Raw genomic sequence first — 115,343 nt, 5'->3', positions numbered from 1 at the left:
GCGCAGTGGTACATCCAAATGCCGGAACGCTTCGCGGTGAATTCGTAGACCAGCTCCTCGCCGGGGTCAATGGTCGCCATCGCCTCGTCGGGGTTGACCTCGCCGGCGTGGAAGTCCACCGAGTGGCCCATGTGGCCCTCGTTGCGTAGCGTAATCCGGAACGTGTCCCCGACCTTGCCGCGCAGCGTCGGCCCGGGCGCCTGCCCGTTAAACAGCCACTGCTTCTGCTCCACGCCCGGCGCGACCTCGCGGATCTCCTCGGTCATGACCCAAGTGTGTTCGTGCACGCGCCCGGATGGGGCGGCCTCCAGGCGCGGGTCGAAGGCCGCGAACTCCGGCCCCAGGTCGCTTTGGCGCTCCGCGGCCGTCGGCACGTCCACGTGCGGGTTCGCCCCGCCTGCCACGCTTGACGATGCCCCACTGCCGCCCGCCGGCGCATCGCCAGCGACGACATCGAAGGTCATGCCCTGCGTGCGGTGCCCTGCAATGGTGCAATAGCCCTCGACGGATTCGGAGATGACGCCGGCGTCCAAGACCACCGAGTCGCCGGGGTTGACCCGGCCGGTCTCCGCCTCGCCGATCTTCAGGTCGTGGACCTGGTCGCCGGTGTTGGTGAAGTTGACCTTCAGTTGGGAGCCGGCCGGCACGTCGACGCTGTTGGGGACGAAGGCCATGCCCTCGACGCTCACGTCTATCTCGACGACGTCGCCGGTCGCCGCCACCGGCTGCTCACTACCCGACGTGGTCTCCTTGCCGGCCGAGGTGGTGGTGACCACCGCCAGGATGACCACGGCGACGACCGCGATGCCGATTAGCGCCCACGCGGCCCACCCGGCCGAGGGCTGCGTGGTCGTGCCACCAGTAGGCGTGGATTGTTTAGTCATGTTTTCTCCCAACAATTGCGACAACGGTGGCGATAACCACCACATTAGCCAGTAGCGCGAGCCCCACCAGGATGAGTCCGGCCGTGCCGGCCGGCCCGCCGAGGTTGCCCACGAGGATGAGCGCGGCGCCCACGTTGAGGCAGACCAGCCGCGCAATGCCTCCGGCCCCGGCCGCCTTCCGCGCCCGGTGCACCACCGCCGGCCCGCCGCCGCGCAGCGTGGGCAGCAGGTGGTGCAGCACCCCGGTCACCAGCTGCAGCAGGCCGCCCAGCAGGAAGACCGGTAGCAGCTGCAGCGTGATTGAACGCGGGAAGGCGCCGGCTGCGAGGCTGGCGGCATCGGCGGCGTTTACGGCCCACATCCAGCCCAGCCCGCACAGCACGGACAGGCTGGCGGTATTGAGCCCCGGCCCCTGGGCCAGGACGGAGCCCACCACGGCCACGACGAGCATGCCGCTAGCCAGCGCCACCAGCGCCATCCCGAAGCCGGCGAGCAACTCCGCCCCGGCGATCAGCCCCGCCGCGGCCGCCGCCAGCCCCACGGCGTGGACCACCAGCGAGCGCGTACACCGGGCCCGCGCGGTCGGACTAATCGCCGTAGCCGTGAGCGTGGGCAGCAGGGTCACGACCGTGCCCAGGATGGTCAGCCAGGCAAAGCCCCAGACCATCAGCCGCGAGTGCGCGGCAATCAGCCCCGTATAGCCGCCGATGCCCCGGCCCGCCAGCACCGCCAGCGCCACCGCGGCGATAAAGCAGGCGAAGGCCGCCACATAAAACGGCACCGTCACCGCAAAGGCCCCGGACAGGGAACGGCGCAGGCGGGTTACGATGACGGCCACCTGCCACGCGGCGGCGAGGAGGACCAGGGCGCAGGAGGCATCGGCAAGCAAGGACCAGGAATAGCCGGCCCGGTCCACCAGCAGGCCCACCAGCCCGACCTGGACCAGCACCACGCGGGCCGCCACGCCGCGGTAGCTGGCCGTCGGCGTGCGGGTTAAGGCCTCGGTAAAGTGCGTGGAATAGACCACAATGGCGGTGGTGACCGCCCCGAGGGTGAAGGTGTGGATGAAATCCCACCAGACCACGGGCCCGCCCAGGTGGTAGGCCACCGCGACGGCCAGGCCGACTAGGACCCAGGCCCCGATGAGCGCCCCGGCGGCCGTGTGCCACCGCGACCTCGCGCGCAAGGTGACGTCGCTGACTGCGCCGAGACTAATCTGCACGTCCACCACCCCGCAGGGTCAACACCAGCCCGGTGCCCACGAAGACCAGCACGGCCACGAGGGTTATCACCCCGCCGGCGGTATAGATCGCGTCCTGGGCCAGAAAGTCCCCGGCCAGGCGCGCGGCCAGCCCGCCGTGGAGGAGCACCACCGGGACGTAGAGCACCCGGCGGTACGGCAGCCGGCGGTGGATCACGGCGGTCAGGATGATGGGGGCATGCGCGAAGATCATGGACATCACGAAGCCTAAGAAGACGGTGTGGACGGCGGCATCGTAGGCGTAGCCCTCCGCGCCCGGGCCGTAGGCCAGCCAGGTAAAGCCGGCCAGCACCAGCCAGAAATAGCCGCCCAGCATGCACGCGGCCGAATAGCGCGGCAGGCCCCGCGAGCGCACCAGGTTAACGGCCACGTCGACGCGCAGCGCGGTCGCGGCCACCACGATGAGCGCGAGCGCGACCAGGACGTGCCCCAACCGCGGGGCGACGGCGTGGACGACGGCGGCCAGCACCATCGCCAGCACCTGGCAGGTCAGCTGGACCTCGGCGCGGGTACCGGCCACCGACAGGCGGGCCAGGTCCATACGCTCGCCGATGATGGTGGCCACCACGTATGCCACCGCCAGCGGCAGCACGGTCGCAAAGCGGCCCGTCATCCCCCATAGCAGCGCCGCCATCACGGCGGCCACCACGCCGGCCGCCTGCACGACCACCGACACGGTCGGCTGGCGGCGGTAGATGGCCACGTAGATTGCCCCCAGCACTCCGAAACTGGCGGCGAACAGCGCCCCGGGCACCAGCGCCGGCAGATCCGCGCCGGCCGCCGCGGGCACCAGCAGCGCCACCACGCCGGCGACGTGGGCAGCCGGGCCGGCCCAGGCCCACGCCCGCCGCACCGCCACCGCGCGCTCTAGCCCGATGGCCCCGCCGACGAAGCCGAAGACCATCAGCGGGCCATGCAGATCCGCCACCGGCGCGGCAACACTCAGCACCCCCAACAGGGATGCCCCCGCCGCTAGGCCGGCCAGCAGCGCCACCCCAGCAAAGGCGAGGAACACCACGCGGTAGGCTACACGGTCATTTTGCACAGGTTTTATCGTACTAATTCCTTCTCCCAACCGGAAACCCTACGCGCGCCGGCCACCCCGGAAAGCGTCCCCGTTCCTACCCCCGTACCGACGTCTGGCCGACCGCGGGCCGACGGCCATGTAGAATAAGTTGAACACGCGTCCAAGAAATGCCTCCCTACCTGGTTAGAGCGGCCGGACGTGTTCTCGATTGTCTCGTGAAAGGAATTTATCTCCATGATGAAGCGCGTTCTCGCCGGCTGCGCAGCCGCCGCCACGTTGTTCGCTGCCGCCTGCTCCCCGTCGACGGAATCGGCATCGGACAGCAACGCCGATAGCACCACCGGCTCTGACAGCTCCGTGGAGCTCAACGTGCTGGCCGCCTCCTCCACCCGCGTGCTCAACGACGACCTGCAGGCCGCCGCCGACGAGCTCGACCCCCCGGCCGAGCTGAAGTTCCAGAACGCCGGCTCCTCCGACCTGGTCTCCCAGCTCAAGGAGGGCGCCCCGGGCGACCTGCTGCTGACCGCTTCCAAGAAGACCATGGACGACGCCGTTGAGGCGGGCACCGTCCAGGATCCGAAGGTCCTGGCCGAGAACGAGATGGTCATGGTCGTGCCGAAGGGCAACCCGGCCGGCATCAAGTCCGTCGACGACATCAAGGACGAGACCCGCTTCGTGCTGTGCGACCCGCAGGTCCCCTGCGGTGACATCTCCCAGCAGATCATCGAGGACAAGGGCCTGAATATCCAGCCGGACTCCCAGGAGCACCAGGTTGCTGACGTGCTTGGCAAGGTTGTCTCCGGCGAGGCCGACGCCGGCTGGGTCTACTCCACCGACGCCGCCGCGGCCGGCGACGACGTGGAGGTCATCACCATCGAAGGCGCCGACAAGTTCACCAACCAGATCCTCGGCGCGGTCGTTTCCACCTCCTCCGAGCAGGACTCTGCCCAGCAAGTCCTGGACCTGCTGGCTGACGACTTCGACGCCACCTGGGAAGAGTACGGCTTCACCCCGGCCGACTAACTGAGTTTCGTGGCTATTACCGCTACTTCAGCTGCTACGGCTACTACCCCACCGCGCCCTGCCCGCACGCCCGCCCCTGTGGTGTTCGGGCTCATCGGGATAATCGCGGTGGGGTTTATCCTGTTCCCCATCGTCGCCCTGGCCGTGCGCGTGCCCTGGGCGCGCATGGGGGAGATCCTGGCCCGCCCCGAGGTCCACGACCTGCTCAAGGTCTCCCTCGCCGCGGCGGCCCAGTCGACCGTTCTGACCATGATCCTGGGCACCGGCCTGGCGGTCTGGATGCAACAGCTCGGCCGCGGCGGGCTCGCCGCGCGCCTGCTGGTCTTCCTCCCGCTCGCGATGCCCCCTGTCGTCGGCGGCCTAGCCCTTACCGCCGCCATCGGCAGGCGCGGCCTGCTGGGGCCCTGGCTGGAAGCGATGGACCTGCACTTCGCCTTCGCCTTCCCCGGCGTCGTTGTCGCGCAGATGTTTGTCTCCCTGCCATTCGTGGTCGTCGCCGTTGATTCGGCGCTGCGCCAAATCGACGGGGAGGTGCTGGCCTCGGCCCGCGGCATCGGGATGAGCCCCGGCCGCGTGCTGTGGAAGGTCACCCTGCCGCTGGTCGCGCCGTCTATCGCCACCGGCGCCGGGCTAGCCTTCGCGCGCTCTCTAGGCGAGTTCGGCACGACGCTGACCTTCGCCGGCTCGATGCCGGGGGTCACGCGCACGATGCCCCTGGGCATCTACCTAGAGCGCGAGGTCGACACGGAGGCCGCCTACGCGCTGTCCGCCATCCTCATCGGTCTGGCGCTGGTCTGTCTGGCGCTGGCCGGCCTGCCGGCGCTGGTGGGCCGCAAGCCCCGCCAGCACGCCCGCACCATTACCGAGATGGACGCCGAGCGCCTGCGCGAACTCACCCGCCCGCCGGAGGAACCCACCCCGGTCACGGTGGAGGGCACGACCCTGCCGGCCGGGCGCGTGAGCGCCATCGTGGGCCAAAACGGCTCGGGCAAGACCACCCTCATGCGGCGGGTGGCCGGCCGGCTGCGCGGCCAGGTCACCATCGGGGACCGGGCCGTGGACGACGCGGCCGGCCAGTTCGTGCCGCCGCACCAGCGCCGGGTCGTCATGGTCACCCAGTCGCCCGGCCTGCCGCCGCGGGCGAGCGTGATCGAGGCCGTCACCATGGCCAGCCGCGACCGTGCTCTGGCCACCCAGCTGCTGGAGGCGGCGGGCCTCAGCGACCTGGCTGATGTCGACGTGCCTTCCCTGTCGGGCGGGCAGGCCGCCCAGGTCGCGCTCGTACGCGCGCTGGCCACCCGGCCGTCCGTGCTCATCCTGGACGAGCCGCTGGCCGCCCTCGATGTGGCCGCCGCCGCCCGGTGGCGCCGCTTGTTCCACGCCAGCCGCCACGACCGCACCGTGCTGATGGTCACGCACAACCTACTGGACATCCAGCGGCTGGCCGAGCACCTGGTGGTCATGGAGTCCGGGCAGAGCGTGGCCAGCGGGCCCACCAGCCGGCTGCTTGCTGCCCCGCCGACGGAGTTCGTGGCGCGGGTAAGCGGCCTCAACCGGGCCACCGGCACCTGCGAGATCATCCACTCAGACACCGCGCGGGTGGCCGCCGGCGGGGCCACGCTCATCGGGACCACCACCGCGCACCTGCGCCCCCAGCAAGAGGTTGTCGTGACCTTCCAGCCCGAGGACGCGCGGCTGTCCGCGCACCCGGTGGCCCAAGCGGAAAACTGCTGGCCGGGCACCGTCCAGGCCGTGGAGGCGCGCTCGATAAATAGCTTCCTGGTCACGCTCGGCTGCCCGTTCGGCCAGGTGCGCGTCTCCCACGCCGAAGCCCCGGCCGTGGGTGACGAAGTCTACTGCCAGGTTGACCCGCAGGCAGTTCACGTCAGCCCCAACGAGTACTAGAGTTATAAGAATGACCGAACCCGCCCGCCTGCCCCGCCCCGCGACGGATCTCTTCCCGGAGGCACTCGCGCTGTCGCCGAAACAGCGCGAGGTACTCGACGTGGTGGATTCCTTCAGCGACGGCGCCACCGCGGCCCAGATCGCCGAGCGGCTCGGCATGCACGTCAACACCGCCCGCGGGCACCTCGACGAGCTGCAGGCCGCCGGGGCCGTCGCGGCGGTGGCCGCCCGATCGCGCGGGCGCGGTCGCCCCTCCCTCATCTTCCGGGTGCGCGTCCCGGATAACCAGGCCATCGCCGGCGAATACGTTAGCCTGGTCACCGTACTGCTCGACCAGCTGGCTGACGATGCCGAGCTCACCGACTACGACTCACCCCGCGCCCGCGAGATCGGGCGCCAGTGGGCGAGGAAGCTAGAACAAACGGGCCCGGCCCCGGCGGCGCAGATGCAGGCCCGGCTGCAGGCTCGGCTGCGCGCGATGGGCTTCGACCCGGAGCAGACCAAGCAGGGCCTGTGCTTGCACGCCTGCCCCTTCGTTTCTGCCGGGCAGTCCCCCACGCCGTTTTTATGCGCTATCCACGAGGGCTACCTGCAGGAGATGACCGCCGCCCCGGACGGGGAGCCCACCGTGCGGCTCCACCCGCTCACCGGCAGCGGCACCTGCCTTATCACCCAGGATTAGGCCTGGGTGACCTCGACCTCCACCGGCCCGGCGACTTCCAGCGGGAGGACCCGCAGGCCCTGGTCGCGGGCATCGTCGAGCACGGCCTCCGGGATGGGCTCGGTATGCAGGACCATGATCGTCGGGCCGGCGCCGGACAGGTAGGCCGGGAAGCCGCGGTTGCGCAGGCGGTTGACCCACTCCGCGGTCACCGGCAGCACGTCGGCGCGGTAGGGCTGATGCAGGCGGTCGCGGGTGCCCTCCAGGAGCAAGTCCGGGTGGTTAGTCAACGCTGCCACCTGGACGGCGGTGCGGGAGACGTTGAAGGCGGCATCGCTGTGCGTGACGTGCGAGGGCAGCACGCGGCGCACCGCCTGGGTGGAGGCGTGGAAGTCCGGCACCAGGGCGGTGGCGCGGATTGCCGGGTGGACCGGCAGGCAGCGCGCGCGGTACTCGGGCAGGGAGCGGCCGTCGACCGGGACCGTCGTCCAGGAAACCACCATCTGGCCCAGCACGGACGCGGCGGCGTTGTCGGGGTGGCCCTCAAAAGCCGAGGACAGCTGGACGACCTGATCCTCGTCGAGCGGGAAGCCGGCCAGCCCGTTGGCGGCGGCGACGCCCGCGACCGCGGCGGCCGCGGACGAGCCCAGGCCGCGCGACTGCGGGATCGCGTTGGTACAGACCACGCGCAGACCCGGTGCCTCGACGTCGGCGGCGTTGAGCCCGGAGCGCAGCGCCTTGACCACCAGGTGCGAGCCGTCGCGCGGGAGGTCTTCCTCGCCCTCGCCGAAGATGACCACCTCGAGGCCGGACTCGGTGACCTCGACCTCGACGGTGTCATAGAGCGTGACGGCCAGGCCTAGGGTGTCGTAGCCCGGGCCCAGGTTGGCCGAGGAGGCCGGCACCTTGACAATAGCTTTGGTCCCGACTTGCAGTTCGGTGCTCATGAGCGCGTCTTCCTCCTCTTTCCTAGCTGCCCAGGCGGATGACCGAGTTGACGGCCAGCACGTCCGGCAGGGCCCCTAGCTGGTCCACGATGTCGGCCAGCAGCTGCTCCTGGGCGGAGTGCGTGACGATGACCAGGCGGGCCTCGTCGTCGCCGTCCTCCTGGCGGACGGTGCGCAGGGAGACGTCGTTGGTCGAGAAGACGTTGGCGATTTCGGCCAGCACGCCGATCCGGTCGTTGACCGTCATGTCGATGTGGTAGCGGGTGCGCACCTCGCCGAAGGAGGCGATCGGCAGGTTGGCGTAGGTGTTCTCGCCCGGGGCGCGGCCGCCGTGGACGATGTTGCGGGCCGCGCCGACCACGTCGCCCAGCACGGCGGAGGCGGTCGGGTTGCCGCCCGCGCCGTTGCCGTAGAACATCAGCGAACCGGCCGCCTCGGCCTCGACGAAGATGGCGTTGTAGGACTCGCTGACCGAGGCCAGCGGGTGCGACTTCGCCACGAGGGTGGGGTGTACGCGCGCATTCACTGCTTCCTTGCCTTCCTTGTCGGTGATCCGCTCGCAGATAGCCAGCAGCTTGATGGAATAGCCGGCCTGCTCAGCGGCCTCGATGTCCTCGGCGGTGATGTTGGTGATCCCCTCGCAGTGGACGTCCTCGAACTTCACGCGGGTGTGGAAGCCCAGCGAGGCCATGATGGCGGCCTTGGAGGCGGCGTCGTGGCCTTCGACGTCGGCGGTCGGGTCGGCCTCGGCATAGCCCAGGCGGGTCGCCTCCGCCAGCGCCTCCTCGTAGGACGCGCCGGTGGATTCCATCGCGTCCAGGATGAAGTTGGTCGTGCCGTTGACGATGCCGGATATGCGCTGGATCTGGTCCCCTGCCAGGGAGCGGCGCAGCATGCCGACCACCGGGATGGCGGCGGCGACGGCGGCCTCGAAGTAGAGGTCGACGTTGGAGGCATCGGCGGCCTCGGCCAGCTCGTCGGCGTGGGCGGCGACCAGCGCCTTGTTGGCGGTGACCACGGACTTGCCGGCGCGAAGGGCGGCCAGGACCAGCTCGCGCGGATAGTCGATGCCGCCGATGACCTCCACGACCAGGTCGATGTCGTCGCGGGCGACGAGGGCGCGGGCATCGTCGGTCAGAAGCTCTTGGGGAACGCCCGGGCGCGGCTTCTTGCCCACGTTGGACACGGCCACGCCGCGGATCTCGGCAGGGCCGCCGATGCGGTGCGCAAAGGCGTCGGCGTTCTCCCCGAGCAGTCGGAAGACCTCCGCGCCCACGGTGCCGAATCCCAGCAGCGCAATTCCGACGGTCTCGCCCTCGCCCTTAGCCGTGCGGATAGTTCCCTGCGTGGTGGCTGCCATCTTCGAAGCTCTCCTCAATCTGTGCGGTCGTTTAACGTACGCGGCCTATCATACAGAACGAGCTGTCTATTTTGAGTCCCAACGGAACCACTCCCCCGGCGCCTAACCCTCGCCGACCCCCCGTGTGCTGGCCTAATGGCCAGCACAACGGAGAATAATAATCCCGCCCGGGCGCCACTGAGGCGCCCAGGCGGGGGTAACTAGTCGACCTCTAGCGAGAGCAAATCGGCTAAGGTCTCGCGCCGCAGCATGGGCTTTACCTGCCCCGCACGCACGGCGACCACCGCGGGCCGCACCGCGCCGTTGTAGCGCGAGGACATCATGTACTGGTAGGCGCCGCTGGCCGCCGTCGCCACGATGTCACCGCTGGTGATGTCTTCCGGCAGGTCCCGCTCGTCGACCAGGATGTCGCCGGATTCGCAATGGAAACCCACCACGCGGGAAGGCACCTCGGCGCCGTCGGTGTAGCGGCCCATGACCCGCAGGTCGTACTCGGAGCCGTACATGGCCGGGCGGATGTTATCGCTCATGCCGCCGTCGACGGAGAGGTAGCGCCGCAGCGGCAGCTCCTGCTTGCCGGTCTCCACGTCCTTGACCGTGCCCACGGAGTAGACCGCGATGGCGGATCCGGCCACCAGCGCGCGGCCCGGCTCGACGAGGACGAAGGGCGGGGTAATCCCCAGCGCGTCCGCTGTGGTGCCGACCGCGGTGAGCAGGTCGTGGGCCACAGCCCGCACGTCCAGGGCCTCCTCGTAGGGCATGTACGGGATGCCGAAGCCGCCGCCCAGGTCCAGCTCCGGCAGCGTGACGCCGAGCTCGGTGTGGATGCGCGAGTATAGCGCCATGACGCGCTCGGCGGCCAGCTTGAAGCCCTCGGCGTTGAAGACCTGGGAGCCGACGTGGCAGTGCAGGCCAACCAGCTCGAGGTTATCGGCGGCCAGGCAGGCGCGGGCGGCATCGAAAGCCGCGCCGGTGGCCAGCGAGATGCCGAATTTCTGATCCTCGTGGGAGGTGGCGATGAACTCGTGGGTGTGGGCGTCCACGCCCGGCTTCACGCGCACCATCACCTTCTGGACGCGCCCCAACTCGCCGGCGATCCGGTTGAGCATCTCCAGCTCGTCGGTGTTGTCGAGCACCACGTGGCCCACCCCGTGTTCCACGCAGTCGCGCAGGTAATCCGCGCCCTTGTTGTTGCCGTGGGCGGTCATGCGCGCGGCCGGGAAGTTGCCGGCCAGGGCGATGAGCAGCTCGTTGTGGGAGGCCACGTCCAGGCACAGGCCCTCCTCGTTGACCCACTGCACGATCTTTTTACAGATGAAGGCCTTGGAGGCGTAGTGGACGTGGGCGGGCCCGCCGAAGGCGGCGGCCATATCCCGGCAGCGGGAGCGGAAGTCGTCCTCGTCGAAGACGTAGAGCGGAGAGCCGTACTCTTCTACCAGGTCGGGCACGGGGACCCCGGCGACGGTGACCACGCCGTCTTCCTCACGCTGGGCGTTGCGGGGCCACACATGCGCCGGCAGTTCGTTGAAATCGGCCATTACATCCGCTCCGGGGCGGTCACGCCCACCATGGTCAGGGCGTTGGCCAGGGTGGTGCGGGCGGCATCGGCAAGCGCGAAGCGGGCCGAGTGCACCGGCTGGGCCTCCTCGCCGGCCTTGGGCAGGACCTGGCACTGGTCGTAGAAGCGGTGGAAGCTGGCGGCCAGCTCCTCGGCGTAGCGGGCGATACGGTGCGGCTCGCGCAGCTGCGCGGCCTCGGCCACCACGGCGGGGAACTCGCCCAGGGTGCGGATGAGGTCGCCCTCGCGGTCGTGGGTCAGAAGGGACAGGTCCGCGCCGTCGGCGGTCACGCCGGCCTCGGCCGCCTTGCGCGCCAGAGAGCACAGGCGTGCGTGCCCGTACTGCACGTAGTAGACCGGGTTATCGGAGGACTGGGACTGCCACAGGCCCAGGTCGATGTCGATGGACTGGTCGACGGACGAGCGCACCAGCGAGTAGCGGGCGGCGTCCACGCCGATGGCGGCCACCAGGTCCTCCAGCGTGATGACGGTGCCCGCGCGCTTGGACATGCGCACCGGCTTGCCGTCGCGCAGCAGGTTGACCATCTGGCCGATGAGGACCTCGACCGCGGCGGCGTCGTAGCCCAGGGCCGCCGCGGCGGCCTTCAGGCGCGGCACGTAGCCGTGGTGGTCGGCGCCGAGCATGTAGATGTTCAGGGTGTGGCCGCGGTCGAATTTGTCCGCGACGTAGGCAATATCGCCGGCGATGTAGGCGGCGTTGCCGTCGGACTTGACGACCACGCGGTCCTTGGAGTCGCCGTAGTCGGTGGATTTCAGCCACCAGGCGTTGTCCGCCTCGTAGAGCTCGCCCTGGGCCTTGAGTTGGTCCAGCGCGCGCTCGACCGCGCCGGACTCGAACAGTGAGTTCTCGTGGAAGTAGACGTCGAAGTCCACGCCGAATTCGTGCAGGGACTGCTTGATCTGGGCGAACATCATGTCCACGCCGTCGGCGCGGAAGGCTTCCTGCACCTGCTCCGGGGAGCCGTCCAGGGCGGACGGGTTCTTCTCCAGCACCGCGCTGGCGATGTCCTGAATATAAGCCCCGCCGTAGCCGTCCTCCGGGGTGGGCTCGCCCTGGGCGGCCGCCACCAGGGAGCGGGCGAAGCGGTCGATCTGGCCGCCGTGGTCGTTGAAGTAGTACTCGCGGGTGACTTCCGCGCCGCTGGCTTCTAGCACGCGGCCCAGGGAGTCACCGACGGCCGCCCACCGGGTGCCCCCGAGGTGGATGGGCCCGGTCGGGTTCGCGGAGACGAACTCCAGGTTGATCTTCTGCCCGGCAAAGGTGGTGTTCTTGCCGAAGTCGGAACCGGCGGTGCGGATCTTGCCCACCACGTCGCCCTGGGCGGCGGCGGCCAGGCGAATGTTCAAAAAGCCCGGGCCGGCGACGTCGGTCTCCGCGATCGCGTCCTGCTCGTCCAACGCGGCGGCCAGCCAGGTGGCCAGCTCGCGCGGCTGGGTGCCCGCCTTCTTGGCGACCTGCAGCGCCAGGTTGGTCGCGTAATCGCCGTGTTCCGGGTTGCGGGGGCGCTCCACGGTCACGGTCTCGGGGATAACGGAGGTATCCAGGTCGTGTTCCGCCAACACGTCGGTGGCGGTGTCCTTGATCAGTTGTGCCAGTTCTGCCGGAGTCATAACCCTAAACTCTATCGAATCTCCCGTTTGACTACCGCACCAACCCCGCTAGTGCATGAGATACCCCATAAGGGGACCGATTTGGTCTGTTAACACACAGGTCCGCGCTATGCTTTTCTTAACTCAGTGTGAGTTTCTAAGCCGGTTTTCCCCGACTAACCACAATGAGCACCGTGTACTACCTGCTGCGCCCCGAATAGTCGGGGCCTCCCTATCTGGAGAATTCGAGGACGCATCTTGTTTGAGATCAACACCTCAGCGATCGGGGACAGCCTCGGGCTCACCGCGCTCGTGGCCACCCTGCCGCTCATCGCCTTTTTCATTATGTTGCTGGGCTTCAAGGCCCGCGCCCACACCTCCGGCGCGGTTGCACTGCTGACTTCCCTAGTGATTGCCATCGTGGGCTTCGCGATGCCCATCGACATGGCCCTCTCGTCCGCCGTCCGCGGCGGCCTCTTCGGCCTGCTGCCCATCGTCTGGGTCATCATCACCGCTATTTGGTTCTACGAAATCACCGTGGCCTCCGGCCGGTTTGAGGATCTGCGCAAGACCTTCGACCTGCTTGGCGACGGCGATATCCGCATCCAGGCCATCCTCATCGCCTTCTGCTTTGGCGGCCTGCTGGAGGCCCTGGCCGGCTTCGGCGCCCCGGTGGCCATTACCGCCACCATGATCATGGCGCTCGGCGTCAAGCCGCTGCGCGCCGCGACCGTGGTCCTGATTGCCAACACCGCCCCCGTGGCCTTCGGCGCCGTGGGCATCCCGGTGACCACCGCCGGCGAGGTCGGCGGCCGTTCGCTGGAGCAGACCCACGACATCGCCGCGCTGATTTCGCTGCAGGTGCTAGTCATCGCCGCCGTCGTGCCCTTCCTCATCGCGTTCATCCTGGACGGGGTGCGCGGCGTGAAGGAAACCGCCCCGGCGGCCGCCGTCATCGGTATCTCTTTTGCCATGGCGCAGTGGCTCGCCGCGACCTTCTTCGCCTACCAGCTGACCAACGTCATCGCCTGCATTGTCTCCCTGGGCTGCGCCTTCGCCTTCCTGCGCGTCTGGAAGCCCAAGGGCGTGGCCGCCCTGCGCGAGCGCATGGAGCTGCCCGCCCAGGACGGCACCAGCGATCTCACCGGCCGCCGCATCTGGATGGCCCTGCTGCCCTACGCCGTGGTCACCGCGGTCTTCGCCGTGGCAACCACCATCCCGGCCCTGTTCGGCTTCTGGGTCATCAAGACCGGCTGGCCCTTCCTGAACGGCACGATCGTGGACGCGACCGGCAACGTGATGGACACCAGCTTCAGCTTCAACGTATTCGGCAACCCCGGCACGCTGCTGCTGATTTCCGGCATCATCGTCACTATCATCTACCACTTCTTCAACGAGAACGGCCGCTACAAGCTGAGCTTCGGCCAGCCGGTGAAGGCCTTCGGGGACGTCGTTTCCCGCATGAAGTTCTCCGCCCTGACCATCATCTTGGTCCTGTCGCTGGCCTACACCATGAACTACTCCGGCCAGACCATCGCCATCGGTGAGTTTGTCTCCTCTGCCGGCGGCATCTTCGCGCTGTTCGCCCCGGTGCTCGGCTGGATCGGTACCGCCGTGACCGGATCGGACACCTCGGCCAACGCCCTGTTCGCCAACCTGCAGGTCGCCGCCGCCGAGCGCATCCAGGTCAACCCGGACCTGATGCTGGCCGCCAACACCTCCGGTGGCGTGGTCGGCAAGATGATCTCCCCGCAGTCGCTGGCGATTGCGGCCACCGCCGTCCAGATGGAAGGCAAGGAGTCCGTCATCCTCAAGAACGTGGTGGGCTACTCGCTGGCCTTCCTGGCCGTCGTGTGCGTCATCGTCTTCCTGATGACCAACGTTTTGGGCTTCCTGGTGCCCTAAGCAGTCCCGCGGGTTAGTTCCCTAAGGCTTTCCTTAGACACCCCTGATAACCCCGGATACCCCCAACCCGCCCGGGCCGGAAAACCCGCGCCCAGCGCGCGGGGCAGGCGCATGACCTGCGGACCATTTTCGCAACACTAATGTTTCGAAATATCCGCAGGTCATCCTTATTTTTGGGGGTGATTAAATACGGGATTCGCGCTAATATTTACTTCATACCCCCGTGAATTTTCTGGGAGCCTCACTTTCCGAGAGTCTCCTTAAAGATCCCGCTAAACCAAGGAGCCTAATCGATGCGAATAGCATTGTTTTCCACCTGCATTGGCGACGCCCTTTTCCCGGACGCTCACAAAGCCACTGCCCTCATCCTTTCCCGCTTGGGCCACGAGGTGGTCTTCCCGGAGGAACAGACCTGCTGCGGGCAGATGCACGTCAACACCGGTTACCAGGAAGAAACGCTGGGCATGATCCGCACCTACGCGGACGCCTTCGCCGATCCTTCCATCGACTACGTGGTCTCCGCCTCCGGCTCCTGCGTGGGCGCGGTGCGCGAGCAGCACGTCAAAATCGCCGACCGCTTCGGCAGCAAGGCCGACGTGGACGGCGCCAAGAAGGCCGCCGACAAGACCTACGACCTGCCGGAGTTCCTCGTCGACATCGCGCAGACCACCCAGCTGGGTGCCTTCTTCCCGCACCGGGTGACCTACCACTCTTCCTGCCACGGCCTGCGCTTTTTGAAGCTGGCGGACCGCCCCTACCAGCTGCTCAAGAACGTCGAGGGCATGGAGCTGGTCCCGCTGGAAAACGCAGAGGAATGCTGCGGCTTCGGCGGCACCTTCTCGCTGAAAAACCCCGAGGTCTCCCAGGCCATGGTCACGGACAAGACCCGCCACATCAAGGACACCCGCGCCGAATACGTCACCGGCGGTGACTCCTCCTGCCTGATGAACATCGCCGGCGCCCTCTCGCGCCAGCAGGCCGGCATCCGTGCCGTGCACATGGCGGAGATCCTCGCCTCGACCAAGGAACACCCCTGGACGCCGAAGTCCGCAGCTTACTCGAAGGAGAAGATGCTCTAATGGCTGTTTTCACCGACACCACCCCGCCCCGTGCCCCCGAGAACTACGGCAACCTGCGCGGCGACCGCGGCTTCGTCGCCGCCGCTCACGACGGCCTGAACAACGCCACCCAGCGCCGCAACCTGGAGCACGCCACCACCACCATCCGCAACAAGCGCGCGCACGCTGTGGAGGAAACCCCGGACTGGGAGCAGCTGCGCTCGGCCGGCTCCGCGCTGAAGGAGGACGTCGCCGCCCGCATGCCGGAGCTGCTGGAGCAGTTCGAAGAGGCAGTGACTGCCCGCGGCGGCATCGTCCACTGGGCCCGCGACGCCAAGGAAGCCAACGAGATCATCACGCAGCTCATCCAGGACACGGGTGAGACCGACGTGGTCAAGGTCAAGTCCATGGCCACCCAGGAGATCGGCCTGAACGAGCACCTCGAAGAAGCCGGCATCAGCGCCCGCGAGACCGACCTGGCCGAGCTCATCGTCCAGCTGGGCGAGGACAAGCCCTCCCACATCCTGGTCCCGGCCATCCACCGCAACCGCGCCGAGATCCGCGATATCTTCGTCCGGCAGATGCCGAACACGGACGAGTCCCTGCAGGCCAACCCGCCGGAGCTGGCCGAGGCCTCCCGCAAGTTCCTGCGCGAGCAATTCATGAAGGCCAAGGTGGCCATCTCCGGCGCGAACTTCGGCGTGGCCGAAAACGGCGTTATCAACATCGTCGAGTCCGAGGGCAACGGCCGCATGTGCGTGACCCTGCCGGAGACCCTGATCACGGTCATGGGCATCGAGAAGCTCGTGCCGACCTTCCAGGACCTGGAGGTCTTCCTGCAGCTGCTGCCGCGCTCCTCCACCGCCGAGCGCATGAACCCGTACACCTCGATGTGGACGGGCGTGACCGAGGGCGACGGCCCGCAGAACTTCCACCTGGTCCTGCTGGACAACGGCCGCACCGCCGCCCTGTCGAACCCGGTGGGCTCCCAGGCGCTCAAGTGCATCCGCTGCTCGGCCTGCCTGAACGTCTGCCCGGTCTACGAGCGCGCCGGCGGACACGCCTACGGCTCGGTCTACCCGGGACCCATCGGCATCTCCCTGACCCCGCAGCTGACCGGCATGAAGGACCACCACGACCCGTCGGCCTCCCTGCCGTACGCCTGCTCCCTGTGCGGGCGCTGCGACGAGGTCTGCCCGGTCAAGATCCCGCTGTCCCAGGTCATCCTGGAAAACCGCTACCAGAAGGTTACCCACGCCACCCCGCCGGTCGAGTCCAAGCTCTTCGACCTAGTGGAGTTTGTCTGGGCCAAGCCGAAGGTTTGGAACACGCTGACCCGCCTGGTCGCCTTCGGCCGCGTGCTGGGCGGCTTCAACGGCACCATCGACAGCCTGCCGCTGTTCATGTCCGGCTGGTCGGAAGGCCGCGACACCGCCGTGCCGCCGAAGAAGTCCTTCCGCCAGTGGTTCGAATCCGACGAGGCCCGCGACCTGCTCGCACAGGCCCGCGAGGAGGGCCTGCCCGCCGCCGCTGTCCAGTCCTCGGACCAGGGCTCTGAGAAGGAGAAGTAAGTCATGACCCGTACCGCTGAACAATCCCGCGCAGCCAAGAAGGAAATCCTGTCCCGCATCCGCTCCGCGCAGAAGTCCGCGGGCCTGGCCGACCACGTGGACGTCCCGCGCGATTACCAGCGCGACCGTGAGGTCGCCCCGGATGAGCTGCGCGACCTGCTGGTGGACCGCCTGGTGGACTACAAGGCCGACGTGCACGTCACCGACGCCGCGGAGCTGCCGGCCACCCTGGCGAAGATCCTGGCGGACAAGGACTGCCACGACATCCGCTACGCCCCCGGCATGGACGCTGAGCTTTTCGCCCAGTTCGACGGGGAGGCCAAGCCGGACTCCAATGACGTCAACCCGCGCACCCTCGACGAGGTCGACGCCGTCGTGACGGAATCCCACGTCACCGCCGCCCAGACCGGCACGATCTCCCTCGAGGCCGGTGAGACCAACGGCCGCCGCGCGCTGACCCTGGTCCCGGACCGCCACGTGTGCATCGTCCGCCAGGAAAACATCGTCTACGGCGTGCCGGAGATGGTCTCCCGCATGAACCCGGAGCACCCGGCGACCTGGATTTCGGGCCCGTCGGCGACCTCCGATATCGAGCTCTCCCGCGTGGAGGGCGTGCACGGGCCGCGCGACCTGATCGTCGTGATCGTGAAGTAGCGTTTCCCGCCCGGTGGGGCCGGCGGTGCCAAAGTTGTCAGTTGTGACGACCTAGGGCACCCGCCGGCCCCCTTTTTTGTTGAGCAAACGTGCAGCCCGGGGAAGGCGGCGATAGTGTAAAAGTACTCAAACCTTACGGTTTCCGTTATTTTCTATTTTCATTTTCTTTACTGACTCAGTTCCTAGGAGAATCAGGTGCTACGACCTTCTCAGAAACGCCCGGCCCGGGCCGCTGCCTCCGTCCTGGCAGCGCTCGGGGTCGCCTGCAGCCTCACCGCCGGCCCGGCGGTAGCCCAACAGCTCCCGAACGCCGCCCCGCAGATCCAGTGGGAGGACTGCCCCGAGCAGGTCACCGAGGACAACGCCGAGTGCGGCCGTATTGAGGTCCCCACGTACTACGACAACCCGTCGTCCGGCACCATCAGCGTCGGCTTTCTGCGCGTGCCGGCCGCCAACCCGCAGGCCAAGCGCGGCGTACTCTTCGGCAACCCGGGCGGCCCGGGCGGGGACGGCTACTCCTACTTCGGCAGTGAGCAGTTCGCCTGGCCCGAGGGCATCGTCAACGAGTGGGACCGCGTGGCGGTCCAGCCGCGCGGCCTGCCCGGCTCCACCCCGGTGGAGTGCACCCAGCCGGGCGGCAGCGACTTCGACGCCGCCACCCGCCCCGGCGCCTATATCCGCAATTCTTGCGAGAAGTCCACGCCCGGCTACACCAACTCGCTGACCACCGAAAACACCGCCCGCGACTGGGAGATGGTGCGCCAGGCCCTGGGTGAGGACCGGATTTCCATCATGGGGCTGAGCTACGGCACCTTGCTGGGCTCTACCTACGCCTCCTTCTACCCGCAGCACACCGACAAGGTCGTGCTGGACTCGGCCATGAGCCCCGCCCGCGCGTGGAACGGCACCCTGGCCGACCAGCAGTCCGGCTACGAGAACGCGCTGCACGATTTCTTCGACTACGTCGCGGCTAACGACGCCACCTACCACCTGGGCACCACTCCCCTCCAGGCCTACGAGGCGTGGTCGCGCAAGGTCGCCCGCGAGGCCGGCGTGCGACCGACGGTCCTGCCGCCGGACGCCAAGATCGGCGACCTGCCCCCGGGGCTGGAGTTTTCCAGCCAGCCGGCAGCCAACATCATGACCGCGACCGGTGAGCTGCGCGTCCAGGCCGAGTTCCTGGGTGATAAGGCCCGCAACCCGCAGGCGTCCCAGACCAACTCCCCCACCCTATTACTGACACGCCTAATCGTGCCTTCGCCGGCGGGGTGGGAGGCACTGGCCAAACACATCGCCGGTATAGAGGACTTGGGCGGGCCCCAGGATCCGGAGCAGGCCCGTAAGGCGCTCGAGTCACAAAGCCAGGCCCAGGCCATGCAGAACCTCGTCCTGTGCAACGAAAACTCCTTCCCCGCCAACCCGGGCCTGGTCCCGTCGTATGTGTGGTCGGCCGTGGTCACCCAGGACCCGTTCACGATGGTCAATTCCCTGTACGGGGCCGGGATCGCCTGCAACGGCCGCGGCCCGGTGGCCTCCGTCCCGGCGCTGAGCGGCGCCGGGCTGGAGCACCGCCCGCTGCAGATCAACGCCACCGGCGACCCGCAGACCCCGTACCAGTTCCACGGCGATATGGCTCGCCAGATGGGCTCCCACGTCGTGACCGTCCACGGCCCGGGCCACGGCCACGTCGCGGCCGGCAACGCGGCTGTCGACGAGATCGTGGTGGACTATCTGCGCACCGGGACCAGCGACGTTAACGAAGCACCGGGGCTGATTTAACACTAACTGGCTCGATGGGTTAGAATTTCATCATTGTCGTTCCAAGGAACGGCAATGGTGACAATGTCTCCGTAGCTCAGCGGATTAGAGCATCGGTTTCCGGTACCGAAGGTCGCAGGTTCGATCCCTGTCGGGGACACCACGAAAAGGGCCCGCACCCAGCAAGAAGTTCTGGGGGCGGGCCTTTTGTTGCGGCTAGTCGTCGTCGCGCGGGGTAGGCCGCCACATGGCGACCTCTGGCGGGTCGGCCAGCTTGTCGCCGGCGACCTCGATCGGGCCGAGTTCCACGAAGCCCAGCGAGCGGTACAGCGCCGCGGACTTCGGTGTGGAAGCCTCCAGGTAGACCGGGGCATCGCCGGCGCGGCGCAGGCCGTGCTTGAGCATCGTCGAGCCAATCCCCTTGCCCTGGACGCGGGAGCTCACCGCGATGGCAAAAAGGTACCAATGGGCGAACCCCGGGTGGGCGCCGGCGGTGCGCGCCTCCCGCCGGGCCACGAACGGCACCGCGCGGCGAAACAGGTTGATGTACTTCGGCAGCAGCGCCACGAACTTGGGCGTCGACATCTGCTTATTCGGCCGTGCCCACAGGCCCACGCCGACGATTTCGCCGTCGTCAATGGCCAGGTCCACCTCCCCGTTGGGGAAATAGTGCCCGTAGACCTGGATTTCATAAATGGCGCGGGCAAAATCCACGTTGTTGTGCTGGCCGCCCGTGTGCGCCATGATGGAGCGCACCGCGCGGTCCTGGGCGAAGGTGTGGGCGAGCACCTCTACGGCGGCGGGAAGCTCGTCCTCGCGCGCGGGCCGAATCTCTACGTCTGCTGACTTATTATTCATAGCTTCCAATCTAACACCGCGCAGACAAAACGCTCCCCGACCACCGTGGTCAGGGAGCGTGCAGAAACTAAAGCGGGATTAGAAGAGATCCATGGGGCCCGGCTCCAGGGCGAGCATCCCGGTCATCAGCAGGCCCATCACGACGAGCATCATGATGCCCATCGGGATCCACTCCAGGATGACCTTGCCGACGCCGTCACCGCGGTCGCGAGCTTCTGCCTCGCGCTTTTCCTGCTCCAAACGAGAAGTCATTACTTCGCTTCCTTTCGACTCCACTGGCCGTGACCGGCCCGATTCAACCGCTATCTTAGCAGTATCTACGTACTAGTTTCGACTCCGCCCTGCGGGCAGCTACACCCTTCTAGGCTAGGCCTCGGGGTCGATGCCTTCCTCGAGGGCCGCGACGAATTCCTCCCGCGCGCTAAACAGCGCCTCGACATCCCGCTCCGCGCCGGCGATCCACAGGTCCGTCGCCGCGTCGAAGGTCAGGGCCTTATCGGGGTGCGCCTCAAGCAGCTTTTCCATGATCTCAGCCTGCTCGGCGGTCGGCTCCCCGTCCGGGAAGTGTTCCGGATCGCCCAGGGCGGCGGATTCTTCCGGGAAGGCGGTGAGGTGGTACTGCTCGTATTGCTTGTGCGGTTGCTCGAACAACTCTTGGCCCATCATGGCCCTTACTCTACCTTCTCGCCCAGGCGGGCATCGGGGACGAAGCCGGGTTGGCCGGGGATGTTGTCCACGGCGAGCACGCCCTCACAAAAACGCCGCAGCCCCGCGCGGTCCGTGTCCGATAAGTGATCGAAGACCAGGCGGCGGACGGATTCCACGTGGGCGGGCGCGGCGCGCTCCAGGCGGCGGCGCCCCTCGTCGGTGAGCTCGATGAGCACGCCGCGGGCATCGCCAGCGCACTTGCCCTTAGTGACCAGGCCGCGCTTCAACATCCGGTTGACCTGGTGGGAGGCGCGGGAGCGGTCCCAGCCCAGGTTCTTGCACAGGTCGCGCAGACGCAGCGCCTGGCCGTCGGCCTCGGAGAGCGGAACCAGGATGGAGAAATCCGCAAGCGAGAGGTCGCTGCCGTAGAGCAGGGAATCCTCCATGCCGCGGTCGATCTTCCGCATGGAGTCGAGGAGCATTCGCCAGAGGTCCTGCTCGTCATCGTCAAGCCAACGCGTGTGCTTAGTCATAGACTCAACGTACCCTATCCCACCTCCGAGTTAACAGCTCGCTACCGCGGCTTCCCCGGGGTCTTCCCCGGCCACCTCCGCCGCTACCCGCCCCACAAGGCCGGCCTCCCGGGGCGTGAGCCCGTCGAAAACCGTGCGCTGCAGCTGCGCGGTATAGGCCGGCACGGCGCGCCCCAGTTCTTCCTTGCCGGCCTCCGTCATCCGGGTCCGCACCGCCCGCCGGTCGCTCCCATCGGTCGACTTGCTGACCAGGCCGCGCCGCGACATCCGGCTAATCTGGCGCGAGACCCGAGCGTGCGCCCAGCCGAGGACCTCGCTCAGCTCCTTCAGGCGCAGCGTGTACCCGGGCGCTTGGGACAGCGCCGCCAAAAGGTGGAACTCAGTCTGGGTGAGCGTGCCGCAGGATTCCAGCGCCCGGTCAAGCTTCGCCTCAACCTGCTGGGCCGCGGAGTTTAAAAGCTCCCACAGGCGCTCCTGCTCCGGGCTTAGCCAGCCGGAGAAGACAGTCTGCCGCGCAGCTGCCTCCACCTGGTCCTGCCCGGGCTGCGTCATTGCCCTAGTCCGCCCGCTTGAGGTCTTCGATGTCTAAGGCCACCCTTCCTGGCACCCGAGAGTAGCGCTGCGGCATGCAGGTCAGCACGATGACCTGGGAGCGCTTGCCCACCTCGCTAAACAGCGTGGACATCAGCCGGATGCGCTCGGAGTCGGTCGAGCCCAACGCGTCGTCGATGACGACCGGCACCGGCTTAGCCCCGCCCTCTTCCCCGCCGCCGGCGGACTCCTCCACCAGCTCCGCGATGGCAAACCGGGTCAGGATGGCCAGCTGCTCCCGGGCGCCGCCGGACAGCTCGTTGAGGTTGATGGTGATGTCGTCCTGGGTGCGCTGGGTGACCTCGAGGTTTTCGTTCAGCTGGAATTCGACGTCGCCGCCGTAGACCCGGCGGGCCAGCCGGCCCAGGCGGTCGGCGAACGGCGCCGAGTACTTGCGGCGGGCCTCCTCGCGGTGGCGCAGGAGCACCGCGCGCAGGTACTTCACGGCCTGCGCGCGCCGATCCAGGGAGTCGTAACGGTCGCGGGCGTTCTCGACCTCGGCTTGGGCCTTTTCCGCGCGCTCGGCACTACCTTGGTCCCGCTCGATATAGCCGGTGAGCGTGGCGATGGTCCGGTCGGCCTGCGACCAGGCCTCCTCCAGCGACTTCAGGTGCGCCTGCGCACCCGCGTGCAGCTGCTCCGCTCGTTCCGGATCCGCCGCGTCCAAAGCCGCCCGCGCCTCCTCCCGCGCGTCGCGGGCCGCCGCCAGCCGTTCGGAGACGACGGCAAGCGCCTGATCCAGCTCGTCGTCGCTGCGGTGCTCGCGTGCCCGGGCCAGGGACTGCTCGGCCCGGGCGACAGCGTCGCGCAGGCTTTCCACCGTGACCTGGTGGCGCATGAGCGTCTCCGAGAGGTTGAGCTCTTCCTCGCGCGCTACCGCCGCGGCGGCGTCCTCTTGCGCCTTCTGGGCCTTCTCTTCCGCCTCCTCAGCGGCAGACAGCGCGGCCGCGGCGGTGGCGGCATCCACCAGGTCCGTGGTGTCCACGTCCGCCAGGGCTTCGCTCAGCGCGCGGTGCTCGGCTCGCAGCTGCTCCACGTCTTCGCCGGCGGCCAGCGTGTCCATCTCATGACGCAGCCGCTCGGCCGCACGGTCCTGCTCGGCCTGGTGCTCGCGCAGCGCGCGGGCCGCCTCCACGCTGTCGCAGCCTAGCGCCTCCAGCAGGTCCGCAAGCCGGCGCTTGGCGTGCTCGTATTCCTCCCGCGCTGAACGCGCGGTAGTCCCCTGCTGCCCGGCGGCAAACCGGGCCCGCAGGGCGCCGATGACCAGCTCCGTGCCGTCCTCGACGGGAACCTCGAGCTCCTCGGCCCCGGCCGCCACCGTCTGCGGCAGACCGTCGACGGTAATCTCCGTGTCCGCGCCAGACTCGGAGCGGAAAAACAGCTTCGACTGCGCGGCCTCCTGCAGGCGCCGGTGCAGCTGGACATCCTGGGACAACTGCTCCAGGTCAGCCAGTTCCGCCTCAGTCACGGCGTGGCCGCGCGCGGCGATGTCTTGGCGCACCGCGTCCAGCTGCTCGGCAACCCCATCGATCCGGCCCAACTGCTTGCCCAGCTTGGCCAGCCGCTCGCTGTCTACCACCCGTTTGTGCTCGGCAGCGGCGTCCTTGCGCTGCTGGCGCGCCTCGGCCAGCGCCTTGGCAGACTCCGCCGACTGCTCCCGGGCGGTCTTGAGCCGTTCGTCGGCAGCCGCGGCCTGCTCGGCCACCGGGGCGAGTTCTTCCTGCGCCGCGGCGAGCTGCTTGTGATTGCTCTCAATCTCCGCTAACAGATCCTGGCGGCCGCGCAGGTCCTCCTGGGCCCGCTCCTCGGCCTGCTGGGCCTGGTTGAAGTCCTTTTCCCGGGCCGCGAAGGCGTCTTGGGCCTGGTGCGCCGCGTTCAGCTCCGCGGCGCGCTGCTCCAGCTCCGCGCGGGCAGGGTCCTGTTCTTGGGCGGCCTGCTCGCGCTGGTCAACCGCCCGCTCGTAGTCGCGGACGTAGCCTTCCAGCTCCGCGAGCTCCTTGTCCGCCTGCTCGGCCGCGTCCTGGGCGGCTGATAGCTCCGTGGCCGCGCGCTTGTATTCGCCGGTCGGCTCGCCCTTCTTCTCGGTGAAATAACGCTGGTATTCCTCCTCGACCTTGTCCATGAGGCCGGAATCCTGCGCCTCCCCAAGGGCCTGACTGCCGGAGCTTTGCTCCAGGGCGCTGCGCAGCGAGGGGATGCCGACGGCCTCGACCGCCGCGCCGAGGTCGTCCTGCTTGAGGAACAGGGCTTCCACGAGATCTTGGTCTAGGTGCTCGTCCAGAATCTCTTCGAGGCGCTTATCGGCGGCGCGGCCGGTGTGGTTTTCCGGGCGCGGCGAGAAGACGGTCAGCTCCGCGGCCTGCTTGCTAAACCACCGCTTGAAGATCCGGAAGCGGTACGGCCCCACGGTCGCCTCCAGGGTGATTTCGGGGGAGACGTCCTTGCCCACCGGGCGCAGGACGCCCACCGTGTTCTTTGCGCGGGAGCTGTGCGCCAGTTTGAGGACCACGTTGATGGACTCGACCAGGGTGGATTTGCCGGCCTCGTTGTCGCCGTGGATGACCACCACGCCGTGGTCGGGCAGGTCTTCTAGTTTGAGGTGTTCGATGGCGCGCACATTGCGCAGCTCGAGCGAGTGAATCCGCATTACTTAGCCCCTTTCCGCGCGCCCGACGAGGAAAGCCGGAACAACAAATTCGCCGCGTCCCGGGCCACTGGGTCCGCGTCCATGCCCGCAATGATTTCTTCCAGCGCCCCGGCCGCGTAGCCGCTCAAGTCCAGGTCTGCGAGTTCGTCCTCGGACGGGGCGAGGTGCAGGTCCATGGTCCGGCCGCGCTCGCGCAGGTCCGCGAAGACCGGCTCCAGCGCCTCCAACTCGTGCTGCAGGCGCTGGGTGTCCTGGATACCCAGGGTCCCCTGCAGGCCGTACTTGATGACGGTGCGGTCCTTGTGCGGGTAGGCCTTCAATTTCTCGATGAAGTGGTCCACGTCCTGGCTGGTGGTCAGCTCGGCGCTGAGGGCCTCGAAGCGCCACTCGCCCAGCTGGTGCTGCTCCACCGTCACCGCCGCATTGCCCGCAGCAGTCTTCTCGATGGTCACGGCCAGGGCCTTGCCGGAGTTGTTCTCGCCGGCGTCGTTGTCCACCTCGTGGAAGGCGGTGGTCTCCGGCGCCCCGGAAAACCACACCGCCCCGGTGCTGCCCAGCGGCATGGCCGAGTGGGTGTCCCCCAGCGCGAGATAGTCGATGGCCCCGGCGCGGATCTTGTCCTCGACCAAGCTTAAGTCAATCAGCTCTGCGTCATCCTCTGACGTGCGGGATTCGACCTGCCCGTGGCCGACGGCCACGCGGATCGTGTCGATGGGCTCCAGCGGCTCGAGGGCGACCGCCACCAGGTCATGGTTGGAGCGCTTCGACAGGTACGGGGCGCCGACCAGCTCGACGCCGTCCGCGACTGGGATGGGCTCCGAGTCCCCAATGACGTGGATCCCCTCAGCCTGAGTGCGGAAGAAGATGGAGTCCGCCACCAGCGGGTCGTGGTTGCCGGGCAGCAGGTAGACCGGAACATCCAGGTGGGCAAGCGCCTCCCGGGCGCGCCCGGTGGTCTGGGGCGACAGCGAGTTGTGTTCGAAGACGTCCCCGGCCACCACGATGAAGTCCGCGCCTACCTCGGCGGCGAGCTCGCCCAATTTGTCAATGCTGGCCAGCCGGGCCGCGTTGAAACGCGCCTGGCCGTCGCTGCCTAAGAAGCCACGCTCCATCCCGATCTGCAGGTCGGAGGTGTGGATGAACGTCGTTGAAGTCATACCCAATATTTAACACAGCCTCCGGACACACGCCCGAAGCTACTATCGAACACCCGTTTACAGAAGCTAGCGGGTGGTCAGGTGGTGGTACATGTCCTCGATGTCGGAGATCGAGCGCAGCAAATCCACGTTGGTGTGCGAGACCGCCCGCATGGCCTTGCGCAGCAGGTCCGGGTCGGAATCCTCCAGCGCCGGGGCGACCTTGGGCCGGGGCAGGTCCGGCAGCTGGCGCCCCTTCCAGAACAGGTCGTTGCGCTCGTCGTTGGTCAGTCCGGCATCGTTAGCCAAGGCGTCCTGGGACGCGGCCTGCGACTCCTCCAAGACCGCCTGTTCCAGGGTCAGGAAATTCAGGCCGCGGAAGGCAAAGACCACCGACGCGTCGGCGTCGATACGGCTGGCCAGGCGATCTGCCACGGCCACCACGTGCTTGCAGACCGGGGTGGAATCCGGGCAGGAGCAGCTCAGCCGCAGGTCGTCGGCCGTGGGGGCAAAGAGCAGGTCGAGGACCTCCTCGCTTAGGTGGCCCTCGTGGGCGTTGCGCAGGGCGTTCGGGGTGCGCGCCAGCAGCTCGTTGATGCGCGCCAGGTCGTCGTTGGAGCGGTACGGCAGCTGCATCAGGACCGTGAAGGGCTCGTTTTGGGAGCCGGCGACGCGGCCGTGGATGGCGCCGTTGCGCACGTCGAGGCCCACCACGTGCCCGGCGCGCGCGTACTGGCGCCCGCGGGTGAGCCGGCCGTCGTCGGTGGCCTTGCTGATGACGGACCAGACGCGCTGGGCGGCCGGGGAGAGCACGGGCCCGGCAGCCCCGCTGCGGGTTACCTTGTTGGTCTCCTCCGCCGTGGTCACGCGCTTGCGGGTGCCGAAGTTGGCGTAGATGACGTTGTCTTTAGACACGCTCATGCCCGGTTCCTCCTACTCTCTGCCCCGGTAGCTCATCAGGGAGGCCAGCTGCTCCGGATCCAGCTCGGTGAGCCAGCCTTCGCCCTCGCCGACCACGGAGCCGGCCAGGGTGGTCTTGCCGTCCAGGATATCCTGGATGCTCTCCTCCAAGGTGCCGGCGGTGATCATCTTGTAGACCTGGACGTTTTTGCGCTGGCCGATGCGGAAGGCGCGGTCGGTGGCCTGGTTTTCCACCGCGGGGTTCCACCAGCGGTCCATGTGCACCACGACGTTGGCGGCGGTCAAGTTCAGGCCCGTGCCACCGGCCTTGAGCGACAGGATCATCGCCGGCGGGCCGTCCGGGTCCTGGAAGTCCTCGACCATCTGGTCGCGCTTGTTCTTGGTGACTCCGCCGTGCAGGAACGGGATTTCCCGCCCCAGCTGCTCGCTCAGGTAGGGCTTCAAGATATCGCCGAAGGCGCGGTACTGGGTGAAGACCAGCAGGCGCTCGCCGGCCTGGATCGAGTCGTCGACAATCCGCATGAGCTCGGCGACCTTCCCGGAGCGGTGCTTGCCCTTGATGGTCACCGGCGAGCCGTCGCCGAGAAAGTGGGCCGGGTGGTTGCAGATCTGCTTGATGCGGGTCAGCGAGGACAACACCAGCCCGCGGCGGGCCATGCCCTGCCGCTGCTCGAGTTGGACCTGGACGTCGTCCACGAAGGCCTTGTAGAGGGAGGCCTGCTCGGCGGTCATGGACACGGTGAGGATCTGCTCGGACTTCTCCGGCAGGTCGTCGATGATCTTCGGGTCTGTCTTCAGCCGGCGCATGATAAACGGCGCGGTGAGCAGGCGCAGGCGCTCGGTCATGGTGGGGTCCTGCTCCCGCTCGATGGCCTTGGCGAAGTGGTTGCGGAAAAAGCTAGTCGAGCCCAGGATGCCGGGGTTGCAGAAGTCCAGGATGGAGCGCATCTCCGACAGGCGGTTTTCCACCGGCGTGCCGGTCAGCGCAATGCGGTGGCGCGACGGCAGGGAGCGCACCGCCCGGGAGCTGCGGGTCGCGGAGTTTTTAATCGCCTGCGCCTCGTCGAGGACCACGCGGTCCCACTCGACCAGGCCGAGCTGCTTGAAGTCGCGGCCGACGGTGCCGTAGGAGGTGATGACCAGGTCGGCATCGGCAGCCGCGGTCAGCAGCTCCTTATCCTTCAGGCGGCCGGAACCGTGCTGGACCAGGACGGTGAAATCCGGGACGAAGCGCGCGGCCTCGCGCGCCCAGTTGCCCACGACGGACGTCGGCGCGACCACCAGGGTGGGGCCGAGCTCCTTGCCGTCCTTGCGGGCCTTTTCCTTTTCGACCGCCAGCAGGGTCAGCAGCTGGAGGGTCTTGCCCAGGCCCATGTCATCGGCCAGCACGGCGCCGATGTTGTTCTGCGACATCCAATACAGCCAGTCGACGCCGCGGCGCTGGTATTCGCGCAGCTCCGCATGCACGGTGTCCGGCACCGCGACGCGCTGCGGGGCGACGGTGTCCATGCCGCCCAGCAGGCCGTTGAACCACTTCGAGCCGGTGAATTCGATCGGCTCGTTGGCCATGGATTCCAGGGCCAGCTGGCGTAGCTCGGCGATGGTGACCTCGCCGAATTCGTCCGTATCCTTGTCGGCCTGGTTGAACTCGGCGAGCTGGCGCTCTACGTCCGCGACCAGCTGCTCCCAGCCCGGCGTTTCCAGCAGGCGGGCGCGCTCGGCCTCCTTGGCGGCCGCCTCCAGCTGCTTCTTCCGGCGCTTGTAGGCCGTCTGGTTGAGCTTGTCCATGTAGTCGGTAATGCGGCTGAGCGCCTGCGTGTCCGCCATGACCCACTCGCCGCGCAGGCGGATAAGCCCCGACTTGGAGTTGACCAGCTCCTCCATCTCTTGTTCGCTCAGCTGCACGTCGCCGACGGAGATGTGCCAGTCGTATTCGACTAGTTTCTCCAGGCCCACCTGCGACTTGGTGGCCGCAACCGCGGGGTCGGTGACCTCTCGGGTTTCCAGCTGGGCCTTGGTTTCGGCCTGCGCCCAGGCCTTGGGCAGCATCACCGTGAAGCCGGCGGCCTTGAGCGCGGAGACGTCGCTGCCGATGAACTGCACCAGCGCGTCCGTGCTCAGGTAGACGTCCCAGTCCCCGGCGTTGTCGTACCAGCGGGGTGCGGGCCGCGAGGAGCTGGGGTTGAGCGCGGGGGCGATGCCGATGGCCCGGCGCTGCGAGTCGCGCAGCTTCTCCACCGAGCGGGCGTCGAGCTGATCGACGCGGATGGGCTGCGGCGAGTCCGTGCCGGAGCGGACCCGCAGGCGCACCGGCCACACCGCCTGGGAGGGCTCCAGTAAGGTCTCTTCTTCGCCAGGTTCCTCGACGATGATGACCAGCTGCAGGTCGACCGAGGCGATCGAGTCCTTCCACTCATTCAAGCCCCGCAGCAGCTGCGCCCGGCCGCGCTTAATGGGCGAGGTAGTCAGCATGGCCTGCGCGAAATCGTGCCAGGCGTACGGCCGCGGCGTATGCAGCAGGTCTTTGAGCTCCATGAAGGCGATCCAGTGGGTGAGCTCATCGATGAGGTCGTCCGACAGGGATCGGTTATTGATAGTCAAAATCCCCGGGGCCGCGGCGATCATCTCCGCCAGCCAGCCGCGCTCCCCCAGCCCGGCGGCCAGCTGCCACATGGGGAACCACTCGCCCGCCTGGTAGGACAGGCGGATGGTCACGCGCCCCGCGCGCACGAACTTGGTCAGCCCGCGGTAGGCCCGGATGAGCCAATAGAGATCCGGGGCAATAGAGGCGCGTTGTTCGGCGGTCGCCGCCGGGGTCCGCTCGTCCAGGAAGGATAACTGGGACAGCGCCACGATGGCGTCCTGCGGCCCGAACATGGCCATCGGCGCCATGAGCGAGACGTCCTTGCCCTTCGGCGTGCGCAGCGAGACCCGCGCGCGGTTGCGGAAAGACTTCTTGGAAAGCAGGCTCTCGACGGCCTCTGGAAAGGTCCCTTCCGGCACGGAGGCGGGCGTGACGATCTTGTGCCCCTCCACCTGTTCGACCCACAGGCTAAACCCAGACACAGGCAGCCACAGGCCGTGCAGAAGGTATCCAGACATGCCGAATAGTCTAACACCGATGGCCGACACGCGGCTTTTCCTGCCAGCCACACTGTTTGCGGGCGTCGGCCTGCCGCCCCCACTCAGATGCCCGCTTAGGCCGCTGGCCAGCACGGATGCCTACCCTCCTTTGAGGGGAGGAAAGGACGCGTTTTCCGCGCAAACGACGGTGGGACGCCCACCACCTGCGATTGTTACCGTCTCGTTATAAACAGTGGTGAACCTCCTCATTGCTTCATAAAAGCCTGCCACGCACCTGTGACGGGGAGTTTTATAGCTTGGGCAGTTCTGTGAGTCTCGTTACCCTTGTTATGTTCCGCAGGTCATACTCCCACGGCACCACCTGGGAAAAAGACTCTGTAGGCAACCGTTCTTTCCCGCCCCTGGGCCGCTTGAGCTTTATCGCGCCCGGGCGGCGCACTGTTTTACACATCAATTACTGCAAGGAGCCTTCGTGGATACCTCAACCTGGTATGTCATCGCGATCATCATTTATATCTTCGCGATGCTCGCCATCGGTTACTGGAGCTACAAGCAAACCGATCAATACGACGATTACGTTCTGGGCGGGCGCGGGCTACACCCCTTCGTAGCGGCCCTGTCCGCGGGCGCCTCCGACATGTCCGGCTGGCTGCTCATGGGCCTGCCCGGCGCCCTCTTCCTCACCGGCATGTCCGAGGTCTGGATGGCCATCGGCCTGACTTGTGGTGCCTGGGCTAACTGGAAGTGGGTCGCCCCGCGCCTGCGCGCCTATTCGGAGGTGGCCGGAAACTCCATCACGGTCCCGTCCTTCTTCGAAAACCGCCTGCGCGACAAGTCCCGCCTGCTGCGCATTATCGCCGCACTGATCATCATCTTCTTCTTTACTTTCTACGTCTCCTCCGGCATGGTCTCCGGCGGCCGCTACTTCGAGTCCACCTTCGGCGGCGACTACCTGACCGGCATGCTGGTCATCGCCGCGGTCACCGTCGCCTATACCTTCGTCGGCGGCTTCCTCGCCGTGTCCTACACCGACGTCGTCCAGGGCCTTTTGATGTTCTGCTCGCTCATCATCGTGCCCGTCATGGCGATCATCTCCCTGGACAACCCGTCCGATATCTTCTCCTTCGCGGCGGAGAACCCGTACGCCACCAACGGCGTGCTGGAGAACCCGAACTACTTCTCCCTGGTCTCCGGCGTGACCGCGGGCGTCATCATCGGCAACGTCGCCTGGGGCCTGGGTTACTTCGGCCAGCCGCACATCATCGTTCGCTTCATGGCGTTGCGCAAGCCCTCCGATGCCCGCCAGGGCCGGTTCTACGGCGTGACCTGGATGGCGCTGTCCGTCCTCGGCGCCATTTTCGTGGCCCTGTCCGCCACGGTCTTTTTCACCCAGAACGACTACTCCATCACCGACCAGGAGAACTTTGAGACCGTCTTCCTGGACATGGCCCAGGTCATGTTCCACCCGCTGCCGGCCGGCTTGGTCCTGACCGCGGTGCTGGCCGCCATCATGTCCACCATGTCCTCCCAGCTGCTGGTGGTCTCCACCTCGCTCATCGAGGACCTGTGGAAGATCTTCTCCAAGAAGTCGCCCTCCCAGGGCCTGCTGATCAACCTCTCGCGGACCGCCGTCGTCGCCGTCGCGGTGGTTGCCGCCCTGCTGGCCATCAACCCGTCGGATTCCATCCTGGGTCTGGTCGGTTTCGCCTGGGCCGGCTTCGGCGCCGCCTTCGGCCCGCTGGTGCTTTTGTCCCTGTACTGGAAGCGCCTGAACGCCACCGGCGCCATCGCCGGCATGGTCGTCGGCGCGCTGACCACCATCATCTGGGGCAACATCCCGGCGCTGACCGATACGCTCTACGAAATCGTCCCGGGCTTCGCCCTCTCGCTCATCGTAACCGTCGTGGTCTCCCTGGCGACCAAGCAGCCGCCGAAGGAAGTCCAGGACGAGTTCGACCAGGCAGAAAACCTCGTCAAGATCGTCTCCAAGGACGAGGACGTCGCCTTCGAGGATGCCGCCCAGCAGGTCAAGGACTAGTTCCGGCTAGCCCGCTCGGCGCCTTCCCGCACAAAAGAAAATCCCGCCTTCCCCGCCGCGTTCGTGCGCGGTCAGGAAGGCGGGATTTTTGCTTGCCGATGTCCCCTTTTCGATCTTAGAGGAACATCAGGATGGCGATGACAACCCACAGCAGGTTGAAAATGCCGCTGAACATGGCCAGCTGCTTCTTATCCTTGGCGAAATCGGTGGTGCCCTCACCGGCCAGGGCGGCCATGGCCTTCTTCTGGCGCGGGATGATCAGGAAAAACAGCAGCGCCCAGGCGATAATCGCCAGCACGATGGACGCGTGGAACTGGCCCTGGGTGCCGTAGGTGGACATATCCATCAGGAAGACGGCGATACCCAAAATCGGCACGATCGCGGAGATGTAGCCGTAGGAATTGGTGATGTTGTGCAGGGTGCGGGTGGCACCGAGGGCCTTGTCGTCGCCCTCGGCGGCCTTCAGCATCTGCGGGCCGAACTGCGACGTCGCCACGGTGACCGGGCCCAACAGCAAGATCGCGGCGATCACGTGCGCGGCGATGAACAAAGAAGTCATAAAAGTTGCTCCAGAACCTTTCTCACGGGTTTTTGCGACGGCTAAGGGAAAGCGCCGCTCATAGGAAAACTGCCGTGCATGGGACACGGCTTCCGCAGTTAACCCTATCGTTAAACCGGGTCAAATGGTCAACCGGCACTGCGCCCGCATGACCTGAAGGTCCCGCCGCGGCAGGGGCAGGCCGTATTTCGCGGCGACCGCCGCCACCCGGCGCACGTACCAGCAGCGCTGCCCCGCCGCCGGGGGCAGCCACCGGGCCGGCAGATCATCGGACTTGTCGCGATTGACCTCGTCCCGGGTCACCACCAGGTTGAGCGGATCGTTGGCAAACTCCTGCCGCCGCTGCGCCGACCAGGTGTGCGCGCCCAGGTCCCACGCGGCAGACAGCGGGAAGACGTGGTCGACCTCCACCGGGGTATCCCCGCGGCGCAGGGGCACCTCGGTATCGGCATAAGGATCGTGGAGACTGCCCCGGCTGATGTCACAGGCGCCGCTGCGGCGCAGCTGCGAGGTCTGCTCCAGGATGGCGACCTCCCGGGTGGTGCACGCCGAGCGCGGGGCCGCAGCCCACCCGAAACCGAAGGCCTCGCGCTCGTAGCCCAGCACGCGTTGGCGCTGCTCGACCGCCTCCACCCGTGCCAGACTGGCGCTAAGCTCCGGCAGCCCGTCGGGCGCCGCGGGCTTAACAAACGGGGCGAGCTGCGCGCAAAGGTAAACCAGGGTGCACAGACAAAGGAACCACAGGAAGCGTTGGCGCATGCCTTTATAGACTGCGCCGGGCTTCCTGTGGTTCCCTGGCTGGCTGTGGGGCTCTCCGTTTAGCGCGCTAGTCGCGCCAGCGGCCGCGGCCGCCCTTGTCGCCGCGGCGTCCGCCGTCGCGGCGGCGGCCCCCGCGGTGGTCGCGGTTGTCGCGGTTATCGTCGCGGGGGAATCCGCGGCGCGGCGGGCGCCCGGTGTCCTTCTGGATGTTGATGAGCTGCCCGGAGATCCGGGTGTCCTTCAACCGGTCCAGCACGGCCGGGTCCAGGTTCTTCGGCAGGTCGACCAAGGTGTGGCTCACCGCGATGGTGATCCGGCCGAAGTCCTTGGACGACAGGCCGCCCTCGTTGGCGATGGCGCCCACGATGGCACCCGGGCGGACGTTCTGGCGCTTGCCGACGTCCAGGCGGTAGGTCTCGAAGTCGCCGTCCGGGCGCTTCGGACCGCGGTCCCGGTCGCGATCCCGGAAGCGGCCGCCGCGCTTGTCGCCGCGGTCGCCGCGATCGTCCCGGCGGAAGCGCTCCTTGTCGCGCTTGTCCTTCTTGCTGACCGGCTGTTCCTTCATCAGGAACTCGGAGCCGGCCTGCAGCTGTACCGCCAGGGAGGCCGCGATGTCGTCCATGCCCACGTTGTTGACCTCGGAGTACTTGCGGACCAGGCCGCGGAAGAGCTCCATCTGCTTGTCGCCCAGGGTCTCCGTGATGGACTGCGCGAACTTCTCCTTGCGCTTGACGTTGACCTCGTCGACGGTCGGCAGCTCCATCTCCTCCAGCCGCGCGTTGGTCACGCGCTCGATGGAGCGCAGCATGCGCCGCTCGCGCGGGGTGACGAACAGGATGGCCTCGCCGGTGCGGCCGGCACGCCCGGTGCGACCGATGCGGTGGACGTAGGACTCCGTGTCGTTCGGGATGTCGTAGTTGACCACGTGGGTGATGCGCTCGACGTCCAAGCCGCGGGCGGCCACGTCGGTGGCCACCAGGATGTCCAGGCGACCGTCCTTGAGCTGATCCACGGTGCGCTCGCGCTGGTTCTGCGCGATGTCGCCGTTGATAGCGGCGGCGGAATAGCCGGCATCGGACAGCTTTTCGGCGACCTCTTCGGTCTCGTGCTTGGTCCGGCAGAAGACGATGATGGCGTCGTAGTCCGTGACCTCAAGGATCCGGGTGAACGCGTCCATCTTCGCGCGGTGCGGGGTCAACAGGAAGCGCTGCGTGATGTTGTCGTTGGTGCGGCGCTCGGACTTGACGGTCACCTCGGCCGGGCTGTCCAGGTACTGCTTGGACAGGCGGCGGATGCTGTTCGGCATGGTGGCCGAGAACAGCGCGACCTGCTTGTTGTCCGGGGTGTCTTCCAGGATGCGCTCGACGTCCTCCTGGAAGCCCATGTTCAGCATCTCATCGGCCTCGTCGAGGACCAGGAAGCGCAGCTGGGACAGGTCCAGCGAGCCCTTCTCCAGGTGGTCGATGACGCGGCCCGGGGTGCCGACGATGATCTGGGCGCCGCGGCGCAGGCCGGACAGCTGGATGCCGTAGGCCTGGCCGCCGTAGATCGGCAGGACCTCGATGTTGCCCAGGTGATCGGCGAAGGACTGGAAGGAGTCCGCGACCTGCAGGGCCAGCTCGCGGGTCGGAGCCAGCACGAGGGCCTGCGGGTGGCGGGCCTGCTCGTCGATGCGGGCCAGGATCGGCAGCGCGAAGGCCGCCGTCTTGCCGGTACCGGTCTGGGCGAGGCCGACCACGTCGCGGCCTTCCATCAGGATCGGGATGGTTTCCGCTTGGATGGGAGAAGGGGTGGTGAAACCAACGCTGGCCACGGCGTCAAGCACTTCGCTTGGCAGGCCTAGGCCGTCAAACCCCTGGGAGTTGTCATTGGCCGAATCCTGGGATTCGGCGCCGGCGCCCTCAGAAGCTTGCGCAGCCCCGGTGTTCTCCGCAGCTTCTGCTGCCACACCTTGCGCGTTGTCCTGAGATTCCGACTGTTGAGAAAATTCTTCCGGCTCGTTGACGCCGCCGGTGGCGTTATCGGTAATGCTCATTGCCCGCCCAACATTACGCTAATGGGCGGGCAAACACCATTGGGACTAGCCCCGGCGCGTTGGGGCCCGGCCGGCTAACTGTTCTCGGCGACCAATTCCCCGGCCACGTAGGTGCGCCACGTGGCCGGCATGCCCGGTCGGTACGCCAAGTTAATGGCGTTTTCCGCGGTCAACACGTGCAGATCTGCGGCCGCGCCGACCACCAGCTGGCCCTTGGCCGGGCGCCCGGCTGCGTCCTTGCCGCCGTCGACGGCGTGGCGGCGCAGCGCCTTCGCCCCGCCCAGGGTGGCCGCGGCGATGGCCTCGTCCAGGCTCAGGTGCTGCTGGAGCACCGCCGTGGTCACGCAGAAATTCATCGAGGAGGTATAGCTCGTGCCCGGGTTCAGGTTGGAGGCGATCGCGACTGTCACGCCGGCATCGATGAGCGTGCGGCCCGGCGCGAGCGGCTGCCTGGTGGACAGATCGCAGGCCGGCAGCATGGTCGCCACGGTCTCCGAATCCGCCAGGCGCGCGATGTCCTCGTCGCTTAAGTAGTTGACGTGGTCGACGGAGGCGGCACCGAGCTCGACGGCCAGCGCCACGCCCGGGCCCTCGCCCAGCTGGTTGCCGTGCACGCGCAGCCCCAGCCCCGCGGCGCGGCCGGCCTCCAAGACGCGGCGGGATTGCTCCTCGTTGAAGGCGCCGCGCTCGCAGAAGACGTCGATCCAGCCGCAATAGGGCGCGGCCTTGTCCAGCATCGGCCCGACGACCTGCTCGACGTAGGCCTCGGCCTCCTGCCCCGGCGGCACCAGGTGCGCGCCGAGGAAGGTCACCTCGTCCACGTACTGGCTGGCCACCCGGGCGGCCTCGACCTCGGAGTCCACGTCCAGGCCATAGCCGGTCTTGGTCTCAAAGGTGGTGGTTCCGCCCGCGTGCCCGGCGGCCACGCGCTCGCGCACCAGCTGGCTCAGCCGCTCCGCGCCGGCCGAGCGCGTGGCCTGCATGGTCACCGCGATTCCGCCGGCCGCGTAGTCGCCGCCGGCCATCCGGGCCTCGAATTCCTCGGCGCGGTTGCCGTCGAAGACCATGTGCGTGTGGGAGTCCACCCAGCCGGGCAGGACGGCGCGCCCGCCCAAGTCGACGGTCTCGGCGTCTGCGTACTTCCCGAGCAGCTCGGCGGCGGGGCCGGCCCAGGCTATGGTGCCGGCGTCGTCAGCTACCAGCGCGGCATCAGTGATGGTGCCGGCTTCGGCCACCGTGCGGAGCTCGGAAATGTTGCGAAATACCTTGGTCATGCGTCCTGCCTTTCTGCAGCGGGCTGGGTCGAGGGGGCAAACGGTGCTTGGTCGTTTTAGTCGCGGGCCTGAAACTCCATCGGGATGCGCACGCCGCGCTCTTCGGCGACGTCGTGGGCCCGAGTGTAGCCCGCGTCCACGTGGCGGATAACGCCCATGCCCGGGTCGTTGGTCAGCACCGAGCGCAGCTTGGCGGCGGCCAGCTCGGTGCCGTCGGCCACGCTGACCTGCCCGGCGTGGATGGAGCGGCCCATCCCGACGCCGCCGCCGTGGTGGATGGAGACCCAGGTCGCCCCGGAGGACACCGCGGTCATCGCGTTGAGCAGCGGCCAGTCGGCCACGGCGTCGGTGCCGTCCAGCATAGCCTCGGTCTCGCGGTACGGCGAGGCCACGGAGCCGGAGTCGAGGTGGTCGCGGCCGATAACGATCGGGGCGGAGATCTTGCCCTCGGCGACCAGCTCGTTGAACCGCAGGCCGGCCTTGTGGCGCTCGTTGTAGCCCAGCCAGCAGATGCGCGCCGGCAGGCCCTCGAACTCGACGTATTCCTCGGCGGCGTCCAGCCAGTTGTGCAGGTGCTCGTTGTCCGGGAAGAGCTCCTTGAGCGCCTGGTCGGTGACCTTGATGTCTTCCGGGTCGCCGGACAGCGCGGCCCAGCGGAACGGGCCCAGGCCCTCGCAGAACAGCGGGCGGATATAGGCCGGAACGAAGCCCGGGAACTCGAAGGCGCGGGTGTAGCCGGCGTGGCGGGCCTCGTCGCGGATGGAGTTGCCGTAGTCGAAGACCTCGGCGCCGGCGTCCTGGAATTCGACCATGGCCTGGACCTGGCGGGCCATGGACTCGCGGGACTTCTTGGTGAAGGTGGTCGGGTCGGACTGGGCTTCGGTGTGCCAGTCGGAGACGGTGATTTCGGTCGGCAGGTAGCTGAGCGGATCGTGCGCCGAGGTCTGGTCGGTGACCACGTCCACGGTCAGCTCGCCCGCCTGCTGGCGGCGCAGGATCTCCGGGAAGACGTCCGCGGCGTTGCCCACCAGACCCACGGACAGGGCGCGCTTTTCTTCCTTGGCGGCCAGGGCCAGCTTGAGGGCCTCGTCCAGGTCGGTGACGACCTCGTCCAGGTAGCGCTTGGACTGGCGGCGCTTCAGGCGGGTCTCGTCCACGTCGACGATGAGGCACACGCCGCCGTTCAAGGTCACGGCCAACGGCTGGGCGCCGCCCATGCCGCCGCAGCCACCGGTCAGGGTAAGGGTCCCGGCGAGCGTGCCGTCGAAGCGCTTGCGGGCCACGGCCGCGAAGGTCTCGTAGGTGCCCTGCAGGATGCCCTGGGTGGCGATGTAGATCCAGGACCCGGCGGTCATCTGGCCGTACATCATCAGGCCTTCGGCCTCTAGCTCGCGGAAGTGCTCCCAGTTAGCCCAGTCGCCGACCAGGTTGGAGTTGGCGATCAGCACGCGCGGGGCCCACTCGTTGGTCTTGAACACGCCGACCGGCTTGCCGGACTGCACCAGGAGGGTCTCGTCCGCCTCGAGGTCGCGCAGCGTGTCCACGATGGCGTCGAAGGCCTCCCAGCTGCGGGCGGCCTTGCCAGTGCCGCCGTAGACCACCAGGTCCTCGGGGCGCTCGGCCACCTCCGGGTCCAGGTTGTTCATCAACATGCGCAGCGGGGCCTCGGTGGCCCAGGACTTGGCGCTAATTTCGGTCCCGCGCGGGGCGCGGACTTCACGAGCTTCCGACATTTAGTATTCCTTCCTCATCATTCCGGCGGCAGGTCAGCACGCGCTTGCCGATGCCGCCCCGCCTTCCCCGGGGCGTTGGGGACCGGTTTCCCGGGGCTGTCTCCCCGATTACCCCTGAAGTCGGTGGGCGGCACCACGCGCATGCACGGAGGTGGAGCAACCACATGTGGGATTGTGCGCCACCGCGTGCCGTGCAACAAAAGTAACCCGCGTCATACTAAAAAGTCCCGCACCTGAGGACCTAGCTGTCTCAGATACGGGATTTCGCTGGTGCACGCCGGTTTATTGCAGCTGGCCGACCGCGGATTCGGCCGCCCGCAGGAAGGTGCCGTCCCGCACCATCTGCACCGCAGCGGCGATTTCCGGGGCCAGGTAGCGGTCCGGCCCCACCCCCGGGACCCGTTCCCGGAGCGCTGCCACCACCGCGGCCACGCCGGCGCCGGGGGTGGCCCCCCGCAGGTCGATGCCACGGGCCGCAGTCAGGATCTCAATCGCCACCACGCGCTGCGCGCCGTCGATGCCGCGCCGCAGCTTGCGCGCCGCCGACCACCCCATGGAGACGTGGTCTTCCTGCATGGCCGACGACGGGATGGAATCCGCCGACGCCGGGGCTGCCAGGCGCTTCAGCTCGCTGACGATGCCGGCCTGCGTGTACTGCGCGATCATATGGCCGGAGTCCACTCCCGGATCGTCCGCGACGAACGCGGGCAGGCCGCGGTTGCGGGCCACGTCCAAAAAGCGGTCCGTGCGCCGCTCCGAGATGGAGGCGAGATCCGCGACCACGATCGCCAAAAAGTCGAGCACATAAGCCACGGGCGCGCCGTGGAAATTGCCGTTGGAGACCACCCGGCCGTCCAGGGCCACGACCGGGTTGTCCACCGCCGCGGCCAGCTCGTTGACGGCCACCTGACGGGCGTGCTCCAGCGTGTCCCGGAAGCCGCCGGCCACCTGCGGGGCGCAGCGCACCGAGTAGGCGTCCTGGACGTGCGACTGCGCGAACTCGTCGTGGGCCTGGGACAGGTTCTCCGATCCGGCGGCCAACGCACGGATATTCGCCGCGGCGGCGGCCTGCCCGGGGTGCGGGCGCAACTGCTGCAGGTCGTCCGCGAAGACGTCCAGGCTGCCCTGCAGGCCCTCCAGCGTCAGCGCGGTCGCGATATCCGCCTGCCGGGCCAGCGCCTCCAGGTCCGCGATGGCCAGGCACAGCTGTCCCAGCATGCCGTCGGTGCCGTTGATCAGCGCCAGGCCCTCCTTCTCCCGCAGCCGCAGCGGCTGGATCCCGGCGCGCTCCAGGGCCTCGGCCGCCGGCTGCCGCTTGCCCTCCACGCGGACCTCGCCCTCGCCCAGCAGCGCCAGGGCGCAGTGCGCCAGCGGGGCCAGGTCGCCGGAGCAGCCCAGCGAGCCGTACTCGTAGACCACCGGCACGATCCCGGCGTTCAGCGCCGCCGCGTAAGTGTCCACCACCACCGGCCGCACGCCGGTGCGCCCCGTGCACAGCGTGGACAGGCGCAGCAGCATCAGCGCGCGGATGACCTCTTCTTCCACCTCCGGCCCCGAGCCGGCCGCGTGGGAGCGCACCAGGGACAGCTGCAGCTGGGCGCGCTTTTCGGCGGGGATATGCCGGCGGGCCAGCGCGCCGAAGCCGGTGGAAATCCCGTAGACCGGCGTCTCCGCGGCGGCCAGGTCTTCGACCCGCTGCCGGGTGGCCGCCACCTCTTCCCGCGCGTCCGGGGCCACCGTCACGCGTGCGCCGTGGCGGGCCACCGCCACGACCTCGGCGATACTCAGCCCGCCGATCCCTACTTCCACTTCCCTGATACCTCTGCTATCTCCGCCCGCGAAAGCGGTCTTGTCAGCCTTAAATTCAGCCATGGTCAGTTGTCTCCTTCTCGTAGCCTGGCCCGTCCCCCAGCCTTGTGCACCGCGGAACGCTACTTCCAGACACTAACCCCAATTTGTGTCATTTACCACACGTTTGGCTGAAAATGTTGTACCTCTCTTTGGCCGGTGCCCCGTGGGCGGTGGCCTTTGCCCTCGCTACCGGGAGCCGTACATCCGCGCCGCTATCTGACGGGCAGAGGACTGCAGGTGGTCGAGGACGGCCGCGCGGGTGGCATCGCCCAGCCGGCCCACCCCGAAGGTCACCGCCAGGCTGGCAGCCGGGCGCGCCAAGTGATCCAGCACCGGCACGGCCAACGATGCCTGACCGCGCGAGATCTCCTCCGTCTCCTCCTCCCAGCCGCGCTCGCGCACCTGGGCCAGGCGCTCGCGGAACTGCCGCAGGCTACCCTCCTGCCCCGCGGTGGCGAAGGTGGCACGCGCCTCGGCCTCCGGCAGGTAGGCCAGCATGACCCGGCCGGAGGCCGAGCGCAGCGCCTGCAAGCGCACACCCACCTCCGTGACCAGGGAGACCGCCCCGGGGCTGCGGACCTCGTGCAGGTAAACCACCTCCGAGCCCGCCAGCCGGGATAGGTGTCCGGACCCGCCCGCCAGGTTCGCCGCCTGCTCGACGTAGCGGTGGCTCATCCGCACCAAGGGCTGCTGCGTCGTATACGCCGAGGCCATCGCGTAGGCCGCCAGCCCCAGCCCGTAGGTCTGGTTCTCCGGCAGGTGCACCACGAAGCCCGACTCCACCAGCTCGTTGAGCAGGTGGTAGGTGCTCGACCGCGGCAGATCCAGTTCGCTGCGGATACGCGCGGCCGAAATCGGCACGTCGATGGTAGACAACAGCGACAGAATCCGCAGGGCATTGTGGGCGGCGGGCACCTGAATCTTTCTCACGCGACAATTGTAGGAAATTCCCCCGCAAACTCGCGGTACAAAGCGCCTACAGTGGAAGACTATGAACACCATCAGCGACCAACCGCTCTTTGCCCCCGCCCCCGAATGGACCGGCCGCGACGACGGCCCCGGCCCCGAACACGCCCGCTGGCACAGCGTCGTCCGGCCCCTGCCGGCCGATGTCTCCGGCACTACCCACGATGCCGCCGTGCTCATCGGTTACGCCTCCGACGAAGGCGTGCTGCGCAACGGCGGCCGCCAGGGAGCCGCCGCCGGCCCGGCCGCGCTGCGCTCCGCCCTGGGCGGCCTGGCCGTCCACGACTCCTTCCCCCGCTTCGACGCCGGCACCGTCACCACCCAGGGCGACGACCTGGAAGGCTCCCAGGCCGAGCTCTCCCGCCGGGTCGGCGAGATCGTCGGCAACGGCAACCTCGCCGTGGTGCTGGGCGGCGGGCACGAAACGGCGTTTGCCACCCACTGCGGCGCCTTCCGCGGCAATGGCGAGCAGCCGCTGAAGATCGTCAACCTCGACGCCCACTTCGACCTGCGCACCGCCGACCGGGCCACCTCCGGCACGCCGTTCAAGCAGATCGCCGAGTTCGTCCAGAACGCTTGCCCCGACCAACCGGCCGCCTTCGACTACTCCGTCTTCGGCATCTCCGAGGCCAACAACACCGCGGTGCTGTTCAACACCGCTGACGAGCTCGGCGTGGAGACCGTCCTCGACGAGGACCTGGTGGATCTCAGCCCCTCCCAGGCCGCCGGCCTGGTGGCCAAGTCTGTACAGAACCAGCCGGCCATCCACCTGTCCATCGACCTCGACGTCCTGCCAGCCGCCGCCGCGCCGGGCGTGTCCGCCCCGGCATCGTTGGGCGTGGACTTCGCCACAATCCGCGCGATGGCACTGGCCGTGGCGGCCACCGGCAAGCTGCGCCTGGTCGACGTCGTGGAGCTCAACCCCGACTTCGACGTCGACGACCGGACGGCCAAGCTGGCGGCCCGGCTCATCGCCGATATCGTGGCCACCCACGCGTCCGCCCACGCGTCCGCCCACGCTTAAAGTCCCCCGACTTTAAGCCCCAGGCTTTAAGTCCCGAGCCCTAAGATCTCGAAGAGCACGTAGGCGATGGGCGTGGCCAGCACGATGGTCAGGGCCACCCGCTCGAACCAGATGGCCAGCATGTGCCAGAGCTTGATCGGGATCTTGGTCGCCAGGATGCAGGGCACCAGCGCCGAGAAGAAGATAATCGCCGAGACCGAGACCACCCCGATCACGAACTTCAGCACCAGGCTGGACGAGTCCGCCACCGCGGTGGCCGGCAGGAACATCTCCGCCACTCCCATCGCCGAGGCCTTGCCGGCCAGCACCGGCTCCGGCAGCCGCACGATCCAAGCGAACGGGTAGAACAGGTAGCCAATCCACTCGAAGACCGGGGTGAACCGGGCCAGCAGCAGGCCGATGAGCCCGACGGACATGATGGAGGGCACGATGGCCCCCGACAGCTTCAGCCCGTCCAGGAAGTTTTCGCCGATGCCCTTGCGCAGCGACGGGGCCGTCGCCAGCGCCTGCAGGGCCTCGCGCCAGGCTTCGCGAAAGCGGTTGCCCTGCACGGTGCGCTCCGGGTCCGGTTCGGCGGAGTGGTAATACTCGTCCGGGATGGTGCGCAGCGGCGGAATGCGCACGGTCACCGCGGTGACCAGGAACGTCACCACCAGGGTGACGGTGAAATAGATGCCCCAGATATTCATGATGTCCAGCGACTTGGCGACGATGACCATGAAGGCGGCCGAGACCGTCGAAAAGCCCGTGGCCACGATCGAGGCCTCGCGCGCGGTGTAGCCGCCGCTTTGGTAGACGCGGTCGGTAATGAGGATGCCCAGGGAATAAGAGCCGACGAAGGACGCGACGGCATCGATAGCCGAGCGCCCCGGGGTCTTCCACAGCGGGCGCATGATGGGCTGCATGAGCACCCCGACGAATTCCAGCAGACCGTAGCCGATGAGCAGGGCCAAAAACGCCCCGCCGATAGGAACGATCAGCCCGACCTGGACCGCGATCTTATTCCACAGGAACGGGACCAGATCCTCCTCGCCCAAAACCCACGGTAGCTTGTCGATGACCATCAGGAAGCTGACCACCAGCCCCACGACGTTGAGCACGGTGAAGACCGCCTGGAGCGGGCCCTGCTCCCAGTTCTTGTTGGCAATGGAGCGCCACGTGCCGTAGGCGGCCAGCGCCAGGATGATCCACGGCACGACCCCGGGCAGGTACTGCTGGATGATGGTCACCAGGTGATCCAGCGGGATGGACTGCTTTCCGTCGTAGGTGACGGGGAAGAAAAAGACGAAGGCGCCGATGGCGCTGTAGACGAACAGGCGCCACTTGCCGTCCACCCGCGGCAAGGGGGCGGCTTCGACCCGCTCGTCGGCGGGCGGTTGGGATTGAGTAGTCACTGCTTACTCCTGGTCGATCGGGGTTTCGGCGGGGCCCGAAAAGCCACGAGAAGCGCGCACGCCAAAAGGGGGCATACGGCCCTCCCGGGTTTTGGGCAACCGGGGTGAGGTCTGTGATGCCCGCGCGACAGCCAGACGCGAGTAGCACTAAATGTAACCTAGAACACTTTCAATGTCCAGTAGGTTCCCAATTACTAGACTGGGCGGCGTCCCCGTCCCCTATCCGCACCACGCACACCCGCACCTTTCGGTAGAAAACACGGAGAAATACATGACCACCATGAAGGCAATCCGCCACATCGGCCTGCACACTTTCCCCGAGCTCAAAGACATCGAACGCCCCACCCCGGCACCCACGGAGGTCCTGCTGAAGGTCGCCGGCTCCGGCGCCTGCCACTCCGATGTCGCCATCTTCGACGAATTCGGCGAGTCCTCCCCCGCCGTCTACCACCGCGAATTCACCCTGGGCCACGAGGTCACCGGCTGGGTCGAAGAGGTCGGCTCCGCCGTGGAGGGCTTCGCGAAGGGCGACGCCTACCTGGTCTACGGCCCGCTGGGGTGCGGCCGCTGCTCCATGTGCGTGCGCGGCGATATGCTCCAGTGCCGCAACCGCGCCGCCAATACCCCCGCCGGCATTGGCCTAGGCCGCGACGGCGGCATGGCCGAGTACGTCACCGTCCCGGCGCGCAACCTGGTCCCGCTGGGCGATGCCGACCCCATCGCCGCCTCCGCCCTCGCCGACGCCGGCCTGACCCCCTACCACGCCATCAAGAAGGCCCTGCCGACGCTCAACCAGGGCGGCCAGTACGTCCTGGTCATCGGCCTGGGCGGGCTGGGCCTGCTGGGCATCCAGATCCTTAAGGCCATGACGAGCGCGACCATCATCGCCACCGACACCAAGGAATCCGCCCTCAAGGAGGCCGAGCGCCTGGGCGCTGTTACCGTCGCCTCCGACGACGACGTTGTGGACAACATCCTGGCCGCCACGGGTGGCCGGGGCATTGACGCCGCTTTCGACTTCGTCGGCCTGGGCCAGACGGTATCGACGGCCATGGCCACCGTCGGGCCGGACAGCCGCGTGACCGTCGTCGGCCTGGGCAACGGCTCGCCCTACGAGTTCGCCTGGCTGACCTCGCCGCGCGAGACCGAGCTGATTTCCACCTACTGGGGCACCCTGCCCGAGCTGCACGAGCTGGTCGAACTCTTCCGCGACGGCTACCTCGAGCCGATGTACACCACCTACCCGCTCAGCGAGGGACTCGAGGCCTACCGCAAGCTGCAGGCGGGCCAGGTCTCCGGCCGCGCCGTCATCGTCCCGCACGGTAGCGCCTAGGCTAACGATGCCTCCGCGGCCGCCGCGGTCCCCCGATCAGGCGCGGGATAACCCGCAGCTTGGCCGGGGTGGCAGGCAGCGGCTCGCGGGAGAAAGCCCACGCGACAACGCCCATAAGCGCCACCGCCCCGCTGACCGCGAAGGCGGTCTTAAAGCCGTAGATATCCGCCAGCGCGCCCACCACGACGGGCCCGAAGATGGAGCCCAAATCCATGGCCATCTGGAAGCTGGAGAGCACCTGCCCGCCGGAGCGCTCAGAACCGATGATGTCGGCCAGCGTGGCCTGCTGGGCGGGGTTGATGAACCCGGCCGCGGCGCCGGTCAACACCGAGAACCCAATCAGCAGGGGCAGCGAGTCCGCGTGCCCCAGCAGCCAGGTAAAAACGGCCGAACCGCACAGGCCAACCAGGATCATCGGGCGGCGGCCAAAGGTATCCGCCCAGCGGCCGGAGAACTGCAGGACCACGGCGTTGCCGGCGGCAAACGCCGCCAGCGCGTAGCCCGCGGCGGCGGAGCTGTTGGCAAAAACCGCGGCGGCAAAGAGCGGGATGACCGACACGCGCACCCCCATATTCACCCAGCCGTGGGCGAAGCTGGAGGTCAGCGCGGCCCGGAAGGCGGTGTCCTGCCAGGCCTGCGAAAGCTTCATCGGCGGCAGGCTGGACTGTGCGGTGGCCCCTCCCGCCGAGCGCGGCATCAGCCACCAGACCACCCCGGCAGCCAGCGCCACACCCAGGCCGTAGATGAAAAACGGCCAGCGGAAGCCCAAAAACGCCAACCCGGCGCCCAACAGCGGCCCGGCGATATTGCCCAGCAGGAACGCAGTCCCGTACAACGCCGAGCACCGGCCGCGGATCTGCGCCGGCGACAGGCTGACAATGAGCCCCATGGCCGAGACCGTGAACATCGTCGAGCCAATTCCGGCCAGAAAGCGCAGCGCGATGATGTGCCAATAAGCCTGGGCCAGCGAGACCAAGCCCGTCATCACCGCCACGGTCAAAAGGCCCGTCAGATAGATCCGCCGGGAGCCAATCCGGTTGATCAGGTAGCCCGAGGCCGGGGCGAAGAGCAGCCGGGAGGCGGAAAAGATCGACACGACCAGGCCCGCCGCGGCCATCGAGACGTCGAAGCTCACCACGAACTGCGGCAGCAGCGGCGCGATCAGCCCGTAGCCCAGCGCGATGATGAAGGCAGCGGCCACCAGCACCCAGATCTGCTGGGGAATGGCCGGGGTGGCTGGGCTGGACTGCGGGGACTCTGGCTCGGTATCTGACATGGCAAATCCCTAGCTTAGCCGGTGGCCCCAAATCCGCCAGACCAGTTCGCACACGCGTTCTATTTCCGCGCGGCTGTGTCCCGGCGGGCCGCTAACGTTTCCGGCATGAAGAACACGAACTACCACCCCCAGCCCACCGCCACCTCGACCGTCTCCCCTAGCCGCTTGGCCTCCGAAATCCAGTTCACCGCCTGGGAGGAAGCCCGGGCGCTGACCAGCATCATGCGCCACCCGCGCTCGCTGGCGCGGCCGCTGGCCAACTGGCGCCCGCCCTCGGTCTCCCTGCCACCCGTAGCCGGCAGCCCCGGGCTCAACGTGGCCATCACCCGCCACCGCGTCGGCCCCCGCGCCAAGGCCCGGGCGAAAGGCTACGGCGCCGAGCGCGAGCCCGCCTACGTGGTCTCCCTCCGCTTTACCCACGCCGGCGGCGACTTCGTCGACAGCACCACCCCGGAGGCCTGGGTCCGCGCCGTCATCGACAAAGAGCTTATCGATGCCGTCCACGAGCTCAGCTCCGGCACCGCCCACACCTTCATCTGGCTGGTCGACCGCGACTTCCGCCCGGTCCATTCCCCCATCTCACTGTTCGCCGGCTTCGACCAGGCCGCCTAACCGGCCGATGGTTCAGCCTTCGGTTAGTGCCCGCCGAGCGCCCGGTTAGCGGCTGGTTAGCGGCCGGCTAGCGGCCGGTCTGCAGGGCGCGCCGCTGGTAGGCGCGCATCTGCTTGCGGGCCAGCGCCGCCTCATCCGGCGAGCGCAACAGCCCGCCGAAGTGCTCCACGTTGCCGCAGTAGCTCAAGCGCAGCTGCAGGCGCTCGGGCAGGGTGCGAAGCGCCACCCCGGCCAGGAGCAGGCAGAAGATCTTGTCGATGGTGTCCGAGGTCAGCACCTGCATGACGGTAGAAAACTCGAGATTGCGCGACAGCAGGAAGAAAAAGTCCGTCAGACGGCTCAGCCCCGCCGCGCTGGTCTCGGGCTCTGGCCACAGCCGGGGCGGGCACGAGGCCAGCCCGGTAGCCAAGCCGATGACCCACCCGGCGCCCAGGATGCGCAAGACCGAGGCGCACCACCCGCGCTTTGCCGCCGCGCCGAAGAGCAGCCCGGTCAGCGCGCCCACAGAGGCGAATGCCAGGTGAGCCGGCGCCCCCAGCGCCATCACCGCGCCGCTAGCCGCACCCGTGGCCATGCCCAGCAGCGGCCCGCCCGCGATGGCCGCGATGCCGGTTCCAATACTGTCGAAATAAAACGGCAGCTCCCAGGCCCGAAACAGCAGGCCGACAGCCACGTTGACCGCCACCCCGCAGGGAAACAGCCACATTACTCTTCCCGGCAGTTCGTCGAGCTGGGCCGCCAGCAGCAGGAGCGTGGCTAACAGCGCCCCCAGCCACATCAAAATCGCCGGGGTGGACGCGCACACCCCCTTCGCCAACAGGCTAGAGGGGTGGACGACACCGGCGGCCCATACGGCGATGAGCAGCGCGGTGGCCGCGCCGACGACAACCTTTCGCCAGGCCATTAGTCCTCGCCGGTGGTGTCCTCGTAGTCGGCGAAATCGGCATCGTCGACGTCCTCGCCGAAGATGTCGTAGACATCCGGCTCATCGAATTCGCCCGCGTCGAAGGAGACCAGCTGGGCCTCCCAGTCAAGCGCCTGCTCGGAGACCAAGCCCAGCACGTCGAAGAGGCGGTCGAAGTCCGTGTAGGTCCCCAGCTCCAGGGTCTCGGCTGGCACCTCGATGATCGGCGCGCCCTCGGCCAGCTCCCCGCTCTCGAAGAGCGCGATCCGGTCCTCTTCCACGATGCCCTCGGCCTCGCCCTGGTCCCAGGCCTCCGAGATGGCCTCGTCCTCGGCGGCGTCGAGTTCGTCCTCGTCGAAGTCGAAGGCCAGGAAACGCACGATCGCCTGCGGGATTCCGTCTACCGTCTCCACGAGCACGCGGAGCTCGGAGTCCTCGCCCACCTCGGCGACGACCAGGTTCGGGTTGAAGGAGTCCTGCTCGAATTCCAGGTCGGAAATCCGCTCGTCGGTGCCCTCGATGAGATCCCGCAGGACCGTAACCACTTGGTCGGTGGCGATGTGGCGGGCGACCGCCTCGGTCGCGTCCTCGACGGAAAACGCCACCGAGACCAGCACTGCCTCGAAGTTCTCGTCATCCTCGTCGACGTCCGCGGCAGCGATGTAGACGTTGGCAGCGGGCAGCAGCGGGTCAATCTCCACGAACTGGATCTCCAACTCCGCGGTAATCGGGACGAACAAGACGTCGTCGTTGACCCGGGATTCAATTCCTTCGGCGTCCAAGGCAATTGCAATATCTTCAAAAAAGCTCATGGTCAGCAATCCGTCCTTGTGTTTAGGCAGTGGTGCACCGGCCCTAGCCTACCGCTAATCGGGTTCGCTCGTGATGAAACCCAGTTCCGCCAGAAGCTCCGGGCGGCCCGCACCCCACTCCAGCATGGAATAGTCCTCCCAGGCGCGGCGCTGCTCGGCCTTGGGGTCGTGGTCCACGCGCGGCGGGATGTCGAAAACCTGGGTCGCGCGCAACTCGGATTCTTCCCCGCCGTCCACCCGGTAGCGCGGCCAGCTGGGTGCAGGCTCCGACTCCCAGATGAACCGCGCCCAGTGTTCCTGCATCAACTGGGTCATCGACTCCCCCGCGTCCCCGTTACCCAGCTTGGTCACCAGCGACATTCGCGAAGAATTCGGATCCCCGAAGACGTTGGCCAGCTCCAGCGAATGCACCGCGCCGAGCCCCAGCCACCGCAGCGCCATCGGCGTGTAGTCGAAGCGGTACATCCACGTCGGGTAGCGCTGGGCGTGAGCACCGGCGGCGCGGACGGTGGGCGCCCAGAAGAGGGCATCGGAAAGCAAGTCGGCGAAATCCCGCCGCCCTTCGGCCCGGCCGTAGGCGTCCACGACCTGCTCGGCGTTGTGTTCGTCGAAAGAGCGCAGCACCCGCAGCCCGGCGCGGGCGCGGGAGTCCTCCCGCTGGAACAGGTACTTCGCGAAGCTGGTCTCGCCCGAGTTGGTCCCCACCAGTAGCGGCACGCCGGCCTGGGTGCCCTTCTCGAAGGCCTCCAACGGGTGCACGGGCAAAACGTCGTCGTCGAGTGTGGGCGCGTAGCAGGAATTAAGGTGCAGCAATTCCCCGGCGCGCCACATCATCGACTGCCCGGCACGCACCAGGTCCGGCCACTCCTCCGCGCGCAGCTCCTCGATGCCACTTCCCCGCGGCAAGGCCAAACGCTTGACCAGCTCGCGCGCCCACAGGGTCGACTGCGCGCGGGAATGAATCAGCCCGATGGGCGGCGACTGGGCGATGGCCTTGTGGAAAAGCCCGTGGGCCGCCGGACTCGTCATGAGGGTAAGCACCGCGGCCGCCCCAGCCGACTCGCCCATCAGCGTGATGTTGTCCGGATCCCCGCCGAACTGGGCGATATTGTCCCGCACCCATTCCAGCGCCAGCAGCTGGTCCAGCACCGCTGGGTTGGCCACGCACTCGCCGGGCAGGCTGCGCAGATCCAGGTAGCCCAACGCGCCGAGCCGGAAGTTGAGGGAGACGTAGACGACGTTCATCGACTGCGCCAGGTGGAAACCGCGCAGCATCAGCATGTGCGACGAGCCCATGATGAAAGACCCGCCGTGCAGGTAGACCACCACCGGCAAGCGCTGCGTGCCCGTGGGCCGCACCACGTCTAGGTTCAGGCAGTCCTCGCTGCCGATGACCCGCTCGGTCCAGGAATAGGTCGGCTGCGGCGCCACCTGGCCGAAGTCCCGGCATTCGCGCACGCCCTCCCAGGCCTCCACCGGCTCGGGGGCGCAAAACCGCCCGGTACGTGCGGTGTCCTTGCCGAAGGGGATGCCCTTCCAGGAGCTGACGTCGAGCCCGTCGTCGTCATGCTCGCGCTTGCCGTGGACCCACCCGGCCGTGGTCCGGATGGTCAGCCCGTCCCCGGGGTGCGCATGGGCGGCCGCCTGGGCTGCGGCGGCGCGGGCATGGGCGGCCGCCGCTTGCCGGCGCGCGGCAGCGACTGATTCTTCTTCCCACTCCTCGTCCCAGGGCCCCATGGATTCCAGCGTAGTAAGCTCGCGTCGGGTTTGCGCAACCTTACGCACGCTTGACGATGCCCCACCGCTCTTTCCCCTAGAGTGGTATAGGACCTATTTATCGGAGGAGACGAAACGTGTTTGGAATTGGTAAGAAGGACAAAGAAGAAGGCGGCGCCGTCGACACCGTCACCCCAGAGGAAGCCGCGGCAAACCTGGAACGCTACGACATCGACCCCGACCACGCCGACAAATGGACGGCCACCCTACTCAAAAGTCTAGATAAGGCCGTCAAGATCCAGGCCGGCACCATCGTCAAATACGTCGAGTCGGTTAAAAAGCGCAACCCGAACGCCACGCCGGAACAGCTCCAGGAGATTATCGACAAGCACTTCCGCAACATCACCACCGGAACGGGCGCGGGCGCCGGCGCGGCTGCCTCCGTCCCGGGCGTCGGCTTTTTCACCGGCGCGGCCGCCATCGGGGCGGATTCGTTGGTCTTCCTGGAGGCCGCCGCCTGGTACATCCTGGCCTCCGCGCACCTGCGGGGCATCGATGTCAGCAACGAGGAGCAGCGCCGCGCGCTGGTGCTGCTGGTGCTCACCGGCTCGAAGGGTTCGGCCATCGTCGACACCATCGTCGGCGACCTGGGCCAGGGCGCCAGCCTGTCGAGCGCGGCATCGCTTACCCGTTTTTCCGCCCCCACCCTGTCCGGGATGAACGCCCGCCTGGGCAAACTGTTTGCCAAGCAGATCACCAAGCGCTTCAAGTGGGCGTGGGTCTCCAAGCTGATGCCGCTGGGAATCGGCGCGGTGTTGGGCTCGGTGGCCAACCGCAAGCTGGCCCGACAGGTCATCGATCACGCCCGCGCCAACCTCGATCCGCTGCCCGCTATCACCAATTAAGAAGCGAGATTGTCAGCGCGGTATAGCCCCGTATCATTGGGAGCGGACCACTTTGCTGGGGGCATTACCCCCGCCGTGGATGTTTACCACTAAAGTTGATGTGACTACCCGACAAAGCTAAAGGAAAAGAGGCGAGCACCTGCCGTGAGCAAGTCGAATATATTCGGCCCGAACGCGTGGCTGATTGACGAACAGTTCCAGCAGTATTCCCAAGATCCATCCTCCGTAGATAAGGAATGGCGGGAGTTTTTCGAGGCCAACGGCGCCCCTAAAAAGTCGGCTGACGCTGGCAAATCGGGGTCGCCCAAGCCGCAGAAGAACAAGCCGGCTAAGGCCGCCAAGGAATCTGAAGGCACGACTGCCAAGACCAAGCAGAACGTCCGCGAGACCGAGGTCACCAAGGGCGTGAAGAAGGCCCAGAAGGAATCCACCAAGGCCAACACCCCGGCTAAGGAAAAGGCCCCGACCTCACCCCTGGATCGCATCGGCGCTACCCCCGAACCGGGCCAGAAGCCGCTCAAGGGTACCTTCAAGGCCATCGCCAAGAACATGGATGAGTCGCTGGAGATCCCGACCGCGACCACCGTGCGCGACATGCCGGTCAAGCTCATGTGGGAAAACCGCTCCATGATCAACGACCACCTCAAGCGCACCCGCGGTGGCAAGATCTCCTTTACTCACATCATCGGCTACGCCCTAGTCAAGGCCACCCAGATCCACCCGGCCATGAACGTGCGCTACGAGGTTTCCGACGGCAAGCCGACCGTCGTCCAGCCCGAGCACATCAACCTGGGCCTGGCCATCGACCTGCCGCAGAAGGATGGCTCCCGCGCGCTGGTCGTCGCCGCCATCAAGGAATGTGAAAACAAGGGCTTTGCCGAGTTCGTCGACGCCTACGAGGACATCGTCACCCGTTCCCGCAACGGCAAGCTGACGATGGACGACTTCTCCGGCGTGACCATCAACCTGACGAACCCGGGCGGCATCGGCACGCGCCACTCCATCGCCCGCCTGACCAAGGGCTCCGGCTCCATCATCGGCGTGGGCTCCATGGACTACCCGGCCGAGTTTGCCGGCGCCTCCGCGGACCGCCTGGCGGATCTGGGCGTGGGCCGCCTGGTCACCCTGACCTCCACCTACGACCACCGCGTCATCCAGGGTGCAGAGTCCGGCGAGTTCCTGCGCACCATCGGCCAGCTGCTGGTCGACGACAAGTTCTGGGACGAGCTCTTCGCCGAGATGGGCGTTCCCTACCAGCCGTTCCGCTGGGCCCAGGACGTGCCGAACTCCGGCGTGGACAAGAACACCCGCGTCATGCAGCTAATCGAGGCTTACCGCTCCCGCGGGCACCTGCTGGCCGACGTCAACCCGCTGGGCTGGCACCAGCCGGGCCTGCCGTCGCCGGATCACCGCGACCTGGACATGTCCACCCACGGCCTGACCATTTGGGATCTGGACCGCACCTTCAACGTCGGCGGTTTCGGTGGCAAGGAATCCATGACGCTGCGCGAGGTCCTGTCCCGCCTGCGTTCGGCCTACACCCTGAAGGTCGGCTCCGAGTACGCCCACATCCTCGATCGCGACGAGCGCAGCTGGCTGCAGGATCGCCTCGAGGACGGCATGCCCAAGCCGACCAACGCCGAGCAGAAGTACATCCTGCAGAAGGTCAACGCCGCCGAGGCTTTCGAGAACTTCCTGCAGACCAAGTACGTCGGCCAGAAGCGCTTCTCTCTGGAGGGCGCCGAGTCCCTCATCCCGCTGATGGACTCCATCATCGACACCGCCGCCGGCCAGGGCCTGGACGAGGTCGTCATCGGCATGCCGCACCGCGGCCGCCTGAACGTCCTGTTCAACATCGTGGGCAAGCCGTTGGCCGAGCTCTTCGAAGAGTTCGACGGCAACTACCGCGGCGGCCAGCTGGGCGGCTCCGGCGACGTCAAGTACCACCTGGGCGCCAGCGGCGAGCACCTCCAGATGTTCGGCGACGGCGAGATCAAGGTCTCCCTGACCGCCAACCCGTCCCACCTGGAGGCCGTGGACCCGGTGCTGGTCGGTATGGCCCGCGCCAAGCAGGACATCATCGACCAGGGCGACGAGGGCTACTCCGTCGTCCCGCTGATGCTGCACGGCGATGCCTCCTTCACCGGCCTGGGCGTCGTCCAGGAGACCATCAACCTGTCCAACCTGCGCGGCTACACCGTCGGCGGCACCATCCACATCGTGGTCAACAACCAGATCGGCTTCACCACCACCCCGGATTCCGGCCGCTCGACCCACTACGCCACCGACCTGGCCAAGGGCTTCGACTGCCCGGTCTTCCACGTCAACGGCGACGACCCGGAGGCCGTCGTCTGGGTCGGCCAGCTGGCCACCGAGTACCGCCGCCAGTTCGGCAAGGACGTCTTCATCGACCTGCTGTGCTACCGCCTGCGCGGCCACAACGAGGCCGACGACCCGTCGATGACCCAGCCGGTCCTCTACGACCTCATCAACGACCACAAGGGCGTGCGCGAGTCCTACACCGAGGACCTTATCGGTCGTGGCGACCTCTCGGCGGAGGACGCCGAGGCCGCCGCCCGCGACTTCCACGACCAGATGGAATCCGTGTTCACCGAGGTCAAGGAAGCCGAAAAGACCGGCCCGCAGGAGCAGACCGGCATCACCTCCTCCCAGGAGCTGACCCGCGGCCTGGACACCTCCATCACCGCCGAGGAGATGAACGAGCTGGGCCAGGCCTTCGTCAACCCGCCGGAGGGCTTCGACCTGCACAAGCGCGTGTCCAAGGTGGCCAAGGAGCGCGCCAAGACCGCTCAGGAAGGCGGCATCGACTGGGCCTGGGGCGAGCTGCTTGCCTTCGGCTCGCTGGCTAACTCCGGCAAGGTCATCCGCATCGCCGGTGAGGATACCCGCCGCGGTACCTTCACCCAGCGCCACGCGGTACTGTTCGACCCGGAGACCGGCGAGGAGTACAACCCGCTCAACCACCTGGCCGACGCCAAGGGCAACGGCGGCAAGTTCCTCATCTACAACTCCGCCCTGACCGAGTACGCCGGCATGGGCTTCGAGTACGGCTACTCCCTGGGCAACCAGGACGCCCTGGTGGCCTGGGAGGCCCAGTTCGGCGACTTCGCCAACGGCGCGCAGACCATCATCGATGAGTACGTCGCCTCCGGCGAGGCCAAGTGGGGCCAGACCTCCTCGCTCGTGCTGCTGCTGCCGCACGGCTACGAGGGCCAGGGCCCGGACCACTCCTCCGCCCGTATCGAGCGCTACCTGCAGCTGTGCGCCGAGGGCTCGATGACCGTGGCCCAGCCGACCACCCCGGCCAACCACTTCCACCTGCTGCGCCGCCAGGCGCTCGGCACGATGAAGCGCCCGCTGGTCGTCTTCACCCCGAAGTCCATGCTGCGTAACAAGCAGGCGACCTCGGCCGTGGAGGACTTCACCGAGGTGACCTCCTTCCGCTCGGTCATCAACGACCCGAACCAGGTGGATCACAACGGCAAGGTCGTCGGCGACCCAGACAAGGTCAAGACCATCATGCTCTGCTCCGGCAAGATCTACTACGACCTGGAGAAGAAGCGGGAGAAGGACGGCCGCGACGACGTCGCCATCGTGCGCGTCGAGATGCTGCACCCGATCCCGTTCAACCGCCTGCGTGAGGCCTTCGAGTCCTACCCGAACGCCACCCAGGTGCGTTTCGTCCAGGACGAGCCGGCCAACCAGGGCCCGTGGCCGTTCTACAACGAGCACCTGCGCGAGCTGATTCCGGACATGCCGGAGCTGGTCCGCGTGTCCCGCCGCGCGCAGTCCTCGACTGCCACCGGCGTGTCCAAGGTCCACCAGCTCGAGCAGAAGAACCTGCTCGATGAGGCCTTCGACGTCTAGACCGCGCTCTAGGCACGCCAGCTAGCCGGCCCGCTGCCCTCCCTCAACTAGGGAGGCGGCGGGTCGGTTTTTTAATCTCTGGGCGGGCCTACCGGGGCGGTATCCACACCGTCTTTCCGCGCACCCGGGCCATCCTGCCCCGCGATGCCGGCCCACCGCGCCCCTCGTCATCGTTCGCGCCGTTGTGGTGCGGGCACAAGGTCACCAGGTTGTCCATGTTGGTCGGCCCTCCCCGCTCCCAGGGTCTCATGTGGTGTATCTGGCATTCGTCGCCGCCGACCAGGCAGTCCGGCCAGGCGCAGACCGGGTTTTCCAGCAGCGCCAAGCGCCGCTGCTTGTCGGAGGCAAAGCGCTCGATGCGGTAGAGGTTCACCGGCCCGCGCACCGGGTCCACCAGACCGACGAAGCCGAACTCGCTGAGCTTGCGTCGCACCAGCTCGGCGCCGCTGATGACGGCGCCGTTGGTCAGCTGGACGGTGATGTCTTCGGCGCCGGAGGAGGCATCGCTAAGCAGGCGGCCGAAATCGCTGATGTCCATGACCGCGTTGGTGGTCGCCGGCGTGGCCGCCCCGCCTCCGCCTAGCAGGGCGGCGCGGGCGTCGTCGACCGAGTCGATATTGGCGTGCAGGTCCGCGATGAACGCCGAGTCCGCGGTAATCTTCCACGACCACAGACCGTCCTTGCCGCGGCGCATCTCGACGCCGGGCGTGCGGGTCGGGCTCGGGTTGGCCTCGCGCACCTTCCGGCGAGCGATGCGCCCCATCGCCTCCTCGTCCGCCGCAATGCCCGCGAGCTCCTCGAAGATGCGCCAGGCGTCGTCCTGTTTGCGGGCGCGCCCGACGTGGTACGCAATCACCAGCAGCACCGCCAGGTCGTGGCCAATCCGCCGGGCGGCGGCCAGGGCGCGGCGTTGGCGGCCGCGGTAGCGGGTTGCCCCGAAAAAGAGGTCGCGCACTCCCAGCAGCTCTTCGGCGCCGGCGCGCGTTGCCCCGGCGTGCTTTACGAGGTCGTCGGTACTGGCGCCGCGGACCTCCTCAAGCAGGGCGATGCCCGTCGCCCGCGCCCCGAAGTACGCCCGCGCGCGTTCTAATCGGTCTGGATCAAATTCTGTGTTCATGCCTCCACAACAGCAGCCGACGCCGCCGCGCTCAACCACGCGCGGCGACAGCCTGTGGATAACTGACCCAAGATATATGCGGGCGCATAGACCGCGGAGTTATCCACAGGCCGGGGCGCTATTCCTCGGAGGAATCCGAGTCGCTGTTGGCATCCAACTCGCCTTCGGGGACGCTGTTCTGGCTCCAGCGGGAAACGACCTTCTCGATGTCGCCGTCGCCGGACTCGACTTCCTCGACGAGCTCGTCGATGTCCTGCTCGATGAGGAACTTCGACAACGATCCCAGCATCTCCTTTTCCTCCCGGTCCAGAAGACCCTTCGTGAAGATGGGGCTGTAGTTCTGGGGCAGCTCGCTGGCGGGGCTCGCGCTGCAGCCCTGGGCGGTGGACGGGTCGACGGTGGTCAGCGTGGTGGGCAGCGATTCCATCATCGCGATGTGGGTTTGCCCGTTGCGGTCCTCGTCCCGGCTGGCCTCGCCGGCGCTGAAGTCCTGCTCCATCTCCCGGGCGCGGTCGGGGTCGAGGGCGAAGAGGGCGTCGCCGGTGCAGGCGGCCCAGAAATTGCCGTCCTCGCCCATCTTTTCCACCAGCGAGGAACCGGCCGTGTTGTCCTCGACGACCAGCTCGGCATTGCGGTCGTTGCGGGCGAAGGCCTGCTTGAAGATCTCGGCGACGACCTGCCCCTCCGTGTCCTGCGAATCCACCAGGATGCGGATGTCCGCGTCCTCCCGCGGGTCGTCGGAGCTGCCGGGTTCGGCCTCCGCGCACCCGCTCAAGGCCACCGCCGCGGCGACGAGGCAGGCGGCACCGGCTTGCACACGCATCGAGTCTCCTCCCAACGTTGAAATTCCCTGTCATCTTACACCGCGTGCCCCGACGTGTATTTTTCCCCGCCCGGTTACTACGATGGTTCATGATATGACTAGTGCACTAACCGAATCCGCTGTCCGCAGCGCGCTCTCCCGCGTAGAGGATCCCGAAATCGGGCGCCCGATTACCGAACTCGAAATGGTCAAGTCCATCGCCATCGACGGCAACGACGTCGCCGTGGAAATCTACCTGACCATCGCCGGCTGCCCGATGAAAAACACCATCCAGTCCAACACCCAGGCGGCGTTGGAGGACATCGACGGCGTCGGCGACGTCAGCGTGACGCTGGACGCGATGAACGACGAGCAGCGCCTCGAGCTTAAGAAGAAGCTCCGCGGCGGCAAGGCCGAGCCGGAGATCCCGTTCGCGAAGCCCGATTCGACCACCCGCGTCTTCGCGGTGGCCTCGGGCAAGGGCGGCGTGGGCAAGTCGTCGGTCACCGTCAACCTGGCCTCCGCCCTGCAGCGCAAGGGCCTCAAGGTGGGCATTATCGATGCCGACATCTACGGCCACTCCGTCCCCGGACTGCTGGGCTCCACCGCGGGCCCCACCGTGCTGGACGAGGAGATGCTGCTGCCGCCCATCGCGCACGATATTAAGCACATCTCCATCGGGCAGTTCGTCGAGGGCAACGCGCCCGTCGTGTGGCGCGGGCCGATGCTCCACCGCGCCCTCCAGCAGTTCTTGGTCGACGTCTTCTGGGGCGATCTGGACGTGCTGCTGCTGGATTTGCCACCTGGCACCGGCGATGTCGCGCTCTCGGTGGCCCAGCTCATCCCCAACGCCGAGTTGCTTATCGTCACCACCCCGCAGGCTGCGGCCGCGGAGGTCGCCGAGCGCGCCGGCTCCATCTCCCAGCAGACGCGCCAGCGCGTGGCCGGCGTCATCGAGAACATGGGCGCGATGGTCATGCCGGACGGCACCACGATGGATATCTTCGGCAGCGGCGGCGGCCAGATCGTCGCCGACCGGCTGAGCACCCTTTTGGGCCACGAAGTCCCGCTGCTGGGCCAGATCCCGCTGGATCCGGCGCTGCGCACCGGCGGCGATGCCGGCGTACCGATTCTCGAGCAGGCCCCGAACTCGGCCGCAGCGCAGGCCGTTGCCGCCATCGCGGACAAGATCGCGGTACGCAAGGATTCCCTGGCCGGCAAACCGCTCGGCCTGGGCGTTACCCGCCACTAGGCGCCTCTAGGCGCTAGCTAATATCCGACCAGCTAAAGCCCGACGGCTGCTCGGCCTGCCGCGTCTCCGCCTGCGGCTGCTGCTCGGCCTGCCGTGGCTCGGCCTGCCGTGGCTCAGCCTGCCGCGTGGGGGTGGCATCGGCAGCATAAATCTGCGAATAATCGAAGCCCTGCCCGGCTGCCGCGGTGTTGGTCTCGCGCGGCTGGTCGGTGTACGGGCTGTAGCTTTCCTCGCGCTGCTCGACCTTCGCGGCCGGTTCGTCTAAGAATTTCTTCGGGTTGAAGTCGTCCCAGGCGCTGTCGTCGCCGTCGAAAAGCGCCTTGGTCAGCACGCCGCGGGGCCCGAGCCGTCCCCACTCCATGGCCTGGTTGAGCGGCCCGCGCAGGTCGTCGAATTCCTTGGAGAACTCCCCCACCTCGCCGTTGAGCTCGGCCTTGGCGTTGTTGATCGCCCGCCGCGCGGCGAAAATCGCGGCGCGCACGTCCTGAAGCACCCCGGGCAGCCGTTCCGGGCCGATGACGACGACGGCGATCAGCACGATCACCACGATCTCGGTAACGCCTAAATTCGAAAACACGTGACTTACTCTAGTCTTTCTCCGCGGCCCTGGTTGTGCCTGATCGCCCGCACCATCATCTCCAGCCGGTCAAACAGATCCTGCTCGGGGCGGTAGGCCGGCGTGGAGGCGTCCGGGCCCGGTCCCACCGCGGAGCTCGCGATGCTGGTCAGCTTATCCACCAGCGAATGCGGCGCGCGCACCTGGTGGTCGACGTTGCACATGCGTACCCATTCCGACGCACCGCGCTGCACGTGGACCTCGCGGCGGCACTCGGCGCAGTGGACCAGGTGCACGCGCACGCGGTGGGCTGCCTTGCGCTCCATCTCGCCATCGACGAAGGCCACGACGGCCTCGGGGCCCAAGTGCCCGATGGTGTCCATGCGGCGCGCCCGCGCCTTAGCCTTGTCGCGGATCTTGCGGGCCCGCGCAATCCCAGCCGAACCAAGCGCACCAGACGCGCTGGCCGCTCCGGCCGCGCCCAGCGCCGAAAAGCGCGAAACATGCGGGTGCACAGCTGCGGCCTCCTTTCAGCCCCGAAGTACTAGTCCTAACAACAGCCTAGGGAATTTTCCTAGGACTTGGTGGGAAGCAGGAGGCGAGCGTCGGCATCGTTAGCCGCGGCGGACTCGATGGCCGCCCGCAGCTGGGACCGGCCGCGGTGGATGCGGGAGCGCACCGTGCCCATCTTGACGCCCAGGGTTTCGGCGATTTCGTCGTAGCTCATGCCCACGACGTCGCAGAGCACGACAACGACGCGGAACTCGGGGCTCAGCGAGTCCAGCGCGGCCTGCAGGGCCGGGTCTAGGTTGGCCACGGTGTAGGCCTGCTCGGGCGTCATGTCGTTGCCCGGCACGCGGTCGTAGTCTTCGGGCAGGGCCTCCATGCGGATCTTCGCGCGGTGGCGCACCATGTCCAGAAAAAGGTTGGTGGTAATCCGGTGCAGCCAGCCCTCGAAGGTGCCGGGCTGGTAGTTGTGCAGGGACCTAAACACGCGCATGAAGGTCTCTTGGGTCAGATCCTCCGCGTCGTGTTGGTTACCGGACAGGCGGTAGGCTAGGCGGTAGACGCTGTCGGCGTGCTCGGCCACCAGGTCGGCCCAGGATGGCATGGCTGCCTGCCCGGCATCGAAAGCAGCGGTGCTCACGGGGGCAGTGTTCGACGAGGAAGAGTCTTTTGCCATAACAAGTATTGTGCTACATCTTTCTTCCAAACTCCAGACGGTGGGCTGTACATTTGCTGTTAACCGTTTTGCCACCCACGACTCGGGGCGTTATCCCCACCTAAGTGGGGCGTTATGCCTAGACTGAAGCCTGTGACTACTACGGCTTTTGACGCACTGCAATCCTATATTGGCTCGACTTCCGCGCCCTCGGAGGCGCTCGCGCACGCCCGCGACCACGCGCAGGAGTATTCCCTGCCGCTGCCGGACGAGTCGTTGGGCCAGCTGATTAGCACCCTCGCCGCCGCCTCCACGGGGCATGCGGCCACGCCGAAGGCCCAGGCTATTGTCATTTCGCCGGCCGCGGCGGTCGTCGGCCTGTACGTTTTGGAGGGCCTTTCCGAGTCGGGGTCGCTGACCTGCATCGACCCGGAGGCCGAGCACCAGGCCGCGGCCAAGGCCTCCTTCCGCGAGGCCGGCTACCCGCCGAGCCGCGTGCGCTACCTGCCGTCCCGCCCGCTGGACGTGATGAGCCGCCTGGCCAGCGAGTCCTACCAGGTCATCTACGCCGACGTGCACAGCCTGGATCTGCCCGCGCTGGTCGATGCCGCCTGGCCCCTCCTGTCCCCGCACGGCACCCTGGTCCTGCCGAATGCCCTGCTGGACGGGACCCTGGGCGATAGCTCGCGCACCGACCGGGCCACCCAGTCCGCCCGCCAGGCCGACGCCGCCATCCGCGAGCTCGAGGGCGCCGTGGTCACCCGCCTGCCGCTGGGCGGCGGCGTCACGCTCGTGACGAAGCTCTAGACGCGCTGGTTCTTGCCGACGACGACCACGCCGCCGGCCGAAATCTGAAAGCGCTCCGCGTCGCGCTCGGGGTCGACGCCGACGATGGCTCCCTCGCCTACCTCGACGTTTTTGTCCAGGATGGCCCGGCGCACCACGGCCCCGCGGCCGACGCGCACGCCCGGCAGCAGCACGGAGCCCTCGACGGTCGCGCCGTCGGCGACGTGCACGTCAGAAGCCAGCACCGAGTTGCGCACCGTGCCGCCGGAGATGATGCAGCCCGGGGCCACCATCGACGACTGCGCGATGCCGTTTTGCACGAACTTCGCCGGCGGGAAGTTGGAATCATCCGTCGAGTGGATGGGCCAGTGCCGGTTGTAGAGGTTGAAGATGGGGTGCACGGAGATGAGATCCATGTGCGCCTCGTAGAAGGAGTCGATGGTCCCCACGTCGCGCCAGTAGCCGTGGTCGCGCTCGGTGGAGCCGGGCACCTGGTTGGACATGAAGTCGTAGACGTGGGCCTGGCCGCGCTCCACGAAGTACGGGATGATGTTGCCGCCCATGTCGTGCGCGGATTCGGAGTCGTCCTCGTCGGCCAAGAGGGCATCGATAAGCGCCTGGGCGGTGAAGACGTAGTTGCCCATGGAGGCATACGTCTGCGTCGGGTCGTCGGGGGTGGACGGCGGATCGGCCGGCTTCTCGACGAATTCGGTGATGGTGCCCATGCCGTCGGCCTGGATGCAGCCGAAGGCGCTGGCCTCGGAGCGGGGCACGCGGATGCCGGCGACGGAGCAGTCCAGGCCGGTCGCGATGTGCTCGTCGACCATCTGAGCCGGGTCCATGCGGTAGACGTGGTCGGCGCCGAAGACGATGACGTAGTCCGGCTTCTCGTCGTGGATGAGGTTCAGCGACTGGACGATGGCGTCGGCCGAGCCGTTGTACCAGCGCTTGCCGCGCCGCTGCTGGGCCGGCACGGAGGCGATGTACTGCGGCGTGGGCCCGGACAGGTTCCAGGCCTGGGAGATGTGGCGGTCGAGCGAATGCGACTTGTACTGGGTCAGCACCGCAATCTTCAAGAAGCGGGCGTTGACTAGATTAGACAAGACGAAATCGATGAGACGGTAGGAACCGCCGAAGGGCACGGCGGGTTTGGCGCGGTCTTCCGTCAGCGGGAAGAGGCGTTTGCCCTCTCCGCCGGCAAGAACGATGGCAAGGACGTTAGGCTGGCTTCTCACAACCTCCAACCTATCCGCACGAGGGAAACTACGCAGCGGAAATGAGTAGTATTCACCCCTTGTTTACCTTCGGTGCGCGCCGCGGGATTAATCATTATTCTGGGAGGGTATGAGAGCCGGAATCTTTTCCAAGGAATACCCTCCCGAGGTCTACGGGGGCGCCGGGGTCCACGTGGCCGAGCTGACTCGCTTCATGCGCGACATCATCGACGTCGACGTCCACTGCATGGGCGCCGACCGCGACGAGGCCGGGGTCTTTGCCCACGGCCCCGACAGCGCGCTGGCCGACGCCAACCCCGCCCTCAAGACCCTGTCGACCGGCCTGCGGATGGCGCACGCGGCCGACAACCTGGACGTGGTGCACTCGCACACGTGGTATTCCGGGCTGGGCGGCCACCTGACGGGCCTGCTCTACGGCATCCCGCACGTGGTCACCGCCCATTCCTTGGAGCCGCACCGTCCGTGGAAGCGCGAGCAGCTGGGCGGCGGCTACGACATCTCCAGCTGGTCCGAACGCAACGCCATGGAATGCGCCGACGCCGTCATCGCCGTCTCCGCCGGCATGAAGGAATCCATCCTGGACGCCTACCCGCGCATCGACGCGGACCAGGTGCACGTGGTGCTCAACGGCATCGATACGCAGCGCTGGCAGCCGCGCCACGGCGACTACCTGGCACAGCTGGGCGTAGACAGCCAGCGGCCGGTGGTCGCCTTCGTCGGCCGGATTACCCGCCAGAAGGGCGTGGAGCACCTGCTGCGCGCCGCCCGCTCCTTCGACCCGGACATCCAGCTGGTGCTGTGCGCCGGCGCCCCCGATACCCCCGAGATCGCCGCGCGCACCGAGGCCTTAGTCGACACGCTGCGCGCCGAGCGCGACGGGGTTTTCTGGGTCAAGGAGATGCTCGACCACGACCGCGTCCAGCAGGTCTACACCGGGGCGGACATTTTCGTGTGCCCGTCCATCTACGAGCCCCTGGGAATAGTTAACCTCGAGGCCATGGCGTGCGGCACCGCGGTCGTGGCCTCCCGCGTGGGAGGCATTCCGGAAGTCGTGCGCGACGGGGTTACGGGTACGCTGGTGGCCTACGACGCCGCCGACGCCGCCACCTTCGAGGCGGACATCGCCCAGGCAGTCAACGACCTTGCGGCAGACCCCGACCGCGCCCGCCACTACGGCGAGGCCGGCCGGCAGCGCGCCGTGGAGGAGTTTTCCTGGGCGACAATCGCGCAGCACACGGTCGATATCTACCGCTCGCTGGTCTGAGTTTTAAGGAGTTTTTCTTGCCAATCCACATTCATCATCCCGAGCTTCACTTCGCTCCGGAAAGCGGGATCCTGGACGCTCCCGCCGGCGCGCTGCTGGACGGGACGACCTGGCACCTGTACTTCCAGTACCGCGCGCAGCCCGGGCAGGGCGCCCGGTGGGGTCACGTCTTCTCCGAGGAGATGCCCTTCGACTGGCTGGAGTGCGACGACGTGCTCGCCCCAGCCGGCGGCGAAATCACCCTGCGGGCCGGCGCTGTCGCGGCTGTCGATGCCGGCGTCAACCTGTACTTCACCTCCGTGACGTCGACGGGCAGCACAGTGGCCCTAGCCCAGGACAAGGACTTCGACCGCATCTGCGAGGTCTCCGACGACCCCTCCACCCTGGACGCGGCCATCCAGCGGGTGGGCACCGTCGCCGCCGACACCACCGATTTCTCCCGCTTCCGCTCCCCCTGCGTCGTGCCCGGCTGGGCCGAGGCCGACCGCGACGAGGGGCACGCCGGCTGGATCATGCTGGCGCTGACCGGCACCACGGAGGCCCCGCAGCCGGTCATCCTCCACTCCGAGGACGGCACCTCCTGGACCTTTTCCGGCCCGCTGACCTTCGCGGGCGACACCGGCCTGTCCGGCTGGAGCGCCGGCGGTGACTTGCCGCCGGTGGTCTCGCCGCGCATCATCCGCCTGCGCGACCAGGTCGACGACCACATCTACGACGTGCTGTTGGTGACCATCGAGCGCGGCGACCGGGAGGTCTCCGGCTACCTGGTCGGGCGCCTGGAGGGCACCGTGTTTACCGTGCGCACCGGTTTTCAGCAGCTGGACTTCGGGCACGACTTCACCCGCCCGCGTACCACGAACTACATGCCGGGCACGGTCGACAAGCGGCAGCGCTTCGAGCAGTCGCGCCTGTTCGGCCTCATGAACGGCCAGGGCCGCGCTGACGATGCCACCACGCACCCCTCCTTCACCGAGGAAGGCTGGGCCAACGTGCTCTCCCTGCCGCGGCACGTCACGCTGCAGGGCGGCAAGCTCTTCCAGACCCCGGCGGTGGGCCTGCCGGACGCGGTCGCCGAGTCCTCCCGGGCGCGCTCCTGGGTCGGCCTGCTCAACGTCCCGGCCGGCTCGCACCTGACGGTGGAGCTACTGGACGCCGACGGGGATCCGGCCGCGGTCGTGACCCACTCCGGCGAGGAGCTCACCCTCAAGCGCTGCTCCAAGTTTCAGGATCTCTACGCCGACGACGCCCCCGCCACCGCCACCCTCGCCGAAGACGACTCGGACTCGCTGACCATCATCATCGACGGCTCTACCGTCGAGGTCTTCGCCGACGGCGGCCAGGTGGCCATGGCCTCGCGCGTCTACTTCACCGGCGGCTGCAGCGGCCTGCGCACCAGCGGCGACGCCGAAATCCTGCGCGAGTGGGAGCGCGCCGGCTCTTAGGAGAAACGGTCCCGGCTTAGACCGCGCGCAGGCGGTCGAGGCGGGCGCGGGCGGTGACCGACAGCGTCGCCGGCAGGGCCGCTAGGCGCTCGTCGAGCTCGGCGGCGCTGATGTGCCGCGCCGAGGGGCTCATCCCGACCTGGTCGCGGATGGACTCCTTGTCCAGGGTGATGGGGAAAGAGATATCGACCGGGTCGGCGGCCTGCTCGAGGTAGCCGCTGGCCTGCTCGTACATGCGGTCAATCTTGCCTTCTTCCACGCCCAGGATGCCAAGCGGCTCGCGCAGCTCGTCCAGGTGTCCCACCTCGGGGGTGAGCACGACGACCTGTCCGCCCGGGGCCAGAATGCGGCGGAATTCGGCGGGGTTGCGCGGCGCGAAAACCACGGAGATGGCGTGCACGCTGTTATCGCGCAGCGGCAAACGCTCCCAGACGTCGGCGACCACGGCGCCGGTCCGCGGGTGGGCCTTGGCCAGGTGCTTGGCCGCGTGCGGGGAAATGTCCAGGCCCACCCCGCGCGAGCCCGCAATCGAGTCGAGCGTGTGCGCCAGGTAGTAGCCGGTGCCGGCGCCGACCTCGAGGATGCTCGGGGCGACATCGTCAGCCACCGGCTCTACGACGTCCTGGATGCTGCCGGTCACGGCCTCGACGAAGGGGGCGAAATGGCCACGGGCCAGGTAGGTCTCGCGGGCGTTGACCATGTCCATGTCGTCACCCTGGTGCTTGAGCCCCGCCCCGGCCGCGAGCGTCACGTAGCCCTGCTTGGCCACGTCGTAGCTGTGACCGGTCTCGGACACGAGGCGAGAAAACTCATCCGCGCCCGAAAGGGCACTTCCGTCGGCGGGATCCGCCAAAAGATCAATGATGTCGGAAAGCATAGACCTACTCTAGCTGGCGACTTCGGTCAGCAACGAACCGAGCTCCGCCGCCTCTTCCTTGGACAGCTCGATGACGATTCGCCCGCCGCCGTCGGAGGGGATCCGCATGACAATCTTGCGCGATTCTTCCACCGCTTCCATCGCTCCGCCCGTGGTACGAGGTTTCATAGCTGCCATGGTTTCCACACTTTCTTTACAAAGGATTACTGCTTCTTCCCAGTCTATCCTTTATTCAGATCCGGGGTGGCGGCCCGGTACCGTTCCAGCTCGGCGGCAAGCGCCGCGATCACGCGGTCAACTTGGTCCTGGCGGTAGCCGTGGCGGGCGACGTCGAACTCCAGGGCGGCGTAGTTGCCGGCGGCGAGGGCGGCATCGTTGTGCTGGTCCGCGGCCTGCGGGTTCGGCACGGCCTCCATGACGGGCCCGGGGCCAATCAGCTTGCCCCACAGCCACGTGCCCACGACGACGAGGGCGCCCAGCACCACAATCAGCACGAGCCAAGAAATCATGGTTTGAGGATACCAGCAAGCGCCGGCCGCTCGGCCACCTCTGGGACGTCTGCGCCGGCGCGCGCCAGGATGGTCTGCGCCACGACCTCCGCCATGGGTGCCAGCTGCTCGAGCGGTTTGTTGCGGTGGCGCCGCGGGGCCAGCGGCACCTGCGCTATTGATGCCCTCCCGAAGGCCCGCCACGCATCAATCAGCAGGCCGGCCTCGACCCCGTAGTCGGAGACGAAGGGCAGCTGGAGCGCGGTTTCGCGGCGCAGGGCGTACTCGCCGCCCAGCGGCTGGTAGATATCGCTAAGCTCCGGGAAGAACAGGCGCAGCAGCGGCTTGGCGGCAAGCTCCGTGACCCTGCCGCCGCCGCGGGCCTGCCCGCCCAAGGTGCGCTCGTAGTGGGCCTTGACCAGGTGGATCCCCGGGTCCTGAAAGGGGCTGGCCAGGGCATTGACCATGCCGGGTTCGGCCGAGTCCAAGTCGGCGTCGACGAAGACCACGACGTCGCCGCTCGCCGCAGCGACCCCGCGCCACAGTGACTCGCCCTTGCCGGGCACCGGCGCAATGCCTCCGAGCACCTCGCGCCAGTTGACCACCGTCGCCCCCGCGCCCGCGGCCTCGGCGGCGGTGGCGTCGGTGGAGTCTGAGTCGATGACTAAGACCTCGTGCGGGCAATCGGCCAGGCAGGCGGTAACGACCCGGGCCACGGTGGCTTCCTCGTTGAGCGCCGGGATGACAACGGAGACCCTCACGCGAGCCCCCGCGTGGTGGCCAGCGGGGCGCACTGCCCGGCGATGGCGCCGGTCATGCGGATGACATCGACGGTCTCGGCGACCTCGTGCACGCGGAAGGCCGCCACCCCGCGGGCCGCGGCCCAGGCCGTGGCCGCCAGCGTCCCGGCGACGCGCTCCCCCACCCCGCGACCGACGGTCTCGCCCACGAAGTCCTTGTTCGACAGCGCCATGAGCACCGGCCAGCCGGTGCCCACGACCTCGTCGATGCGCCGCAGCAGCTCGAGCCCGTGGAAGGTGTTCTTGCCGAAGTCGTGCGTGGGGTCGATAAAAACCAGCTCCTCCGGGCAGCCTAAACCGGCGGCCTTCTCGGCCAAGGCGGTGGTCTCCGCGATGACGTCGGCGACCACGTCGTCGAAGTGCACGCGGTGCGGGCGGGTGCGCGGGGTGATCCCGCCGGTGTGCGAGCAGACATACCCGACGCGGTGCTGGCCGGCGACCTCGATGAGCTGCGGGTCGAAGCCCGCCCAGGTGTCGTTGACGAGTCGGGCGCCGGCGGCGATGGCGGCATCGGCAACCTCTGCGCGCCAGGTGTCTACGGACACGACGACGTCCGGGTAGCGCTCGGCGATGGCCGCGATGGTGGGCACGACGCGGTCGATCTCCTCGGCAGCATCCACCTGCGTGCCGGGCCCGGCTTTGACGCCGCCGACATCGACTATCGATGCCCCCTCCGCAACGACCTGCTCGCAGCGCGCCAGGGCGCGGTCCAGCTCGAAGGTGCTGCCCTTGTCGTAGAAAGAATCCGGGGTGCGGTTAATAATCGCCATGACCTGGGCGATAGCGTGGTGTGGCATGGGTCTAGAGATCGCGGATGCGCCCGTCGGTCATGATGGCGTGCGCGCTGACGATGTGCTCGACGGCCTCGTCCACCGAGTCCGTAACCAGGAAGAGGTCCAGATCGGTCTCGTTGATGTAGCCGTCGGCGACCAGGCGCTTTTTCATCCACTCCACCAGGCCGGACCAGTACTCGGTGTCGAGCAGGACAATCGGGTAGTTGGTCACCTTGCCGGTCTGGACCATGCAGGCGACCTCGAAGAACTCGTCCATGGTGCCCATCCCGCCCGGCAGGCAGACGAAAGCCTGGGAGTACTTCAGGAACATGGTCTTGCGGGCGAAGAAATAGCGGAAGTTCAGGCCCAAGTCGACGTACTGGTTTAGTCCCTGCTCGAAGGGCAGCTCGATGCCTAAGCCGATGGACATGCCGCCGGCCTCGTGCGCGCCCCGGTTGGCGGCCTCCATGATGCCGGGCCCGCCGCCGGTGATGACGGCGTAGTCCGCGCCGACCAGCTTGTTGCCCAGCTCGACGGCCTGCGCGTAGGAGGGGGCGCCCTCCGGCGTGCGCGCCGAGCCGAAGACGGTCACGGCCTTGGGCAGCTTCGACAGGGCGTCGAAGCCGGCCACGAACTCGCCCTGGATGCGCAGCACGCGCCACGGGTCGGCGTGCTGCCACTCGTGATCCGCGCCCGACTGCAGCAGGCGCTGGTCGTAGGTCGACTCCTGCTCGCCTTCGGTGCGCAGCAGCAGCGGCCCGCGCAGGGTGCGGTGGTAGCCCTCAGAAAGGTGCTTCTGATTGTTTTTCTGCGGTGCCATCGGCAACGGCTCCCCTTCTTCGATTTCTTTTAAGAGTTTTCTTTTTGAGAGTTCGTGGTGGTCAGGTACTGGTGCAGGACGCCGGCGACCTCGGTTATCTGGTCGACCGGGCACTGCTCGTCCGGCTTGTGCGCGAAGCCGGGATCCCCGCAGCCGAAGTTCACGGCCGGGGTGCCCATCTCGGAGAAACGGGCCACGTCGGTCCAGCCGTACTTGGCGCGGACCTGGCCGCCGACGGCATCGATAAGCGCGGCGGCCGCGGGCTGGCCCAGGCCAGGCAGCGCGGGCCCGGCGACGTCATCGACCTCGATGTCGATGTTCTCGTGCTCACCGAGGACCTCGCGCAGGTGGGCCATGGCCTCCTCGGAGCTGCGATCGGGCGCGAAGCGGTAGTTGACGAACAGCCACGCCTCGTCCGGGATGGTGTTGGTCGCCACGCCGGCCTCCAAGTGCACGATGTTGATGCCTTCCTTATAGACGCAGCCGTCGATTTCGACGTCGCGGGGCTGGTAGGCGGCGATGTTATTGATGACCGGGGCCAGGGTGTGGGCGGCATTGGAGCCGAGCCAGGCGCGGGCCGAGTGCGCGCGGGTGCCGCGGGCGGTGACCCGCAGGCGGATGCTGCCCTGGCAGCCGGCCTCGATCATCCCGCCGGAGGGCTCGCCCAGCAGCGCCAAGTCCCCGGCCAACCACTCCGGGTTGTCGCGCTGGATGTGGCCCAGTCCGTTGTACTCGGTGGCGACCTCCTCGCCCTCGTAGGCGATGAGGGTGAGATCGTGGGCCAAGGAGGCATCGTTAGCCAGGGTGGCGAAAGCGTTCAGGTAAACGGCCAGGCCGGACTTCATGTCGACCGTGCCGCAGCCGAACATCGTCTCGCCTTCCATGTGGTGCGGCACGTTGTCGGCCAGCGGGACCGTGTCCACGTGCCCGGCCAGCACGACGCGGGAGTCCAGCCCGCGGTGGGTGCGGGCGCAGACGGTGTTGCCGAAGCGGGCTACCTCCACCTCCTCGATTGTCCGGAGGGCGGCCTCAATCGCGTCGGCGATGGCCTCCTCGTGGTGGGAGGGGCTGGGGATGTCCACCAGCTGCTTGGTCAGCTCGATCGGACAGGTCAGCAGATCTAGAGAATTCGGCTTCGGGGTACTCACAACCGGCCATGCTACCGCTTAAGGCGGGGGTGGCGGGCGTGACCTTGGTGACGAACGTGTAAACTCCCAGCAAACACTCGCTGTAGTGCAGCGGGATCGACATATCGCATATCTGGGTTGGAGAATTCAATGGCAACGGAGAAACCTCATCGGCTGAAAACCCGCCACCTGACTATGATGGGCTTGGGCTCTGCCATCGGCGCCGGACTGTTTCTGGGCGTGGGCGTGGGCATCCACATCGCCGGCACGTCCATTCTCATTGCCTATGCCATCGCGGGCGCCTTGGTCGCCCTGATCATGCGAATGTTGGGGGAAATGGCCTCCGCCCGCCCCTCGCTGGGTTCCTTTTCGACCTACGCCGGCCAGGCCTTCGGCAACTGGGCGCGGTTTACCTGCGGCTGGCTGTACTGGTTCATGCTGGTGATGGTCATGGGCGCCGAGATCACCGGCGCGGCGGCTATCATCGGCGGCTGGTTCGGCGTCGAGCCGTGGATCCCGGCGCTCATCGCCGTGCTGATTTTCGCCGTGATTAACTTCGCCTCCGTGCGCGGCTTCGGCGAGTTCGAGTTCTGGTTCGCCGTCATCAAGGTCGCGGTGATCGTCGCCTTCCTCGTGCTGGGTGTCCTGATGGTTACCGGCCTGTGGCCGGGCACCACCTTCGTCGCCACGGAAAACTTCACCGATAACTTCCTGCCCAACGGCATCCCCGGCTTCGCCGCCGGCCTGCTGGCGGTCGCCTTCGCCTTCGGCGGCATCGAGCTGGTGACCATCGCCGCCGCGGAGTCCGAGGATCCCGCGCACAACGTCTCCACCGCCGTGCGCGCCATCATCTTCCGCATCATCGTGTTCTACCTGGGCTCGGTGGCCGTCATCGCGCTACTGCTGCCCTTCGACCTGATCCAGGACGCCGACGACGCCTCCCAGTCCCCCTTCGCCCTCGTGATGGGCACGGCCAACCTGCCGGCCGTGGCCGGCTTCATGGAGCTGGTCATCGTCGTGGCGCTGCTGTCGGCGTTCAACGCCCAGATTTATGCGACCTCCCGCCTGGTCTTCGACATGGCCCGCGACGGCAACGCCCACCACGCCTTCCTGTTCACCAACGTCCAGGGCTCGCCGCGCAACGCCGTCGTGCTGTCCATGGTTTTCGCCTTCGCCTCCGTCGGGCTGCAGTACTGGAACCCGCCGGGGCTGCTGACCTTCCTGTTCAACGCCGTGGGCGGGTGCCTGCTGGTCATCTGGATCCTGGTGGTCTGCTCCTACCTGAAGCTGCACCCCGAGATGAAGGCCAACGGCGAGCTGACCCAGCTGCGCACGCCTGGCTTCCCGTACGTGCCGTGGATCGTGCTGGCCGCCTTGGGCGCACTGATTGTGCTGATGCTCTTCGACCCGGCCGCCCGCGCCCAGATCGGCGCCGTCGTGGCGATGTCCGCCGTCCTCATCGTACTCTCCTTCGCGCTGCCGACCGGCGCGCGCAGCCAGGTGGGGCGCAACAAACGCTAATTAGCTAAACTGGCTCAACGTGCGTCTAAACAACTGAATACGTGGCATATTCCCATCGATTTTTTCACGAGGCATTTTCACACTATGACTTCAGCATCCGCCCGCGGGCTCGCGACCATCACCCACGACGGCACGGTCTTGGACGTCTGGTTCCCGGCCGTCCACACCGACCAGCCGGTCGAGCAGTCCGGCACCACCCAGCTGGATGAGGTCCCCCAGCAGTTCGCTGAGCTGGTAGGCCCCGACGAGGAGCGCGGCGTCGCTCGCGTGGCGGTTGCCACCGGCATCGCCTCGCTTGACGATGCCCCCATCGACACCTACGACGCCTACCTGCGCCTGCACCTGCTGTCCCACCGCGCGGTCCGCCCGCACGAGCTGAACATGGACGGCATCTTCGGCCACCTGGCCAACGTCGTGTGGACCAACTACGGCCCGTGCGCCGTCTCCGACTTCCAGATGGTGCGCGGCCGCCTGGCCTCCCGCGGCCCGGTCACCGTGTACTCCGTGGACAAATTCCCCCGCATGGTGGACTACGTCATCCCGTCTGGCGTGCGCATTGGCGATGCCGACCGCGTCCGGTTGGGTGCCCACCTGGCGGAAGGCACCACCGTCATGCACGAGGGCTTCGTCAACTTCAACGCCGGCACCCTGGGCGCATCCATGGTCGAGGGCCGCATCTCCGCCGGCGTGCTGGTCGGCGACGGCTCCGATATCGGCGGCGGCGCCTCCATCATGGGCACGCTGTCCGGCGGCGGCAAGGAGGTCATCTCCCTGGGCGAGCGCTGCCTGCTCGGCGCCAACTCCGGCGTCGGCATCTCGCTGGGCGACGACTGCGTGGTCGAGGCGGGCCTCTACGTCACCGCGGGCACCCGCGTGACCGTCTACGGCAAGGTGGCCGAGGCCGCCGGCGTCGAGCCGGGCAAGCAGGTCAAGGCCGCTAAGCTGTCGGGCGCTTCCGGCGTGCTGCTTCGCCGCCACTCCGTGACCGGCGCGGTGGAGGCCACCGAGTGGAAGGCCGCGGCCGTGGCCCTCAACTCCGACCTCCACAAGAATTAAAACTAAGCCGCCAGGGACCCCTTCGGGGGTCCTTTCTTATGCGCGCCTTACACTTGAAGAGTGTCTACTGCTGAACCTACTCCCGCCGCTACCCTCGGCCACGGCCTGAAGGTCCGCCACCTGACCATGATGGGGCTGGGCTCCACCATCGGTGCCGGGCTCTTCCTGGGCACCGGCGTGGCCATCGCCGCCGCCGGCCCGGCGGTGCTCGTCGCCTATATCATCGCCGGCACGCTGGCCATCCTCGTGATGCAGATGCTCGGCGAGATGGGCACCGTCATCCCCGCCTCCGGCTCGTTCTCCGAGTACGCCGAGCACGGCATCGGCCGCTGGGCGGGCTTCACGCAGGGCTGGATCTACTGGCTGGCCACGGTGGCCGTCCTGGGCGCCGAAATTACCGGCGCCGCCGCCTTCATTGGCGCGTGGCTGGCCGTGCCGCCGTGGATTCCCGCGGCCGTGTGCGTGGCCATCTTCGGCGTGATTAACCTTCTGCACGTGCGCTCCTTCGGCGAGTTCGAGTACTGGTTCGCCGCCATCAAGGTCGTCGTCATCGTCGCCTTCCTGCTGCTGGGCATGGCGCTCATCTTCGGCCTGCTGCCCGGCCACACCTTCGTCGGCACCGAGATCTTCCTGGGCGACGGCTTCATGCCCAACGGCCTGTCCGGCGTGGCCACCGGCCTGCTGGCGGTCGCCTTCGCCTTCGGCGGCATCGAGGTCGTCGCCATCGCCTCCGCCGAGTCCGAGGACCCGAAGCGCTCGCTGGTCAACGCCGTGCGCTCGACCATCCTGCGCATCTCGGTCTTCTACTTAGGCTCCGTGCTGGTGATTACCTTCCTGCTGCCCTACTCCTCGCTGGGCGATTCCGACACCGCCGCCGCCTCGCCCTTTACCCGCGTGCTCGAACACGCCGGCATCCCGTTTGCGGCCGGCCTCATGGAGGTCATCATCGTGCTGGCGCTGCTGTCGGCCTTCAACGCGCAGATCTACGCCTCCTCCCGCATGATGCACTCCCTGGCCACCCGCCGCGAGGCCCCGCGCATCTTCGCCCGCACCAACACCCACGGCGTGCCGCTGCCAGCCATCGGGCTGTCCGTGGCGCTGGCCGCCGTCATGGTTGTCCTCAACTACGCCGATACCGGCTGGCTGCTGACCTTCATGCTCAACTCCGCGGGCGCGTCCCTGCTCATCGTGTGGACCTTCATCGCGGTCGCACAGCTGCGCCTGCGCCGCCAGCTCGAGGCCCGCTACGAGCTGCCCATCCGCATGTGGGCCTACCCCTACCTGACGTGGCTGACGCTCATTGCGCTGGCCGGAATCGCCGTGCTCATGCTCAGCGATGCCTCCTCGCGCATCCAACTCGCCTCCGCCGCCGCCATGTTCGCGGTGCTGGCCGTCGCCGGCTTCATCAACTCGAAGGTCCGCGGCATCTCCCCGACCTCGACGCTGGACCTGCCGTAGCGGGTCAGCTGGCTGGGCGCTCACCGTGCGGTGGGCGCCTTTTCTTTTGCACCGGTTTCAGTTCCGCCAGATTCAATTGCTCCGGCAAAATGAACCCTTCGCGGTCACCGGCGCGGCTTTTCCGTGCGCGAGACCCACGCCCGTGACCGCGACGGGCGCATTGGGCGGTTTGAGCACTTTCGTCGGAGCTCGCCCCCGCGGCCTACCCGCTGGGTAGCAATGTCACCACCTAGGATGGTCACATTACAGGTCGCGCCCGCCAGAAACCAGCGTGGGCAAACTATTTGCGCCGTTTTCCGGACTTTCCTGCCCTCTCCCCTGGCAATGACTCTGCTCGCTGCCTAGCTTTAGGTACATGGCGATGTGGACGACTGCGCGGCTGCGGGAGGAGGGCATCGGCAAGCGGCGGATTCGAACGCTGCTGGCCGAGGGCCGACTTTTTCGCATCCACCGCGGGGTCTACACGGACCAGCAGCCGAACGCTCGCGAGGTCGCGGCATGCCTGCTGGCGGCGTATCCGCGCGCGGTGCTGGCCGGGCGCAGCGCCATCGAGGTGCATTGCGGGCTGCCGCTGACCTTCCCGTTGACACTGGAGGGACCGCGGACCATCGTGGGCGAGAATTTCCGCGTCGTGCATTCGCGGATGCGCTCGGCGGAGGTGGTTGACGGGGTGCGGGTCGTCGAGCCGCTGTGGGCTGCGCGGCGCTGCCCGGAACGCAGCCACCCGATGCTGGAAGCGCACTACCACGGCAAAAACGGGCGGGCCCAGCTAACTAAGGACAGGCGCCGGATGGGGCGGATACCAAGGGGCCTGCGGGCCTGCCTGCGCGAGTGCGCTATCGGCACGGATTCGCTCCGCGAGCGGGAACTCGCGCGCGAACTGCGCAAACAGGGAATCTACCCGATCCATAATTCGGTCGTGGCCGGCTACCGCTTCGACCTGGAGCTGCGGCGGTGGAAGATTCTCATCGAGGTCGACGGGTATACCTACCATAGCCAGCACCGCAACTTTATCCTCGACCGCATGAAGTCCAACGCCGGCCAGAACCACGGGTACCTGGTGCTGCGGTTTACCGGCGACTGTATTCGCTTCAACCTCCCCAGCGTGATCAACCAGATTCGCGACGCGATTCGGCGCCGCACGCGAGGGCATCCCGGGCACATGACTTATGTGAGCCGCGAACCGGCATGGAAATGGCACTGGAACCTCTAAGCTTTGCCAGGGAGCCCGGGATTCTCTACGCTAAGTCACGAAGATGGGCAAGTCACGCCGCCGGCGGGAGTAGCAAGAGCTGAGAAAGGACTACCCGGCATGTCGATCGCCGATCACATCGCGAATCACACCTTTGAGCAGGTCGAGGCGTGCACCGAGGACGAGTACCAGCGGGAAATGGTCTACAAGTCCTACGCCGTGGGGTATTCCACGATGGTCTTCAGCCTGTACACCGTCGGCGCAATCTTCGCCTGGCTCCTAGACGGGCAGCTCTCCCAAGTCTCCGTAGTGGTGATTTTGCCCTACGTCCTCGCTGAGATGATCAGCACCCAATGGATGACCAAGCACATACCCCGCCCGAAGCCCGCCACCCCTCGTCTTCTTCCCACCGCGTTAGTCGCTCTACCAGCTGCAATCATGATGGCGGGCATGTTTTACAACACCTACCAGGCAGGGAAGCTGGACACGGCGAGCGGCATCATCGTCGGTGGCGTCTTGGGATTTCTCGGCGGGCTGGTTTTCACCCCTCTTATCATCAACCTCCTCCGCGCACGCGACCAGAGGCGTTTGGACGCCTCCTTCGATGACTAGACGGCAGCTGGCTGGCTCGCCGGCGGGATAGGCCGTGCCTGAACCCTTCGCGGTCACCAGGACGGCGAAAATGCGCGCCTAGGCTCTGCCCGTGAGCGCGAAGGGCGCGCGGGGCCGGCGGAGAGCCGAAAACAAGTGCTAGGCGGGCTTCTGCTCGTGGACGACGCGCGGGCCCTCGGGCCGCGATCGGAAGGTCCAGAGCTTGTTGATGATGAAGTTGACCGGCATGGCGAGGATGACGGAAATCATGTTGGCCCAGTAGGACATCGTGCGCAGGCCGGTGGAATCATCGAAGATCTCGCGCGGCAGGCCGATTGGCGTGGTGGGGTTCATCAGCAGCACCATGAAAATCTGCGAGACGATGAGCGCGCCCAGCCCTGTGAGCAGGAAGGGGAAGAAACCGCGCAGCCAGGACACGCTGCTGACTGATTTGAAGGTCCACATGCGGTTGAGCTGGTAGTTCCACGTGTTGGCCACGAGGAAGGCGATCACCATAAACACGTTGTACCAGCGCACGTTGAATTCGGTGCCTAGAATCGGAAACCAGACGTCGGTTTCGTGCACGGAGAAGAAGACCTCAGCGATCTTCTTGCATAGCACGAAGACGGCAAAGTTAACCAGCGCGCCCGAGCCGCCCACCATGCCGAACTTGATGAACTGTCGGAGGTTGGCCGCCATGCGCGCGATGCTCTGCTCACTCATGAACTACCTTTTCAGGCCTGCGGATAACAACAATAACTACTCGAGAATACTCCGCCACTACTGCGGGAGTGAAAACCGGCGCTGCGTGCCTTGCAACGGATCGGTAAAGCTAAGGCTGGTGTGCCAGAGCTTCAGCGGCCGGGAAAAATCGTAAAGGTGCAGGCCACGGTCGGTTGGGTAGGTGTCGTCGCCGGCGATCGGCGCGCCCAAATGATTCAGCAACACCCGCAGCTGGTGCGTGTGCCCGGTCTCCGGCCACAGGTCGGCCACCCGCCCGTGCGCGCGGACTCGGGTGCGGGTGGTGGTGCCGGCGGCGTCGACGGTTACGCGGCGCTGGCCGGGTTCTTTGCGCATGGGCAGGGTGATGAGTGCGTCGACATCCAGCGGGGCGCTAAGCTCCGCGCGGTAGTGTTTGCGCACGCGGCGCCGGGCGAAAAGTTGCTGGTAGGCACCCCGGGTGGCGCGCCTGCGGGAGCAGACCACCAGTCCCGCGGTCAGCCGGTCCAGCCGGTGGATGGGTACGATCTCGTCTTCGCCGAATTCCCGGCGGAGGCGGGTCTGGACGGTGTTGCGGACGATGCGCCCGTTGCTCGTCGTCGGCAGAAAATGCGGCTTGTCCACCACGATGAGGTCCTCGTCGGCAAAGAGGACGCGGTGGTAGAACGGGATCTCCTCTTCCTCAGCCACGACGGGGTGAAACCACGCGGGAACGGGCCGCGGCAGCGGCTGGCCGGGGCGGAGTTTCTCGCCTTCAGCGAAGGGGGAATCGCCGGCGCGGGCGGCCCAGTACTCCCCTTCCGAAGGAACGTGGCCGCGCAGGACGGTCTTTTGCGGGGAGATGCCCTCCCGGCAGCCGATGGGTGGCACTAGCGCCCCAGGCGCTCCACCGCGGCGGCGATCCCCTCGTCGGTGCCGTTAAGCCCCATGCGGATGTACCGCTTGCCGGCCGGGCCGTAGAAGTCGCCGGGCGCGACCAGGATGCCGCGCTCGGCCAGCCAATCGACGGTCGCACGGCAGTCCTCGCCGCGAGTGGCCCACAGGTAGAGGCCGCCGTCGGAGTGGTCGATGCTAAATCCCGCTGCCGTCAGCGCCTTCATCAGCGCCACGCGCCGGCGGGCGTAGAGCTGGCGCTGGAGCTGCTCGGAGGCGTCGTCGTCGAGCGCGGCGACCATCGCGGACTGGATGGGGCCGGGCACGATGAGGCCGGCGTGCTTGCGCACCGCCAGCAGTTCCTGGACGAGAGCCCGGTCGCCGGCGATGAACGCCGCGCGGTAGGACGCGAGATTGGCGGTCTTGGACAGTGAGTGCAGGGCCAGCAAGCCGGTGTGGTCGCCGTCGCACACGCGCGGGTCCAGGATGGACACCGGCGGGTTGTCGTCGTTCCAGCCCAGGCCGAGGTAGCACTCGTCGGAGGCAACGATGGCATCGTTAGCGCGGGCCCAGGCGACGACCTCGCGGAGGTGCTCGACGGGCGCGACTTGCCCGGTCGGGTTGGCGGGATAGTTGAGGTAGACCAGCGAGGCGTCGCCGAAGTCGGCGGTCTCGTCGGCGCGGATGGCCTCGGCACCCGCGAGCCGGGCACCCACCTCGTAGGTCGGGTACGCCAGGCTGGGGATAACGATCCGGTGCCCGCTCAGCCCCAGCAGGGTGGGCAGCCACGCGATGGCCTCCTTGGAACCGATAACCGGCAGCACCGACTTCGTGTCCAGGCCGGTGACGTGGTAGCGCCGCTCCATTGCGCTCACGATGGCCTGCTGCAGCTCCGGCGTGCCGGCGGTGGCGGGGTAGCCCGGCTCCGCGGCCGTCGATGCCAAGCCCAGCTGCACCCCCGGCGAGACCGGGTCCACGGGGGTCCCGACGGACAGGTTGATGATTCCGTCCGGGTGCGCGGCGGCCTTGGCCTTGGCCTCGGCCAGCGAGTCCCAGGGAAAGTCCGGTAGCTTCTCCCCCAGCGGGGTGCGGTTCATGGTGCTTCTACTCCTGATTCTGTGGCGGCAACGCGGCGATCATCGGCGCGTCGAAGTCCTGCGGTCCCAGGGCGGCGGCCCCGCCCGGAGAACCCAGATCGTCGAAGAAGGCGGCGTTGGCGTCGTTGTAGTCGAGCCACTCGTCCGGTACGTCGTCCTCGTAGAAGATGGCTTCCACCGGGCAGGCGGGCTCGCAGGCGCCGCAGTCCACGCACTCGTCGGGGTGGATGTAGAGGGAACGCTTGCCTTCATAGATGCAGTCGACCGGGCATTCCTCGACGCAGGACCGGTCCATCACGTCAACACAAGGTTGGGCGATTGTATAAGTCATGGGTGAAAATTATCTCCTGATCCAGTTTTTAGGCCGTTAAATAGTATGTCACTTCGTCTTGACAAAATGCCAGACACCGCCCGCGATGCCCGCGAAAAGCAGGCACACGGTGCGAATATTATTGGCTAGTAGCTGATCCCCAGTTACTTCAACGCCAAACAAAAATATCGCGAAGAGCAGGATCCACACAACCAAAGGCAGCAGTACCACCAGGGTCCTCGAGCTCCACAGGCGCGCCGTTGTGGTCAGCACGTGGTTGAACAGGAACGCCACCACGATGGTTACCGGGAACGGCACGGGCCCCAGCCACACGTTGAGGTAGACAACCTCCAGCAGGCAGGACAGCGCCGCCCCGACGCAGAGCCAGGTCAGCCCGCCGACGGCCTCGGCGCGCGTGAAGTCGGTGCGGATGACCGCTTGCTCGCCGCTCATGACCCTAGCTCCCCCAGCAGTCCGCGGATGCCCTCGCCGAGCGGCGACGGTCCCTGGGCCAGTTGGTAGGACTCGGTGCGCGGCAGCGGCATCAGCAGTCGGTTGGACAGGGCGTAGCCGGTGGGCACCTCGGCCGGGTTGGCCGCCTGCACCCAGGCGGGTTCCGGGTTGGTCTCGGTGACGGTGCCGTCGCCGAGCCAGATCTGGGTCGCGTGCGCCGCCATCGCGCGCCGCTTGGCCTGGTAGGCGGCCGGGGTGAGCCGGACCTTGAGGTCGGCGCCGGCGTTGGTGAAGTTCTCCAGGTACTCGGCACTGGGCAGCTGCCAGCCCTCCGGCGGGCGCAGGGTCTCCAGGGCGCCCAGCGTCAGCTCGCGCTCGTAGATGGCCCACCACACCCGGGGAACGGCCCAGCCGGCCTGTTTGAGGGCCTGGTGGGTGGCCTGGTGCACCGCGATGTGGTCGGGGTGGCCGTAGCCGCCGTCGGGCCCGTAGGTGAGGACGGCATCGGGGCGTAGCTCGTCGATGAGCTGGGCGATGAGCTGGGCCGCTTCCGGCACGCGGTTGACCAGGGCGCGCGGGTTAGCGTGGGCGGCGGATCCGGCCATCCCGGAGTCGCGGAACTGGCCGGGCCCGCCCAGCAGCACTGAGCGCGCGCCCAAGTGGGCCACGGCGGCGTCTAGCTCCCCGATGCGGAATCCGCCCAGCTGGTCGGCCTCGTCCGCCACCAGGTGCTGGAATTTATCGCCGATGACCTCGCCCTCTTCGCCCAGCGTGGCCGTTGCGACGGTGACCTGGGCCCCGCGTCCACTCAGGCCGGCGATGGTGCCTCCGGTAAAGAGCGTCTCGTCGTCCGGATGCGCGTGCGTGACCAGCACGCGGTAGCCCGCAAGATCCAGGTTATTCTTCGTCACGTTCTCCTTCTTTCCAGGTTGGGGCGGATTCCAGCGACCACTCGGCGGGCCTGACCGCAGGGCCAGCGATGCCCCGGCCCACGGCGTGCACTCGGGTCTCGTCCACAATCGGCACGTAGAGGGTCTGTGCCGCGTTCAGGGCGCGCACCTGCTCGAGGGCCTGTTCGCCGGAGTATTCGCCTCCCAGGATACGCCCCAGCTGTACTGCGGCGTCCTCCGGGCAATAGCCGGACAGGTCGCCGACGACCTTGTCCGCGGGGCCCGGGCAGACGAAATAATCCGCGAAGTCCGCCGGCTGCAGGCTCAGATCGTGCCAGGCCAGGACGGCATCGGCGCGCTCGTTGGGCAGCAGCGTGGAGGCGATAACGGACATCTTCTCCCCGACCACCTCGGCGGGTATCCCCTGGCTGGTCAGCACGTCCACGAGGGCGTTCGCCGCGTTCGTGGCGGGCACGTCGGACGGGTCCGCGGCCAGCCGGATGGGCCGGTTCTCGGCGAGCTCACGCAGCGGGGTGAGATCCGCGCCCGCGCCGACCGGGTTGCGGGCCACGGACAGGTCGGCGCTGCGGCCGGTGGCCAGGCGCGCCAGCTGATCGGTGTCGACGAGGCTGGCTAGGGCGCGGCGGGCTGGGGCATCGGCAAGCGTGCGGGTGGACAGCTGGAGGCGCAGCTGCCGCAGCCCGCCCTGGGTCTGGGCGTCGACGCCGGGAACCAGGGACAGCGACTCCATGGTAGTCTGCTCCGGGCGGATGTCGGTGAAGCTGACCTGCCCGGTGCGCAGCATGTTGACGGCCTGCTGGGACGAGCGCATGTAGTGCAGCTCGACCACGTCCAGCTGGGCCGGCTCCGCGCCCCAGTAGCGGTCGTTGCGGTTCAAGGTGATCATCCCGCGGGCGTTGTCCACGGAGGCGACCAGGAAGCGCCCGGCCGAGGCCGGAATGTCGTTGGCCAGGGCCGCGCTGAAAGATGCGTCGCCCTCCTCCAGCAGATGGGACGGCAGGAGGTGGTGGAACAGCACGTGCCAGTCCGCCACGCGCGTCGACAGGTCGACGGTGACGATCTTGCCGCCGTCGGAGCTGTGGACCGCGCTAATTGCTTGGTAGGCAGCCGGGGACTTGACCCCCGGGGTGCTGCGCATCTTCTCCCACAGGTAGCTGAAGTCGGCCGAGGTCAGTGGGGTGCCGTCGGACCATTGGGCGGCCGAGGAAATCTCGTAGCGCAGGCGCTGGGCCACGCCCTCCGGGGGATCGACTTCCTCGGCGGAGTCCACCACGTCGGTATCGAGTTGATCGCCGTGGAAAACAGACGGCAGCACGAGGTCGGCGATGTCTTCGACGACTTGTTGGTTGTCGGCGAGCAGGTGCGGGTTGAGCCCGGCCTGCAGCGGGTCGACGCCGACGGCCACCCGGGAGCGCTCGGTCGGCTCGGGCGGCGGGGTGGTCGTGGTCGAGGTGGCCGAGGGCTCCGACGGCGCCTCTTCTACCACCGGCGGCGGGCCCGGGTTCGCCGCGCAGGCGCTCAGGGCCCCGCCGCCCAGCAGCGCGGCGCTTAGCAGCGCTATCGCGCCGCGAAACCGCTGTGTCACCGGTGCACCTGCCTTCTGGAAAAGAAATAAATCCCGCCCCACTTTAGTGCAGTGGGGACGGGATGAGGTAGTTAACGCTCGGGCGAACTACTTATTGAGCTGCTTGTTGCGGGAGGCCGCGCGCTTGCGGTCGGTCGCGGACAGGATCACCTTGCGCACGCGCAGGGCGTTCGGGGCGACCTCGACGCATTCGTCGGTACCACAGAACTCGAGGGCCTCCTCCAGGCTCAGGGTGTGGGCCTTGGCGAGGGTGACCGTGGCGTCGGCGGTGGCCGAGCGCATGTTGGTCAGCTTCTTTTCCTTCGTGATGTTGATGTCGATGTCCTCATCGCGGTTGTTGGCGCCGACGACCATGCCCTCATAGGCCTCGTCGCCCGGCTCCACGAAGAAGCTGCCGCGGTCGGCCAGCTGGGTCAGCGCGTACTGGGTGATCTGGCCAGTGCGGTCGGCGACCAGCGAGCCAGTCGGGCGGGACTTGATCTCGCCGGCCCAGACGTCCAGGCCGTCGGAGATGGAGTTGGCGATGCCCGCGCCGCGGGTCTCCGTCATAAACTGGGTGCGGAAACCGATGAGGCCGCGGGCCGGGATGCGGAAGACCATGCGGACCCAGTCGCCTTCGCGCACGTCCATGGACTGCATCTGGCCCTTGCGGGTGGCCATCAGCTGGGTAACCGCGCCCTGGTGCTCGGAGGGCACGTCGATGGTGATCAGCTCGTAGGGCTCGTGCACCTTGCCGTCGATTTCCTGGGTGACGACCTGCGGCTTGCCGATGGTCAGCTCGAAGCCCTCGCGGCGCATGGACTCGATGAGCACCGACAGCGCCATCTCGCCGCGGCCCTGGACCTCCCAGGCGTCCGGGCGCTCGGTCGGCAGAACGCGCAGGGAGACGTTACCGATGAGCTCCTGATCCAGGCGGGCCTTGACCATGCGGGCGGTGAGCTTGTCGCCGCCGCCGCGGCCGGCCATCGGCGAGGTGTTGACGCCGATGGTCATGGAGATGGCCGGCTCATCGACGGTGATGCGCGGCAGGGCCTCCGGGTGCTCCGAATCCGCGATGGTGTCGCCGATCATGATGTCGGAGATGCCGGAGATAGCCACGATGTCGCCGGCGATGGCGTCCTCGGCCGGCTGGCGCTCGAAGCCGACGGTGCGCAGCAGCTCCGCGACCTTGACGGTCTTGGTGTGCTGGTTGCCCTCGTCGTCGTAGTGGATCCAGGCGACCTGCTGGCCCTTCTTGATGGTGCCGGAGTAGATACGCAGCAGCGCGATACGGCCCAGGAAGTCGGAGGAGTCCAGGTTGGTCACGTGCGCCTGCAGCGGGGCGTCGATGGTGGCCGACGGCTCCGGCAGGACGTCGTAGATGACGTCGAAGAGCGGCTGCAGATCCTCACCGGCGGGCACGTTGCCGTCGCCCGGGTTCTCGGTGGAGGCGATGCCGGCGCGGCCGGAGGCGTAGAGCACCGGCAGGTCCAGCAGTTCCTCGGCGGCGGCCGCGGCCTCCGGATCGTCCAGGCCCGCGGCGATTTCCAGCAGGAGGTCTTGGGATTCGGTGACGACCTCGTCGATGCGGGCGTCCGGGCGGTCGGTCTTGTTGACGGCGATGATGACCGGCAGCTTGGCCTCCAGGGCCTTGGTCAGCACGAAGCGGGTCTGCGGCAGCGGGCCCTCGGAGGCATCGACAAGCAGGACCACGCCGTCGACCATGGAGATGCCGCGCTCGACCTCGCCGCCGAAGTCGGCGTGGCCCGGGGTGTCGATGACGTTAATAATAAGGTCGGCGCCATCCTTGCCCTTGCCCTTACGGGTAATGGCGGTGTTCTTGGCCAGGATGGTAATGCCGCGCTCTTTTTCCTGGTCGTTGGAGTCCATGACACGGTCCGTGTGTTCGCCGTGTTCGCCGAAAGCGCCGGACTGCTCCAGCATGCCGTTGACCAGGGTGGTTTTGCCATGGTCAACGTGGGCGACGATGGCGACGTTACGGAACTCAGTATGGGTCACGAATCGATTCTCCTTCAATGGAATCTTGGGTTGCCCGCCTTCCTTGCCGGGAGCAGGCTCTTGCCGCCCAGGCTCCCAGGAACGGGACATTTTTCAACGGGGTACTACGATACCCCGCCTGCTAGTTCGCTGCAGAATTGGCCACCGAAAAATCGACCCGCGCCCAAAACTCGCCGCCCGCCGAGCCCCGCAGCCACGTCCGCATTTACCGCAGCGCTGGGATGTGTAACGAAACCATTACATTCGACGAAAGATGAAGTAATAGTCACGTTCACAGTTGACTGTTGCCAAAAATTGAATATTGTTACTGAAGGTGAAGTTGTTACGGCTGTGACTAATGTGACCCAGGAGACTTGCAGACACAAAACCCGGGGCCAGTTTAGTCACCGCCGGACAACGACTTCTTCTACTAGAACTTATCCCCCACCCAAGGACTGCGTTCATCGTGACCATTTCCTCCGCGGACCACGCCAGTACTCCCGCAACGCACCGCCGGAGCCCGGGCTCCCGGCTCGGCCGCGCGGTAGCCATGTCAGCCGCGACCGCCGGGCTCATCGGCGCTCTCGTCGCCGCGGTCTCCCCCGCCGAGGCCACCGCGCAGGTCCCGGCTCCCGCCTCCTCAGCCGCGTCGTCGGCCGCCGAGCTGAGCGCGCAGCTCGAGGACGCCGTCGGCTCCTCGCTCCCGGTGGATCACCTGGGCCGGCCCACCCCGCAGGCGGCCCAGAAGGTGCGCGACTTCGCCTACCAGCCGTGGATGCCGGAGGACGCCCGCAACGCCATCCTGGCGGCCCTGGCGTATACCACCGGCCAGGGCGGCGGCGAGGCCGGCGTGGACATGCCCGTCGGCGGCCCGAACTTCCGGCAGTTCTACTGGCCGACCGTCTCCGGCCGTTGCATCGGCGGCACGCAGGATTCCGTGGGCTCGGCCATCGCGGTGCCGGGGCCGACCGAGATCCCCGCCCCCGGCGCCGGTGCCGGCGAAACCGCCTTCCTGTTCACCGCCCTTGGAACCAAGCCCGCCACGCCCAACCAGGGCCAGATGAGCGTCCACTGGTTCAACCTGAACAACTTCCGCAGCGGCGTCACCCCGCTGGGCAACCACGGGATCAACCCGGAGGGCCCGGCAACCATCTCGGGCCGCGCCGCCACCGGCCCCGGCACCGTGGTCGCCCTGCTCAGCGGCGCCGTCAACACCGAAGAGGGCAGCTGCCGCTTCGCCCCCACCGCCGCCATCGTGGAGGTTAAGTAAACCCATGAGCGTTGACTTGCACCCCGTCAAGGAAGAAACCTTCGACACCCGCGGGGACTTCAACATCGACCCGAAGGGCTTCAACCGCCCTGTCGACCGCTACGAGCGCACCGACTTCGGCCTCTACATGGGCCGCGGCGCCGACCACCCGCGCTTCGGCTACCTGGAGTCCTGGCTCCTGCCGGAGCTGCGCCTGCGCGCCAACATCTTCCACTTCCGCCCGGGCGTCGAGCACTCCCAAGACTTCTACTTCGACATCGCGGACATCTCCGTCAAGGACGAGGTGTGGTCCACCCGGGATCTCTACGTCGACCTGGTCTCCCTGACCGGCAGCCCGGTCGAGGTCCTGGACATCGACGAGCTCGCCGCCGCCACCTCCGCCGGCTACCTGAGTGCCGAGGAGGCCGAGGGTGCTATCGATGCCACCCTGACCGCCGTCGAGGGCATCACCCGCCACCGCGACGACGCCATGGAATGGCTGCGCCAGCTGGGCTTCCCGCTCACGTGGGCCGACGAGGTCGAGCTCGTCCCGGCCGGCAACGCCTAAGCCTTCCGATAGCCGCACGTGTTGCAGCCTCCGCGGATCCGGGGTAGATTGCAAACGCTTTAGCTGTTGCTTTTCAGCTTCTATTTCCTCATTTTTGCCCTCAAATTCACCTAGCACTGCCCGGAGAGTGGTTTCATGGCCGGTGGCCTTCTTGCCTTGTTCGATGACGTCGCGCTGATCGCGCGTTCGGCGGCCTCGTCGGTGGACGACGTCGCCGCGCTAACTGGCAAGACCTCCGCCAAGGCCGTCGGGGTGGTCGTCGATGACGCCGCCGTGACCCCGCAGTACGTCGCCGGGGTGGACCCCAAGCGGGAGCTGCCGATGATCTGGCGGATCACCAAGGGATCGCTGGTCAACAAGCTCATCATCATCCTGCCGGTGGCCCTCCTGCTGTCCTGGCTGGCCCCCTGGGCGCTGACCCCCATCCTGATGCTGGGCGGGGCTTACCTCTGCTTCGAGGGCGCCCACAAGATCGCGGCGAAGCTGCTGCCGGGCATGGAGGATCAGGAAACGCCGGTGCGCGAGTCCGGCCCGGAGGCGGAGGACTCCCTCGTGTCCTCGGCCATCCGCACCGACCTCATCCTGTCGGCCGAAATCATGGTCATCGCCCTCAACGAGTTAATGAGCGAGTCCTTCGGGCTGCGCGTGATTACGCTGATCACCATCGCCATCGTCTTTACCCTGGGCGTTTACGGCGCGGTGGCCGTGCTGGTCAAGATGGACGACATCGGACTGCGCCTGCTCGAGCGCCGCGAGGGCAACTCCCTGGTCGGCAAGGCCTTGGTCAAGGGCATGCCCTACGTCCTGCACATCATCGGCATCATCGGCACCGCCGCCATGTTGTGGGTCGGCGGCCACATCCTGACCTCCGGCCTGGCGGAGTTCGGCCTGAGCGCGCCCGCCGATGCCGTCCACCACCTGAGCCAGCTGGTTCCTGCCGGCGTGCTGGAGTGGCTGGTGGATACCGCCGGCTCGATGGTCTTCGGTTTCGTGGTCGGCGCCATCATCGTCGCCGTCGTCGAAGGTGTTCAGCATGTCCGGGCGGCCAAGTAGCACCACCCCTTGCCTGGGGATCAAGTCCCGGCTCGTCTACGTGGCCCTGGTGGTCGCCGCCGGGCTGGGCGCCGGCCTGGTGGGCATGGTCATGACGCTATTCGTCGACGCCTTGCTGCTGGTCGGCGCACACGACGATCCAGGCCCGGCCCACTGGGCCACCGTCGTCGGCGTGCCGGCGGCCGGCGGGCTGCTGGCCGGGGCCGGCTGGTGGTGGCTGCGCCGCGGCGGCCCAGTCCGCACCGTCGGCGACGCCCTGCACGACGGCCGCGGCCTGCCGCTGGTGCGCACGCTGGCCGATGCCGCCCTCCAACTGCTCGCCACCGGCACGGGCAGCTCCATCGGGCGCGAGAACGCCCCGCGCCAGGGCGCGGCCGCCGTAGCCGCGGCCCTGCCCCGGGACAAGAACTCCGCTAGCAGCGTCGCCGTCGAGCTGGTGGCCATCGCCGCCGGCGCCGGGTTGGGCGCGGTCTACAACGTCCCGCTGGCCGGTGCCATCTTCGCCTTCTCCGTGCTACGCATCACCCCTACCCTGCGCACGGTGCTCACCGCGCTGGCCGTATCCGGCCTGGCGACCGTGACCGCCTGGCCGGTGGTCGGCCACCAGGCCTTCTACACGCTGCCGGAGTTCTCCCCCAGCCGCGGGCTGGTCCTGGCGGCCGTGGCCTGGATGGTGGTGGTGATGCCGCTGGCCGGCGGCATCGGCGGCGCTTTCGCGGCGGGCGCGGACTGGGCCGGACGCCACCGCACCCCGCCGCGGTGGTACCTGCCGCTGACCGTCGGCGCGGCCGGGGCGGCCGTGGGCGCCTGCGCGCTGGTCCTGCCGCCAGTGCCAGGCAACGGCTTCGACATCATCCAGCTCACCCTCCACCTGGGCGGCAGCGGCGCGCTCTTTGCCTGCCTGCTGGTGGCCAAGCCGGCCCTGACGGTGCTGTGTCTGCGCTGCGGGGCCGTGGGCGGCACGCTCACGCCCGCGCTGGCGACGGGGGCGTCACTGGGCGGGGCCGCCGCGTTCTTCTTCCACTGGGCGGGCCTGCCGGGGATGGACAGCGAATACTCGATCATCAGTTGCGCGCTCATCGGCGCGGCCGCGGTGCTGGCGGTAACCCAGCGGGCTCCCCTGTTCGCCGCCGTCATCACCTGCGAGCTGACCGCCGCCCCGCTGTGGCTTATCGGCCCGATTGTCGTCTCCGCGCTCGGCTCGTTCTACCTCGCGCACAGGTCGCGGTGGGTGGCGCCCGCGCGGAAGGCTGCTACAGGAACAGCAGCAGGGACAGCGCCATGATGGCCATGCCGGCGATGACGCCGTAGATGGCGAAGTGGTGCTTGCCGGTCTCCTCGGCCGTCGGCAGCAGCTCGTCCAGGCTGATGAAGACCATGATGCCGGCGATGGCGGCGAAGCTAATGCCCATCGTCGCCGGGCCCAGCAGCGGCATCAGCAACAGGAAGCCGATGAGCGCGCCGAGCGGCTCCGCCAGGCCGGAGACCAGCGCCCACCAAAAGCCCTTGGCACGCGATCCGGTGGCTTCCCGCAGCGGCACGGCCACGGCGATTCCCTCCGGGATGTTGTGGATGGCGATAGCTACCGCGACCGGCAGCGCGACCTGGACGTCCTCGAGTCCGGCCAGGAAGGTGGCAAAGCCCTCCGGGAAGTTGTGGATGGCCAGCGCGCCGGCGGTGAACACGCCGGTCTTCATGAGCCGGCGCCGGCGTGCGACTTCCTCGGTGGTGCCGGGCTCGTGCGGATTGATTTCCTCCGGCACCAGGCGGTCGATGATCGCGATGACGGCGATGCCCGCGAAGAACGCGCCGACGGCCGCCCAGGTCCCGGCGCGCGCGTCGGCGAAGGCCTCGGTGAGCTGGGCTTTGCCCTCGGGGAGGATCTCGACGAAGGAGACATAAAGCATCACGCCGGCCGACAGGCCCAGGGCCCCGGCCATGAATCCGGGGCCCGGGTTGCGGCGGCTCACGGCGATGGCCCCACCTATCGCGGTGGACAGGCCGGCGAGCAGCGCCAGCCCGAAGGCGAAGGCGATGGTGGGCAAATCGTGCATGCCCCCTACCTTAAGGGGCGGGGCCGCCGGCCGCCGTTATTAGTCCGCCTTAACCCCGCTGTCGTCGTCCGGATCGACGCCGCTGTTGTCCTCGGCGATGTACTCGCCGGTCTCGTAGTCGTAGCCGACGGTGTTGCCTTCCTCGTCGGTGCGGGTGTACCACTCGGTGACCTCGTCCGCGGTGGAGTCGAAGTCGGCGCCGGTGGCGTAGTCGGATTCGCTGGGCGTCGGCTCGATGCTCAGGGCGAAGTCGTCGCCGTAGTCGCGCACGCCGTGGACGACGGCGTTGGAGATCGCCTGGGACTCGTAGTGGGCGCGGATACTCATCGGGTCGTTGCGCAGCTCGCGCACCAGGGCCACGCACATGGCCACGATAATGACAGCGAAAGGCAGCGCGGTAATGGTGATGAGGTTCTGCAGGCCCTGCAGGGCATTGCGGCCGCCGGCCAGCAGGATCACCACGGCGATGCCGGCCATGCACAGGACCCAGAAGATGGTGATCCAGGGCGTGGGCCGCGGGTTGCCCTTCTGCGTCATCTGCGAGTTAACCAGCGAGGCCGAGTCCGCGGTGGTCACGAAGAAGACCGCGAGCATCACCATCACCAGCGGCGCGACGATCTCGGTGCCGGGAAGCTTGTCCAGAACCACGAAGAAGATTTCCTCCGGCGCGGGCATGGACTCCGCGGTGCCGTCCGGGGCCACGGCGCTGGACTGGCGCTGCAGCCAGATGGTAGTCCCGCCCAGGATGGTGTAGGCGCCCACGATGATGGCGGACGGGATGAAAAGCACGCCCAGGATGTACTGGCGGATGGTGCGCCCGCGCGAAATCTTGGCCACGAAGACGCCGACGAACGGCGCCCAGGAGACCCACCAGGCCCAGTAGAACGTGGTCCAGGCCGAGAGGTAGGCCTGCATCTGTTCGCCCTCGCCCATGTTGGCGGCCAGCATGTCCGGCATGGAGCCGACGTACTCGACGACCACGGCCGGCAGCATATTGGCCAGGAACGCCGTCGGCCCGACCACGAAGAAGAAGATCGCCAGGCCGAGCGCCAGGGCCAGGTTGATGTTGGACAGCCAGCGGATGCCGCGGGCCACGCCGGAGACCGCCGAGGCGATCGTGCCGATCGATAAGACCATGATGATGACCAGCGCCAGGGAGTTGCCCTCCGGCGACCAGCCGGTGACCACCTCGACGCCGCGGCTAATCTGCAGCGCGCCGATGCCGAGCGTGGCCGCCGTACCAAACAGCGTGGCGATGATCGCCAGGCCGTCGATGACCCGGGCCTGCCAAGAGTCGTTCTTCTTGGTGCCCAGAAGCGGCAGCAGGATGGAGCTCATCAGCGGCACGCGCCCGCGGCGATAGGACACGTAGGCCACGGCAAGGCCGACGATGGCGTAGATGGCCCAGGCGTTGAGGCCCCAGTGCATGGCCGCCTGCGCCATCGCCCCCATCATGGCTTCCTCGCTGGCGGCTTCGTAGGCCCCGGGCCGCGGCGACAGGTAGTGACTGAGCGGCTCGTAAGGGCCGAAGAAGATGATGCCGATGCCGATACCGGCGCCAAAGAGCATGGCCGCCCAGCTGACCGTGGAGAACTCCGGTTTTTCCCCGTCCACGCCCAGCGGGATGCGCCCGTAGCGGGAAAAGGCCAGGATGAGCAGCAAAAAGACCAGCCCGATGGCCAGCACGGTAAAGATCCAGCCCAGGTTCGTCATGACCCACTCGAGGGCGACCGAGGAGGCATCGAAAACCTGCTGCGGGGCCAGCACACCCCAGATGATAAACGCCACGATGAGGCCGCCGACCACCACCAGGATGGGCTTGTCCACCCCGTACTTGATCTTCTGGTCCTCGATGGACACGCCCGGCACCAGCGCCGGGTGGATGTTGTGCGGGTAGATGATGTCCTTGAGCACCCGCTTGGCCTGCGGTAGGCGCCCCGGCTTGCGGTTGTGCCCGGCGCCGCGCGTGGCCGGAGTGGGGTCCGGCTGCGAGCCGGCCGGCGAGCTAGATGAAGACTCGTGCTGCGAAATGAGGATCCTCCTTGCCCTAGAAACTTGGAACCCGAGTGGATATCCGAGTGGATAACAGAATAGACAGAAAACACATAAGTCGATACTTCTATGGCGTATACCATAACGTACTGTGTGCTGGACTTCTCCACTTTGCGCGAACCTTCACCCTAGTAATCGGGTAAGAACGCCGGAGTGCTCGATAGACTGTCTGGCAGAAAGGGCTTTTCCTCATCTGCTGGCTCTCATCTGCTGGCTCTCACTTGCTAGCCTGCTAACCGAGTCTTGGCCGAGCCCACCCGTTTCCTCTAGCAACCGCAGGAGCGCCGCCTAATGCGTAACTACCATCTGCCCGCCCAGTTCCTCGGCGTGGAGCACCTGGCCCTCCTGGATCACATCACCGCCGCCCCGGTGCTGAGCCTGCCCGGCCTGGCCGGCGAGCCGCAGGTCCTAGAGGTCAGCCTGGAGCCCCTGCCGGCCGGTTGGCGGGTCCGGGCGTCTGTGGGCATCATCGCGACCGTCACGGCGGACGAGGCCGCCGCCTTCCCCGCCCTAGACCGGCTGCGGCGCGCCGGGCTGGTGCCCACCACGTGGGCGCAGTGCGAGATCGCCGACCGAACAGTCGAGGTCGGCATCCACCTGGGCCCTAACGAATGGTTGGTGCCGGTCAACACGGTTCCCGCCCAAGCGGTCCTCGTCGACGGCGGCCAGCCCGCCGCGGTGGATACTTCCCGCGGGGATCTGCCCGACGATTACGCCGCGTACAGCCACGCCTGCCAGCTCATCGTGCGCGTGGACATCCAGGCCGCGGAGCTTATCGTCAGCACCGAGGACCACGTGCTGGGCACCATCGGCGCCCCGGCCGACTACCCCGCCCTGACCGCGGCCCTGGACGCCGCCGGGACCCGGATCGTGTGTGCGCGCGCCTACGTGGCCGACGGCAGCATCGCCGTCGATGTCCCCGCCGACGCAGAATCCCTGCGTCTGCGCCCGGCCCCGCCCGCGCTGCCGGACGCCCGCGCCTGGCCGGCCCGCCCCCAGCCGCTTACCCAAACCTGGGACGTCACCCTCGACTGCGCCGCCTTCCCGCTGCCCACCCCGGGCGGCCGGCCGGTCCTAGGCCCCGACGAGACCACCCAAGACGCGGCCGCCAAACCCTCCTTCGGGCCTTTCCCGAAGCTGCACCACGACCCGCCGGCAACGGATTAGCGGCACCCGCTAGCGCAGCTCGCGGTGCCCGGCGTCGATCCGGCGGGTGATGCGCTGGGCATCGAAATGCTCGAGCACCGGGATGACCACGCGGCGGGTGGTCCCCAGGGCCTGCCGCGCCTGCGAGGTCGTAAACGGCTGCTCCAGCTCGCCCAGGCGGGCCTTGGCCCACTCCAGGCTGGCCGGCACCAGCACGACCCCGCCGCCCAGGCGCACCACCCGCCCGGCGCGCTCGGCGGCGGCCAGCTCGGTCTGCCCCAGGCCCCACGCTTCCAGGTCGCCGGCCTCCGGAGCGGCGCACGGGGCATCGGCCAGCCGCTTTTCCAGCTTGGCGATGCCCTCCTCCGCCGCGCCCAAGTCCGCCTGGCGCCCCGGCAGGCTGAGCAGCCCGCCGGTGGAGCTCACCTTCGCCGCGGCGACGACAACCTCCAAAAGCTCCTCGCCGGGTAGGACCAACAGGTGGACCGCGGCCACGCGCGGCATGCCGGCGGCTAGCGGGTTGTCGGCGAAGTAGGCCTCGAGCGCACCGAGCAGCTCGGTCTTCCACTCCGCGACCGCGCGGGCGCTCATCCACCACCCGCGAAAGGCGACCACGCCGGCCGGCCGGTTTTCCGTATCCAGACCCTGACGGGCCAGGTCCTCGACGCGCACGGCCTTGCGGCGGCGCACCTGTTCCCCGGCATCGCTGGCGTCGGTAATACCCGCCAGCACCTGGCCGCGCCGGGTCCCGTCCCCGCGGCGGTTGAGCTCCGGCGGGGCGACGTCGATGACCTCGACCCCGGCCAACACGTGGCGCGCGCCCGAGCCGCGCAGGATGAGGCGGTCCCCGACCACGACCGGCAGCGGCTCCGGCAGCTGCAGGCGAGCGTGCTGGGCGTCGAAGGGGCGTACGTGTACGCCCACCCCGGCGCTGCCTAGATGCGCGACGACCTCCTGTGGAACCTCGTCCAGGTTCCGGCCCGTCGTGCGCCGCACGTCGATGACGCGGGTGGCCTCCCACTGGCCCGGGGTGGCCAGCACGTCGCCGCGGTGGATGGTGCCGGCGTCAATGCCGCGCAGGTTCACCGCCACCCGGCTGACCGGCCGGGCGCAGTCGATGGCGGAGTTCTCACTGTGCAGCCCGCGCACCTCGACCTCGCGCACGCCGGTGGCCTGGAACAGGCTCAGCGTGTCCCCCGGGCGCAGCGTGCCGGCCACCAGGGTGCCGGTAACCACGGTGCCCGCGCCGGTGATGCTAAACGACCGGTCGATCCACAAGCGCACGGCGGCTGCCGGATCCGGTTCCGGGCCGACCAAGCCGTCGAGGGCCTCGAGCAGCTTATCGATGCCCTCTCCCGTCACCGCCGAGACCTCCACCACCGGCGCCTGCGCCAACGGCGTGCCGGCCAACTCCCGCTGGACCTGGGCGGCGGCGTTTGCCCGCTGCTGCGCGTCCGCCTTGTCCGCGCGGCTTAGTACCACCACCGCGCGCTCGATGCCCAGGGTCACCGCGGCATCTCGGTGATCGCTGCTCTGGGCCTGCCAGCCCTCGTCCGCGGCGACGACGAAGAGCAGGATGGGCGCCGGGCCCAGGCCGATGGGCCCCAGCCCGGCCAGCATATTGCCTAGGAAACGCTCGTGCCCGGGCACGTCGACGAAGGCGACGTCCTCGCCGCTGGGCAGCGTGGTCCACGCGAAGCCCAGATCAATAGTTAGGCCCCGGCGCTTTTCTTCCTCCCACCGGTCCGGCTCCATGGTGGTCAGCGCCTTGACCAAGGTCGACTTGCCGTGGTCGACGTGGCCGGCAGTAGCGATGACCTGCATTTAGATAGCCTCCTTCAAGGCTGCGAGCAAGGTTTCGTCCGCGGCGGGTGGCACGCAGCGCAGATCCACCAGGCAGCGGCCGTCATGGACGCGCGCGAGCACCGCCGGTCTCCCCAGGCGCAGCCGTCGTGCGACCTTGTCCTCCAAGGCGATGGCGTAGCCGGGCAGCGGGTATTCCGGCGCCCCGCCGCCGCCCACGCGGCCGGCGTGCTCGACTATGTCAGCCCCCAGCTGCGCGGCCATCGCCTCGGTGCGCTCTTTCAGCGACTCCGCACTCACGTGCAGCGCGTCCGCGACGGCATTTCGCGGCGTGTTCAGCGCGGCCTCCAGGGCGTTTAGCCGCAGCTTATCCACCCGCAGCGCGCGGGCCAGCGGGTGCTTCTTCATGCGGGCGATGGCCTCCCGGGTGCCGAGGAGGATCCCGGCCTGCGGGCCGCCCAGCAGCTTGTCCCCGGAGGCGATAACCACGTCCGCGCCGGCCGCCAATTGGGCGTGCAGGTCGGGCTCATCCGGCAGCGTCGCGTCTGGGGTCAGCAGGCCCGAGCCCAAATCCACGATGAGGCGCACATCGTTTTCCTGCGCGACCGGGCGCAGCTGCTCCACCGAGACCGCGCTGGTAAAACCGGTGATCCGGAAGTTGGAGGGGTGCACCTTCAAGATGGCGCCGGTCTCCGGACCAATAGCTCCGACGTAGTCGTGGAGGTGGGTCCGGTTCGTCGCCCCGATCTCGCGCAGGCGCACGTGCGAGGACTCGATGAGCTCCGGCAGGCGGAAGCCCGCGCCGATTTCGATGAGCTCTCCCCGGGAGATAATGACTTCCTGGTGCGGCGCCAGCGCCGCGGTAGCCAGCAGCAGGGCGGCCGCGCCGTTGTTAACAATGAGCGCGTCCTCGGCCGCCGGGCAGGCCGCGAGCAGCGCGTTAACCGTCCCGAGTCCGCGGTGCTTGGAGCGCAAACCCGTCTTCAGGTCCAGCTCCACGTCGGTGTAGCCGGCGGCGGCGACCAGGGCATCGACGGCCGCGGGCGGCAAGGGGGCGCGCCCCAAGTTCGTGTGCACGATAACGCCCGTGGCGTTGATGACCGGTCGCAGCGAATACGGCTGGGCGCTGCCGACGCGCCGGGCGACCTCGGCCACCACGTCCTCCGGCGGCACCTGCCCGCGGCGGGCCTGGTTGAGGACGCCGTCGATGATGGTGCGAATCAATGGCTCAGACACGTGGGACCGGGCTTGGTCGACCTCGGGCAGTTTCAGCAGCTCATCGGTGCGCGGGATGTTGCGGCGCGGGTCAGTCACGGCACTCCTGGAAAATTTAAGCTTATTGGCGGAGACGGACAGGAATCGAACCTGCCAGACCGAGATACTCGGCCTCACCGGTTTTGAAGACCGGGGCGCCCACCAGGACGCAGACGCCTCCACCGGAAACTCTACCAAGCGCCCCCTCCGCCAACGCCAGCAGCACCCTCGAGGCATTCGCGCACCCTTCGCGGTCACCAGCGCGACCAAAATGCACTCATTCCCCCTCCCGGTGAGCGCGAAGGGCGCACCAAGCAGTGACAGCCGTGCCGGCCCGGGCATTCTGACGAGTAGGCTCGGGGCATGGACGATATCAAGCTGACCTCATTCGCGGCAGGCGGCGGTTGCGCCTGCAAGATCCCCGCCGGCGAGCTCGAATCCGCCGTCGAAGGCCTGGTAGGCCACGCGGACCCGAATGTCATCGTCGGGCTGGACGACGGCGACGACGCCGCCGCGGTCAAGATCCAGGACGGGCTGGCCGTCATCTCCACGGCCGACTTTTTCACCCCTATGCTCAATGACCCTTATGACTGGGGTCGGGTCGCCGCGGCGAACGCGCTCAGCGACGTCTACGCGATGGGCGGCACGCCCGTTACCGCTATTAACCTCGTGGGCTGGCCGCGCGAGGTGCTGAGCTTGGACATCCTGCGCGAGGTGCTGCGCGGCGGCATGGACGTGGCCGAGCAGGCCGGCATCTCGATTACCGGCGGGCACTCCATTACCGCGCCGGAGCCGCTCTACGGGCTCTCGGCCACGGGCATCGTGGCCCCGGACAAGCTCATGCGCAACGATGCCGCCGAGGCGGGCCTGCCCATCACCCTCACCAAGCCCATCGGCGTCGGCATCCTGAACAACAAGCACAAGGCGACCGGCGAGGCCATCCCGTCGGCGGTCGAATCCATGACCACGCTGAACCGGGAGGCCGCCCAAGCCGCCACCCAGGCCGGGATCACGGCCGCGACCGATATCACCGGCTTCGGCCTGCTGGGTCACCTGTACAAGATGTGCCGGGCCTCCGGCATCGCGGCGGAGATCGATCTCGCTGCCGTGCCGGCCATCGACGGCGCCCGCGAGGCGCTCGCCGACGGCTTCATCCCGGGCGGCTCTCGCCGCAACCTGGACTGGGTTCGCCCGCACTTGGACGGCGGCGAGGCCAGCGAGGAAGACCTCATCTTCTTGGCCGACGCGCAGACCTCCGGCGGCCTGCTGCTCATCGGCGAGGTGCCGGGCTACCCGGTCGTCGGCCGCACCGTCCCGGCCAACGGCGAGACGCTGATTAGCGTGCGCTAGCGGCCCAACTTGTTTCTCAGCTTGCCCAGCAGACCCGGCTTGGTCTGCTGGGTTTTGTTTTCCATCCGCGGCCCCGTGACGCGCTCACCGCGCTCGAAGACGAAAGTCATGCGCGCGCCGGTGCGCTCCGGCTCGCCGACTAGGCGGTGTCCGGCGGCGGTGGCATCGTCCGGCACGTTGCGGAAGGCCTGCGGGCAGTCGGTGGTGATCTGCAGCTTCTGGCCCGGGTCCATGTCCTGCAGGGCGCTGAGCGTCTGGATGACCGGGTAGGGGCAGGATTCGCCGCAGAGATCCAGCTCGAAATCGGGTAGCTCGTTCACTAGTTGTCCTTTCCGTACTGGGCATCGAGGCGGCCGCGGCGGTCGGTGCGCAGCGGGGCCTGCGCCCACCCCCACAGGCCGAGGGCGGCCAGGGAGGCGATGAGTGCCAGCCACGGGCCCCAGGATTCGTAAAAGTTGAATTTGGTGGCGTTGGCCACCAGGGCATCGTAGACGCCCCAGTGATCCCAGCCGTAGGCCAGGATGGTGGCGCCGACGATGTTGCCGGCGAAGGCAACCCAAGTCACCAGCTGGCCCTCCATTGCGCGGTACATCATGCCGGTCTCGCAGGCGCCGGCGAAGATGATGCCGATGCCGAAGAGGAAGCCGCCGAGGATGGTGCCCCAGCCGGCCGGCTTGGTCAGCGGGGTGGCATCGGTAAGCAGCAGGACCGCGAAGGTGACGACGACCGCGGCGGCCAGGCCGATAATTAGCGAGTCCGCCAGCTTGGTCTTCTTGGTCACCCACAGGTCGCGGAACGCGGCGGTAAAACAGATCTGGCCGCGCTGGATGAGCACGCCGAAGGCCAGGCCGAAAAGCACGGCCACGCCCAGCAGCGGCTGGCCGGTAGCGAAGTAGACGGCGGCGATGACAAGCGTCACGATGGTCACGGCGATGCCCAGCCAGCGCTTGCGCTGCAGCTGCCGGCGCACGTCCGCCGGTCCCACCTTCGGGGTGTTGACCGGCTTGGGCTTAGACGGGCCGCGCCACCACGGCATCTTGATGATCTTGACGCCCGCGGTCGTGCCGACCGCGGTCATGAAGGTAAACAGCCAGGCGTGCAGGGAAAACTGCGGGATGCCGGTGAACATAGCTGCCAGGTTGCAGCCGAATGCCAAACGCGCGCCAAAGCCGGCGATGATGCCGCCGCACAGGGCTTGGACCCAGCGGCGCTTCAGCGGCGGGATGCGCCAGCGGAAATCGCCGGCGATGAGGGCGGCCACCAACGAGCCCATGAGCATGGCGACGACGATCCAGCCGTCGGTGCGCTGGAGGGGGTTGCCCTCCATGGTGGTGACCTCCTGGTAGTACTTCCAGGACTGGATGTCCGCGCCGAGCGCTTCGACCAAGTGGCCGCCCAGGCGGGAGAATTCGCCGGTCACTGCCCAGACAGGGCCGGTCAACAGGAAATAGAGGCCACTGAGCACGCCCAGGATGGCGAACACGGGCCCCGGGGCAAGGCCTACGCGGCTGCGGTAGAAGGCGTCGTACGAGCGCTTGTCATAGGACGACTTCGTGCGGGGAATAGTCACGACTATGCAATCTTTCATTCGGTTATAGCTCGTGCCGAAGGCTGAGTCCCGCCTTGGACACACGAGCCAGTATTATGCCGCCCAATCCACAGGGCTCACAAACCGAAAACTAAGACTGCACCGCCCGGCCTAGTCCGGGGTGACGACCGAGGTATCCAGGCCCTGCTCGGCGCGGCGCGCGGCGGCGCGGCGCTTCTGCGGGCCGATAGTGGTCATCGGGTCCTTGACCGCCTCCAGGCCCGCGTTGAGCACGCCGAAACGCGTGCACGCCGAGCCAGCCAAAAGGCTCAGGCCCGAGGCGACCGCGCCCCACCGCGACTTGGTCAGCGCGGAGATGGCGGTGCCCACTCCCCCGGCGGCGATGAAGTACTCGGAGGCCTTCATCAGCTTGCCGGGCGTGCCCTTGTGCAGGGTCTCCCGCGGTTCCGGCTCCATGTTTTCCTCCATGACGCGGGTGGCGACCAAGTCGCTGACCGCGGCCATCATGCCGAGCGCCCGGGCCGGGCCGGCGAACTGCTGCGGGGTGGTCACCATCGCCAGGCCGGAGGCCGCCGCCGAGGCGGAGGAGACGAAAACGAAGGCCAGGTGCCGCTTCGTGTCGTTCCAGGTCGGGTTCGAGGTATTGCCCAGCAGCACGGCGGTGTAGCCCGCCAGCGGGCCGCCCAGCACGCCGGCGACGACGCCGGCCGGGCCGGCGGCGCCGTGCACGGCCTTACGCGCGAACTTCGGTAGGGGGACGCGGCGTCCGGTGGCATCGTCGAGCTCGGACAGCGCCGGCAGCGAGGCCGCCGTGGCGAAGGTAGCCAGGATCCAGGAACCGATGCTCATGGGCGAGGTCACCTTGAATACACGGAACATGTTCAGCAGCCGCTCCGGGCGGCCCAGGTCGAGCACCAGGCAGACCGAACCGGCCGCGGCCGCGCCGAAGGCGGAGATGGATGTCGAACGGCGCAGGGCGCGGTTGCCGGTGGCCTGCGCGCCCAGCGACAGCAGCGCCGAACCGCCGGAAACGCCGCCCAGGAACAGGTAGACGCCAATCGGCCACTCCCACGGCGGGGCCTTGACCACGGGCTTGCCGTAGTAGGAGGAGAACTCGAAGTCCTCCGCCATCCGCTGCTCCTTGGAGCCGTCCTGCGCGCCGGCGCCTACCTTGCCGCGCTTCTTGCGCTTCGGTTTGGTGCCGTCGAATTTCTTGTAGCGGTTGGACCGCTCCGGCTGCGGGGGCCGGTACTCGTCGTATGCGCTCACTTCTTGCCTCCCAACACGAAGGATCCGGCCACCGCCAGCGCCATCGCGCCGATGGCCTTCGCCGCGGTCTTGTACATCTGCGGCAGGTCCGCGGTGGGCACGCGCGGATCCGGCGGCAGGCCGTAGATCTCCGGCGAATCCAGCAGCAAAAACAGCGAACCGGTACCGCCGACGCCGTCCTCCGAGTTCGCGCCGTAGAGGCGCGCCTCGTGCAGGCCCTGCTCGTGCAGCTCGCGCACGCGCTCCTGGGCGGCGGCGAGCATGTCGTCGTAGGTGCCGAACTGGATGGAATTGGTCGGGCAGGTCTTGGCGCACGCCGGCTCCTGCCCCATCTTCAGGCGGTCGTAGCACATGGTGCACTTCTGGGCCACGCCCAGGTTCTTGACCGGCATGGGCTTACCCGCGGTGTGGTCGTCGCCCTGCGGCTTAAGCTGCTTGAGCTTAGCCAGTACGTTGATGCCCGAATGAGTGTGGTCCTCGTAATCCACGGTCGCGGTCTTGTCCGTCTTCAGGGTCACGCCGCCGTCGTCACGGCGCTCAATCACCCCGAACGGGCAACCCGCCACGCAGGTGCCGCAGCCGTTGCAGACGTCGTCCTGGACGACCACGGTGCCGAACTCGGTGCGGAAGAGCGCGCCCGTCGGGCACACGTCCAGGCAGCCGGCGTGGGTGCAGTGCTTGCACACGTCCGAGGACATCAGCCAGCGGAAATCCGAGGTATCCGGCGGGGTGGTGTCAATCTCCTTCTCCGCGCCGCCGATGGTGGGCATGCCCAGCGAAATGAGCTTGCGGCCCTCCTCGCGGGCTTCCTGAATGCGGTCGTCGCCCTGCTCCACGAACGCAACGTGGCGCCAGGTGTTCGCGCCCAGCGCGCCGGTGTTGTCGTAGGAGTTGCCGGTGAGCTCGTAACCCTCGACTGGGTTACGGTTCCACTCCTTGCAGGCGACCTCGCAGGCCTTGCAGCCGATGCACACGGAGGTGTCGGTGAAAAACGCCATGCGCGTATACGAGTCGTACCCGTGGGAGTGCTCGGTCAGCGCGTTGGAATTAGCGCCCAAAACGTTAGTCACCTAGAACTCCTTTCCTTCGTCATCCGCCACGTTGCCAGCGGTCCGGTCCGTGCCGTTACCGCCGTCCTCGTCGGCGTTTTTGGACTCGATGGTGAACTCATCGAGCACGTCGACCAACTGGTTGCCCGAATCCAGGTCCAGGTTGGCGCGGCGCTGGTACTCGTGGAGCAGCTCCAGCTTGGCCTGGCCGCGCGGGCGGCGACCCGGTTGGATATCGCAGGCGCCGATCTTCGAGTTCTGGATGAACACGTTCGGCTCCAGCGTCAGCCCCAGCAGATCGTTCGGGCCGTCGCCGGCCACGACCGCGTTGTCCGAATCACCGTAGTGGAACGGCAGACCCAACTGGTGGAACTCCTGGCCGTTGATGACCATCGGCTCCATGCGGTCGGTGACCAGCACCTGCGCTTCGATCACGCCACGCGGCGAGACAATCGTGGCCCAGCCGCCGTTTTCCAGGCCGCGCTTTTCCGCCAGGGCCTTGGAGACCTCGCAGAACAAGCCCGGCTGGAGCTCCGCCAGGTACGGCAGGCGCCGCGACATCGCACCCGAGGTGTACATCTCCGTCAGTCGGTACGTGGAAAAGACGAACGGGAAGACCTCGGAGCCCGGCGTGCCGGCCTCCGGCTTCGACAGGTTGTCCGGGCGCTTGATGGTCAGGCGCGTCGGCGACTGCTGCTGCTTGTACAGGATGTTGCGCACCGGAGACTCATGCGGCTCGTAGTGCGTCGGCAGCGGCCCGTCCGACAGACCCGACGGCGCGAACAGCCAGCCGCGACCGTCGGTCTGCATGATGAAGGCATCCGTGCCATCCAAGGCAGCCGGCCCCACCGCGTCGATGGGCGCCTTGTAGTCCGGCGGCAGCGTGGCCGGGAAGTCCGGCACGTCGTCGCCGACCCACTTGCCGGCCTCAGCGTCCCACCAGATGTACTTCTTGCGCTCCGACCACGGGGTGCCATCCGGCGCCGCCGATGCCCGGTTGTACAGGATCCGGCGGTTCGCCGGCCACGCCCAGCCCCATTCCAGAGCGACCTCGTTCTGCTCCGAGCCCGGGACCTTCTTGGCAGAATGGTTAATGCCGTCCTTGTAGACGCCGGTGTAGATCCAGCAACCACCCGAGGTGGTGCCGTCCGCCTTCATCTCAGTGAACGCAGGCAGCAGCTGGCCCTTCTTCGGGCCGTCCAGGTAGTAGCCGTTGATCTCCTTGAGGACGTCCTCCGAGTGCGGCTCGCCTTCCTCGTTTTCCTCGTAGTCCCACGCCAGCGCCTGGATGGCGCGGTCGCGCGGGTCGGTGGAGTCAGCCAAGCGCTCCTTGATCTTCTTACCCAGCTGGTAGAAGAACCACAGCTCGCTGGTGGCCTCCCCCGGGGCATCGACAGCCTTGAAACGCCACTGCAGCATGCGCTGCGTCTGCGTGAAGGTGCCTGCCTTTTCCACGTGGGTGGCCGCCGGCATGAGGAAGACCTCCGTGCCGATCTCTTCCGTCTTAAGCTCACCGGTCTTAATCTCCGGGGAGTCGTGCCAGAAGGAGGCGGTCTCGATCTCCTGGAAGTCGCGGACCACCAGCCACTTCAGCGCGGCCAGGCCGCGGCGCTGCATACCGCCGTTGGACTGCGCGACCGCCGGGTTCTGGCCGAAGACCAGGTAGCCCTCGACCTGCCCGTCCAGCATGCCCATGAGCGTCTCGTAGGTCGAGTGCGCCCCGGAGATGCGCGGCATCATGTCGAAGCCCCAGTTGTTGTCCTTCGTGGCGGCGTCGCCGAAGTAAGACTTCATCAGGGACACGGCGTAGTTTTCACCAATCTGCCAGAAGCCCTTCGAGCCCCGCTTGGCGAAGTTGGCCACGTAGCTCTCCCAGCCGTCGTCCTGGACGTGCGGCATGGGCAGGTAGCCCGGCAGGTTGTTAAACAGCGTCGGGATATCCGTCGAGCCCTGGATGGAGGCGTGCCCACGCAGCGCCATGATGCCCGAGCCCGGGCGGCCGACGTTGCCCATCAGCAGCTGCAAGATAGCCGCCGTGCGGATGAACTGTGCGCCCAGCGTGTGCTGGGTAAAGCCCAGAGCGTAGGCGAAGCACGTCGTGCGATCCGGCTTGGAGTTCTCCGCGATCGACTGCGCCAGGTAGTAGAAGTCCTCCTGCGAGATACCGCAGGTCTCCTCCACGATCTCCGGCGTGTAGCGGGCGTAGTGACGCTTGAGAATCTGGAACACCGAGTTCGGGTGCTGCAGGGTCTCGTCGCGCTCCACGTTCCACGCCTGGCCCTCATCCTTCTTGACGTACTGCCACGAGTCGTTGACGTACTTGCCGGTCTCCGGGTCGAAGCCGGAGAACAGCCCGTCCAAGTCCTCAGTGTCCAGGTAGTCCTCACTGATGATGGTCGGCGCGTTGGTGTAGTTGACCACGTAGTCGTGGAAGTACAGATCGTTGTCGATCATGTACTTGATCAACGCACCAAGCAGCACCACGTCCGTGCCGCCGCGGATACCGATGTGCCGGTTCGCAAACGCAGAGGTACGCGTGTACCGCGGGTCCACGTGGATGATGCGGGCACCACGCTTCTTGGCCTCAACCACCCACTGGAAGCCCACCGGGTGGCACTCGGCCATGTTCGAACCCTCAATGACGATGCAGTCCGCATTCGCCATATCCTGCAGCGGCTGGGTTGCGCCGCCGCGGCCAAACGAAGTTCCCAAACTGGGAACGGTGGCGGAGTGTCATATGCGGGCCTGATTTTCGACCTGCACCGCGCCCGTGGCGGTAAACAGCTTCTTAATCAGGTAGTTTTCCTCATTATCGAGCGTTGCACCGCCCAGGCCAGCCACACCCATGGTGCGGTTGAGCGGACGGCCGTAATCGTCCGTGTCCTGCCAGCCGTTGCGGCGGGACTCCAGGTAGCGGTCCGCGATCATTTCCATCGCGGTATCCGTGTCCAGGTCCTGCCACTCGGTGGCGTACGGCGCGCGGTACTTGATGGTGGTCAGGCGGGACTCGGAGTTAATCAGCTGCTCCGAGGCCGAGCCCTTCGGGCACAGGCGCCCGCGCGAGACCGGCGAATCCGGATCGCCCTCGATCTGGATAACCTTGTCGTCTTTGACGTAGACGCGCTGGGAACAACCCACCGCGCAGTAGGGGCACACGGACTGGACAACCTTGTCCGCCTCCGCGGTCCGGCCGTGCAGGTGCTGGCTCTTAGCGGACTGGGTATTCACGTCCCGTCCGAAGGCGTCACCCGAGCGGAACTGGCGCACGACAGGCCAGTTGAGAGGGCTAAATTTAGACATGCCCTCAATCTACGGCGCAGGCCCTCCAATTTCCAGAAAGGCTATCCTAATTAAGCCCTGTTAGAGCCACTGCCACGACTTTTAGTTGCCGCGTCAACTTCCCGCGGCCTAGACCGGATCATAGACGCGGACCCGCAACCCGTAGCCGCCGCCGTCCAACGCCACCATCTGCGGGATGAAATCCTCCGGCCGCGGGTGGTCGGGCAGCTCTTCTAGGTAGCGCTTGTGCTCGCTCAACGATGCCACCCCACCAGCCACCGCGTCCTCACTCAGCGTCTGCACGTGGGTGCTGTCCGGGTCGTTAGCCACCAGCAGCCGCTGCGCCTTGTGGGCCGGCAGGCCCAAGTCCTGGAAGATCCAGGGGTTATCAGCATCCCGGATAGCGTCAATCGTGGACACGCCCACCGCACGGTGGTCGACGTGGTTCAGCCCCCACCGCGCCTGCAGTCCGTACATCATGATGGCGACGGTGTCCGGCTGAAACTTCCGGATCTTGGCGGCAATGGCCCGGCGCACCTGCGGCGAGGCCTCCACCAGGCCGTCCGGGAAGTCCAGGATTTCCAAGTCCTCGACCCCGACTGCCGCGCAGGCGCGCCGCTGCTCCTCGGCGCGCAGCGGGCCACATTCTTCCGGCGGTAGGCTCCTAATCCCGGCCTCGCCGGCAGTAACCAGCAGGTAGGCCACCTCCTTGCCGGCGTCGGTCCATTGCTTTGCCGCGCAGGAAATCCCGTATTCGGCATCATCCGGGTGCGCCACCACCACGAGAATGCGTTCCAGCCGCGAATCATCCAGTGTCTCGAGTGCCATGGCCCCATTCTGCCAGGAGTTTCGACAGCCTGCTAGGGCTGCCAGGATTGTGCGATTGACCTGCCAGGGTCTAAGGTAGAACAGGCAATTAAAAGAACTACCCTGTCTATTTTTCCTAACCTAGTCGGTTCATTTTAAAGAAGGTTTCTCATGTCCTCTTCCACGCCGTCGTCCGCAGCCACGCCTGCCGACGACAAGAACTCCCGCACCTCCTCCGGCCTACCCAAGTGGGCCACCGGCTTCGGCGCCCAAGTTATCGCCGGCCTGATTGTCGGCCTTATCCTCGGCTTTATCGCCGCCGGCATGGGCGGCACCTCTGAGGATCCCAACTGGCTGACCTCCCTGCTTAGTGGCGTCGGCTCCGCCTACGTCCAGCTCCTCAAGGTCATGGTGCCACCGCTCATCTTCGCCGCGGTCATCACCTCGGTCGCCAATCTGCGCAAGGTCGCCAACGCCGCCTCCCTGGCGATTTCCACCCTCATCTGGTTCGCCATCACCGCATTAATCTCCGTGGTCATCGGCATTCTCGTCGCCGTCGTCATGAAGCCGGGCGTGGACACCACCGTGGACGCGACCACCGCCGCGGAGCCCAGCAACGTCGGCTCCTGGCTGGGCTTTATCCAATCCATCGTTCCGGAAAACTTCATCGGCCTGGGCGCCTCCTTCAGCGACAACGAGGTCTCGCTGAGCTTCGGCGCCCTGCAAATCCTCGTCGTCTCCCTGGCGCTCGGCATCGCCGCCGTCAAGGCTGGCAAGGCCGCCGATCCCTTCCTGAACTTCACCGAGTCCTTCCTTAAGGTCATCCAGGTCGTGCTGTGGTGGATCATCCGCCTGGCGCCTATCGGTACCGCTGCACTCATCGGTAAGGCCGTCTCCTCCTACGGCTGGGACGCCCTCGCCTCCCTGGGCAAGTTCGTGCTCGCCATGTACGTCGGCCTGGCCCTAGTCATTTTGGTTGTCTACCCCGCCGTTCTGGCTTACAACCGCATCCCGGTCATGGGCTTCTACAAGCGCGTCTGGCCAGTGTTCTCCCTGGGTTTTGTCACCCGTTCCTCCATGGGCGTTATGCCAGTGACCCAGCGCTTCACCGAAAAGGCCATGGGCGTGCCGCGCGAATACGCCTCCTTCGCCATCCCGCTGGGCGCGACCACCAAGATGGACGGCTGCGCCTCCATCTACCCGGCCATTGCGGCCATCTTCGTCGCCCAGTTCTACGACATCCCGCTGAGCCCGACCCAGTACCTGCTCATCATCTTCGTCTCGGTCATCGGCTCCGCCGCCACCGCCGGCACCACCGGCGCGACCGTCATGCTGACCCTGACGCTGTCCACCCTGGGCCTGCCCCTGGCCGGCGTCGGCCTCCTACTGGCCATCGAGCCCATCATCGACATGGGCCGCACCGCCGTCAACGTCACCGGCCAGTCCGTATGCGCCACTATCGTCGCCAAGCGCGCCGGCATCCAGGACAAGCAAGTCTGGGACGCCGCCGAGCACGGCGTCGGCGACATCATCGAGCCGTCCAAGCAACCCGCCGCCTAAGTCGGCACCTAATGAACTAGCCCCTTCGGGGGCTTTTTTCATGCCCTTTCCCCCTTTATGAACCCTTCGCGGTCACCAGCAGGGTCCGGCCGCGCAAAAACTTGCTCCCCGTGAGCGCGAAGGGCGCACCCGACCAACCGCCAGGCACCAATCCCCCTTCACGAACCCTTCGCGGTCACCAGCAGGGTCCGGCCGTGCAAGAACTTGCTCCTCGTGAGCGCGAAGGGCGCACCCGACCAACCGCCAGACACAAATCCCCCTGAATGAACCCTTCGCGGTCACCGGCGCGGCTCGGCTGCACCAGAATCCGCTCCCGGTGAGCGCGAAGGGCACACCCCTAAATGTCCTCGGTGTGCAAATTGCTCCCCTTGGCGGCTTCGGTGCGGCCGTGCACGAGGTAATAGACGCAGCCCGCCACCACGATAAGGCCGGCGAGCAACCAGTACATGGCCGAGTAGCCGGTCGAAGTAATGAGCATGCCCAGGAAGATCGGACCGAGGCCCACACCTAAGTCGAGGAAGAGGAACATGGTCGAGATACCCGCCCCCATCTCTTCGCGCTTGACAAGCCGCACGGAAATCGCCTGCACCGCCGGCATGATGGAGCCGTAGCCCAAGCCGACGAGCGCACCCGCGATGACCACGTGCCAGTCAGCGGTCGCGGTGGCCAGAAGGGCAAGGCCGGCGATGAAGCCCGCCAGCGTGATGTAGATGACGCTGTTGTCACCGCGACGGTCCTGGAGGCGCCCCAGAAAGAAGCGCATGGCGAAGGTCATGGCGGCATAGGCGATGAAAAACAGCCCCGCGCCGGCGGTCAGACCGGTCGCGTGCGCATAAGAGTTAAGGAAGGTCACGACGCCGGCGTAGCCGATGCCGACCAAAAACATGAACATGCCGATGGGCGCAACCCGCGGGTGGACAACCGCGACCAAGGTGAACTTCGGCCGGTAGTCGCGGTTGTTCTCCGGAACCTTGAGGAACCAGGCGACAACGAGATCGATGATGGTCAGGGCGGAGACGACCACGAACATCGTGGTATACCCCGGCCCGTTGGCCAAGAAGAGGCCAATGGCCGGGCCCACTGCCGTCGCCAGCGTGGTGCCGAGTGCGAAGTAGCCGGTACCTTCGGCGCGCTTGCGATTCGGGATGACTGCCTGGGCCACGGCCATGATCGCCGTGGAGGTCACCGCGTAGCCCACGCCGTGGATGAAGCGAACGGGGATCAGCACCGCCAGCGACTGCGCCGGGAAGTACAAAGCGCAGCTGACCACAACCAGCACCAGCGACACCAGGAGCGAGGATCGGCGCCCCACCGTGTCGACCACGTAGCCGGAGAACAGCCGGGCCACGGTGGCACCGACAACGAAGGAGCTAGCGGCGAAGCCGCCGGCGGTATCGGAGGCACCGAATTGGGTGACGGCATAGACCGCCATCGTGGTAATCAGGATGTAGAAAACCAGAAACTGCGCGAAATTGACTATCCACGCGAGGATGAAAGTTGGATTGAAGAGCTTGTCGTTGTCGGCATGCGTTACGGACGTATGGGTCACCTTCTTGAGTTTTTGAAAGCTGCGCGCGGCAGCGGGAACTATTGGAACCGAAATATCTTATCAGTATCGCACGGCCGCCGGCGCACCGGCCCACCGACCACAAAAGGCGGGCATCCGCCGGCAGGCAGCACAAAACCGGCAGGTAAAAGGCTGCAGTCGGAACAAAACCGGCGGGCAAAATACTGCAGGCAGCACAAAACCCCGGCAGGCGCGGGCCTGCCGGGGCGTGCTAGTTAGACGAGGAAGTGTTTACTTCTTGTCGTTCTGGGTACCGATACCGTCGGTGTCTATCTGCTCCTTGCGCAGCTCCTCGGAGTGGCGCTGAGTCTCAGTGACCTGCTCCTTGTTGAGGTTGATCTTCTCGACCGGGACGGTCTCCTTGTTCACGTCAACACGCTCTTCGTGCAGGGTGACGGAAGCCTCGTCGGTGTCGCCGTCCTTGATCTCGCCGCTGAAGTTAGCGGCTTCTTCCTCGGAGATCGGGGTGCGCTCGACGCGAACCTCTTCGTGGGTCACCGGGACCTCAACGGTCTCAGTGTCGGTGACCACGTACTTGCGCAGGCGAGCCTCGCCGGTGGCGACCTTTTCCTTGTTGACGTTGAGCTGCTCCTCAGAACGGATCATGGAGCCGTCGTTGGCGGCAGCGGTGCGGTCGTTAGCCGCAGCCTGGCGGTCAGCGGTTGCAGCTTCGCGGTCAGCCACGTTCTTGTCAGCAGCGTGCTCGCCGGCCACCTTCTTCTCGTCAGCTGCGGTGCGCTCACCGGCAACGCCAGCACCTGCAACACCCGCGCCGGCGCCAGCGCCAGCAACGCCAGCTTCGGTGCGGCCCTGCTCGCGGTTGACCTCACGGTTAGCGTCGCGGTACTCGGTGCGGTCCTCGGCCTGCTCCAGGCCGTAGTGGCGGAAGATGTCGTTCTGCTGTTCCGGGGTCAGTGCGGAGTCGGAATCGAAGTCCGGGGCGTCCTTGATGCGATCCTTGGAGAACGCCAGACGCAGCTCTTCGCCGTTGAAGTCGTGGCCGCGCAGCGGGACCAGGCTGCTGTTCATGCCGAACAGACCGTGCTTGACGTCCACGAAGGTGGGCTTACCGGTGTTGTCGTCCACGAAGATCTCGTTGACGTCGCCGAGCTTCTCGCCGTCCTTGTCGTAGGCAGTGGCGTTGAGCAGGTCCTTAATGTCCTTAGACATAGTCACACTTTCCTCTCGGTTAGTTATTGGTAATTTCGTCTGTCGGAAACACACGGCCTACACCCGTGATTTGCTTTCTTCTCACCGGTGTAGTTAACTTATTCGCTTTTCCGTGCTGTCACCCAAGGTACGCGCCCAGCTCAATATCGCCATGAAAAAGTCTGTATTTTCCATGAATGCCCGCGAAATGGGACCGTAATCGCAGGCCAGGCATTTGATAACAAATCGGCTACATTTGATTCACGCCGGATGTTTACGGTGTCTCGCGTCGCATAAGTGTCGTTTATAGGGCTCCGGACACACTACCCCCGCGGCCCGGCCACCAAATATTTCCGACACCGAACCAACACCGAAACAATACCGAAACAACTCACGCCACCTGGCACGCGCCGACTAAACTAGAAGAAACTGAACCCGCCGGCCCCGAGCTAGAAAGCCAGTCCCTCCATGTTCAATCACTCCGGCGCCGCCGCCCATGCGGTTACCGGCATTATCAACTACATCCGCTCCCGGCGGCTGACCACCGGCGATATGCTCCCTTCAGAGGCAGCACTGTGCGAAGAGCTGGGCTGTTCCCGCTCCAGCGTGCGCGAGGCGGTCCGCACCCTGTCGAGCCTGGACATCGTCGAAGTGCGCCACGGCCACGGAACCTACGTGGCCGATATGTCCTTGTCCCCGATGGTCACGAGTATGGTCTTCCGCATCGTCTTGGATACGGACCACTTCCTCGAACGCCTCTTGGACGTGGTCAACACCCGCCAGGCCCTCGATCTGTGGATGACCGACGACCTAGTCAGCCATTATCGCGGCGAGGACATGTCCCAGCTGCAGACCATCGTAGAGGGGATGCGCGCCCGGCGCGCCAAGGGCGAGTTGTTCACCCGCGAGGACCGTGCCTTCCACGCCCAGCTGGTCTCGGTAACATCCAACCCACTCATCAAAGAGCTTTCCGATGCCTTCTGGCAGGTCCACATGGCCGTCCTCCCGCACGTGCGCATCGCCCTCTCGGAAAACCTCGATCTGACCGTCGAGGCCCACCAGGACATCATCAACGCCCTCTACGCCGGCGATGCCGACGCCTACCGCCGCGTCGTCGTCGAGCACTACTCCCCGCTCAAGCGCGCCATCGACCGCCACACCATGGGGCATCGCTCTAGCGCCCGCTCGAGCTAGAGAACTAGACACTCAAAAACCCGGCCGCGGAAGCAAGGTTCCGGCGACCGGGCATCGTCACGCAGGGTTTAGTGCTGGCCCTCTGCGATCTCCTCAACCAGCTTGTCGTTGAAGGCCGGCAGATCGTCCGGCGTGCGGGAGCTAACCAGGCCCTGGTCGCAGACGACCTCGTCGTCGACCCAGGTAGCGCCCGCGTTGCGCAGGTCCGTCTGCAGGGACGGGAAGGAGGTCAGGGTGCGGCCCTTGAGCACGTCCGCATCCGTAAGGATCCAGGCGCCGTGGCAGATGACGCCAAGCGGCAGGTACGCGTCGACGTGCTTGCCCACCAGCTCAACCGCGTCCTTGTCCATGCGCAGCGCATCCGCGTTGCCGGTGCCACCGGGCAGGATGATGCCGTCGAAAGACTCACCCTTGGCCAGGGCCGTGGTGGTATCGACGTCCACCTTCGTGCCATTCTTGCCCTCGATGACGCCGCCCTTCGGGGCGATAATCTTCACGGTCGCGCCCGCGTTCTTCACGGCCTCGACCGGGGAGGTCAGCTCCGAATCCTCGAAGCCGTCGGTAGCGATAACCGCAACGGTCTTGTTGGACAGATCAGCCACAACAATCACTCCTTGAAATTCGAAAGTAACTTACGGTCCCCGATCGTAGGCGCCCTTTTTCGTTCTTGCAGAAGCCCTCCGCACGCGGTGAATCTGGGCCCAAAAGGCTTACACTTCGATGCCCGCGGCCTTAGCCACCTTCCGGTACCCGGCCGCGTGGTCCGCGACGCTGGCGTGGGCGTTTAGCCCGCTTGGGTTGTCGAGTACAAACAGGCGGGTGCCCTCCCACGGCGAGTCCTGCTCCCCGATGAGCGCCTTAGGCTGACTGAAAGCCTTGCGGTAGGCGGTAATCCCCAGCACCACCACGACCTTCGGGTGGTGCTTGCCGACGATGTCCTCCAGGCGCGCCGGCGCCTGGCGCAGCTCGTCGGTGGTTAGCTCATCGGCGCGGGCGGTGGCGCGCGGAACGAGGTTAGACACGCCGATGCCGCGTTCTTGCAGCTCGGCAAAGTCGGCGTCCGCGTAGCCGCCCGCGGCATCGAATTGGTGCGTGGTCAACCCGGCTCGGAAAAGGCCCGGATAGAAGCGATTACCCGGGCGGGCGAAGTGCGCGCCGGTAGCGGCGGTCCATAAGCTCGGGTTGATGCCGACGAACAACAAACGCAACGGCTCCGGCAACAGATCCGGCACGGTGGCGCCGCGGTAGCCGGCCAGTTCTTCTTGGCTAAAACGCATGGGCCCCAGGCTAGTCCCCGGAAGCGGCTAGACTCTAGCACCATGCCTTCCCTGTTGGTCACCGCCTTCGGCCCATTCGGCCCCAGCACGTACAATCCGACGCGCGCGGTACTGCCCGGCATCGAAAGCGCGCTTGCCGATGCCGCCGCCATCGCCACCGCCGTACTTCCCGTGGAATTCGCCGCGGCCCGGAAACAATTGGACGAGCTCATCGCCAGCCACAGCCCGGATTTCGTCGTGAGCTTGGGGCTGGCGGAGTCGCGCCGGGCGCTATCCATAGAAAAGGTGGCGGTTAATGTCATGGCGGCGCGCATCCCCGACAACTCCGGTGCCCAGCCGGTGGACGAGCCGGTCTGTGCCGGTGCGCCCGCGGCGTATTTTTCTACCCTGCCAGTCGCCGGCATGGCCGCGGCGGTGCGCCGAGCGGGCCTGCCCGCGGAGGTCTCCTACAGCGCGGGCACCTACGTGTGCAACACCGCCATGTTCACGGCCCTGCACGCCACGGCCGGAACACCCGCCCGCGCCGGGTTTATTCACGTGCCCCAGGCCCTCGGCGCGGAATCCCCTGCCACCGGAGCCCTCGCCCAGGAGGGCCTCACGCAGGATGAGATCACGGCCGGCATCGTTGCTGCCTTGCGGGCGCTCACTAGCGAAAAAATAAACTAAAGCTTGCGGTTTTAGGACTATATAATAGTGTCCTCTACTTTGGGCGATAGCTTTTAAGCGCTGGGCGCAGGGACAACAATTCTGGAAAAGCTAGTTTTAGTCTTTCCTTAGGGTGCTTTACAGTAGGCGTTCTATCCCACAGAATCGAAACTTGACTGACTTTTGTCCTTTTTCGTGGCACCTAGATCTATAGCCTGGCCTGTTTCTAGACGTTGAACTTAAAGTCCACGACGTCGCCGTCCTGCATGATGTAGTCCTTGCCTTCCTGGCGGACCTTGCCGTGGTTGCGGGCTTCGGCCATGGAGCCGGCGGCATCGAGGTCCTCGAAGGAGACGATCTCGGCCTTGATGAAGCCCTTCTCGAAGTCGGAGTGGATAACGCCGGCGGCCTGCGGGGCGGTATCGCCCTGGTGGATGGTCCAGGCGCGGGACTCCTTCGGGCCGGCCGTCAGGTAGGTCTGCAGGCCGAGGGTGTTGAAACCGGCCTTGGCCAGGGTCTGCAGGCCCGGCTCGGTCTGGCCGACGGACTCGAGCAGCTCGAGGGCTTCGTCGTCGTCCAGCTCCAGCAGCTCGGTCTCGGTCTTGGCATCCAGGAAGACGCAGTCGGCCGGGGCGACCAGCTGGCGCAGCTTATCCTTCTTAGCCTCGTCAGTAAGCACCTCTTCGTCCGAGTTGAACACGTAGAGGAACGGCTTCGCCGTCATCAAGTGCAGTTCCTTGAGCAGATCGAGTTCGACCTTGCCGTCCTTGGCGGCGGCGAACAAGGTGGTGTCATCCTCCAGGATTTCCTGGGCCTTCTTGGTCTCCTCGACGGTCTCGGCCAGGTCCTTGTTCTTCTTTGCCTCCTTCTCCAGCCGCGGCAGGGCCTTTTCGATGGTCTGAAGGTCGGCCAGGATGAGTTCGGTGTTGATGACCGAGATATCGCTGGTCGGGTTGACTTGGCCGTCGACGTGAATGACGTTGTCGTCGGAGAAGGCGCGCACAACCTGGCAGATGGCGTCCGCCTCGCGGATATTGGACAGGAAGGCGTTACCCATGCCCTCGCCCTCGGAAGCACCCTTGACGATGCCGGCGATGTCTACGAAGGAAACCGTCGCCGGCAGAATGCGCTCGGAGGAGTAGATTTCCGCCAGGCGGTTCAGGCGCGCATCGGGAAGCTCCACCAAGCCCACGTTGGGCTCGATGGTGGCGAACGGGTAATTCGCCGCCAAGATGTCGCTGCGGGTCAGGGCGTTAAACAGCGTGGACTTGCCAACGTTGGGCAATCCGACAATTCCTAATGTAAGACTCACGTGCCCAATCCTAACGCACCGGGGGCCGGTAGCCGACAGCCGGTCGCAGGTATTTCCCATTCTTACGCCCTTTTGAGGCAAAATAGTGAACGTGAGTTCTCAAGAAGATGAAGGCGCCAACCCGGCCATAACCTCCGCGGAGGGCCAACAGAAGTTACTGAAGTCGGTCTCTCCCCACCCACCGGGCGACCAGGTCGACCGCTTGGTCGTGCTCGGCCATTACATCCGCAGCACCGCCCTGTGGTCGGTGCGCATCTTCGTCATTGGGCTGCTCGTGTACGCCCTCGGCTGGCTCATCGGCAGTTTCTGGCAGGGGATCCTGCCGGTCATCCTGGCGCTGATCGTCTGTACGGTGTTGGCACCGTTCGCCGGTTGGCTCCGGCGCCACCGCTTCCCCGCCTCCCTGGCCGCGGCGATCACCATGCTGACCTTCGTGGCGCTGGTCGGTGGCCTCATCGCGTTCATCGCGCCGGATTTCGCGCGCCAGTCGCAGTCGCTGTACCTGCAGACCGTCGAGGGCATCCAGCGCCTGCAGCTGTGGGCGCAGGGACCGCCGCTGAACCTGGACAGCGACGACATGGGCCAGTACATCGACGACATCGCCTCCTGGCTCCAGGCCCAGGCCGGCGACATCGCCGGGTCCGTGTTCACCGGCATCGGCACGGCGACCTCCCTGCTGATTACCCTCGTGGTCGTCACCGTGTTGACGTTCTTCTTCCTCAAGGACGGGCACAAATTCCTACCCTGGCTGCGCGAGAGCGTCGGCCGCCGCGCCGGCTGGCACCTGACCGAGCTGTTCACGCGCGGCTGGAACACGCTGGGCGGGTTCATCCGGGCCCAGGCGCTGGTCTCCGGCATCGACGCCATCTTCATCGGCGGCGGCCTCGCCATTATCGGCGTGCCCCTGGCGATGGCCCTGGCGATCATCACCTTCATCGCCGGGTTCATCCCCTTCATCGGCGCCATCGTGGCGGGCGCGCTGTCCGTGACCATCGCCCTGGTCTCCCTGGGCTTTACCGAGGCCCTCATGGTGCTCGGTCTGGTCCTGCTGGTCCAGCAGCTGGAGGGCAACGTGCTCTCGCCGTGGCTGCAGGCCCGCGCGATGAGCCTGCACCCGGTTATCGTCCTGGTCTCCGTGACCCTGGGTTCGGCGCTCTTCGATCTGGTCGGTGCCTTCCTCGCCGTGCCCGCCGCGGCGATGATCGCGGTGGCCTACCGCTACGTCCAGGACATCCTCATGCTGCAGTCCGGCGAGAAGACCACCGACGACGTCGAGTTCTCCACCATGGCCGGCTACCTCGTTGGCCGCGTCAAGCAGGAGCAGGGCCTGCGCCAGCGCCAGGATTGGCGCGAAGAAGCCCCCGAGCCCGACGGCGCGGACGTGAGCGAACTGGTCGATCTGAGCTCCCCGCCACCGGAGTACGAGCGTCCGGCGGCCCGCACCGGAATCCGCAAGCTGAAGGATAAAATCGCGCGGATGTTCGAAACGCGGGAGGAATCTTAGGTCTCCCGTCCGGCGGGTGTGCGAAGTTAGAAGGTATGAGTACTTCCACGCTCGCCACGGTTGCCTTCCTTCTCATCAGTGTGGCCCTCGGAGCCGTCCTGGGCTGGCTCGGGCATGCCCACTGGCAGCGCCGGCAGCCCACCGCCCCCACGGCCGGACCCAGCGCCGCCGAGCAACAGCAGGCCGCCCTGCAGGCCTCCCAGCAGCGGCGCGCCGACGTCGCCGAATCACTAGCTCCCTTGGAAAAGGCCATGGACCGGCTGGGCCTGCACCTGCGGGAGCTGGAAGCCGACCGCGCCAGCGAGTTTTCCTCCCTGCGCGGCCAGGTCCAGGCAATGATGCGCACTTCTACCCGCCTGTCCGACAGGACCGACCAGCTGGTCACCGCCCTGCGCTCGCCCAATGTGCGCGGCCGGTGGGGCGAGATGCAGCTCGAGCGCGTCGTCGAACTGGGCGGCATGGTCAAGCACGTGGACTTTAATCCGCAGGTTTCCGCCCACTTCGGCAGCCACCAGGTCCGCCCGGACCTGCTGGTCCACTTGAGCGGCGGGCGCCATATCGTCGTCGACGCGAAGGTACCGTTTAGCTCCTACCTCGACGCGTTGGAGGCCCAGGACCCGGAGGAACACGCGGCCTTCCTGCGCCACCACGTCCACCAGATGCGCAACCACATCACCACGCTGTCGGGCAAGGACTACATCGAGGCCTTCCAACCCACCCCGGAATTCGTGGTCCTCTTCGTGCCCGCGGATCCCTTCTTGGACGCCGCTCTCAGCGTAGACCCCGAGCTTTTGGAATTCGCCTTCTCCCGCAACATCGTGATCGCAACTCCCACCACGCTGTTCGCCCTGCTGCGTACCGTGGCGCTGGGCTGGCGGCAGGAGGATCTCTCCGACAAGGCCCGCGAGGTCCAGCGCCTAGGGCGCGAGCTCTACAGCCGGGTCAACACCGTGGGCGAGCACTTCAACAAGGTGGGCCGCAACTTAGAAAAGGCGGTCGATGCCTTCAACTCCACTCTGGGTTCCTTCGACAGCCGCGTCATGGTCACCTCAAGGCGGCTCGCGGAGATGGATATCCCAGCCCGCACGGATAAGCACCCGCCGCAGATCTCCCCGGTAGAGTCCTCTCCGCGCCACGCCGCCGAGTCCGACTAGCCTTTTGCTCCCGCCTGCTCCCGGCCCCGCCCGAAACTTACGCCCCTGCCTGGGAGACTTAGGGCACGCGGCTAAATGATTCCCAGGACACGATGGGCGGCAGGTAGAATAACGCCCCGTGTCACATGCGAACGCTTTTCATAAAACCCAGGCTCGAACGGCCCGCGGTGGGCTGCCGCTCGGCATGGCAATTGCTATCGTCGCTGCGGCTTTGACCACCGGGCTTCTCCTGTCCCTTCTCTTCGGGGACCTGGGGTGGCCGTACCTGCTCTGCTACATCCTTAGCGTTCTGGCTGTCACCTGCACAGTGGCCCCGCGGGGGTTGTACCTGACCGTGGCCACTTCCCCGCTCCTTTTCACCGTCTTCACGCTGCTCTGCGGCTGGCTGGTGACCCAGGCCCGTGCCAGCGAGGGGGCCTCGGCGTTTTCTACTACCGCCCTGGTCACCGGCGCTTTCCCGTTCCTGGAGCACTTCATTCCGTTCTTCCTGGCCACGCTGGCCTCCATCGCCATCATGGCCTTCCGCCTGTGGCGGCTGCGGTCTAACGCCCGCACGGAAAACGAAAAGGCCCAG

General features: G+C 67.1%; 99 protein-coding genes and 2 tRNA genes (2 of these 101 cut by a window edge). 36 read left to right on the top strand and 65 right to left on the bottom strand.

What is annotated here, in order from left to right; genetic code table 11:
• The 3 genes in view from QQS53_RS07735 to QQS53_RS07725 are tightly spaced (each overlapping or abutting the next) and all read right to left on the bottom strand, a layout consistent with a single transcriptional unit that may run on beyond the window.
• Window positions 1-884 carry the 5' portion of a multicopper oxidase domain-containing protein gene (locus tag QQS53_RS07735; protein ID WP_472775287.1) on the bottom strand. The gene continues 520 nt to the left of window position 1, outside the view, so only the first 884 of its 1,404 coding nucleotides appear in the window; the start codon lies at window positions 882-884; its stop codon lies beyond the left edge, outside the window.
• Entirely contained in the window at window positions 877-2,106 is a 1,230-nt protein-coding gene (locus QQS53_RS07730) for a beta-carotene 15,15'-monooxygenase (protein ID WP_472775286.1), read from the bottom strand. Before QQS53_RS07730 ends, QQS53_RS07735 begins: the two co-directional genes overlap by 8 nt.
• On the bottom strand, window positions 2,096-3,190 hold the full coding sequence (locus QQS53_RS07725) for a hypothetical protein (RefSeq protein ID WP_472775285.1): 1,095 nt from the start codon (window positions 3,188-3,190) through the stop codon (window positions 2,096-2,098). The genes QQS53_RS07730 and QQS53_RS07725 overlap by 11 nt, the downstream gene beginning before the upstream one ends.
• A gap of 216 nt (window positions 3,191-3,406) precedes the next feature.
• Here QQS53_RS07725 and modA point away from each other — a divergent pair, with 216 nt between their 5' ends.
• The 3 genes from modA to QQS53_RS07710 all read left to right on the top strand — a co-directional run bounded on the left by modA (window position 3,407) and on the right by QQS53_RS07710 (window position 6,782).
• Window positions 3,407-4,195, top strand: a complete 789-nt coding sequence (modA, locus tag QQS53_RS07720) for a molybdate ABC transporter substrate-binding protein (RefSeq protein ID WP_472775284.1) — start codon at window positions 3,407-3,409, stop codon at window positions 4,193-4,195.
• 108 nt (window positions 4,196-4,303) lie between these two features.
• Entirely contained in the window at window positions 4,304-6,100 is a 1,797-nt protein-coding gene (locus QQS53_RS07715) for an ATP-binding cassette domain-containing protein (RefSeq protein WP_472775283.1), read from the top strand.
• A gap of 10 nt (window positions 6,101-6,110) precedes the next feature.
• Window positions 6,111-6,782: a helix-turn-helix transcriptional regulator gene (locus QQS53_RS07710; protein ID WP_472775282.1), complete on the top strand. Its 672-nt coding sequence runs from the start codon at window positions 6,111-6,113 to the stop codon at window positions 6,780-6,782.
• On the opposite strand, the gene thrB is transcribed toward QQS53_RS07710, so the two are convergent.
• The 4 genes from thrB to argS form a co-directional block, all read right to left on the bottom strand.
• Window positions 6,779-7,708 (bottom strand): homoserine kinase, encoded by a 930-nt coding sequence (gene thrB, locus QQS53_RS07705; protein ID WP_472775281.1) that lies wholly within the window; start codon window positions 7,706-7,708, stop codon window positions 6,779-6,781. The genes QQS53_RS07710 and thrB overlap by 4 nt on opposite strands.
• A 22-nt stretch (window positions 7,709-7,730) precedes the next feature.
• On the bottom strand, window positions 7,731-9,068 hold the full coding sequence (locus QQS53_RS07700; protein WP_472775279.1) for a homoserine dehydrogenase: 1,338 nt from the start codon (window positions 9,066-9,068) through the stop codon (window positions 7,731-7,733).
• Between the two features lie 200 nt (window positions 9,069-9,268).
• On the bottom strand, window positions 9,269-10,606 hold the full coding sequence (gene lysA / locus QQS53_RS07695; RefSeq protein ID WP_472775278.1) for a diaminopimelate decarboxylase: 1,338 nt from the start codon (window positions 10,604-10,606) through the stop codon (window positions 9,269-9,271).
• Entirely contained in the window at window positions 10,606-12,258 is a 1,653-nt protein-coding gene (argS, locus tag QQS53_RS07690; protein WP_472775277.1) for an arginine--tRNA ligase, read from the bottom strand. Before argS ends, lysA begins: the two co-directional genes overlap by 1 nt.
• Window positions 12,259-12,495: 237 nt before the next feature.
• On the opposite strand from argS, the gene QQS53_RS07685 reads away from it, so the two are divergent.
• The 6 genes from QQS53_RS07685 to QQS53_RS07660 all read left to right on the top strand — a co-directional run bounded on the left by QQS53_RS07685 (window position 12,496) and on the right by QQS53_RS07660 (window position 19,346).
• Window positions 12,496-14,142: an L-lactate permease gene (locus QQS53_RS07685; RefSeq protein WP_472775276.1), complete on the top strand. Its 1,647-nt coding sequence runs from the start codon at window positions 12,496-12,498 to the stop codon at window positions 14,140-14,142.
• 293 nt (window positions 14,143-14,435) lie between these two features.
• Window positions 14,436-15,221 (top strand): (Fe-S)-binding protein, encoded by a 786-nt coding sequence (locus QQS53_RS07680; protein ID WP_472775275.1) that lies wholly within the window; start codon window positions 14,436-14,438, stop codon window positions 15,219-15,221.
• Window positions 15,221-16,771: a lactate utilization protein B gene (locus QQS53_RS07675; RefSeq protein ID WP_472775274.1), complete on the top strand. Its 1,551-nt coding sequence runs from the start codon at window positions 15,221-15,223 to the stop codon at window positions 16,769-16,771. Before QQS53_RS07680 ends, QQS53_RS07675 begins: the two co-directional genes overlap by 1 nt.
• A 3-nt stretch (window positions 16,772-16,774) precedes the next feature.
• A complete protein-coding gene (locus QQS53_RS07670; RefSeq protein ID WP_472775273.1) occupies window positions 16,775-17,425 on the top strand; it encodes a LutC/YkgG family protein in 651 nt (216 codons plus the stop codon).
• 195 nt (window positions 17,426-17,620) lie between these two features.
• Window positions 17,621-19,204 carry an alpha/beta hydrolase gene (locus QQS53_RS07665; RefSeq protein WP_472775272.1) on the top strand — a complete coding sequence of 528 codons (1,584 nt, stop codon included), beginning with the start codon at window positions 17,621-17,623 and terminating at the stop codon, window positions 19,202-19,204.
• Between the two features lie 65 nt (window positions 19,205-19,269).
• Window positions 19,270-19,346, top strand: a tRNA-Arg gene (locus QQS53_RS07660).
• 53 nt (window positions 19,347-19,399) lie between these two features.
• On the opposite strand, the gene QQS53_RS07655 is transcribed toward QQS53_RS07660, so the two are convergent.
• The 9 genes from QQS53_RS07655 to QQS53_RS07615 form a co-directional block, all read right to left on the bottom strand.
• Window positions 19,400-20,041 (bottom strand): GNAT family N-acetyltransferase, encoded by a 642-nt coding sequence (locus QQS53_RS07655; RefSeq protein WP_472775271.1) that lies wholly within the window; start codon window positions 20,039-20,041, stop codon window positions 19,400-19,402.
• A 78-nt stretch (window positions 20,042-20,119) separates the two neighbouring features.
• Window positions 20,120-20,293 carry a hypothetical protein gene (locus tag QQS53_RS07650; RefSeq protein WP_472775270.1) on the bottom strand — a complete coding sequence of 58 codons (174 nt, stop codon included), beginning with the start codon at window positions 20,291-20,293 and terminating at the stop codon, window positions 20,120-20,122.
• A gap of 114 nt (window positions 20,294-20,407) precedes the next feature.
• Window positions 20,408-20,707 carry a molecular chaperone GrpE gene (locus QQS53_RS07645; RefSeq protein WP_472775269.1) on the bottom strand — a complete coding sequence of 100 codons (300 nt, stop codon included), beginning with the start codon at window positions 20,705-20,707 and terminating at the stop codon, window positions 20,408-20,410.
• A gap of 5 nt (window positions 20,708-20,712) precedes the next feature.
• Window positions 20,713-21,222, bottom strand: a complete 510-nt coding sequence (locus tag QQS53_RS07640) for a MarR family winged helix-turn-helix transcriptional regulator (protein ID WP_472775268.1) — start codon at window positions 21,220-21,222, stop codon at window positions 20,713-20,715.
• Between the two features lie 30 nt (window positions 21,223-21,252).
• Window positions 21,253-21,774, bottom strand: coding sequence for a MarR family winged helix-turn-helix transcriptional regulator (locus tag QQS53_RS07635; protein ID WP_472775267.1), 522 nt, complete (start codon window positions 21,772-21,774; stop codon window positions 21,253-21,255).
• 4 nt (window positions 21,775-21,778) lie between these two features.
• Window positions 21,779-24,460, bottom strand: coding sequence for an AAA family ATPase (locus tag QQS53_RS07630; protein WP_472775266.1), 2,682 nt, complete (start codon window positions 24,458-24,460; stop codon window positions 21,779-21,781).
• A complete protein-coding gene (locus tag QQS53_RS07625; RefSeq protein ID WP_472775265.1) occupies window positions 24,460-25,617 on the bottom strand; it encodes a metallophosphoesterase family protein in 1,158 nt (385 codons plus the stop codon). Before QQS53_RS07625 ends, QQS53_RS07630 begins: the two co-directional genes overlap by 1 nt.
• Window positions 25,618-25,683: 66 nt before the next feature.
• On the bottom strand, window positions 25,684-26,517 hold the full coding sequence (locus QQS53_RS07620; protein ID WP_472775264.1) for an SWIM zinc finger family protein: 834 nt from the start codon (window positions 26,515-26,517) through the stop codon (window positions 25,684-25,686).
• 12 nt (window positions 26,518-26,529) lie between these two features.
• Window positions 26,530-29,619: a DEAD/DEAH box helicase gene (locus QQS53_RS07615; RefSeq protein ID WP_472775263.1), complete on the bottom strand. Its 3,090-nt coding sequence runs from the start codon at window positions 29,617-29,619 to the stop codon at window positions 26,530-26,532.
• Between the two features lie 454 nt (window positions 29,620-30,073).
• Here QQS53_RS07615 and putP point away from each other — a divergent pair, with 454 nt between their 5' ends.
• Window positions 30,074-31,639, top strand: a complete 1,566-nt coding sequence (gene putP / locus QQS53_RS07610; RefSeq protein ID WP_472775262.1) for a sodium/proline symporter PutP — start codon at window positions 30,074-30,076, stop codon at window positions 31,637-31,639.
• A 115-nt stretch (window positions 31,640-31,754) separates the two neighbouring features.
• Here the strand turns inward: putP and QQS53_RS07605 are convergent, their stop codons facing one another.
• From QQS53_RS07605 to QQS53_RS07575, 7 genes are all read right to left on the bottom strand, one after another.
• Entirely contained in the window at window positions 31,755-32,198 is a 444-nt protein-coding gene (locus QQS53_RS07605) for a DUF2269 domain-containing protein (RefSeq protein WP_472775261.1), read from the bottom strand.
• Window positions 32,199-32,318: 120 nt separating this feature from the next.
• Complete coding sequence (locus QQS53_RS07600; RefSeq protein WP_472775260.1) at window positions 32,319-32,957, bottom strand: HNH endonuclease family protein; 639 nt, start codon at window positions 32,955-32,957, stop codon at window positions 32,319-32,321.
• A gap of 67 nt (window positions 32,958-33,024) precedes the next feature.
• Window positions 33,025-34,992 (bottom strand): DEAD/DEAH box helicase, encoded by a 1,968-nt coding sequence (locus tag QQS53_RS07595; protein ID WP_472775259.1) that lies wholly within the window; start codon window positions 34,990-34,992, stop codon window positions 33,025-33,027.
• Window positions 34,993-35,066: 74 nt separating this feature from the next.
• A complete protein-coding gene (hutI, locus tag QQS53_RS07590) occupies window positions 35,067-36,266 on the bottom strand; it encodes an imidazolonepropionase (protein WP_472775258.1) in 1,200 nt (399 codons plus the stop codon).
• Between the two features lie 56 nt (window positions 36,267-36,322).
• Window positions 36,323-37,999: a urocanate hydratase gene (locus QQS53_RS07585; protein ID WP_472775257.1), complete on the bottom strand. Its 1,677-nt coding sequence runs from the start codon at window positions 37,997-37,999 to the stop codon at window positions 36,323-36,325.
• Between the two features lie 282 nt (window positions 38,000-38,281).
• A complete protein-coding gene (hutH, locus tag QQS53_RS07580) occupies window positions 38,282-39,871 on the bottom strand; it encodes a histidine ammonia-lyase (RefSeq protein WP_472775256.1) in 1,590 nt (529 codons plus the stop codon).
• 165 nt (window positions 39,872-40,036) lie between these two features.
• Window positions 40,037-40,780, bottom strand: a complete 744-nt coding sequence (locus QQS53_RS07575; RefSeq protein ID WP_472775255.1) for an IclR family transcriptional regulator — start codon at window positions 40,778-40,780, stop codon at window positions 40,037-40,039.
• Window positions 40,781-40,841: 61 nt separating this feature from the next.
• On the opposite strand from QQS53_RS07575, the gene hutG reads away from it, so the two are divergent.
• Complete coding sequence (gene hutG / locus QQS53_RS07570; RefSeq protein WP_472775254.1) at window positions 40,842-41,840, top strand: formimidoylglutamase; 999 nt, start codon at window positions 40,842-40,844, stop codon at window positions 41,838-41,840.
• Between the two features lie 26 nt (window positions 41,841-41,866).
• Here the strand turns inward: hutG and QQS53_RS07565 are convergent, their stop codons facing one another.
• A complete protein-coding gene (locus tag QQS53_RS07565) occupies window positions 41,867-43,183 on the bottom strand; it encodes a YjiH family protein (RefSeq protein WP_472775465.1) in 1,317 nt (438 codons plus the stop codon).
• A gap of 322 nt (window positions 43,184-43,505) precedes the next feature.
• Between QQS53_RS07565 and QQS53_RS07560 the strand changes: the two genes are divergently transcribed.
• Entirely contained in the window at window positions 43,506-44,567 is a 1,062-nt protein-coding gene (locus QQS53_RS07560) for an alcohol dehydrogenase catalytic domain-containing protein (RefSeq protein WP_472775253.1), read from the top strand.
• A gap of 1 nt (window position 44,568) precedes the next feature.
• Here QQS53_RS07560 and QQS53_RS07555 read toward each other — a convergent pair whose 3' ends face one another.
• The gene (locus QQS53_RS07555) at window positions 44,569-45,843 is read right to left on the bottom strand and encodes an MFS transporter (protein WP_472775252.1); all 1,275 of its coding nucleotides are present in this window, start codon (window positions 45,841-45,843) and stop codon (window positions 44,569-44,571) included.
• A 105-nt stretch (window positions 45,844-45,948) separates the two neighbouring features.
• On the opposite strand from QQS53_RS07555, the gene QQS53_RS07550 reads away from it, so the two are divergent.
• Complete coding sequence (locus tag QQS53_RS07550) at window positions 45,949-46,455, top strand: hypothetical protein (RefSeq protein WP_472775251.1); 507 nt, start codon at window positions 45,949-45,951, stop codon at window positions 46,453-46,455.
• Window positions 46,456-46,522: 67 nt separating this feature from the next.
• Here the strand turns inward: QQS53_RS07550 and QQS53_RS07545 are convergent, their stop codons facing one another.
• Genes QQS53_RS07545 through QQS53_RS07535 form a run of 3 tightly spaced genes read right to left on the bottom strand, consistent with a single transcriptional unit; the run spans window position 46,523 to window position 49,908 of the window.
• On the bottom strand, window positions 46,523-47,359 hold the full coding sequence (locus tag QQS53_RS07545; protein WP_472775250.1) for a hypothetical protein: 837 nt from the start codon (window positions 47,357-47,359) through the stop codon (window positions 46,523-46,525).
• Window positions 47,359-48,171 (bottom strand): DNA primase, encoded by an 813-nt coding sequence (locus QQS53_RS07540; RefSeq protein WP_472775249.1) that lies wholly within the window; start codon window positions 48,169-48,171, stop codon window positions 47,359-47,361. The genes QQS53_RS07545 and QQS53_RS07540 overlap by 1 nt, the downstream gene beginning before the upstream one ends.
• Window positions 48,172-48,225: 54 nt before the next feature.
• Window positions 48,226-49,908 (bottom strand): carboxylesterase/lipase family protein, encoded by a 1,683-nt coding sequence (locus tag QQS53_RS07535; RefSeq protein ID WP_472775248.1) that lies wholly within the window; start codon window positions 49,906-49,908, stop codon window positions 48,226-48,228.
• Between the two features lie 116 nt (window positions 49,909-50,024).
• On the opposite strand from QQS53_RS07535, the gene QQS53_RS07530 reads away from it, so the two are divergent.
• Both QQS53_RS07530 and QQS53_RS07525 read left to right on the top strand, forming a co-directional pair.
• Complete coding sequence (locus QQS53_RS07530) at window positions 50,025-50,792, top strand: hypothetical protein (RefSeq protein ID WP_472775247.1); 768 nt, start codon at window positions 50,025-50,027, stop codon at window positions 50,790-50,792.
• 144 nt (window positions 50,793-50,936) lie between these two features.
• Window positions 50,937-54,680 carry a multifunctional oxoglutarate decarboxylase/oxoglutarate dehydrogenase thiamine pyrophosphate-binding subunit/dihydrolipoyllysine-residue succinyltransferase subunit gene (locus QQS53_RS07525; RefSeq protein WP_472775246.1) on the top strand — a complete coding sequence of 1,248 codons (3,744 nt, stop codon included), beginning with the start codon at window positions 50,937-50,939 and terminating at the stop codon, window positions 54,678-54,680.
• A gap of 88 nt (window positions 54,681-54,768) precedes the next feature.
• On the opposite strand, the gene QQS53_RS07520 is transcribed toward QQS53_RS07525, so the two are convergent.
• Entirely contained in the window at window positions 54,769-55,797 is a 1,029-nt protein-coding gene (locus tag QQS53_RS07520; protein ID WP_472775245.1) for an HNH endonuclease signature motif containing protein, read from the bottom strand.
• Window positions 55,798-55,915: 118 nt separating this feature from the next.
• Window positions 55,916-56,620 carry a hypothetical protein gene (locus QQS53_RS07515; protein WP_472775244.1) on the bottom strand — a complete coding sequence of 235 codons (705 nt, stop codon included), beginning with the start codon at window positions 56,618-56,620 and terminating at the stop codon, window positions 55,916-55,918.
• A 94-nt stretch (window positions 56,621-56,714) separates the two neighbouring features.
• Here QQS53_RS07515 and QQS53_RS07510 point away from each other — a divergent pair, with 94 nt between their 5' ends.
• Window positions 56,715-57,851, top strand: coding sequence for a P-loop NTPase (locus QQS53_RS07510; protein WP_472775243.1), 1,137 nt, complete (start codon window positions 56,715-56,717; stop codon window positions 57,849-57,851).
• A gap of 13 nt (window positions 57,852-57,864) precedes the next feature.
• Here the strand turns inward: QQS53_RS07510 and QQS53_RS07505 are convergent, their stop codons facing one another.
• From QQS53_RS07505 to sigE, 3 genes are all read right to left on the bottom strand, one after another.
• Window positions 57,865-58,428, bottom strand: coding sequence for a twin-arginine translocase TatA/TatE family subunit (locus QQS53_RS07505; protein ID WP_472775242.1), 564 nt, complete (start codon window positions 58,426-58,428; stop codon window positions 57,865-57,867).
• 5 nt (window positions 58,429-58,433) lie between these two features.
• Window positions 58,434-58,790 (bottom strand): zf-HC2 domain-containing protein, encoded by a 357-nt coding sequence (locus QQS53_RS07500; protein ID WP_141759376.1) that lies wholly within the window; start codon window positions 58,788-58,790, stop codon window positions 58,434-58,436.
• Window positions 58,791-58,981: 191 nt separating this feature from the next.
• Window positions 58,982-59,590, bottom strand: coding sequence for an RNA polymerase sigma factor SigE (gene sigE / locus QQS53_RS07495; RefSeq protein ID WP_070769410.1), 609 nt, complete (start codon window positions 59,588-59,590; stop codon window positions 58,982-58,984).
• 132 nt (window positions 59,591-59,722) lie between these two features.
• Between sigE and QQS53_RS07490 the strand changes: the two genes are divergently transcribed.
• On the top strand, window positions 59,723-60,376 hold the full coding sequence (locus QQS53_RS07490) for an O-methyltransferase (RefSeq protein ID WP_472775241.1): 654 nt from the start codon (window positions 59,723-59,725) through the stop codon (window positions 60,374-60,376).
• Here QQS53_RS07490 and glgC read toward each other — a convergent pair.
• On the bottom strand, window positions 60,373-61,590 hold the full coding sequence (gene glgC / locus QQS53_RS07485; protein ID WP_472772148.1) for a glucose-1-phosphate adenylyltransferase: 1,218 nt from the start codon (window positions 61,588-61,590) through the stop codon (window positions 60,373-60,375). The genes QQS53_RS07490 and glgC overlap by 4 nt on opposite strands.
• A 109-nt stretch (window positions 61,591-61,699) precedes the next feature.
• On the opposite strand from glgC, the gene glgA reads away from it, so the two are divergent.
• On the top strand, window positions 61,700-62,854 hold the full coding sequence (gene glgA / locus QQS53_RS07480) for a glycogen synthase (RefSeq protein WP_472775240.1): 1,155 nt from the start codon (window positions 61,700-61,702) through the stop codon (window positions 62,852-62,854).
• Between the two features lie 23 nt (window positions 62,855-62,877).
• Window positions 62,878-64,296, top strand: coding sequence for a GH32 C-terminal domain-containing protein (locus QQS53_RS07475; protein WP_472775464.1), 1,419 nt, complete (start codon window positions 62,878-62,880; stop codon window positions 64,294-64,296).
• Between the two features lie 16 nt (window positions 64,297-64,312).
• Here the strand turns inward: QQS53_RS07475 and QQS53_RS07470 are convergent, their stop codons facing one another.
• Genes QQS53_RS07470 through dapE form a run of 7 tightly spaced genes read right to left on the bottom strand, consistent with a single transcriptional unit; the run spans window position 64,313 to window position 69,202 of the window.
• Window positions 64,313-65,173 (bottom strand): methyltransferase domain-containing protein, encoded by an 861-nt coding sequence (locus tag QQS53_RS07470; RefSeq protein ID WP_472775239.1) that lies wholly within the window; start codon window positions 65,171-65,173, stop codon window positions 64,313-64,315.
• A 9-nt stretch (window positions 65,174-65,182) separates the two neighbouring features.
• The gene (locus QQS53_RS07465) at window positions 65,183-65,350 is read right to left on the bottom strand and encodes a DUF3117 domain-containing protein (RefSeq protein WP_070769414.1); all 168 of its coding nucleotides are present in this window, start codon (window positions 65,348-65,350) and stop codon (window positions 65,183-65,185) included.
• A gap of 44 nt (window positions 65,351-65,394) precedes the next feature.
• Window positions 65,395-65,682, bottom strand: coding sequence for a cell division protein DivIVA (locus tag QQS53_RS07460; RefSeq protein ID WP_472775238.1), 288 nt, complete (start codon window positions 65,680-65,682; stop codon window positions 65,395-65,397).
• Window positions 65,679-66,422 (bottom strand): glucosyl-3-phosphoglycerate synthase, encoded by a 744-nt coding sequence (locus QQS53_RS07455; RefSeq protein WP_472775237.1) that lies wholly within the window; start codon window positions 66,420-66,422, stop codon window positions 65,679-65,681. Before QQS53_RS07455 ends, QQS53_RS07460 begins: the two co-directional genes overlap by 4 nt.
• The gene (folP, locus tag QQS53_RS07450; RefSeq protein ID WP_472775463.1) at window positions 66,419-67,231 is read right to left on the bottom strand and encodes a dihydropteroate synthase; all 813 of its coding nucleotides are present in this window, start codon (window positions 67,229-67,231) and stop codon (window positions 66,419-66,421) included. The genes QQS53_RS07455 and folP overlap by 4 nt, the downstream gene beginning before the upstream one ends.
• 31 nt (window positions 67,232-67,262) lie before the next feature.
• Entirely contained in the window at window positions 67,263-68,054 is a 792-nt protein-coding gene (locus tag QQS53_RS07445) for an LOG family protein (protein WP_472775236.1), read from the bottom strand.
• 29 nt (window positions 68,055-68,083) lie between these two features.
• Window positions 68,084-69,202, bottom strand: coding sequence for a succinyl-diaminopimelate desuccinylase (dapE, locus tag QQS53_RS07440; RefSeq protein ID WP_472775235.1), 1,119 nt, complete (start codon window positions 69,200-69,202; stop codon window positions 68,084-68,086).
• A gap of 129 nt (window positions 69,203-69,331) precedes the next feature.
• On the opposite strand from dapE, the gene QQS53_RS07435 reads away from it, so the two are divergent.
• The 5 genes from QQS53_RS07435 to QQS53_RS07415 all read left to right on the top strand — a co-directional run bounded on the left by QQS53_RS07435 (window position 69,332) and on the right by QQS53_RS07415 (window position 75,020).
• Window positions 69,332-70,702 carry an amino acid permease gene (locus QQS53_RS07435; RefSeq protein WP_472775234.1) on the top strand — a complete coding sequence of 457 codons (1,371 nt, stop codon included), beginning with the start codon at window positions 69,332-69,334 and terminating at the stop codon, window positions 70,700-70,702.
• Window positions 70,703-70,786: 84 nt separating this feature from the next.
• Window positions 70,787-71,758: a 2,3,4,5-tetrahydropyridine-2,6-dicarboxylate N-succinyltransferase gene (gene dapD, locus QQS53_RS07430; protein WP_472775233.1), complete on the top strand. Its 972-nt coding sequence runs from the start codon at window positions 70,787-70,789 to the stop codon at window positions 71,756-71,758.
• Window positions 71,759-71,884: 126 nt separating this feature from the next.
• The gene (locus QQS53_RS07425; protein ID WP_472775462.1) at window positions 71,885-73,216 is read left to right on the top strand and encodes an amino acid permease; all 1,332 of its coding nucleotides are present in this window, start codon (window positions 71,885-71,887) and stop codon (window positions 73,214-73,216) included.
• A 355-nt stretch (window positions 73,217-73,571) separates the two neighbouring features.
• Entirely contained in the window at window positions 73,572-74,429 is an 858-nt protein-coding gene (locus QQS53_RS07420; RefSeq protein ID WP_472775232.1) for a DUF559 domain-containing protein, read from the top strand.
• Between the two features lie 99 nt (window positions 74,430-74,528).
• A complete protein-coding gene (locus QQS53_RS07415; protein ID WP_472775231.1) occupies window positions 74,529-75,020 on the top strand; it encodes a hypothetical protein in 492 nt (163 codons plus the stop codon).
• A 138-nt stretch (window positions 75,021-75,158) separates the two neighbouring features.
• On the opposite strand, the gene QQS53_RS07410 is transcribed toward QQS53_RS07415, so the two are convergent.
• From QQS53_RS07410 to typA, 8 genes are all read right to left on the bottom strand, one after another.
• Complete coding sequence (locus tag QQS53_RS07410) at window positions 75,159-75,722, bottom strand: GtrA family protein (protein ID WP_472775230.1); 564 nt, start codon at window positions 75,720-75,722, stop codon at window positions 75,159-75,161.
• 57 nt (window positions 75,723-75,779) lie between these two features.
• Window positions 75,780-76,580 carry a pseudouridine synthase gene (locus tag QQS53_RS07405; RefSeq protein ID WP_472775461.1) on the bottom strand — a complete coding sequence of 267 codons (801 nt, stop codon included), beginning with the start codon at window positions 76,578-76,580 and terminating at the stop codon, window positions 75,780-75,782.
• Between the two features lie 8 nt (window positions 76,581-76,588).
• Entirely contained in the window at window positions 76,589-77,689 is a 1,101-nt protein-coding gene (gene dapC / locus QQS53_RS07400) for a succinyldiaminopimelate transaminase (protein WP_472775229.1), read from the bottom strand.
• Window positions 77,690-77,696: 7 nt separating this feature from the next.
• Window positions 77,697-78,020, bottom strand: a complete 324-nt coding sequence (fdxA, locus tag QQS53_RS07395; protein WP_070769427.1) for a ferredoxin — start codon at window positions 78,018-78,020, stop codon at window positions 77,697-77,699.
• A 48-nt stretch (window positions 78,021-78,068) separates the two neighbouring features.
• Window positions 78,069-78,452: a hypothetical protein gene (locus tag QQS53_RS07390; protein ID WP_472775228.1), complete on the bottom strand. Its 384-nt coding sequence runs from the start codon at window positions 78,450-78,452 to the stop codon at window positions 78,069-78,071.
• Window positions 78,449-79,363, bottom strand: a complete 915-nt coding sequence (gene mshB, locus QQS53_RS07385; protein WP_472775227.1) for an N-acetyl-1-D-myo-inositol-2-amino-2-deoxy-alpha-D-glucopyranoside deacetylase — start codon at window positions 79,361-79,363, stop codon at window positions 78,449-78,451. Before mshB ends, QQS53_RS07390 begins: the two co-directional genes overlap by 4 nt.
• On the bottom strand, window positions 79,350-80,948 hold the full coding sequence (locus QQS53_RS07380; protein WP_472775226.1) for an ABC transporter family substrate-binding protein: 1,599 nt from the start codon (window positions 80,946-80,948) through the stop codon (window positions 79,350-79,352). The genes mshB and QQS53_RS07380 overlap by 14 nt, the downstream gene beginning before the upstream one ends.
• A gap of 87 nt (window positions 80,949-81,035) precedes the next feature.
• On the bottom strand, window positions 81,036-82,946 hold the full coding sequence (typA, locus tag QQS53_RS07375) for a translational GTPase TypA (RefSeq protein WP_472775225.1): 1,911 nt from the start codon (window positions 82,944-82,946) through the stop codon (window positions 81,036-81,038).
• Between the two features lie 529 nt (window positions 82,947-83,475).
• Here typA and QQS53_RS07370 point away from each other — a divergent pair.
• The 4 genes from QQS53_RS07370 to QQS53_RS07355 all read left to right on the top strand — a co-directional run bounded on the left by QQS53_RS07370 (window position 83,476) and on the right by QQS53_RS07355 (window position 87,080).
• Window positions 83,476-84,195 (top strand): Rv1157c family protein, encoded by a 720-nt coding sequence (locus QQS53_RS07370; protein WP_472775460.1) that lies wholly within the window; start codon window positions 83,476-83,478, stop codon window positions 84,193-84,195.
• A gap of 4 nt (window positions 84,196-84,199) precedes the next feature.
• Window positions 84,200-84,742, top strand: coding sequence for a ribonuclease FAU-1 family protein (locus QQS53_RS07365; protein ID WP_472775224.1), 543 nt, complete (start codon window positions 84,200-84,202; stop codon window positions 84,740-84,742).
• 135 nt (window positions 84,743-84,877) lie between these two features.
• Window positions 84,878-85,795: a DUF808 domain-containing protein gene (locus QQS53_RS07360; protein WP_472775223.1), complete on the top strand. Its 918-nt coding sequence runs from the start codon at window positions 84,878-84,880 to the stop codon at window positions 85,793-85,795.
• On the top strand, window positions 85,776-87,080 hold the full coding sequence (locus QQS53_RS07355; RefSeq protein ID WP_472775222.1) for a chloride channel protein: 1,305 nt from the start codon (window positions 85,776-85,778) through the stop codon (window positions 87,078-87,080). Before QQS53_RS07360 ends, QQS53_RS07355 begins: the two co-directional genes overlap by 20 nt.
• Here QQS53_RS07355 and zupT read toward each other — a convergent pair.
• Complete coding sequence (gene zupT / locus QQS53_RS07350; protein ID WP_296203133.1) at window positions 87,049-87,849, bottom strand: zinc transporter ZupT; 801 nt, start codon at window positions 87,847-87,849, stop codon at window positions 87,049-87,051. The genes QQS53_RS07355 and zupT overlap by 32 nt on opposite strands.
• Before the next feature lie 39 nt (window positions 87,850-87,888).
• Window positions 87,889-89,763, bottom strand: coding sequence for a BCCT family transporter (locus tag QQS53_RS07345; protein WP_472775221.1), 1,875 nt, complete (start codon window positions 89,761-89,763; stop codon window positions 87,889-87,891).
• 429 nt (window positions 89,764-90,192) lie between these two features.
• Between QQS53_RS07345 and QQS53_RS07340 the strand changes: the two genes are divergently transcribed.
• The gene (locus QQS53_RS07340; protein ID WP_472775220.1) at window positions 90,193-91,068 is read left to right on the top strand and encodes a hypothetical protein; all 876 of its coding nucleotides are present in this window, start codon (window positions 90,193-90,195) and stop codon (window positions 91,066-91,068) included.
• 9 nt (window positions 91,069-91,077) lie between these two features.
• Here QQS53_RS07340 and selB read toward each other — a convergent pair whose 3' ends face one another.
• The 3 genes from selB to QQS53_RS07325 form a co-directional block, all read right to left on the bottom strand.
• Complete coding sequence (gene selB / locus QQS53_RS07335; protein ID WP_472775219.1) at window positions 91,078-92,871, bottom strand: selenocysteine-specific translation elongation factor; 1,794 nt, start codon at window positions 92,869-92,871, stop codon at window positions 91,078-91,080.
• Complete coding sequence (selA, locus tag QQS53_RS07330) at window positions 92,872-94,164, bottom strand: L-seryl-tRNA(Sec) selenium transferase (protein ID WP_472775217.1); 1,293 nt, start codon at window positions 94,162-94,164, stop codon at window positions 92,872-92,874. It abuts the gene before it with no gap.
• Between the two features lie 26 nt (window positions 94,165-94,190).
• Window positions 94,191-94,285 (bottom strand) — tRNA-Sec (locus QQS53_RS07325).
• A 182-nt stretch (window positions 94,286-94,467) separates the two neighbouring features.
• Here QQS53_RS07325 and selD point away from each other — a divergent pair.
• Entirely contained in the window at window positions 94,468-95,454 is a 987-nt protein-coding gene (gene selD / locus QQS53_RS07320; RefSeq protein WP_472775216.1) for a selenide, water dikinase SelD, read from the top strand.
• On the opposite strand, the gene yedF is transcribed toward selD, so the two are convergent.
• The 6 genes from yedF to QQS53_RS07290 all read right to left on the bottom strand — a co-directional run bounded on the left by yedF (window position 95,451) and on the right by QQS53_RS07290 (window position 103,428).
• A complete protein-coding gene (yedF, locus tag QQS53_RS07315) occupies window positions 95,451-95,774 on the bottom strand; it encodes a sulfurtransferase-like selenium metabolism protein YedF (RefSeq protein WP_472775215.1) in 324 nt (107 codons plus the stop codon). The two genes, selD and yedF, sit on opposite strands and share 4 nt — an antisense overlap.
• Window positions 95,774-97,024 carry a selenium metabolism membrane protein YedE/FdhT gene (gene yedE, locus QQS53_RS07310; RefSeq protein WP_472775214.1) on the bottom strand — a complete coding sequence of 417 codons (1,251 nt, stop codon included), beginning with the start codon at window positions 97,022-97,024 and terminating at the stop codon, window positions 95,774-95,776. Before yedE ends, yedF begins: the two co-directional genes overlap by 1 nt.
• Before the next feature lie 129 nt (window positions 97,025-97,153).
• Window positions 97,154-98,272: an NrfD/PsrC family molybdoenzyme membrane anchor subunit gene (nrfD, locus tag QQS53_RS07305; protein WP_472775213.1), complete on the bottom strand. Its 1,119-nt coding sequence runs from the start codon at window positions 98,270-98,272 to the stop codon at window positions 97,154-97,156.
• Window positions 98,269-99,270: a 4Fe-4S dicluster domain-containing protein gene (locus QQS53_RS07300; RefSeq protein ID WP_472775459.1), complete on the bottom strand. Its 1,002-nt coding sequence runs from the start codon at window positions 99,268-99,270 to the stop codon at window positions 98,269-98,271. Before QQS53_RS07300 ends, nrfD begins: the two co-directional genes overlap by 4 nt.
• Window positions 99,271-99,342: 72 nt before the next feature.
• On the bottom strand, window positions 99,343-102,621 hold the full coding sequence (gene fdnG, locus QQS53_RS07295; protein ID WP_472775212.1) for a formate dehydrogenase-N subunit alpha: 3,279 nt from the start codon (window positions 102,619-102,621) through the stop codon (window positions 99,343-99,345).
• Window positions 102,622-102,729: 108 nt separating this feature from the next.
• Entirely contained in the window at window positions 102,730-103,428 is a 699-nt protein-coding gene (locus QQS53_RS07290) for a PIG-L deacetylase family protein (RefSeq protein ID WP_472775211.1), read from the bottom strand.
• 150 nt (window positions 103,429-103,578) lie between these two features.
• Here QQS53_RS07290 and QQS53_RS07285 point away from each other — a divergent pair, with 150 nt between their 5' ends.
• On the top strand, window positions 103,579-104,967 hold the full coding sequence (locus QQS53_RS07285) for a dicarboxylate/amino acid:cation symporter (RefSeq protein ID WP_472775210.1): 1,389 nt from the start codon (window positions 103,579-103,581) through the stop codon (window positions 104,965-104,967).
• Window positions 104,968-105,304: 337 nt separating this feature from the next.
• Here the strand turns inward: QQS53_RS07285 and QQS53_RS07280 are convergent, their stop codons facing one another.
• Together QQS53_RS07280 and QQS53_RS07275 are read right to left on the bottom strand one after the other, a co-directional pair.
• Complete coding sequence (locus QQS53_RS07280) at window positions 105,305-106,516, bottom strand: MFS transporter (protein WP_472775209.1); 1,212 nt, start codon at window positions 106,514-106,516, stop codon at window positions 105,305-105,307.
• Between the two features lie 249 nt (window positions 106,517-106,765).
• Window positions 106,766-107,704, bottom strand: coding sequence for a PRC and DUF2382 domain-containing protein (locus QQS53_RS07275; protein ID WP_472775208.1), 939 nt, complete (start codon window positions 107,702-107,704; stop codon window positions 106,766-106,768).
• Window positions 107,705-108,151: 447 nt separating this feature from the next.
• Between QQS53_RS07275 and QQS53_RS07270 the strand changes: the two genes are divergently transcribed.
• The gene (locus QQS53_RS07270; protein WP_472775207.1) at window positions 108,152-108,877 is read left to right on the top strand and encodes a FadR/GntR family transcriptional regulator; all 726 of its coding nucleotides are present in this window, start codon (window positions 108,152-108,154) and stop codon (window positions 108,875-108,877) included.
• 68 nt (window positions 108,878-108,945) lie between these two features.
• Here the strand turns inward: QQS53_RS07270 and QQS53_RS07265 are convergent, their stop codons facing one another.
• Both QQS53_RS07265 and QQS53_RS07260 read right to left on the bottom strand, forming a co-directional pair.
• On the bottom strand, window positions 108,946-109,479 hold the full coding sequence (locus QQS53_RS07265; protein WP_070767940.1) for a type 1 glutamine amidotransferase domain-containing protein: 534 nt from the start codon (window positions 109,477-109,479) through the stop codon (window positions 108,946-108,948).
• A 108-nt stretch (window positions 109,480-109,587) separates the two neighbouring features.
• Window positions 109,588-110,154 carry a mismatch-specific DNA-glycosylase gene (locus QQS53_RS07260; RefSeq protein WP_472775206.1) on the bottom strand — a complete coding sequence of 189 codons (567 nt, stop codon included), beginning with the start codon at window positions 110,152-110,154 and terminating at the stop codon, window positions 109,588-109,590.
• 42 nt (window positions 110,155-110,196) lie between these two features.
• Between QQS53_RS07260 and QQS53_RS07255 the strand changes: the two genes are divergently transcribed.
• Window positions 110,197-110,820, top strand: coding sequence for a pyroglutamyl-peptidase I (locus tag QQS53_RS07255; RefSeq protein WP_472775205.1), 624 nt, complete (start codon window positions 110,197-110,199; stop codon window positions 110,818-110,820).
• A 205-nt stretch (window positions 110,821-111,025) separates the two neighbouring features.
• Here the strand turns inward: QQS53_RS07255 and ychF are convergent, their stop codons facing one another.
• Entirely contained in the window at window positions 111,026-112,111 is a 1,086-nt protein-coding gene (gene ychF / locus QQS53_RS07250; protein WP_472775204.1) for a redox-regulated ATPase YchF, read from the bottom strand.
• A gap of 127 nt (window positions 112,112-112,238) precedes the next feature.
• Between ychF and QQS53_RS07245 the strand changes: the two genes are divergently transcribed.
• From QQS53_RS07245 to QQS53_RS07235, 3 genes are all read left to right on the top strand, one after another.
• Window positions 112,239-113,615, top strand: a complete 1,377-nt coding sequence (locus QQS53_RS07245) for an AI-2E family transporter (RefSeq protein WP_472775458.1) — start codon at window positions 112,239-112,241, stop codon at window positions 113,613-113,615.
• A 35-nt stretch (window positions 113,616-113,650) separates the two neighbouring features.
• Window positions 113,651-114,769, top strand: a complete 1,119-nt coding sequence (locus QQS53_RS07240; RefSeq protein WP_472775203.1) for a DNA recombination protein RmuC — start codon at window positions 113,651-113,653, stop codon at window positions 114,767-114,769.
• Between the two features lie 118 nt (window positions 114,770-114,887).
• Window positions 114,888-115,343, top strand: the 5' portion of a protein-coding gene (locus QQS53_RS07235; RefSeq protein WP_472775202.1) for a DUF6542 domain-containing protein. It continues 432 nt past the right edge of the window; 456 of the gene's 888 nt are visible here — the first part of the coding sequence; it begins with the start codon at window positions 114,888-114,890; its stop codon lies off the right edge, out of view.

It is taken from the genome of Corynebacterium sp. 2571A, from assembly GCF_055700935.1.
The sequence above is the reverse complement of the archived record's forward strand: the minus strand, read 5'-3'. Positions and strand labels throughout refer to the sequence as shown.

What these genes read in the sequence shown, in the direction of transcription:
- modA (WP_472775284.1), top strand. Translation starts at nt 3,407, where the DNA reads ATGATGAAGCGCGTTCTCGCCGGCTGCGCAGCCGCCGCCACGTTGTTC.
- QQS53_RS07710 (WP_472775282.1), top strand. Translation starts at nt 6,111, where the DNA reads ATGACCGAACCCGCCCGCCTGCCCCGCCCCGCGACGGATCTCTTCCCG.
- thrB (WP_472775281.1), bottom strand. Translation starts at nt 7,708, where the DNA reads ATGAGCACCGAACTGCAAGTCGGGACCAAAGCTATTGTCAAGGTGCCG.
- QQS53_RS07700 (WP_472775279.1), bottom strand. Translation starts at nt 9,068, where the DNA reads ATGGCAGCCACCACGCAGGGAACTATCCGCACGGCTAAGGGCGAGGGC.
- lysA (WP_472775278.1), bottom strand. Translation starts at nt 10,606, where the DNA reads ATGGCCGATTTCAACGAACTGCCGGCGCATGTGTGGCCCCGCAACGCC.
- argS (WP_472775277.1), bottom strand. Translation starts at nt 12,258, where the DNA reads ATGACTCCGGCAGAACTGGCACAACTGATCAAGGACACCGCCACCGAC.
- QQS53_RS07680 (WP_472775275.1), top strand. Translation starts at nt 14,436, where the DNA reads ATGCGAATAGCATTGTTTTCCACCTGCATTGGCGACGCCCTTTTCCCG.
- QQS53_RS07675 (WP_472775274.1), top strand. Translation starts at nt 15,221, where the DNA reads ATGGCTGTTTTCACCGACACCACCCCGCCCCGTGCCCCCGAGAACTAC.
- QQS53_RS07670 (WP_472775273.1), top strand. Translation starts at nt 16,775, where the DNA reads ATGACCCGTACCGCTGAACAATCCCGCGCAGCCAAGAAGGAAATCCTG.
- QQS53_RS07655 (WP_472775271.1), bottom strand. Translation starts at nt 20,041, where the DNA reads ATGAATAATAAGTCAGCAGACGTAGAGATTCGGCCCGCGCGCGAGGAC.
- QQS53_RS07650 (WP_472775270.1), bottom strand. Translation starts at nt 20,293, where the DNA reads ATGACTTCTCGTTTGGAGCAGGAAAAGCGCGAGGCAGAAGCTCGCGAC.
- QQS53_RS07645 (WP_472775269.1), bottom strand. Translation starts at nt 20,707, where the DNA reads ATGATGGGCCAAGAGTTGTTCGAGCAACCGCACAAGCAATACGAGCAG.
- QQS53_RS07640 (WP_472775268.1), bottom strand. Translation starts at nt 21,222, where the DNA reads ATGACTAAGCACACGCGTTGGCTTGACGATGACGAGCAGGACCTCTGG.
- QQS53_RS07635 (WP_472775267.1), bottom strand. Translation starts at nt 21,774, where the DNA reads ATGACGCAGCCCGGGCAGGACCAGGTGGAGGCAGCTGCGCGGCAGACT.
- QQS53_RS07630 (WP_472775266.1), bottom strand. Translation starts at nt 24,460, where the DNA reads ATGCGGATTCACTCGCTCGAGCTGCGCAATGTGCGCGCCATCGAACAC.
- QQS53_RS07625 (WP_472775265.1), bottom strand. Translation starts at nt 25,617, where the DNA reads ATGACTTCAACGACGTTCATCCACACCTCCGACCTGCAGATCGGGATG.
- QQS53_RS07620 (WP_472775264.1), bottom strand. Translation starts at nt 26,517, where the DNA reads ATGAGCGTGTCTAAAGACAACGTCATCTACGCCAACTTCGGCACCCGC.
- QQS53_RS07615 (WP_472775263.1), bottom strand. Translation starts at nt 29,619, where the DNA reads ATGTCTGGATACCTTCTGCACGGCCTGTGGCTGCCTGTGTCTGGGTTT.
- QQS53_RS07605 (WP_472775261.1), bottom strand. Translation starts at nt 32,198, where the DNA reads ATGACTTCTTTGTTCATCGCCGCGCACGTGATCGCCGCGATCTTGCTG.
- QQS53_RS07600 (WP_472775260.1), bottom strand. Translation starts at nt 32,957, where the DNA reads ATGCGCCAACGCTTCCTGTGGTTCCTTTGTCTGTGCACCCTGGTTTAC.
- QQS53_RS07595 (WP_472775259.1), bottom strand. Translation starts at nt 34,992, where the DNA reads ATGAGCATTACCGATAACGCCACCGGCGGCGTCAACGAGCCGGAAGAA.
- hutI (WP_472775258.1), bottom strand. Translation starts at nt 36,266, where the DNA reads ATGACCAAGGTATTTCGCAACATTTCCGAGCTCCGCACGGTGGCCGAA.
- QQS53_RS07585 (WP_472775257.1), bottom strand. Translation starts at nt 37,999, where the DNA reads ATGTCGGAAGCTCGTGAAGTCCGCGCCCCGCGCGGGACCGAAATTAGC.
- hutH (WP_472775256.1), bottom strand. Translation starts at nt 39,871, where the DNA reads ATGGCTGAATTTAAGGCTGACAAGACCGCTTTCGCGGGCGGAGATAGC.
- hutG (WP_472775254.1), top strand. Translation starts at nt 40,842, where the DNA reads ATGAACACCATCAGCGACCAACCGCTCTTTGCCCCCGCCCCCGAATGG.
- QQS53_RS07560 (WP_472775253.1), top strand. Translation starts at nt 43,506, where the DNA reads ATGACCACCATGAAGGCAATCCGCCACATCGGCCTGCACACTTTCCCC.
- QQS53_RS07555 (WP_472775252.1), bottom strand. Translation starts at nt 45,843, where the DNA reads ATGTCAGATACCGAGCCAGAGTCCCCGCAGTCCAGCCCAGCCACCCCG.
- QQS53_RS07550 (WP_472775251.1), top strand. Translation starts at nt 45,949, where the DNA reads ATGAAGAACACGAACTACCACCCCCAGCCCACCGCCACCTCGACCGTC.
- QQS53_RS07545 (WP_472775250.1), bottom strand. Translation starts at nt 47,359, where the DNA reads ATGGCCTGGCGAAAGGTTGTCGTCGGCGCGGCCACCGCGCTGCTCATC.
- QQS53_RS07540 (WP_472775249.1), bottom strand. Translation starts at nt 48,171, where the DNA reads ATGAGCTTTTTTGAAGATATTGCAATTGCCTTGGACGCCGAAGGAATT.
- QQS53_RS07535 (WP_472775248.1), bottom strand. Translation starts at nt 49,908, where the DNA reads ATGGGGCCCTGGGACGAGGAGTGGGAAGAAGAATCAGTCGCTGCCGCG.
- QQS53_RS07520 (WP_472775245.1), bottom strand. Translation starts at nt 55,797, where the DNA reads ATGAACACAGAATTTGATCCAGACCGATTAGAACGCGCGCGGGCGTAC.
- QQS53_RS07515 (WP_472775244.1), bottom strand. Translation starts at nt 56,620, where the DNA reads ATGCGTGTGCAAGCCGGTGCCGCCTGCCTCGTCGCCGCGGCGGTGGCC.
- QQS53_RS07510 (WP_472775243.1), top strand. Translation starts at nt 56,715, where the DNA reads ATGACTAGTGCACTAACCGAATCCGCTGTCCGCAGCGCGCTCTCCCGC.
- QQS53_RS07500 (WP_141759376.1), bottom strand. Translation starts at nt 58,790, where the DNA reads ATGGACACCATCGGGCACTTGGGCCCCGAGGCCGTCGTGGCCTTCGTC.
- sigE (WP_070769410.1), bottom strand. Translation starts at nt 59,590, where the DNA reads ATGGCAAAAGACTCTTCCTCGTCGAACACTGCCCCCGTGAGCACCGCT.
- glgA (WP_472775240.1), top strand. Translation starts at nt 61,700, where the DNA reads ATGAGAGCCGGAATCTTTTCCAAGGAATACCCTCCCGAGGTCTACGGG.
- QQS53_RS07470 (WP_472775239.1), bottom strand. Translation starts at nt 65,173, where the DNA reads ATGCTTTCCGACATCATTGATCTTTTGGCGGATCCCGCCGACGGAAGT.
- QQS53_RS07465 (WP_070769414.1), bottom strand. Translation starts at nt 65,350, where the DNA reads ATGGCAGCTATGAAACCTCGTACCACGGGCGGAGCGATGGAAGCGGTG.
- QQS53_RS07460 (WP_472775238.1), bottom strand. Translation starts at nt 65,682, where the DNA reads ATGATTTCTTGGCTCGTGCTGATTGTGGTGCTGGGCGCCCTCGTCGTC.
- folP (WP_472775463.1), bottom strand. Translation starts at nt 67,231, where the DNA reads ATGGCGATTATTAACCGCACCCCGGATTCTTTCTACGACAAGGGCAGC.
- QQS53_RS07445 (WP_472775236.1), bottom strand. Translation starts at nt 68,054, where the DNA reads ATGGCACCGCAGAAAAACAATCAGAAGCACCTTTCTGAGGGCTACCAC.
- QQS53_RS07435 (WP_472775234.1), top strand. Translation starts at nt 69,332, where the DNA reads ATGGCAACGGAGAAACCTCATCGGCTGAAAACCCGCCACCTGACTATG.
- dapD (WP_472775233.1), top strand. Translation starts at nt 70,787, where the DNA reads ATGACTTCAGCATCCGCCCGCGGGCTCGCGACCATCACCCACGACGGC.
- QQS53_RS07425 (WP_472775462.1), top strand. Translation starts at nt 71,885, where the DNA reads ATGATGGGGCTGGGCTCCACCATCGGTGCCGGGCTCTTCCTGGGCACC.
- QQS53_RS07420 (WP_472775232.1), top strand. Translation starts at nt 73,572, where the DNA reads ATGGCGATGTGGACGACTGCGCGGCTGCGGGAGGAGGGCATCGGCAAG.
- QQS53_RS07415 (WP_472775231.1), top strand. Translation starts at nt 74,529, where the DNA reads ATGTCGATCGCCGATCACATCGCGAATCACACCTTTGAGCAGGTCGAG.
- QQS53_RS07410 (WP_472775230.1), bottom strand. Translation starts at nt 75,722, where the DNA reads ATGAGTGAGCAGAGCATCGCGCGCATGGCGGCCAACCTCCGACAGTTC.
- dapC (WP_472775229.1), bottom strand. Translation starts at nt 77,689, where the DNA reads ATGAACCGCACCCCGCTGGGGGAGAAGCTACCGGACTTTCCCTGGGAC.
- fdxA (WP_070769427.1), bottom strand. Translation starts at nt 78,020, where the DNA reads ATGACTTATACAATCGCCCAACCTTGTGTTGACGTGATGGACCGGTCC.
- QQS53_RS07390 (WP_472775228.1), bottom strand. Translation starts at nt 78,452, where the DNA reads ATGAGCGGCGAGCAAGCGGTCATCCGCACCGACTTCACGCGCGCCGAG.
- QQS53_RS07370 (WP_472775460.1), top strand. Translation starts at nt 83,476, where the DNA reads ATGTCAGCCGCGACCGCCGGGCTCATCGGCGCTCTCGTCGCCGCGGTC.
- QQS53_RS07365 (WP_472775224.1), top strand. Translation starts at nt 84,200, where the DNA reads ATGAGCGTTGACTTGCACCCCGTCAAGGAAGAAACCTTCGACACCCGC.
- QQS53_RS07360 (WP_472775223.1), top strand. Translation starts at nt 84,878, where the DNA reads ATGGCCGGTGGCCTTCTTGCCTTGTTCGATGACGTCGCGCTGATCGCG.
- QQS53_RS07355 (WP_472775222.1), top strand. Translation starts at nt 85,776, where the DNA reads ATGTCCGGGCGGCCAAGTAGCACCACCCCTTGCCTGGGGATCAAGTCC.
- zupT (WP_296203133.1), bottom strand. Translation starts at nt 87,849, where the DNA reads ATGCACGATTTGCCCACCATCGCCTTCGCCTTCGGGCTGGCGCTGCTC.
- QQS53_RS07340 (WP_472775220.1), top strand. Translation starts at nt 90,193, where the DNA reads ATGCGTAACTACCATCTGCCCGCCCAGTTCCTCGGCGTGGAGCACCTG.
- selB (WP_472775219.1), bottom strand. Translation starts at nt 92,871, where the DNA reads ATGCAGGTCATCGCTACTGCCGGCCACGTCGACCACGGCAAGTCGACC.
- selD (WP_472775216.1), top strand. Translation starts at nt 94,468, where the DNA reads ATGGACGATATCAAGCTGACCTCATTCGCGGCAGGCGGCGGTTGCGCC.
- QQS53_RS07300 (WP_472775459.1), bottom strand. Translation starts at nt 99,270, where the DNA reads ATGGCGTTTTTCACCGACACCTCCGTGTGCATCGGCTGCAAGGCCTGC.
- QQS53_RS07290 (WP_472775211.1), bottom strand. Translation starts at nt 103,428, where the DNA reads ATGGCACTCGAGACACTGGATGATTCGCGGCTGGAACGCATTCTCGTG.
- QQS53_RS07285 (WP_472775210.1), top strand. Translation starts at nt 103,579, where the DNA reads ATGTCCTCTTCCACGCCGTCGTCCGCAGCCACGCCTGCCGACGACAAG.
- QQS53_RS07275 (WP_472775208.1), bottom strand. Translation starts at nt 107,704, where the DNA reads ATGTCTAAGGACATTAAGGACCTGCTCAACGCCACTGCCTACGACAAG.
- QQS53_RS07270 (WP_472775207.1), top strand. Translation starts at nt 108,152, where the DNA reads ATGTTCAATCACTCCGGCGCCGCCGCCCATGCGGTTACCGGCATTATC.
- QQS53_RS07260 (WP_472775206.1), bottom strand. Translation starts at nt 110,154, where the DNA reads ATGCGTTTTAGCCAAGAAGAACTGGCCGGCTACCGCGGCGCCACCGTG.
- QQS53_RS07255 (WP_472775205.1), top strand. Translation starts at nt 110,197, where the DNA reads ATGCCTTCCCTGTTGGTCACCGCCTTCGGCCCATTCGGCCCCAGCACG.
- QQS53_RS07240 (WP_472775203.1), top strand. Translation starts at nt 113,651, where the DNA reads ATGAGTACTTCCACGCTCGCCACGGTTGCCTTCCTTCTCATCAGTGTG.